Below are 111783 nucleotides of genomic sequence, written 5' to 3' on the forward strand. Positions count from 1 at the left end.
GACATAGGCCTCGAACGCCCTTGTGTTGAACACCGCAGCCGGCGTCGCCCACATCTCCTGGAGCGCCGGCGGCAGCGAGCACAGCGCGCCGGCCGCCGAGAACAGGCTGACCCGCGCCAGCAGCGAGGCGCGCGGCGCGACGCGCGACTGCAGCAGCGTGTAGCCGGACCAGCCGAGCATCGCGCACACCACCAGGAGATCACCCCAGGCCGCGCTCGACTGCGTCAGCGTTTCCAGACGACCGCCCGAGACGATCAAGAGCGCACCGCCGAGCGCCAGCGCCGTGCCGAGCCATTGCAGCGGACCGATATGCTCGATGCCAAGCGCCGCCGAGATCAGCAGCACCATGATCGGCGACAGCGCGAAGATCAGCGCGATGTGGATCGCGGTGGTCGTGATGCCGGCGATGTAGACCGGGCCGCCGCACAGGAACATGCCGAGGAAGCCGGCGGCAAGGATCGGCCAGAGGTTCTGCGCCAGCGGGATCTTGCCGTCGCGGATCGCTGCGATCGCAAACGGCGCGAGGCCGATGGCGATGATGCTCCAGCGGAAGAAGGCCAGCGAAAACGGCGGCACCGAGCCGGCAAGCCCGCGCGCCAGAACCTGGTTGGAGGCCTGCCCGACCGCGACCAGGATGAAGCCGGTCAGCGCGACCGCGTCCTCCCAGCCTTTGGCGGGGCGGCTGACCTGCGCTTTCGGCGGCTCCGCATCCATGACACCGCCCCCTCAGCCGGCGCGCGATAAGCTCACACGTCCGCTACTGCTCGGCCGCCTCGCGCTCCATGTCGCGGCCGGCGAGATCCTCGCCCTGCATGTTGGCGTATTCGCGCGCCATCTCGCGCATCAGGAATTTGGCGGGGACATCGTGATAGCTGCCGTGGTCGTTGACATACTGCATGTAGGCGCGCCCTTCGCCGTCGAAGGGATGCAGCAGCGCGTCGGCGTGGCCGTCGAAATCGAGCGGCTTGACGCCGAGCTTGGCGCACAGCGTGTCGTTGAAGGTCGGGGTCGCCTTGCGCCAGGCGCCGTCGACGAACACTTCGGTGAAGCCGTGCCAGGTGAACAGGTCCGAGCCCATGCTCTGGCGCAGCTTCTCGGTGGTGAGATGGTTGCGCACATCGGCGAAGCCGACACGCGCCGGGATGCCGTGGACCCGGCAGGCCGCGGCATAGAGCGCCGCCTTGCCGACGCAGTAGCCATTGCCGGCGGCGAGCACGCTGGAGGCCCGGTAGCTCTCGGGCGAGCGCATGCTGACATAGGGGTTGTAGCGGATGCCGTCGCGCACCGCGGTGTAGAGCCGGCGCGCCTTGTCGCGCGCGCTGGCGTCAGACGGAACGGCGGCGCGGGCGAACGCCTCGACGGCGGGATGGTCGCTGTCGACATATTCGCCAGGGTCGGTGTAGAGGCGGCTGATCGTATCGGGGAGCTGCTCGGTCATGGCACAAGCTTAGCAAGCCATCTGCGCAGTTCAATGCAGCACGTGCGGCCCCTCCCGCAGCCCTGCCCGGCCGGAGCCCCGCTCCGATTGAATCGAAACGGGGGCCTGGATTTTAGTTTTGACGCGTTTTCTTCACGCGAACCGGTGCCCACCTCGCTCGAAAACGCTCTAGTTCTTGAAGTGTTCGTCCAACTGCGGCGGCGGGTAGCTGCGCCGCCTCGCCCTGAAATATTCACGTGCGAAATGGATGCCGATTCCGATCAGGAATGGCGGCGCCAGCGCGGCGGCGATCACCAGCGCGGTGATCGACTTCGGCGTCAGGATGTCCAGCACCATCGACGCCAGCAGCCACAGAGTGGCAGCAATCACCGCGACGTCGACGTGCTTCATCCCCCGGTCTTTCCCTTGGTTCCTGGCTGCCATCCGGGTTCCATCCTACCGGCTGGTCCCTGACGCGCCAAGGATTCCAGGCGGCAAAGGGTACCTCCAGCCCTTCACTTTTTTGGAACGGCGCTTGCGCGGGCCACGTTGGTGCAGAAGTCCTGGATCCAGGATCAAATCTTGATCGGGATCAGCCGAGCACGGAGGCCACGATGGGCAACTCCAGTGACATCCACAGCGGCGTCGACCGTCCCGCCAGCCGGGACGGCGTCAACGACCCCGTCGGCGGCGTCGATGTGAAGCGAACTTTCGACGACAACCAGACGCCGCACGAACGTGCGCAATGGGCCGCCGATGTGCGTGCCGACGCCTCGCCTCGGCCGGGCGAACCGTTCCTGCCCGAAGCGCTGCGACGGCCGCCGACCGCACCGCTCAATCCACGCACCGGCCGCCGCGCGACCGACTAAAGCGCGATGAGATTAGGTTGAATCGTCATCGCGCCTTAGCTCTTTGTTTGAGCATGATCTTTTCGGAAAACCGCTTCGCACTTTTCCGGATCATGCTTTAGGCTGTGAACGCCCGCACCAGCAGCAAGCCGCCGAACAGCGCGAGAATCGAGAGCGCGACGGAGGCCGCGATGTAGGTGCCGGCCGACCATAGCTCGCCGCGCTGCATCAGCACGATCGCATCGAGCGAAAAGGTCGAGAAGGTGGTGAAGCCGCCGCAAATGCCGACGGTGAGAAACACCCGCATCGCCTGGCTGGCATTCCAGCTCAGCGCGAACGCTTCCGCGAAGACGCCGATCAGGAATGAACCCACGATATTGATCGCCAGCGTGCCCCAGGGAAATTCCGTGCCGACCAGGCGCCCCGCGCCGATCGCCACCAGATAGCGCGCGACCGATCCCAGCGAACCGCCGATCGCGATCGCCGCCAACAACTGAACGTTCAATGCTCCACCTTTCCGGCTCGCCATTCGATGAAGCCCGCCACCAACCCAAGCACGAAGGTCGCAGCGACCAGCTCGCCCGGCGCGCCGACCAGCAGGGCGACAACACCGACGAGCCAGATCGACCCGACCAGCGACAATGCGATTGAGAGTGAACCAGGAAGACCCGTCATGCGCTGTCCCTTCTCATTCGCGGGACACGGCGGGTCGGCGGTGGCGCATGCTCCTACCGACGCTGTCGCGCCCGGTAGGAGTCATCAGCCTCGCGGCGGTTATCGGGGGACTCCATCCCCATCAACGTGGGAATGGTAGGCGAGCGGAGCGGCGGGAACAAGTGAGCCGTTCCGCCGTTTCGCTTCTCGGCTCAGCCGGTCGTCGACAGCATCGCGTTCAGCTCAACGGCTGTTCGCAGTTGCTCGATGCGCGCGACAATCTGCTCGCGTTCGGCACCGCGCGGCAATCGGGCGAGCAGGCTTTCAAGTCGCACGCGATGTTCATCGAGGCGCTGCTCGAATGTGTGGGGTTCAGATCGCTTCCGCTTTTGAATCGTCCTCTGCATTATCGACCTTTGGCGGTTGAAGACCGGGGCTGTTGGCCCAGCGGTCCAGTTGCTCGATGACTTTCGCGTGGCTCGGGCGCCGCGGTTTCGGGGCTTCCGGCTCCTCGGACAGCTTGCGGGGAAGCTTGACGTGGTTGGCCATGGCATCTCTCCAGCGACATAACGAGGCGGGCGGCCGGATCGTTCCTTTATTTTTTATCTAAGTTATTGATTTCATTTGATAATTATACTAAATTGACGTTTTTGTCTCAACCGATGGAACCCCATGCGAGTTTGGTGGTTTAGCAAATTACTCAACAAGCTAAGTCTTGGTGTTTTGCGATGAATGAGCTTCGCGCTGAGCGTCTTCAGGTCATGCTGTCGCCGGAGGAGTTGGCAGCCCTCGACGATTTCCGCTTCAAGCACCGCATGCCGACCCGCGCCGCGGCGGTCCGCGAGCTGCTCAAGCTCGGTCTGGCCGGCATTGGCGTCGATGGGGGAGCAGGAGTGAAATCGAGCGATTATGGTGTGTTCGATCGCGGGCCCGAGGGGCACACCCAGAGCGACGCGCCGCAAGAGGATTGACGGCGCGTTGGCGCTGACGTGGCGGTTCAGCCCGCGGCGAACAGGTCGACAATCGCCTTCAGGCTGCACACCACGAGGGCCGACGTGAACATCGCCGTGCCGAGATCTGCGAGATAAAGCAGCTGCGCCCTCTGCTCCGCATCAAGCCGCGCGATCGCCTTGCGCATGGCCAAGCTCCCTTTTCGGGAGAACGCGATGCGCCGATGTCCGTTCCCTCCTTTGCGTCAGGCCCGCTGCAGCGCCAGCGTCACGCCGCCGAGCGTCAGCGCCATGGCGCCGATCTCGCGCAGGCCCAGCGGCTCACCGAGAATGATCGCGGCCGACACCACGCCGATGACCGGCACCAGCAGCATGCCCGTTGACGCCGATGTCGGCGGCAGGCGGCGCAGCGTCTCGAACCAGGTGAGATAGCAGATCCCCATCGGCATCAGCGTCATGTAGGCAAAGCAGCCGAGGCCGAGCGGCGTGATCGCGGCATAGTTCGGATGCTCGAAGAGGATGCCGAGCAGGAGCATCACGAGGCAGCCGATGCCGACCTGCCAGGCCACCACCGCGAGCGGCGGCATCGGCAGCGGCTTGCGATTCAGCACGTTGCCGAGCGCGAACAGGATGGCGCAGGCGAGCGCCAGCGCGATACCGGTGAGCTTGTCGGCGCTGAACGCAAAGCCATTGCCGCCGAGCAGGAGTGCAACGCCGGCAACGCCGAGCACCAGCGCCGCAAGATCCCGCAGCGTCGGGCGGCTGTGCAGCACCGGCCAGGCGAACAGCATCGCCCAGATCGGCATCGTGTAGGCCAGCAGCGCGCCCTCGCCGACCGTGACGAATTTCATCGCGATGGTGCCAAAGCCCATCCAGGCAAAGACATTGGTGAAGGAGGCAAACAGCAGCCGCGGAATCGCCTCGCGCGGCACGGCGAGCGACTGTCCGCGGGCCAGCGCCAGCGTGCCCAGGATCGCCGCCGCGCAGGTGCCGGCAAGCCCACGGGCGAACAGCGGCGGCCATTGCTGCAGCAACAGCTTCATCAGCGGCCAGTTCAGGGCCCAGCCGAACGCCGTCACCACCAAGCAGAGAAAGCCCACCGTTCTATCGCGCTGCGTCGTATCCATGGGCGGCGCTTAGCAGGCGAACGCAGGCGATTCCATATCGCATCGCGCATGCGCACCACCCTGTCAGGCAAAGGTGCCGATCGTGACCCGCGGCCAGCCCTCGCTTTTCCGCGCGGCGGCAAGCCTGATCGTCCAGGCATCGATCAGGCTGGCGATGAGCAGGCGGCCGGTGCCGCGCATGTCGGGCAGTTTCATGGTCGGCGTGCCGAGTGTGAGCGCGACCACGCCGTGGGTTGCCGCCAGCAGTGCGGTTGCGAGCCGCTGCGGCAGGCCCGGCGCCGGCTCGGCGCCATGTGCCGCCAGAAATTCCCGCACCGAGATCACGAACAATTCGTAGCTGCGGCGCGCAATCTCGGTCTCGCCGAAATAGACGCCGTCGGGAAAACGGCGGTCCTCGACCGTACCGGACATCGAGAACAGTGAGCGGAAGTGATCGGGATTGTCGGCCCAGTAATCGAGATAGGTTTCCATCACGCGCCGCAGCCGCAGATCGCTGTCGGCCGTCTCCGCGCGGACCCGCTCGAGGCGTTCGGCGACCGCCTCGAGATTCTGCTGCTTCACCGCGAGCAGCAGCAACAGCTTGGTCGGGTAATATTTGAGGACGGTGCCCTTCGAGTAGCCGATCGCGTCGGCGATCTTCTGGATCGAAACGGTCTCCAGCGTGCCGGCGGCGAACTCCTTGCGCGCGGTCTCGAGGATCAGCGCCTTCAGCGCCTCCTTGTCGGCCTCCTGGCGCGCCCTGCGCTGAAATCGCCGTGCGCCTTTGGCTCGCTCCACGATCGACATCCCCATCTGCCTCGCGCCTCCATGCCGCGCACCCGCCGCGATGGCAACCCCGCCCTTGCAATATGCGAATTAATTGACTACGGTCAATTAACCAATGACAAGACGGGAGGATCCGATGAGCACCCATGCGAGCCCCCTTGCGAGCTCCCTCGCCGGCGAAATGGTCCGCAGCGATTTCGATCCGTTCAGCGCGGCGACGCGGGCCGATCCTTACGGCACCTATGCGGAGCTGCGTGCCGCAGCGCCGGTCATCCGCCTGACCAGATATGACATCTGGGCGGTGCCGCGCTTTGCCGAGGTCAAGACGATCTTCGGAGACCATGTCAATTTCAGCAACGCCGGCGGCGCCGGACTTGCGAACCACTTCAAGGAAAAGCCGTGGCGGCCGCCGAGCATCGTGCTGGAAGCCGATCCGCCGCTGCACACGCGAACCCGCGCGGTGCTGGCGCGGATCCTCTCGCCCGGCGCGATGCGGCGGCTCGCTGATGATTTCAAGTCAACGGCGACGCGGCTGATCGACGGGCTGGTCGAGCGCGGATCGTTTGACGCCATCAAGGACATCGCGGAGGTGTTTCCGGTCAGCGTGTTTCCCGACGCGCTCGGCATCGACCAGGAGGGCCGCGAGAACTTCCTGACCTATGGCGCGATGGTGTTCGCCGGCTTCGGGCCCGAGAACGACTATTTTCGCGATTTGATGCAGCAGGCGCCCCGCGTGCTGCCCTGGGTCGCGGCGCGCTGCCAGCGCGAGGCGCTGCGCCCGGGCAGTTTTGGCGCGCAGGTCTATGAGGCGGCCGACGCCGGAGAGATCAGCGCGGAGGAAGCGCCGCTGCTGGTGCGTTCGCTGCTCTCGGCCGGGCTTGACACCACGATCAGCGCGATCGGCATGGCGCTGTACACGCTTGCGCGCCATCCCGAGCAATGGTCGCTGCTTGCAGCCGATCCGTCGTTGTCGCGCGCGGCATTCGACGAGACCCTGCGCTTCGATTCACCGGCGCCATTCGTGTTCCGCACCACGCCGCATGACACCGAGATTGCAGGCGTCAAGATCGGCAAGCACGAGAAGGTGCTGCTGCTACTTGCCTCCGCCAACCGCGACGAGACGCGCTGGGAGCATGCCGACCGGTTCGACGTCAGACGGCGGCTCTCCGGTCACATGGGCTTCGGCGTCGGCATCCACGGCTGTGTCGGGCAGATGGTGGCACGGCTGGAAGCCGAGGCCGTGATCACAGCGCTCGCCAGCCGCGTGAAGCAGCTCGAGATTGCAGGCCCCACAGCCTTCCGCGACAGTTCGGGCCTGCGAGCGCTCAGCACGATGCCGGTCTGCGTGACGCCGAAATAGCGTCGCCATCGAAGGCTTGCTCAAAAAAAGCCGGCGTACCTTTCGGTACGCCGGTCTGGATTTTGCCGCTTGCGTAAATTCAGCTCATGCCGAGGCGGCGCGCGGCGAGCGGTTGCGCGAGTTGCGCTGGAAGAACAGCGCCTGGCTCGCCACCGCCGACACCATCGCCGGCTGGAACGGCTTCGAGATCAGGAATGCCGGCTCCGGCCGCTCGCCGGTCAGGAAGCGCTCGGGATAGGCGGTGATGAACACCACCGGCACCTCGAAGGTCCGCAGCAACTCGTTCACGGCATCGAGGCCCGACGAGCCGTCGGCGAGCTGGATATCGGCGAGGATCAGGCCGGGCTTCTTGTTCTTGGCGAGCGCCACCGCGTCGGAATGCGTGCGGGCAACGCCGATGACGTTGTGACCGAGATTCTTCACTAGGCTCTCGAGGTCCATGGCGATGAAGGTCTCGTCCTCAATGATCAGGACGTCGGTGGCGATCTCGGCGGCCATCTCGCGGCCGGCGGCATCGGTGAGCTTGCGCGTCTCGGCGATATCGGTGCCGAGAATGTAGCCGACCTCCTCCTCCGAGAAGCCCTCGAGCGACAGCAGCAGGAAGGCCTGGCGCGGCAGCGGCGTGATGTTCGACAGCCGACGCTCCGGCGGCAGCGACAGCGTCGCCACGTCGGCATTGTCGTTGTTGTTCACCGACACCGAATTCCATATCTGGGTGAACAGCCGAAACAGGCCGGCGCGCGGCCCGTGGGTCTGATCCAGCAACGATCCATCCTGCAACAGGGCCTCGAGCATGGCCCCGACATAGGCGTCCCCCGACGCCTGATTTCCGGTCAGTGCGCGAGCGTAACGGCGCAACAGCGGAAGGTGTTCGGCAACGATCTGCGATCGGGACATTCCCACTCCATCCTTGTTCGTGAGGCCTGGCGGCCTGAAACCCGTTGTCTGGGGGCGACAGAATCCAGTTCTGGGACGACCCCGGTTCCCCTGCATCGCCGACTACGCGCGAAAGCCGAAAAAGTTCCACGAAATAGTTCCAGCATTCCGGAACTTTCTGCGCAACTTTGCATTAGCTCCTGACCGACGAGGCAACGCGGCCAGCCTCTTTTTTCGAGGAAACGACTTGGAAATCAGAGACTTAACTCCCGGGGAAGCGTGGATCACATCATGAAGGAAGTAAAGAAGCAGGGCGGTCTCAACGCCGAGATTCAATCGAGAATCGGCCACCAGCTTCGCGCCATGTACGATGACGTGGTGCGACAGGGCGTACCCGACCGCTTTGCGGAGCTGATCCGCAAACTCGACGGGCCGGAGGCTGCGGCGGCGGCCGTCGCCGGGGGCGATACCGACAAGAACAATGGAGGGGACTAATGCCTCTCACGAATGAACTTCGCGACGATATCCTTGCGTCGGTCCCGAGCCTGCGCGCGTTCGCGATCTCGCTGTCCGGTAATGGTGACCGCGCCGACGATCTGGTGCAGGAGACCCTGCTGCGCGCGATCGCCAACATCGACTCGTTCCAGCCCGGCTCGAACCTCCCCGCGTGGCTGTTCACCATCCTGCGCAACCTGTTTCGCTCCGACTACCGGAAGCGGCGGCGCGAGGTCGAGGATGCCGAGGGCAATTATGCCAAGACGCTGAAGAGCCAGCCTTCGCAGGCGGCGCATCTGGAGTTCGAGGAATTCCGCGCCGCGCTCGAAAAGCTGCCGCAGGACCAGCGCGAGGCGCTGATTTTGGTCGGCGCGTCCGGCTTCTCCTACGAGGATGCCGCGGCAATCTGCGGCTGCGCGGTCGGCACCATCAAGAGCCGCGTCAACCGCGCGCGATCGAAGCTCTCCGCGCTGCTTTATGTCGACAGCGCCGAGGATTTCGGCCCCGACAACACCGTGCGCGCCGTGATCGGCGGCAATGGCGGCTAAGCGCGACCACGGCGATAAATAGGAAAAGGCGGCCCGCGGGCCGCCTTTTTCATGTTGGCCTGCAAGGTCCGGCGACGCTCAGCGCGCCGTCAGCTGGCCATCGCCTTGACGGACGCCGGCTTGAAGCCGTTTCTCAGTTCGAGGATCTTGGCTGCGATTTCGGTCACCGGGACCGGATGACTGAACAGGAAGCCCTGCGCCTCGTTGCAGCCTTCGGCCCGCATATGATCCAGCTGCTCGACGGTCTCGATGCCCTCCGCGATCGTGGTCATGCCGAGGCTTCTGCCGAGGCTGATGACGGCGCGGACGATCGATTTCGATCCATGCGTCGCGGTCGCGTCGCGCACGAAGGATTTGTCGATCTTGAGCTTGTCGAAGGGGAAGCTGCGCAGATAGCTCAGCGAGGAATAGCCGGTGCCGAAATCATCCAGCGCGATGCGCACTCCCTGCGCCTTCAGCTTGTGCAGCGTTGCAAGCGTCTCGTTGCTGTTCGCGAGGAACACGGACTCGGTGATTTCGAGCTCCAGCCGGCGCGGCGACAATTTTGACGTCGCGAGCGCGCCGATGACGACGTCGATGAAGTCGGCATCGCGAAACTGGACCGCGGAGACGTTGACCGCGAGCTTCATCTCGCTGGGCCAGGTCGTCGCCTGTTCGCAGGCGCGATTGAGCACCCATTCTCCCAGCGGGCCGATCAGACCGATCTCTTCCGCGATCGGGATGAACTGGTCCGGCGGCACCAGCCCGCGCTTGGGGTGATGCCAGCGCAGCAACGCCTCGAAGCCGCAGATGCGGTCGAGATGGAGATCGTAGAGCGGCTGGTAGAACAACGAGAACTCGTCCTTGACCATCGCCTCGCGAAGGTCGAGCTCGATGGCCCGACGCCGCTGCAGGCTGGCGTCCATCGCAGGCTCGAAGAAGCGCCAGGTGCCGCGGCCTTCCATCTTGGCGCGGTACAAGGCGACGTCGGCGTTCTTCAGCAGCTTCTCGCCGGTGGTGCCGTCGCCCGGCGACATCGAGATGCCGACGCTGCATCCGACGATGACGCGATGCCCGTTCAGCTCGTACGGCGCGCCCACGCATTCCACGATGCGGCGCGCGAGGCGTTCGGCCTCGTCTCCGCCCTGGACGCCACACTGGATGACCGCGAACTCGTCGCCGCCCAAACGCGCGACGGTGTCGACCTCACGGACGCAGGCGTTGAGCCGGTCCGCGACTGCGCACAGCAGTTCGTCGCCGACCGGATGCCCGAGCGTGTCATTGACCTGCTTGAAATTATCGAGATCGAGACAGAACACCGCGAAGCCGAGTCCGCGGCCGACCTGCGCAACCGCCAGCTCGATCCGCTCGGCCAGCAACGTCCGGTTCGGCAGCTTGGTCAGGGCATCGTGCCGGGCCATGAACGCGATCTGCGATTCCGCCCGTTGCTGTTCGGTGACGTCCTCGCAGGTGACGAGCCAGCCGTCATCGGATGTCGGCCGTTGCGCGATCGCAATGATCCGTCCATCGCTGAGATGCTGCAGATAGTTGCCGTCGTGCTGAGCCATCGACCGCTCGCGCTCCGCCAGCAGGTCGGTGACGGTCCGCTCCCCGTGATTGCCCGCGGCGATGCTCAGGTCGAGCACCTCCTCCATGGTCATTCCGGGAACGACAAGCTCCGGCGATATATCGAAGATCTCACAGAACCGGCGGTTGGCGACCTGCAGCCGCGCCTCGCTGTTGTAGAGGCACAGCCCTTGCGACATGTGCGTGAGCGCCGCGTCGAGCCGCAGATTGGTTTCATGCAGCTCGGCCTTCTGCTGCTTCAGCGCGGAGATGTCGCTGTAGACGAGGACGACGCCGCCCTCCTGCGTCTCGCTGCGGCTGACGCGCAGCCAGCGTCCATCCGCAAGCTGCGCCTCGCTCGCAAAGCCATCGATGTCACCATCGGCGGGGGCCAAGCTCGCGGCATCGAGCCGGTCCGACTGCAGAAGCTGCGGCGAGAGACGGATGAATTCACTCGCGCGCGAGTTGGCCAGCGCGACCTGGCCATCCGCGTCGAGCAGCACGACGCCCTCACGCGACGTTTCGAGCGCATCGGAAAGCCGTGCCTGCGCGGAGCGGCGTTGCGATACTTCTTGATTGACCATTCGCCGAATGTTGTCGCGCATCGTTTCCATGGCGGTCAGAAGCGTGCCGAGCTCGTCGGTCCCGCCCTTGGGGATGGTCGCGTCGAGGTCGCCGCCGGCGATGCTTCGCGCGGCCCGCGATGCGATCGCGACCGGTCCGATAATGCGGCGCGCCAGCAGCCACGAAAACAGCGCCGACAGAAACAGCGCGACGGTCAGCCCGGCCACGTTGAGCTGCAGGTCCCGCTTGATGGTCGAGAGCGCCTTTTGCCGGAACAGGAAGCCATCGCCGGCCGTATAATTGACCAGCAGCTCGACCTGCTGGCTGACGATCTTGGAGTAGCGATCGACATCGCCGACCGTCGCACCCGGTGCGCGCGGATCGGCCGCCGTGCTGCCCTCCGTGGACGATCCGATCGCGCGCCGGTGCAGCGCCATCCAGGCGTCGGCGGCTTCCTGAACCTTGGCGGCGGCTTGCGCGGCGCGCGAGGATTGCGACCGATCGGCAGCAATCGCCAGGTCTTCCGAGAGCGTCTTTGCGAGCTTTTCAATCTGGCCATCGAGATTGGCCCGGATCTCCGGATCCGTGGTCAGCAGGCGTTGCGACGAGGCGACCCGCATCGTGGCGAAATCCGCACCGGCCGCGCGCGCATAGTTGATCGACATCAGGGATTCGTCGAAGGTCTTGGCCACCAGATCGCCGGCATGGCGGATGCCGAGGATGGAGTACCCGCCGAGGGCGACCGCAACGGCGCTCATCGCAAGGCAAAAAATCAGAATCTGGCTGCGGATCGACCCCTTGGTCAGGGCAAGACGCGAAAGGCGGCCGGTTGCGAACCGAAAGGCCGCACCGCTCTTTACCTTGAGGTTGCCAAATAGGCTGTCCATGCCCGCGTTTCGCCGTAGTGCTCGATACTCAAGCTACGCAGAAAGGCGCAGCACTGCGGAAAATAACTGTCTGCTCAAAATTGCTTTAGTAGTGACTGGAACTCATGCTGAAATCGTTAAGATCAGCTGGCGATAATCACCCTTACAGGTGGTCCGGGAGCCACATTTGCAGCCCGGGATAGCCGATATTTGGTGTTCGAGGTTCAGCGGGGGTCTCATGCAGTCAGGCTTGTTGCGCGCCTTGCGCCTGGGCCAGTTCGGCCGCGTGCCGTTTGCGGCGGCGATCGTCACTGGAGCGCTTATTGGAGCAGCTTTGGGCGCAGCCCCTTATGTCATTTCGCAGAAGGATCGTGAATTCAAACCCGCGCAGATCTCGATCAAGCGGGGTGAGGTTTTACGGTTCGTTAACGATGACGGCGAACTGCTGCATCACGCTTATTTGAGCACCGATACGTTCAGCTTCGACTCGGGCGACCAGCAGCCGGGCAGCAAGTTCGACGTCACCTTCTCGGTGCCCGGCGACTACACCGTGCTGTGCGGCATTCATCCGAAGATGAAGCTCGCCGTCCACGTCGCCAAATAGCCCCACAGGGGCGGCGATCTACAGGACCGACGTCTTGAAGATCGCGGCGTGGCCGAAATAATAGACGAACAAGGTCACCGACAGCGCGGCACAGAGTGCGACCGGGGCGAGCCACGGCGCACGACGGTCGCGCGACAACACCTTGTTGTCGGCGACAATCGCAAGCAGGACAGCGATGATCGCCGAGTGTCCGATGGTGTCGATCTTGCCGAATTCGAAGCACGCGCTGATGAACATCCCCGTCAGCACGGTGGCGGCGCAGCGCCGGATCAGCGGCGTCCAGATCAAGGCAAAGGCAAGCGTGAATTCCACCATGCCCGCGGCGCGCATGTAGAACTCGTTGTCGAAGCCCAGCGTCATCGAGGAATGCTCGATCAGCAGCGGGAAGCTCCACTCCGGATAGGCCCATTTTTCGACCGAGGCCCACATCAACGTCACCGCGGCGGCGTAGCGCATCACGTCGATCGGCCGGACTCCGAACAAATCCTTGTTCAGCCCAACCAGTGCAAAATAGGCGGCAACACCGAGAAAGATCGGGTAATCGGCGAGGTGAAAGAGACCGTAGTCGCGCACACCGATCCCGAACAGGACCACCATCCCCGCCGCCGACAGCGGCAGCGTGCGTCGTGACAGCATCCCGGCAGCGATCGCAAGCTGCAGCGCGCCGACATACGGCGACGTCGTCTTCAACTCGGGCGTCAGCAGGATGCCGCCCACGGCCCAGATCGAGATGAAGAAGAAGGCGCACACGGCGCGCATCATCAATTCGGTGCGCAGCCGCAGTCCCTCGGTGACGCGGTCCATTACCCGGATCGTGGCGTCACCCAGCGAGGTGGGCTCGATCAGGCAACCCGCAAACAGCCAGAAGATGGCGACGCCGAGCAGCAGCTCGAAATCCAGGCAAAGGACATTCTCGAGTCCGCGGGGCTGACCGGCGACATCGTAGGCACAAAACCACTTGACATGTGCCTCGGCACTGCGCGCGGCTACGACACAAAAAAGAACCGCTGCAAGGCACGTGGCGAAAAAGGAGCGCACCGCCGAGACGGTATCTCGCGCCCATCCACTAAACATTGAACCAACCGCCCACACACTTAGGACTTGTTTAACTTATATCAAATTTTAAGCTTTGCGCCTGCCGGGACACCTCGTGGTTGCATTGTGGTTAATCGTGGCGGGCGAGCCCCCGGCCTGTCCCTTAGTGCAATCTTTACAGCCGGTTCCCTCAAATTTTAGCTAATTCCGGCACGGGAGCTCAATTCAACTGTCGTAGTGAAATCCGGACAAATCGGATCGGGAGGCCGGTACAGTGTTCGGAGCGTTGAGCGTCGTAAGTATCGGGGTGGGGTCGGCCCTCGCCTATGTGACAAGATCGTCCGCTGCGCGCGCAGCGACCCTCGAGACCTGCGCGGGCGCATTCGTGATCGTGGGGCTCGGCCTCCTGGGCGCGGCGCTGCCGCACCTGTCCTGAACGAACCTCGTTCTGAACCGCGTTGAGCCGAGGTCAGCGCGGCAGTTTGGGGACGCCTGCCACCGGCGGGGCCGTTGCGGTCAGGGTTTGCAGGAAGGCGATGAGGTCGTTCTTCTCGTCTGCCGTCAGGGACAGCGGCTTGATGTCGGGCGATCGGCTCGGCCGATCGATCCCACCCTTGTTGTAAAGCTCGATGACATCTTCCAGCGTTGCCACCGATCCGTCGTGCATATAGGGCGCGCGGCGCGCGACGTCGCGCAATGTCGGCGTCTTGAACGCATATTTCAGCTTCGCCGAGGTCGGGAAGAAACGGCCGCGCCCGATGTCATGGCCCTTGGCGGTGCCGATATCCTGGAAGGATCCGTCGGAAAACGACGGGCCGCTATGGCAAGCCGAGCAACGCGCCTTGCCGTTGAAAAGCTCAAAGCCGTGCTGGGCTGATTTGCTGATGGCGGTGTCGTCGCCCTTGATCCAACGGTCGAACGGAGCCTCGCCCGCAACGATGGAGCGCTCGAAGGTCGCCAACGACGCCTCGATCCTCGGCCGCGTGATCGCGCCGTCTCCGAATGCGTGGGCGAAGGCATCGACATATCCGGGGATCGCCGAAAGTCGCGCGATCAATTCCGGCTCGGTCATGTTCAGGTTGGCCGGACTGAGGATCGGCCCGAACGCAACGGATTCCAGATCCTTGAACTTGCCGTCCCATCCCAGCGGCTCGAAGAAGGCCACATCGATCAACGTCGGCGAGCGGATCGGCAGGCCCTTGGGATCCTCACCGATGGCGCGCGGAAGGCCGTCGGCCCATGAAAGGGATGGCCTGTGGCAGCTCGCGCAGGAGTGCGTCTTTGACCTCGACAACAGCGGGTCGAAGAACAGCAGCTGTCCAAGCGCGGATTTCGCCTCCGAATAGGGATTGCTGCTCGGGAACGGAACGACGTCCGGCCGCCGATAGCTGGCACGGATTGTCGCAGGGTCGCCGGGTGCCGCCGCCGGAGTCAGGGCAAGCGACAGTCCTACCGGCAAAACTGCCGCGAGCAAGGTCAGGCTGACCCAAAGCCTCATCGGGGTCCTCAGACGGTATCCTGCTCGGTATATGCCCAAGCATGTTCAACGAAGTTTTAACAATCGGTTGCGGTCTATTACTGATACCGGGCATTGGTCACGATGACGACGGCGCATGCTTTCGCGCGTGATTTCGATCAATCCGCGCGGCGGTCCGATCACACAACCTGAGGCAGCCGCTACTTCTTCACCGGGCGCAGCGGCGCGGAGAACTGCTCGGTGCGGTCGCGCTCGGTCATGTCGACGACGGTGTCCATCGGCGCGGTCAGCTCATAGACATAGGAGACGTCGGTGAAGTAGCGCTTCGCGGTGCCGCCGAGCGCCTCGGGCGCGACGCGGTCGAGCAGGATCAGGCCGAAATCACTGTCGGCTCGCCGCGTCGCCTGGCTGGTGTTGAACTCTTCCCAGCGGAAATGAAAGACCGAGTCCGCATCCTCGCCGACGACCTCCCAATTGGCGACGATGTGCGGGTGCTTGCCGACCAGCGACAGCCCTTCGTCGGAATGCGAGGCGAGTTCGAAGAACAGCAGCGACAGCGATTGGGCGGCGCGGGCGCTGACCGTGATGTCGGGACCGTTCACCGCGATCCGGTCGGCATGCGGGATCGCGCGCGATTCGAACAGGCCCTTCAGCTTGACGCCCTGCCACTGGCTCTCGCTGAGCAGCGTGACGACGTTCGACATCGCGTGGATGCGCCCGATCAAGAGCTCGCGCGCGACATCGATATCGGCGCCGTGCCGCAGCGTGCGGGTCACGATCGACTGGATCACCGCGAGGATGTTCTTGACGCGATGGTTGAGCTCGTCGATCACGGCGGTCAACCGGCGCTCGAAGCCGATGCGGACCTCGATCTCGCGGCTGAGCCGCAGATTGTTGTAGGCGACATAGCCGAACAGGCCGCAGACGATGCCGGTCAACGCGAGGCCGATCGCCGCGACGATGGTCGCGGTCTGCTGCGCACGCACCGTGGCGTTGCTCTTGGCGTAATAGTCGAGCGACCAGTCACGGCCGCCGAACGTCACCGTGCGCACCATCGACGGCAGCGGGCCATCCTGGCGCACCGCGCGCGAGGTGACGATGCCCTGCTCGTTGGCGGTGAACTCGTCGTTGGAGTCGCGCGGATCCTTCAGCGCCACCGCGAACAGCGAGCTGTCGTCGTTGGTCAGCATCAGCGACGACAGCTCGTAGGAGAAGGTGATGAAGCCCGCCGGCTCGGACGCGCCCTCCTGGAACACCGGCGCGGCGAGCACGACCCCGACCGGGCCGTTCTGCCGCAACAGCGGCACCGGATCGGAGGCCACCGGCTTGGCGTTGGCCATCGCCCGCGCCAGCATCGGGCCCACCACCGAATGGCGGTCGAAGGCGCGGCCCGGAATGCTCAAGGTCTCCGGATTGCGCGGCTCGACGTCCATCAGCACGTTGATCGGCTTGTCGAGCGCCTTGAGGTCGAGCGCCTGGTCGTCGAAATCCCGGATGGTCGGATTGGTGAAGCCGTTGGCCTTCAGCTCGGCCTCCGCCGCGGCCAGCTCGTCCGGCTTGAGCCGCGCGATCCAGGCGGCGACGACGAAATCCGTCTTGAAGGCGTAGATCGCCGAGCGCAGCGGCTGCAGCATGTTGGCCTTCACCATCGACGGCGCCCGGAACAGCCCCGAGGCGACCCGCGCCAGCAGCTCGCGCTCGGTCAGGCGGTCCTGCACCAGGCTGGCATGGACGTCGATCGCCCGCGCCAGCGCGATGCCGTCGATCGCGAGCTCCTGATCGTGCACCCGATAGGCGGCAAGACCGGAGAGCAGAACTCCGATCAGCGCAATCAAGGCAACGATGAAGCCCAGTCGAACCACACGCTTACTCGGCAATCAGGGGGTGGCGAAAGGGGACGGAAGTCATCTGGCTTCTGCAAGGGCGGCGACAAATCAGGATGCGATGAAGGCCCGCCGCAAAGGAATATGGAATAGCGATCATCGGTCCGCAACAGGAGCCGGTCGGCAACATTAACGACGACGCCACCCGGCGGTCTTTGGCGGCGCCAAAGGTTGCTAATCGGCAAAGTTGGAAATTGTTCCGGCGATTGCGCAGCTTTTTTGCGGCGAGGTGCGCGCCCCCTCTCATCGACCGTCACCCTGAGGAGCGCGGTACGCGCGTCTCGAAGGATGAACGGCCCGGCCGGTGGCCGTTCATCGTTCGAGGCTCGCTCTGCTCGCGCCTCGGGAAGACAGGATCGGCGCTAGTGGCCTGCCACAATGATTAACGCCTAACCGACCTAACCTGCCTTGACCTTGCCCTGCGACCGAAGGCCGCCCTTGGTCTCGATGAAGCTGATGATGCGATCGAGGCCGTCGCTCTTCTTCAGGTTGGTCATCACGAAGGGCCGCTCGCCGCGCATCCGCCTGGCGTCGGTGTCCATCTTCTCGAGTGACGCACCGACATGGGGTGCAAGATCGATCTTGTTGATCACCAGGAGGTCGGATCGCGTGATGCCGGGGCCGCCCTTGGAGGGGATCTTGTCGCCGGCGGCAACGTCGATGACGTAGATCGTCAGATCGGCCAATTCCGGCGAGAAGGTCGCCGCCAGATTGTCGCCGCCGGATTCGATCAGCACCAGATCGAGGTCGGGGAATTTTGCCCGCATGTCGGCGACCGCGGCGAGATTCATCGAAGCGTCCTCGCGGATCGCAGTATGCGGACAGCCGCCGGTCTCGACACCGGCGATGCGGTCCGGCGTCAGCGAGCCGGAGCGCACCAGAAACTCGGCATCCCATTTGGTGTAGATGTCGTTGGTGATCGCGGCGATGTCGTAGCGCTCGCGCATCGACTTGCAGAGCAGGTCCATCAGCGCGGTCTTGCCGGAGCCGACCGGACCGCCGACGCCGACACGAAGTGGGCCGTGGGAAGTGGGCATGTGACACGCTCTCCGTTATCGTCGTCCCGGCGAAAGCCGGGACCCATTACCACCGAATTGAATTGTTGCGCGAAGCTGGGGCCGCAGGCTTGCATAGCCACAGAGACCGGTGGTTATGGGTCCCGGCTTTCGCCGGGACGACGGTGAGACCATCATGACCGGAACAGCCTCGTGTATTGCGTCTCGTGACGCAGGCTTGCGAGATCGGCGCGAAAGGTCGCGCCGCCGAGATCGTCGAGCGAGGCCGCATTGGCCCCCGCCGCGGTCGCTGCCACGACCGGCTCGAGATCGGCCAGCACGCGCTGACTGGCGGTCTGCCCGAGCGGGATCAGCCGGCTGCCCGCGGAAATCCAGTTGGAGGTCACGGCATGCAGGAAGGCGTGCAGCGCCGGCGCAAGCCGGCTTTCGCCGGGACGACGGTGAGACCATCATGACCGGAACAGCCTCGTGTATTGCGTCTCGTGACGCAGGCTTGCGAGATCGGCGCGAAAGGTCGCGCCGCCGAGATCGTCGAGCGAGGCCGCATTGGCCCCCGCCGCGGTCGCTGCCACGACCGGCTCGAGATCGGCCAGCACGCGCTGACTGGCGGTCTGCCCGAGCGGGATCAGCCGGCTGCCCGCGGAAATCCAGTTGGAGGTCACGGCATGCAGGAAGGCGTGCAGCGCCGGCGCAAGCCGAATGCCGTGTGCAGCGCTGACGATGCCGACCGCCAAGGGGTAGACGACAGGGCCCTCGCAAGCCGCGATCATCGCGTCGAGGTCGGGCGAATTCCACGCGGCACCGGCGATCTCGATGAAGGCGCGCCCCTGCGTCGTGGTCTCGAGCTGCCGCTCGCGCGACGGCACGAAGGCCGCGGCAAGTTCGGCGATCTCCTTCAGCCCGGCATGATTGGGCTGCAACGCCGCACGAAAACTCTGCGCGAGAAACACGGCGTCGCAAAATCCGCTGCCGTCGGAAAGCATCGCGGCGAGCCAATCGCGCAGCGACGCGGCATCCGTGATGTCGCCGGCCTCGACCGCCCATTCGATGCCACTGGAATAGGCGAACGCCCCCACCGGAAAGGACGGCGACAGCCACGTCATCAGCCGATACAGCGCGGCCGCCTCGTCCTCCGCCATCCCGCCGCGCATCGCGGCGGGATCAGGCTCATTTGTGGTCATGAGCATGGGAGTGGTCGTGGTGATGATGAGCATGCTCGCAATGCTCATCATGATGATGGTGGTGGTCATGGTCAGGCCCATGATCATGGCCATGGTGGTGACCGTGATCATGCGCATGGCTGTGGGCATGATCGTGCCCGGTGTGACCATGCGCGTGCTCGTCGGCATGCGCATGCTCGGCATAGGCGCCGCCCTCGGGATCGAACGGTGCCTCGATCTCGATGACACGGGCCCCTAACCCCTTCACCATCGCCTCGATCACGTGATCCCTGCGGATGCGCAATCCCTTCGGCATGATCTGGGTCGGCAGATGACGGTTGCCGAGATGCCAGGCGACCCGGATCAGATGATGCGGATCGCTGCCGCGGATTTCCGCCAGCGGCTCGGGAGCTGCGACCACCTCGACGAGACGACGGTCCTCCAGCACCAAGGCATCGCCGCCGCGCAGCGCGACGGCGTTTTCGAGATCAAGCAGGAATTCGAGCCCGCGCGTCCCTGACATCACCATCCGCCGCCGGTGCCGGTCGTCGAAATCGAGCACGACGGTGTCGGCTGGCGCTTCCGTCCAGCGATGCTGTCCCAGGACCTTGGTGGCGCGGATCATCGATGCCTCAGAGCTTCTCGACCTTGGCGTCGCTGATGATCTCGATCACCGTCGGCCCGGTCTTCATGTTAGCGGAATATTCGCGCCATACCTTCATGTGCGGCGCCCTGGCATGGGCGTTGAGGTCCTCGCGGCTCTCCCAGCGCTCGACCACCACATAGAGGTTGGGATCGTTGACGCTGACATTGCCGTCGTAGGAGATGCAACCCTTCTCCTTGCGGGTCTCGACCGTGCAGGCCTTGTGCCCCTTGATGAAGTCGTCCTTGTTCTCCGGCTTCATCGGCGTGGTGGCGATGACATAGATCATGGATTATCTCCCTTCTTTTTCTCGTTAGCGAACGTCGACCTTCTCGGGCGTGATCACCTCGATCTTCGGCGGCGCGGCCATGCATTTCACCGCGACCCGGCCGAACGTCTTCATGTGCTCGGCGGTGCGATGCGGTACCAGCGCTTCCGCGTTCTCCCACTGCTCGACGAACACCATCTTGCTGTGGTCGGTGACGCTCTCATGCAAATCGTAGGCGATGTTGCCGGGCTCCTTGCGGGTTTCCTTGATGCAGGCCGTCGCCGCAGCGATGAATTCGGCGCGGGTCTCGGGCTTGATGGTCAGCGTAGCAACGACGTAAATCACGGAAATTCCTCCCGGTTTTCTCTTTTTGGCTTGAGTCTTGTTTTGACGCGTTTTCTTTCCGCGAACCGGAAATCCACTTCGCTCGAAAACGCTCTGGTTACCGGGACGGGTTTTAGAACATAAAATAGCGCTGTGCCATGGGCAGCACCTCGGCCGGCGCGCAGGTCAGCAGTTCGCCGTCTGCGCGTACCTCATAGGTCTCGGGATCGACCTCGATCTCGGGCGTCGCGTCGTTGTGGATCATGCTCTTCTTCGAGATCTTGCCGCGGGTGTTCTGCACCGCGTAGAGCTTCTTGCTGATGCCGAGCTTGCGGGCGAGACCGCCGGTGACCGCGGCCTTCGAGGTGAACACCACCGAGGATGCAGTCAGCGATTTGCCGAAGGCCGCGAACATCGGCTGGTAATGCACCGGCTGCGGCGTCGGGATCGAGGCATTGGGATCGCCCATCGGCGCCGCCACGATCGAGCCGCTCTTGATGATGCAATCCGGCTTGACGCCGAAAAACGCCGGCGACCACAGCACGAGGTCGGCGAGCTTGCCTTTCTCCACCGAGCCGATCAGCTTCGACACGCCGTGCGCGATCGCGGGGTTGATGGTGTATTTGGCGATGTAGCGCTTGACGCGGAAATTGTCGTTGTCGTTGCCCTTGTCCTGTGGCAGCGACCCGCGTTGCTTCTTCATCTTGTCGGCGGTCTGCCAGGTGCGGATGATGACCTCACCCAACCGGCCCATCGCCTGCGAATCCGACGACATCATCGAGAGCGCGCCGAGGTCGTGCAGGATGTCCTCGGCGGCGATGGTCTCCTTGCGGATCCGGCTCTCGGCGAAGGCGAGGTCTTCGGCGATCGACGGATCGAGGTGATGGCACACCATCAGCATGTCGAGATGCTCGTCGATCGTGTTGCGGGTGAACGGCCGGGTCGGATTGGTGGAGGACGGCAGCACGTTCTTCAGGCCGGCAATTTTAATGATATCCGGTGCGTGGCCGCCGCCGGCGCCTTCGGTGTGGAAGGCGTGGATGGTGCGGCCCTTGAAAGCCTTCACCGTGTCCTCGACGAAGCCGGACTCGTTCAGCGTGTCCGAATGCAGCATCACCTGGACGTCGTAATCGTCGGCCACGGAAAGGCAAGTGTCGATCGCCGACGGCGTGGTGCCCCAGTCCTCGTGCAGCTTCAGCGCGCAGGCGCCCCCCTTGATCATCTCGACCAGCGCCGCCGGACGCGACGCGTTGCCCTTGCCGGAAATTCCGAGGTTGACCGGGAAGGCGTCGAACGCCTGGATCATCCGCCCCATATGCCACGGGCCGGGCGTGCAGGTGGTGGCGAAGGTGCCGTGCGAGGGGCCGGTGCCGCCGCCGAGCATCGAGGTGACGCCAGACATCAGCGCGTGCTCGATCTGCTGCGGGCAGATGAAATGGATGTGGCTATCGAAGCCGCCGGCGGTGAGGATCTTGCCCTCGCCGGCGATCACGTCGGTACCGGGACCGATGACGATGGTGACATTGGGCTGGATGTCCGGATTGCCGGCCTTGCCGATCGCGGCGATCATGCCCTCCTTGATCGCGACGTCGGCCTTGACGATGCCCCAGTGATCGACGATCAGTGCGTTGGTGATGACAGTATCGGCGGCGCCTTGCGCGTTGGTCACCTGCGACTGCCCCATGCCGTCGCGGATCACCTTGCCGCCGCCGAACTTCACCTCCTCGCCATAGGTGGTGAGATCCTTCTCGACCTCGATGATCAGATCGGTGTCGGCGAGCCGAACCCTGTCGCCAGTGGTCGGGCCGAACATGTCGGCATAGACGGAACGCTTGATCTTCACGGACATGTCAGCCCCCAGTTTCAGCCAGCGCGGCCTTGGCGCGCGCAATCGTGTCGTCGAAAATGCGGTCGAGCCGCGGATTGATGCCCCGGCAACCGGCAACGACCTTGTCGGCCCAGGTCGCATAGTCGGCGAGATCGTCGCGCTCGTCCTTGCTTGGGTGCGGCACGATCCGCGCGCCGATATTGCTGATCTTGTCGGCGATCTTGATCAGCTTTGCACCGGGAGATTTGTGCGGTGCATCCTCGATCTGCTTTTGCCGGCGGGCAGGCTTTGGCAGGCTCATGTCATCGGTGCACTCGACCACCAGCGAGGCAACGCGCGCGGTGAACTTCTGCGCGAGCTCCTCGCGCGTGGTCTCGGTGTCCTCGAGGGTGTCGTGAAGCCAGCCTGCTACCACCAGTTCGGCATCGGCGCCATCGGTCACCTGCGCGAGCAGGTTCGCGACCTCGGCGAGATGGTTGATGTAAGGCTCACTCCCCCGCCCCTTGCGCGCCATCCCATTATGACGGTGCGCGGCAAGCTCGGCAGCTTCGGAGACCATGCGGACAGCGGGAAGCATGGCGCTACAGCTTCCCCTTCACCTCGGCGCGAAAGCCGTAGATCACGCGCTTGCCGGCGAGTGCGACGAGCTGGGCGTCGCGGGTCTGGCCGGGTTCGAAGCGGACGGCGGTGCCGGCGGCGATGTCGAGGCGCATGCCGCGGGCCTTCTTGCGGTCGAATTTCAGCGCGGGGTTGGTTTCGAAGAAGTGGTAGTGCGAGCCGACCTGGATCGGACGGTCGCCGGTGTTCGCGACCGAGAGCGTCACGGTCTTGCGGCCGGCATTGAGCTCGATCTCGCCGTCCTTGATGAAGAGTTCGCCGGGGATCATTCGTCTCTCCTGTCATTCCGGGGCAATGCGCAGCATCGGACCCGGAATCTCGATCAACAATCTCTGGATTCCGGGCTCGGCCGTTCCGGCCGCCCCGGAATGACGCTCATGGCTAGCGGATCGGCTCGTGCACGGTGACGAGCTTGGTGCCGTCGGGGAATGTCGCCTCGACCTGGATGTCGTGGATCATCTCCGGGATGCCATCCATCACCTGCGCGCGGGTCAGGACCTTGGCGCCGGCCTGCATCAGCTCTGCGACGGTGCGGCCGTCGCGCGCGCCCTCGACGATGAAGTCGGTGATCAACGCGACGGCTTCAGGATGGTTCAGCTTGACGCCGCGCTCGAGCCGGCGCCGCGCCACCATGGCCGCCATCGATACCAGGAGCTTGTCCTTTTCGCGGGGAGACAAATTCATGCGAGCACTCTGATCGTTCTTGAAACGTTTAAGTTGGGCATGATCCGATCGGAAAACCGGTATCCACTTTTCCGGATCATGCCTAGTTGAGCCAAAGCCGCGGCAGCGGGACTGTGGAGGCGCGGCCGAGCACCGTCATCATGTCGGCGCGCAGCCGGGCCGCATCTTGGGCACAGAAGCGGGCCATTGCAAAGCCATTCCAGGCGGAGATGCCGACTTCGCCGCCGAAGCTTTCCGAAGCCTCGCGGATGCGCTCGACCAGGGCTTCGTCGCCCGGCACGATCAGCGCCGTGCCGATCGCGCAGCCGCCGCCCGCGATCGCGGGTCGCGCGAGCTTCTCGCCGATCTCGCCGTCGAGGCGGATGGTCTCGGCAAACACCAGCCGGCCGCCGCGTCGCATCCGCCAGCGATCGACGAACTCGCCGTGGCGCATGGTCTCGCCCATCGCGGCGCGGCCGAACACCACGATCTCACACAGCAACAGCGAAGCGGCCTCGGCCAGGTCGATGTCGAAGCTCCTGACAATACGGGCGCGGTCGAACAGAATGGTCTCCTGCGGCAACCAAGAGAGATGCGCGCTGTCCGCGACCTTGAGCGCGATGTCGAGGCGCGCCGCGGCGGGGCATGCTGCGATCCGATCGGATCGCACCAAGCCCTCATTTTTTTTGGACGCGTTTTCTTCACGCGAACCGGCAACCACTTCGCTCGAAAACGCTACGGGCGCGCGGTAGACTTTCTCAGCCGCCGCGGTGGTCAGCGTCAAACGCGCGCCCTCGCCGGCCGCGACCGCGATCTCGAAGCGGTCCCCGCCGGCAATGCCGCCGGCGGTGTTGACGAACATGGCCGAGAGGCCGTCGTCCTCCGGCGATGGGAAGCGGACGCGCAGCGAGCCGGACTCATGCAGGTCGCCGCGGCGGGTGGCGCCATCCTTGAGATGCACGCCGAACCGGACCGCACCCTGGGCGCGGTTTGCCGCAAACGTTGCCGCTGCCGCGCCTGCGATCCCGGTCCGCATTCCCCCGACGCTCCCTTCGCGCGCCACAACAAGCGGCGTCACATCCTGTTCACAGCGCCATCTGGCGGCTGATCTCGGCGGGATCGAGGCTTGCGCGGTCGCAGGCATATTTCACCGCCCCCCGGTCCATCACGGCAAAACTGTCGCCGAGTTCGCAGGCAAAGTCGAGATATTGTTCGACCAGCACGATGGCGATGTTGCCGAGGTTGCGCAGATAGGAGATGGCGCGGCCGATATCCTTGATGATCGAGGGCTGGATGCCCTCGGTCGGCTCGTCGAGCAGCAGGAGCTTCGGCCGCATCACCAACGCGCGGCCGATCGCGAGCTGCTGCTGCTGGCCACCGGAAAGGTCGCCGCCGCGGCGGCCCAGCATGGTCTCGAGCACCGGAAACAGCGAGAACACGTCGTCGGGAATGTTGCGGTCTTCGCGCTTGAGCGGACCGAAGCCGGTCTTGAGGTTCTCTTCCACCGTCAGCAGCGGAAAGATCTCGCGGCCCTGCGGCACGAAGCCGATGCCGCGACGCGCCCGCTCATAGGGCTTCAGCGCGGTGATGTCCTTGCCGTCGAAATTGATAGTGCCGGAGGCGATCGGATACTGGCCGACCATGGCGCGGAGCAGCGAGGTCTTGCCGACGCCGTTGCGGCCGAGCACGCAGGTGACCTTGCCCGGCTCGGCGGTCAGCGACACGCCGCGCAGCGCCTGCGCCGCACCGTAGTAGAGATTGATGTTGTCGATCTTCAGCATCGCGCTAGCGCCCCAGATACACTTCGACCACCCGCTCGTTCGACGACACCTGGTCGATCGAACCTTCGGCGAGCACCGAGCCCTCATGCAGGCACGTCACCTTGACGCCGAGCTCGCGCACGAAGGTCATGTCGTGCTCGACCACCATGATGGTGTGGTTCCTGTTGATCTCCTTCAGGAGCTCCGCGGTCAGATGGGTCTCGACATCGGTCATGCCGGCGACCGGCTCGTCGACCAGCAGCACTTTCGGGTCCTGCGCCAGCAACATGCCGATCTCGAGCCACTGCTTCTGGCCGTGCGACAGGCTGCCGGCGAGGCGGTTGCGCGCATCGGTCAGGCGGATGGTCTCGAGCACCTTGTCGATGCGCTCGGACTCGGCCTTGCTGCCGCGCCAGAACAGCGTGCCGCGCACGGAATGATCGACATTGAGCGCGAGCAGGAGGTTGTCCTGCACGGTCTGGCTCTCGAACACCGTCGGCTTCTGGAATTTGCGGCCGATGCCGAGCTCGGCGATACGGGTCTCGTCGAGCCGGGTCAGGTCGACGGTGCCGTCGAACAGCACGGTGCCCTCGTCCGGCTTGGTCTTGCCGGTGATGATGTCCATCATCGTGGTCTTCCCGGCGCCGTTCGGGCCGATGATGGCACGCATCTCGCCGGGCTCGAGCGCCAGCGACAGATTGTTGATGGCATGGAAGCCGTCGAACGAGACGTGCACGCCGTCGAGGTAGAGCATGGCCGAGGTGGCGCGGGTATCCATGACGTTCATCTGCCTACTCCGCCGCGTTCGGTGCGCCGATGCCGTCTTCGCGCGCGGCGCTGTCGGCGTCGGGAGAGCTGTGCCGTGCCTTCTCCCACCAGCTGTTGAAGGTGCCGACGATGCCCTTGGGCAGCAGCAACGTGACCAGGATGAACAGCGCGCCCAGCATGAACAGCCAGTACGGTGCGAGCGGCCCCGAGGTAAAGAACGTCTTGGCATAGTTGACGACGACGGCGCCGAGCGCCGCGCCGACCAGCGTGCCGCGGCCGCCGACCGCGACCCAGATCACCGCCTCGATCGAGTTGGCGGGCGCGAACTCGCTGGGATTGATGATGCCGACCTGCGGCACGTACAGCGCACCGGCGACGCCGGCCATGCAGGCCGACAGCGTGAACACGAACAGCTTGTAGGATTCGACGCGATAGCCAAGGAAACGGGTCCGGCTTTCGGCGTCACGCACGGCGATCAGGACCTTGCCGAGCTTCGAGGTCACGATCGCGCGGCAGATCAGGAACGCGATGATCAGCGCCAGGCAGCTCAGCAGGAACAGCGCCGCGCGGGTGCCTTCGGCCTGCACGTTGAAGCCGAGGATGTCCTTGAAATCGGTCAGCCCGTTGTTGCCGCCGAAGCCGAAATCGTTGCGGAAGAACGCCAGCAGTAGCGCATAGGTCATCGCCTGCGTGATGATCGACAGATAGACGCCGGTGACGCGCGAGCGGAAGGCAAGCCAGCCGAAGCAGAAGGCGAGCAGACCCGGCACCAGCAGCACCATCAGTGCCGCGAACCAGAACTTGTCGAAGCCGTACCAGTACCAGGGCAGCTTGCTCCAGTTCAGGAACACCATGAAGTCGGGCAGGATCGGGTTGCCGTAGACGCCGCGGCTGCCGATCTGGCGCATCAGGTACATGCCCATCGCGTAGCCGCCGAGCGCGAAGAACGCCCCGTGGCCGAGCGAGAGGATGCCGCAATAGCCCCAGATCAGATCGATCGAGAGCGCGAGGATGGCGTAGCAGACATATTTGCCCCACAGCGCCACCAGATAGGTCGGCACCTGGAACATCGAGCCCTGCGGCAGCAGCAGGTTCGACAGCGGGATCAGCACGCCGATCGCGGCGACGATCAGGACGAACGCGGTCGCCGCGCGGTCGAGCGAACGGGTGAGGATGTGCGGCGTCATGCTTCCACCGCCCGACCCTTGAGCGCGAACAGGCCGCGCGGCCGCTTCTGGATGAACAGGATGATGAGCACCAGGATCGCGATCTTGCCGAGCACCGCGCCCGCGACAGGCTCGAGGAACTTGTTGGCGATGCCGAGCGTGAAGGCGCCGACCAGCGTGCCCCAGAGATTGCCGACGCCGCCGAACACCACGACCATGAAGCTGTCGATGATGTAGCTCTGGCCGAGATTCGGGCTGACATTGTCGATCTGCGACAGCGCCACGCCGGCAATGCCGGCGATGCCCGAGCCGAGGCCGAAGGTCAGCGCGTCGACGCGCGAGGTTGCGATCCCCATCGAGGCCGCCATGCGGCGGTTCTGCGTCACCGCGCGCATCTCGAGGCCGAGTGCGGTGTAGCGCAGCATCGCCAGCAGGATGGCAAACACCGCGAGCGTGAAGCAGAGGATCCACAGCCGGTTATAGGTGATGGTGATCTGGCCGAGCTCGAAGGCACCGCTCATCCAGGAGGGGTTGCCGACCTCGCGGTTGGTCGGACCGAACGCGGTGCGCACCGCCTGCTGCAACACCAGGGACAGGCCCCAGGTCGCGAGCAGCGTCTCCAGCGGACGGCCGTAGAGGAAGCGGATGATGGTGCGCTCGATCAGCACACCGATCAGGCCGGCGACCAGGAAGGCGAGCGGCACCGCGATCAGCAGCGAGTAGTCGAACAGCGCAGGATAGCGGCTGCGGATCACCTCCTGCACCACGAAGGTGGTGTAGGCCCCGAGCATCACCATCTCGCCATGCGCCATGTTGATGACTCCCATCACGCCGAAGGTGATGGCAAGCCCGATCGCGGCGAGCAGCAGCACCGAGCCGAGTGACACGCCGTACCACGCATTCTGCACCATCGACCACATCGCCAGATTGCTCTGGATCGAGGACACCGCGCTTGCGGCCGCGTTGGCGACCAGCGGCGGCTGGTCGGCGCCGAGGGCGGTAAGCAGCGCCAGCGCCTCCTGATCGCCGCGCGCCTTGACCACAGCGACGGCGTCGAGCTTGTCGCTGTCGGATGCGTCCGACTTGAACAGGATGATGGCGGCGCGCGCCTCGGCGAAGGCCTGCTTGACCGACTTGACGCTCTCCTTGGCGAGCGCGCTCTCCACCGTCGGCAGCACATTCTCCTCGTGGCTCTTGAACACCGACTGCGCGGCGGCGAGGCGCTTGGCCGGGTCCGGCGAGAGCAGCGTCAGGCCGCCGAGCGCGGCCTCCACGGTGCGGCGCAGGCGGTTGTTGAGGCGGACGGCGGCGGCGTTGTCGGGCAGCTTGTCGACGGCAGCCCCCGTGGCGGCGTCGACAATCTTGCCGTCGGTCCGCGTGATGAAGACCTTCTTGCTGTCGGGATCGGCCGAGAGCCGGCCGTCCTGCAGCGCACTGATGATGGGCGAGGCCAGCGCATTGCCCGATGCGGCGACCTCGCCGATCGCAGCCTCGGTGTCGGAGAACTCGTCATTGGCGAATTTGGCGACCGAATCCTCGAACGGACCGGCCAGCGCCGGCACTGTCAGGCAGCTCAGCAGCAGGATCGAGAGAAACAGCGCACGAAAACGATCAATACAATTGGCGAACACGTCAGTACCCCGGCAGGAGTGTGAGGAGAAGGCGGCGAGCTGTGCCGCCTTCTCCAGGTTCTTGGATGGTTGTGTTGTGTCGTTGTTCAGGTCAGGAGCTCAGGAGCTTGTTGTCAGGAGCCCTGGCCGCCGCACTTGTTGGTCTTGGTGTTGAAGTTGCCGCACTTCTTGCCGACCCAATCGCCGATCAGGTCCTTGGAGCCCTCGAGCTCCTTCGACCAGGCGTCGCCGGCCACCAGGCCCGGGGTCTTCCAGACCACGTCGAACTGGCCGTTGCCCTTGATCTCGCCGATGAACACCGGCTTGGTGATGTGGTGGTTCGGCAGCATCTGCGACACGCCGCCGGTCAGGTTCGGCGCCTCGATGCCGGGAAGCGCATCGATCACCTTGTCCGGATCGGTCGACTTCACCTTCTCGACCGCCTTCACCCACATGTTGAAGCCTATGTAGTGGGCTTCCATCGGATCGTTGGTCACGCGCTTCGGATTCTTGGTGTAGGCCTGCCACTCCTTGATGAACTTCTCGTTCGCCGGGGTCTTGATCGACTCGAAGTAGTTCCAGGCGGCGAGATGGCCGAGCAGCGGCTTGGTGTCGATGCCGGCGAGCTCTTCCTCGCCGACCGAGAACGCGACCACCGGGATATCGGTCGCCTTGATGCCCTGGTTGCCGAGCTCCTTGTAGAACGGAACGTTGGCGTCGCCGTTGATGGTGGAGACCACCGCGGTCTTCTTGCCGGCCGAGCCGAACTTCTTGATGTCGGCCACGATCGTCTGCCAGTCGGAGTGACCGAACGGCGTGTAGTTGATCATGATGTCGTCCTGGGCGACGCCCTTCGACTTCAGATAGGCTTCCAGGATCTTGTTGGTGGTGCGCGGATAGACGTAGTCGGTGCCGGCCAGCACCCAGCGCTTCACCTTCTCTTCCTTCATCAGATAGTCGACCGCCGGGATCGCCTGCTGGTTCGGCGCCGCGCCGGTGTAGAACACGTTGCGCTCGGACTCCTCGCCCTCATACTGCACCGGATAGAACAGGATGTTGTTCAGCTCCTTGAACACCGGGAGCACGGATTTGCGCGACACCGAGGTCCAGCAGCCGAACACGACCGCGACCTTGTCCTTGGTGATCAGCTCGCGGGCCTTTTCGGCGAACAGCGGCCAGTTCGAGGCGGGGTCGACCACGACGGGCTCGAGCTTCTTGCCGAGCACGCCGCCCTTCTTGTTCTGCTCGTCGATCAGGAAAAGGATCGTGTCCTTCAGCGTGGTTTCGCTGATGGCCATGGTGCCCGACAGCGAGTGAAGGATGCCAACCTTGATGGTGTCGTCGGCCGCTTGCGCGGGCGCGAGGGACGAGGACGCAGCCAGACCCAAAACCAGGCCGGCCGTCGCCGCGAGCGCGCGGCGACGGGTCATCGTCGCTATTCCGTGAGTAAGCTGAGTAAGCATGAAATGTCGTCTCCCTGACGCAGGCGTGAACGCTTGCGAAACGGCCGCTTGGCCGCCTGCGGTTAAGGGAATCGCAAGAACTGTGCCACGGTACGTAGCCCCGGTAAGCCGATGAACCGGCTGGATAATTTCATCGGTTCCGGGCAAATACGGAAGCCGACTGCCCAATCATTGAGCCGGCAACTTGACTGCCGAAAGAGCAATCAGTCTATCTTTTAGGCAAAATTGCCGTCTTGGCTAAATTTCCGGCATCGATTTGTGACAGTTTGCGCGATGGTTCAGCGAACTCCGGGCACCAAAGACGGCGATCTCATCTTGAAACCGCCCAGTTCCTGGTCCATATCCTCGCCATGCCCGCGAGAGTCGCGGTGCCTTCGCGAGCTGCGTGTTCAAGCTGCCCCAAGCGGCTTCTGGCTCGCCTTCCAGCTAACCCAGCTTGACGCCCCAGACACGCGGGTGTCCCCGAATGCCTTCACACGCTTCCGGCCGATATGGGCCGGAACGACGATGGCTTTTATGGAAAGAACCACCTTTTGACCTCCTTTCAGGATTTCGGCCTCGCCGATCCCATCGCCCGCGCGCTCCGAGAAGAGAATTATCTCACGCCGACCCCCATCCAGGCCCAGACCATCCCGCTAGCCCTTGCCGGCCGCGACGTCGTCGGCATCGCCCAGACCGGTACCGGCAAGACCGCCTCCTTCGCGCTGCCGATCCTGCACCGGCTGCTCGAGAACCGCGTGCGCCCGCAGCCCAAGAGCTGCCGCGTGCTGGTACTCTCGCCGACCCGCGAGCTGTCCGGACAGATCCTCGACAGCTTCAACACCTATGGCCGCCACATCCGGCTGTCCTCGGCGCTCGCCATCGGCGGCGTGCCGATGGGCCGCCAGGTCCGTGCCGTGATGCAGGGCGTCGAGGTGATGGTCGCCACCCCCGGCCGCCTGCTCGATCTCGTGCAGAGCAACGGTCTGAAGCTCAACCAGGTCGAGTTCCTGGTGCTCGATGAAGCCGACCGCATGCTCGACATGGGCTTCATCAACGACATCCGGAAAATCGTCGCCAAGCTGCCGATCCGGCGCCAGACGCTGTTCTTCTCGGCCACCATGCCCAAGGACATCGCCGAGCTCGCCGAGGCGATGCTGCGCGACCCGGCCCGCGTGGCCGTGACGCCGGTGGCCTCGACGGTGGATCGCATCGCCCAGCGCGCGATCCAGGTCGATTTCGCGGCCAAGCCGATGGTCCTCGCCCAGCTGCTGAAGCAGGAACCGGTCAACCGCGCCCTGGTCTTCACCCGGACCAAGCACGGTGCCGACAAGGTGGTGAAAAGCCTTGCCAAGGCCGGCATCGAGGCCAATGCGATCCACGGCAACAAGTCGCAGAACCACCGCGAGCGCACGCTGGCGGCGTTCCGTTCCGGCGAGATCCGCACGCTGGTGGCGACCGATATCGCCGCCCGCGGCATCGACGTCGACGGCGTCAGCCACGTCGTGAATTTCGACCTGCCCAACATCCCGGAGACCTACGTCCACCGCATCGGCCGCACGGCGCGCGCCGGCGCCGACGGCGTCGCGATCTCGCTGATCGCCGGTGCCGAGGAGATGGGCTATCTGCGCGATATCGAGCGGCTGATCCGGATTACCGTGCCGCGGGAAGACCGCCGCACACAGGGCGGCCGCGAGGCCGCCGCGCCGGCGCAGGCCACCCACCCGCACCGGGGCGGCCGCTCCGCGCCCCGTGCACATAATGTCCGTGGGAATGAGGCCGCTCCGGGCGCAAAAGGCCCTCGCCGCCGCCGCCGTCGAGGTGGTAATAATGGCGCGCCGCAGACGAGCCGGGGCGAGTCGCCGCGTCCGTCGCAGGCCGGCAACAGCGAAGGCATTCAGGGCGTCGCCTTCTTGCATCGCGAGAGCCGGCCGAATCCGCAATCCAACCGCAACAACCGACCGAAGCACTAGCCGTCGCTCGATCTGGAGAAACATATGGCTAAGGAAGAGCTGATCCAGTTCGAAGGACTGGTGACCGAAATCCTCCCCGACGCTCGTTACCGGGTGCAACTCGATGCCGGGCACGAGATCGTCGCCTACACCGCCGGCAAGATGAAGAAAAACCGCATCAAGACGCTGGCCGGCGACCGTGTTACGATCGAAATGTCGCCCTACGATCTGGAAAAGGGGCGCCTGATCTTCCGGCATAAGGACGAACGTCCGAGCGGCGCGCCCGGTGGCCCGCCGCGGGGCGGAGCCCAGCGCGGCGGCCAGTTCCGCCGCCGATAAGCGGGGTATTGCAACCGCTGCGGGCATGACGTCCTGATGTCCTGCGCACAATTGGCCGGCGGCTGCGCCGGCCAAAAAATCGCGCACGTCAGGATTGTTTTCAGGATTGTTTTGAAGCCTTCTATCGAATAATATCCTACCCATCGATTTTCGGCCGGACGACATTAGCCAATACCGGTACAGCCGGTTCAGACGCTGACGACCCTTCCAAAAATTCGATCTCACCACCCCGCCGATCAGCGGGTCTTGAACTTGTATATCTGAGAAGGGACTACCCACGTGAGCATGGGAACCGTGAAGTGGTTTAACGCGACCAAGGGCTACGGCTTCATCCAGCCGGATGAAGGCGGGAACGACGTGTTCGTGCACATCAGTGCAGTCGAGCGCGCCGGCCTTGGCACTCTGCGTGAAGGCCAGAAGATCTCCTACGAGATCGTGGCTGACCGCCGTTCCGGCAAATCCTCGGCCGACAATCTGCGCGCCGCCGGATAAGCCGATTTCCCGGGAGCGCGAAGCTCCAGGAAATTGTCGCTAAAGCATCAAGGGCCGCACCTTCGGGTGCGGCCCTTTTTGTCTGGATTGCCAATCGGCGTTCCGCGTCGTTCGGAAGCTCTAATAGGTCGAGCAGGTCGTCGGCATCGTGGCGGACGTCGGGGCGTAGAACACGCAAACCGACTGCCGCGGCCTTGTGAAGGCGACATCGGTGAGATTGATGCCGCTCTTGGCCATCACATAGCCGACCGTCGGAACGTATTTATAGCTGACTTCGCTGAAGATCAGATAGGTGCCCGCAACCAGCAGCGCCGCCGGAACGACGCTGGTCACGACATCACCCTGACTGCGGCTCGAGGCCGTCAATGTGGCCTGCGTGGCGCCCGTGGCCATCACCCCCGCCTTGCTCCACTGGATCCGCGCGACCTTCGAGGCATCGACGTAGATTTCCGACAAGGTGACCTTGGTCGGCGTCGGATCGTACGGCGTCATGACGCCGACGCTGGCACTGAAGAAGTTCTGCAGGTCGGCATCCACCACCTGCGTCGACTGCGAGGTCAGGTCCGACGCGGCGCGCGCCATCAAGGTGACCTTGCGGTCGACCGCGACACCGGATGAAAACTCGACGGTGCCGAAGAACAGCACCAGCATCAGCGGCAGGACGAAAGCGAACTCGACGGCGGCAAGGCCTCGGCGATCAATGCAAAGAGCCACGACGGAGCGCAGCAAGGCCGTTGCCCGGGTTTTCATGACGTTGCTCATGAGCATGTCGCCCCGGCGGTCCCGGATGGCTCGTTCTTGAATGTCGCGGTCGCGGTCAGCAGCCGCTTGCCGTTGGCGAGGTTGGCGACGTTGAAGCCAAGCTTGGTGACAAACAGCGGCCACTGATAGAACAGCCGGACTACCACGACGTCGCCGTCCTTGCCGGGGCACCATTTCATGGTCGGAATGAATGCGTTGTTGGAATCGATTGGAGGCGCGATGTTGACGCTGCTGAAGCCCGTCGCAGCGGGATAGCTACGCACGTCGACCGATATGCCATTGACGCAATCGAACAGCGCGCTGACCTGGCCACAGACATAGTTCTTGAACTGCTGCTGGGTGTAGCTTGCGCCCTGCGCCTGACCGGTCATGATCATGCGCGCGGAATCCTGCGTCACCGTCTCCAGCACCTGGCTCGCGAAGAAGATCATCGCCACTTCGATGATCGCAAACAGCAGTCCGAAAAACAGCGGCGCGATCATCGCGAATTCGACCGCGGTCGCGCCACGGCGGTTTCGGCGAAAGCGATGGAGGAGGCGCGCGAAAGAATGAGCGGGCAGCGGCATCAACGACCCCGGATCAACATGGCGGCAACAACTACCCCAGGACTCATTGTCGAAGTATTTCGCCGGATCGAGACAGAGCGACCCGATCCGTTAGGCTTTTCTTAACCATGTCGGATGGACCGCCTGCGGCAGGCGGCTGCCCCGGCGCGTGAAGCGCTGGCGCGGACACGGGCTAGTTCTGCGGCTTCGCGGCCGCGCCCGAGCCGGAGGCCTGGCTGTTGAGCGAGCCGGCCTGGTCCATGGTCGACTTGAAGTAGGTCTCGCCGTCGCCGAGGGTGATGCGGCGCTGGCAGACCGGCATGCAGCTGTAGGTCTCGCGATCGACGCCGCGATAGACCGTGACCAACTGGTCGGTCGGACCTTCGACCTGGATCTGACGATCCACCAGCACCTGGCCGGTGCGGTCGAGTGCGATGAAGTTGGTCGCGCCGTAGCCCTTGCCGGTCACGACGACAACGCCGCCATTCTGCAGGGTGACGTCGGCGATCAGCGGGTTGCCGACCACGATGGTGGAGATGCCGCCGGGCAGTTTGACGAGCTTGGCCTGATCGACATTGACCGCGATCCGGTCCGGATCCGGCGCCGCCGTTGCGAATGCGGGCCACAGAACGGCTGCGGCCAGCGAGATGAATCCAATGCGCGCGACGGCGCGAATACGCTGGGACTGAAACGACATACCTTACCCCGGGACGTTAACAAGCCGGCAAAAGCGATACGCAGCGGACCGGCGCCCGACGCAGGCAAATCTGACGGCAATTCATTTAAGAAGAGCAAAAATCGACCGCTGAATTGCGCCGATGTCACAACTTCCGGAACGGATCGGCCAACGGCCCGGTGATCCCGCGGAAAACGCCCCCGCGGGGGACCGCCGCCTAGCCGGCGGCACGCACATGCACCACCACGCGATCGTCGGCGTAGAGGCGCTGCCATCCATCGATGTGATCGAGAAACTTGGAGGCGGGCGTTGCCGGATCGAGCATCACCGCATCGATTCTGTAGGTCTTGAGCAGATCGAGGAAGCCGTCGACGTCCTTGAGCTGGAGCGCACGGTAATAGGCGATCTCGAATTTCTCGCCGTAAAGCTCGGCACGGCCGTCGACGAACACCGGCACCTGCCGCCAGATCAGATAGCCGCCGAACTGCAGATCATTGAGCACGCGCTGCACGTTGTGCGCCTTCAGCGCGTCGACGGCGGCAGCGGGCGAATGGATCGTCGGCGGCGACATGTCCCGACGCACCGCAATGAACCAGGTCGAGGCGCAGAGCGCGGCGATGAGCATCGCGGCCGGCATGGCCCTCAGCCGGACCACGCTTGCGGCATGCAGGCCGAACTGGGTTGCCACCGGCGTCAGCGCGGCCAGCGGCAACAGTAGGGCGAAGAGCTCGAGATTCCTGACGTGGGATAGCGCCATGTGCAGCAGGCCCAGCGCCAGGGCGATCCGCGGCAGCGGCAGCTTCACCCCGCAATAGAGCACGGCGCCGATCAGGCCGAGAATGGTCAGCTCGAACGCATCGAGGTGGCTGAAACTCGCCGGCATCCACTCCGCGATGAGATGCAGCAGTTCACCGAGGCTGAGAATCCTCAGCGAGGCGAGGATCGTTCCCCAGCCATAGGTGGTGTTGACACTTATCGCATCCATAGGACGATTGCAGCGAGCGTGACGATGGCTCGGTAATTTCGGGCGGTCTTTTCGAAGCGGGTTGCGACGCGACGGAACTGCTTGAGCTTGCTGAAGCAGCATTCCACGAGGTGGCGCTGGACATAGAGATGCTTGTCGAGCGGATGTTTGAGGGCTCGCGAGGGGTTGTTGGGGATGACGGCGATCGCGCCTTTGGCTGCGATGGCCTGGCGCAAATGATCGGCGTCATAGGCTGCATCGGCCATGACGACCTCGGCGGGCAATCCCTCGATCAACGTGGCGGCTTGCGGGGCATCGCCCTTCTGGCCTGCGGTGAGGGTGAACCGCACGGGACATCCCAAACCTCGAACGGCCATATGTATCTTGGTGCTCAAGCCGCCGCGCGAGCGCCCGATCGCTTGATCTTCAGACCCCCTTTTTTTGCCCCGGCGGCGTGCTGATGCGCCCGGACGATGGTGGAATCGACGATCAAATATTCGAAGTCCGGATCATCGGACATCGCCTCGAAGATCCGCAACCAGACACCCTTGGTGCTCCATCGACTGAAGCGCCGGAACACGCTGTTCCAATCCCCAAACGCCTCCGGAAGATCACGCCAGGGAGAGCCCGTGCGAACGATCCAGAGCACCCCTTCCACGAACATCCGGTTGTCGCGTCCGGTCGAACCTTTCTGGTCGGGCCGGCCAATGATGAGCGGCGCCATGCGCTCCCAAGCCGCGTCGCTCAACACCAAACGATCCATCACACCCAAGGCCGCCTCCCAAAAGAAGCCTTGAATCTGATTTGGCCTCAAAAGGGAATCCCTAGAGTCCACACCGCCTAGGGCGTCACGCAGCACGCGGCCAGCGCGCCGAGGCCGAACGCGGCCCAGCGCAGCGCCAGCGGCAATCTTTGCGCCGGCGCGGCGTTCCACAGCGCATCGAGCGCGAAGGCGCCGGCCAGCACCAGGCCGAACAGAAAGCCGCCATGCAGATTGGCCCAGAGCGCGATCAGCGGCAACAGCCAGAACGAGGGGGCCGCGCGACGTTCGCTGGCGACCATCAGGCCGTTCGCCCAGACCATCATGATCGGCAGCGCAAGCACATGCGGACGGGCCAGCAGATGCCCGCATGTCAGCACCAGTGCCGCCAACGCGATCAGGCTCGCATGGATCGCCGGCAGCGCGCGGCCGAGGATGCCGGTGAGCAGTGCGAAGGTGGCGGCGCCGCAAGCCGCGGCCAGCGCCGCGGGCCCGGTCCACCCGGCAAGGTCGTAGGCCTTCGCGAACAGAACCTGCGCCAGCCAGGACGACGACACCCAAGGCTCACCCGCCTTGGTGAAGGAATAGATATCGACCGACGGCAATGCGCGGTGGTCGAGGATCCACCGACCGACGGCAATCTGCCAGTAGGTGTCGGAATCGGCGAGCAGCCTGTCGCCGACGACCAGCAGCAGCGCATAGACGCCGCACGCCATCCAGAACCAGGCCGGGACTTCGGCGAACACCGAGGCCCGCGCCTGTGGGATGATTGCGGTCTCAGCACTCATGCGCGCACAGTCCGGTCAATGACGGAACGGATAGGCCAGCTGTCCGCCGATCTCGGCCGGCACGCCCTGCTCGGCGTCGACGCCGTAATCATCCGGAAGCTTGCCTTCGGGCATGCGGAATGTCCCGAACAGAATGTCCCAGAGCGGAAACGTGCCCGCGAAATTGGTGTCGCCACCCTCCTCGAGCGCGGTGTGATGCCAGCGATGAAACACCGGCGTGGCGATCACATATTTGAACGGGCCGAGCGCCCAGTTCAGGTTGGCGTGCACGAAGGCGGAGTGGAATGTGGTGAAGGGACCGACCCACAGCATGATGTTCGGCGAGATGCCGGCCATCAACAGGATCACGTCGACCGAGATCGTGCCGATCAGCAGATTGATGGGATGGAAACGCGCCGCCGAGATCCATTCGAGATCTTCGGAGGAATGATGAATGGCGTGGTACTTCCAGAAGCCGCCGCCGTGAAACATCCGGTGCAGCCAGTACAGCATGAAGTCTGACGCGACCAGGAAGATGATCGATTGCAGCCAGAGCGGCAGCTGCGCCAGCGGGCCGTGTCCGTTCTCATAGAACGAGATCAGATCGTCGGCACCGTGCACGTCGAATACCGCGGCCGCGCCCACCACCAGCAGCCCGATGCGCAGCACGCGGGCGAATACCGGCACGAAGAACCAGTAGCAGATGTCCGTGACCAGCTCGCGCTTCTGCCACCACGGCTTGCCGGGATTGCAGGCCCAGAAGCGGGTCAGCACCGTGAAGAACAGCGCGAGGCCGATCGTGATCGGCACCACCCTCATCATCGTCTGGCCGAGCATCTCGATGACTTCGATCGGAAGGGTGGACATGGCAGCCTCATACTACGGAAGCCCCATGAGTATAGATGCGCGCTTAAGGAGCCGTGAATCGGCGCCGGGCGCCGGATCGCAGCAACAATCTGCAATTTGAGCGGACCGCTTAATGCCAAATTTACTGTGCGCAACAACAGCGGGTTCCCGCAGAGTTTATGCGATCAAATTAACTGCACCGAAATCGTCCAACACTAGGGTGCCGCAATGGTCACGGTGCTGAGAACGCCGGCGAGACCAAATCTAGTTCGACCAGCCACGTGTACACAGGAGTGATTTTATGAAGAACCTCGTTTCGCGCTTCGTGAAGGACGAATCGGGCGCGACCGCCATCGAGTACGGCCTGATCGCCACCGGTATCGCCATCGCGATCATCGCTGCAGTCAACGGCGTCGGCACGAAGCTCTCGGGTACCTTCAACTCGATCTCGGGCTCGCTGAAGTAAGCCGGCTTCGACGAATTCGCATCAAAGGTCCCGGCAATCCCGGGACCTTTGCTATTTGTCGGGGGCCGATCGGCTGCCTGCGTAGAAGGTGCCGGCAATCCTTTTCCGATTGTTCACCATTGGCCGCTAGCGTCGGGTCTCGACCGCAGCTCCAGCTTGACGGCATGAATTCATGATCCTCGACATCGCACGCTTGATGCTGTTTCCGGCCCTGATGGCCTTTGCGGCGGCGAGCGATCTCCTGACCATGACGATCCCGAACCGGATTTCGCTGGCGCTGGTGGCTGGCTTCTTTGTCCTGGCGCCGCTGACCGGGATGGGCGTCCACGACATCCTCACCCATGCCGGCGCAGGCGCGCTGGTTCTCGTGGTGGCGTTCGGCATGTTCGCGATGGGCTGGGTCGGCGGCGGAGACGCCAAGGTCGCGGCCGCGGCCAGCCTGTGGTTCGGGTTCGAGCACCTGCTGCCCTATCTGGTCTTTGCCTCGCTGTTCGGCGGTGCGCTGACCGTGCTCTTGCTGCAGCTGCGGCAATGGCCACTGCCCTACCCGCTCGCGTCCCAGGCCTGGCTCAGCCGCCTGCACGACAAGCAGACCGGCATTCCCTACGGCATCGCACTCGCCCTCGGCGCCCTCCTGATCTATCCCGAGACGGACTGGATCAAGACGATCGATCTCGCGCACTTCGCCATGCGCTGAGAAAGCAGCGGTAACCGCCCGTTAAGGCGATTTAGATACGCCTCATTAACCATGCTTTGACGAATAGCTGGTCAACTCCCATCACGGCGGCGGCAGCGTCGCGGCGTCATGTGGAAAGTGAAGCGTAATGGATAAGGCCCGCATTCTGGTCCTGGCAATTGCAGGCTGCGCCGGCCTTGCGGCGCTTTATTTGGCGAGCGGAAGCGACGACAAGCCGGCGGCTCCTCCGCCAGTTGCGCAGCTGCCGACGGTCGACATCCTGGTCGCGCGCTCCGACATCGGCCTCGGCCAGGCGGTGAAGGCCGAAGATCTGCAGTGGCAGACCTGGCCGGCGGCGACCGCCAGCGCCAGCTTCATGCGCAAGGACAGCCACGCCGACGCCATCAAGGACGTCACCGGCTCGATCGCGCGCGCCCCGTTCATCCAGGGCGAGCCGATCCGCGAGCAGAAGCTCGTCAAGGCCGACGGAAGCGGCTTCATGGCCGCGATCCTGCCGACCGGCATGCGGGCGGTATCGACTGAAATCTCTCCCGAGACCGGGGCTGGCGGCTTCATCCTGCCGAACGACCGGGTCGACGTCCTGTTGTCGAAGCGGGACAAGAATCCCGACCGCAACGGCGCCGACATCGTCAATTCCGAGGTCATCCTGACCAATATCCGCGTCCTTGCGATCGACCAGGCGCCGAAGGAGAAGGACGGCACCAACGCACTGATCGGCAAGACGGTGACGCTGGAGCTGAAGCCTGACCAGACCGAGACGCTGGCGCGCGCGCGCCAGAGCGGCGTCCTGTCGCTGGCGCTGCGCAGCATCGCCGACAACAACGGGACCGACGTCAGGACCGAAGACAACCACCAAAGACGCGGTGAGACGATCAACGTCATCCGCTTTGGCGTTGCCAACCAGGCAACGATGCAGAAGTGACCATGAGGACACAGGTGATGAAGGGCGGGGCAACTCAACGGACGATGCGGGCCTTCATGGTCCGCGCATTGTCGTTCTCGGCCGTCGCGGCGCTCACGCTCAACCCGGCACTGACGCCGGTGGTAGCAGGCGACTATCGCGCCGCTCCCGCCGCGGCCGATGGCCAGATGAACGCCCGCTTCCTCTCACTCGGCGTCGGCAAATCGGTGGTGATCGATCTGCCGAGGGACATCAAGGATGTGCTGGTCGCCGATCCCAAGATCGCCAATGCCGTGGTCCGCTCGGCGCAGCGCGCCTACATCATCGGCGCGACCGTCGGCCAGACCAACATCGTGTTCTTCGACGCCGCCGGCCAGCAGATCGCGGCCTATGACATCGCGGTCAAGCGCGACCTCAACGGCGTGCGCGCGGCCCTGCGCGCTGCACTGCCGAATGCCGATATCCAGATCGAGGGCGTCGGCGAGGGCGTCATGCTGACCGGAAGCGCGGCGAGCCCGATCGAAGCGCAGCAGGCCGGCGAGATCGCCACGCGGCTGGTCGGCAGCGCCGACAAGGTCGTGAACTCGATCACGGTTCGTGGCCGCGACCAGGTGATGCTGAAGGTGACGGTCGCCGAAGTCTCACGCAGCCTGATCAAGCAGCTCGGCATCGACCTCACCGCGAACCTCAACTACGGCACCACCGTGGTGAAATTCACCAACAACAACCCGTTCACGGCGAACAACGCAGCGCTGGTGCCCGGTAACAACCTCACCACATCATTCGGTGCGGCTCCATCGGTGTCGGCGACGCTGCGCGCCATGGAAAGCGCAGGCGTGGTGCGGACGCTCGCCGAGCCGAACCTGACTGCGATCTCCGGCGAATCGGCGACCTTCATCTCGGGCGGCGAATTTCCAATTCCGACCGGCGTGACCTGTCAGACGACGACGGGAGGCGCGATCGGGAATTGCGTTCAGACCGTCAGCTTCAAGAAATTCGGCATTTCGCTCAACTTCACGCCCGTGGTGCTGACCGAGGGACGGATCAGCCTGCGCGTGATGACGGAAGTGTCGGAAGTCTCGACCGAGAACTCGCTGACCGGCGGCGCGGGCGGAACGACGATCCCCTCGATCAAGACCCGGCGCGCCGAGACCACGCTGGAAATTCCCTCGGGCGGCTCGATGGCGATGGCCGGCCTGATCCAGGACCAGACCAAGCAGGCGATCAATGGCCTTCCCGGGCTGGCGTCGCTGCCGGTGCTCGGAACGCTGTTCCGCAGCCGTGACTTCGTCAACAACCAGACCGAGATGATGGTGCTGGTGACGCCCTATGTCGTTCGCGCGGTGGCGCAGAAGGACCTGTCGCGTCCGGATGACGGCTTCGCCAACGCGTCCGATCCGCAGGCCGACCTGCTCGGCAGCATCAATCGCGTCTACGGCGTGCCCGGCCGCACCGAGCCGGCGCGGAATTACCGCGGCACTTACGGCTTCATTACGGACTGAGGCGGACGATGACACAGACCACATCCAGGACATCCGCCGGTTACCAGCGCGGTATCGCTCTCGCCGGAGCGCTCGTCAGCCTCGCGATGACGCTGGGCGCCTGCCAGCACGCCGCCGACAACAGTTTCGCGATGGTGAACGCGCCGGCCGACTATCGCCAGCGTCACCCGATCGCGGTCACCGAGGCTGATCGCTCGATCGTGGTCTTCGTCGGCCGCAGCCGCGGCGGCCTGACTGCCGAGCAGCGCGCCGAGGTGATGGGGATGGCGCAGGACTGGATGCGCGAGGGGACCGGCGCCGTCACCATCGACGTTCCCGTCGACACGCCGAACGCACGGACCGCCCAGGAATCGCTGCGCGAGATCCAGGCCACGTTCACCGCCGCCGGCGTGCCGCCGCGCGGGATCCTGGTTCGCAAATACCATCCCGAGGATCCGCGCCAGATGCCCGCGATCCGCGTGAACTATCCAAAGATGAAAGCGGTCGCCGGGCCGTGCGGCCTCTGGCCGGAAGATCTCGGCCCGTCGATCCACAACGGGTCCTACATCGAGAATAAGCAGTACTACAATTTCGGCTGCGCCAATCAGCGCAACCTTGCAGCCATGGTCGAAGACCCGACCGACCTCGTGCAGCCGCGCGCGGAGACCCCTGCCTATACGTCGCGTCGCAACATCGCCTTCGACAAGTATCGCAAGGGCACCACCACCGCCACGACCTATCCCGAGTCCGACAGGGCCAAGCTAAGCGACACAGGAAAATGATCACCTACGCGCAGCAAAACTCCGAAGAGCAGACGGACGCCCCGCCGCAGGCCGTGGACGACCATATTGCTCCGGCGCCACGGGTCTCGGTCCAGGCGTTCTGCGAAACGGTCGAGACCGCTGCCGCCGTGCAGTCGGCGGGCGAGGATCGCCGGCTGGCCAAGGCTCACCTCAAGATCCAGATGGGCGGCATGGCGGCCGCCATCGAGGCCTATCGCTCGGCGCCGACGCCCAACGTCATCATTCTCGAGACCGAGGGCCGCGGCGACATCCTGGCCGGCCTCGATCAGCTCGCAACGGTGTGCGATGCCGGCACCCGCGTGGTCGTGATCGGCCGCGTCAACGACGTCACCCTGTATCGCGAGCTGGTGCGCCGCGGTGTCAGCGATTACGTGATTGCGCCGGCCCATGCGATCGACGTGGTGCGCGCGGTCTGCAACCTGTTCTCGGCGCCGGAAGCCAAGGCGGTCGGCCGCATCGTCGCCGTCGTCGGTGCCAAGGGCGGTGTCGGTGCCTCGACCATCGCCCACAATGTCGCCTGGGCGATTGCCCGCGATCTGGCGCTTGATTCCGTGGTCGCCGACCTCGACCTCGCCTTCGGCACCGCCGGCCTCAACTACAACCAGGATCCCGCGCAGGGGATTGCCGATGCCGTGTTCTCGCCGGACCGCGTCGATACCGCCTTCGTCGACCGCCTGCTGTCGAAATGCACCGACCATCTGAGCCTGCTGGCGGCGCCGGCGACGCTGGACAAGGTCTACGATTTCGGCGCCGAGGCGTTCGACGCGATCTTCGATACGCTGCGGACCACGATGCCCTGCATCGTGCTCGACGTGCCGCATCAATGGTCCGGCTGGACCAAGCGCGCGTTGATCGCGGCGGACGACATCCTGATCGTGGCGGCGCCCGACCTCGCCAATCTGCGCAATGCCAAGAACATGTTCGACCTGCTGAAGGCCTCGCGGCCCAACGACCGCGCACCGCTGTATTGCCTGAACCAGGTCGGCGTGCCGAAGCGTCCCGAGATCGCGGCCGGCGAGTTCGCCAAGGCGATCGAAAGCCAGCCGATCGCCGCCATCCCGTTCGATCCGCAGATCTTCGGTTCGGCCGCCAACAACGGCCAGATGATCGCCGAGATTTCCGCCAATCACCGCGCGGTCGAGATGTTTCTTCAGATGGCGCAGCGGCTGACAGGCCGCGGCGAGACCAAGAAGCCGAGGGGGTCCTTCCTGTCGCCCCTGCTCGAAAAGCTGCGGTCCAAATAGTGGTCCGCGTGGAGTCAAGACGTCGTGTTTGGTAAGCGTAGCGGAAACGATGGGGACGTGCGGGCACCCAAGCCCGCGTTTCAGACGCCGGAGCCAGCCGGCGCGCCGGCGATGTCGCGCGAGCCCGTCGCACCGGCGATCTCGTCGCCGCCGCTGGCACCCAGCAAGCCACCGCCTGCCCCGGCCGTCGAAGCCCGCCGCTCGGACAACTACTACCAGGTCAAAGCGACGATCTTCGGCGCCCTGATCGAGGCGATCGACCTTGCCCAGCTCGCCAAGCTGGACAGCGAATCGGCGCGCGAGGAAATCCGCGACATCGTCAACGAGATCATCGCGATCAAGAACATCGTGATGTCGATCGCCGAGCAGGAGGAGCTGCTCGACGACATCTGCAACGACGTGCTCGGCTACGGCCCGCTGGAGCCGCTGCTGTCGCGCGACGACATCGCCGACATCATGGTCAACGGCGCAGGCACCGTGTTCATCGAAGTCGCCGGCAAGATCCAGCGCACCGGCATCCGCTTTCGCGACAACCAGCAGCTGCTCAATATCTGCCAACGCATCGTCAGCCAGGTCGGCCGGCGCGTCGACGAATCCTCGCCGATCTGCGACGCCCGCCTCGCCGACGGTTCGCGCGTCAACGCCATCGTGCCGCCGCTGGCGATCGACGGGCCCGCACTCACCATCCGCAAATTCAAGAAGGACAAGCTGACGCTGGAGCAGCTCGTCAAGTTCGGCGCGATCACCCCCGAAGGGGCGACCATTCTGCAGATCATCGGCCGCGTCCGCTGCAACGTGATCATCTCCGGCGGCACCGGCTCGGGCAAGACCACGCTGCTGAACTGCCTGACCAACTATATCGAGCACGACGAACGCATCATCACCTGCGAAGACGCCGCCGAGCTTCAGCTGCAGCAGCCGCATGTGGTGCGGCTTGAGACCCGGCCGCCGAACATCGAGGGCGAGGGCCAGGTGACGATGCGCGAACTGGTCCGCAACTGCCTGCGTATGCGCCCGGAGCGCATCATCGTCGGCGAAGTCCGCGGACCCGAAGCGTTCGACCTGTTGCAGGCCATGAACACCGGCCACGACGGCTCGATGGGCACGCTGCACGCCAACAATCCGCGCGAAGCACTGTCGCGCTGCGAATCCATGATCACCATGGGCGGCTTCGCGCTTCCGTCTCGCACCATTCGCGAGATGATCTGCGCCTCGGTCGACATCATCGTGCAGGCCGCGCGCCTGCGCGACGGTTCGCGCCGCATCACGCACATCACCGAGGTGATGGGCATGGAAGGCGATACCATCATCACCCAGGATGTCTTCCTCTACGACGTGGTCGGAGAAGACGCCAACGGCAAGATCATCGGCAAGCACCGCTCGACCGGCATCGGCCGGCCGCGCTTCTGGGAACGTGCGCGCTACTACAACGAAGAGAAGCGGCTTGCGGCGGCGCTGGATGCCTCCGACGCGCCGGCGCCGGTCTAGGGGAACGCAGGATGCAGATGCAAACTCTGGCTCTCGCCTTCCTCGCCGCCACGACGGTGGGCGGCATCGCCTGGGTCTTCCTGTATCCCTACCTCTCGGGGGAGAAGAAGGCCGAGTCGCGGCGGGCGTCGGTGGCGCGCAGCGAACCCACGACGACACGAAACGCCGACCGCACGCAGCGCTCCCGCCGCGAGCAGGTCGAAGGATCGTTGAAGGAGCTCGAGGCGCGGCGCCAGAAGGACAAGAAAGTCCCGCTCGGCCTGCGCATCTCGCAGGCCGGACTGGAGTGGTCGGAGCAGAAGTTCTGGATGATCTCCGGCGCTCTCGGCCTATTCGGGTTCGGCGCGGCATTCCTGGCCGGTGGCGGCATGCTCGGCGCGGCCGGCATCGGCTTTGCCATGGGCCTCGGCGCACCGCGCTGGCTGCTCGGCTTCCTGAAGAAGCGGCGGGAAAAGGCGTTCCTGAAGGCGCTGCCTGACGCCGTCGACGTCATCGTGCGCGGCATCAAGGCCGGCCTGCCGCTGTTCGAATCGCTCAAGGCGGTCGTCAACGACGCGCCGGAGCCGCTGCGCAGCGAGTTTCTCGCCATCATCGAGACCCAGGCGATCGGCATGCCGCTCGGCGAAGCCTGTTCCCGGCTCTACGAGCGGATGCCGCTGCCGGAGGCCAACTTCTTCGGCATCGTGATCGCGATCCAGCAAAAATCCGGCGGCAATTTGTCGGAAGCGCTCGGCAATTTGTCGAGGGTGCTACGCGACCGCAAGAAGATGGCCGAGAAGATCCAGGCGATGTCGATGGAAGCGAAGGCCTCCGCCGCCATCATCGGCTCGCTGCCGCCGATCGTGATGATCCTCGTGTTCCTGACGACGCCGGACTACATCGCCCTGCTGTGGACGAATTCGATGGGCCAGCTCATGCTGGTCGCCTGCGCGATCTGGATGTCGATGGGCGTGCTGGTGATGAAGAAGATGATCAACTTCGATTTCTGACGGTGCAGCATGATTGATATTCTGGTCGCCAAGCTCCACGACGTCAGGTTCATGACCATGCTGCTTGCCTTCTTCGCGGCAAGCGCGACGGTCTACACGCTGGTGATGCCGCTGCTGGCCGGCGGCGATCTCAACAAGCGCATGAAGGCGGTCGCCAGCGAGCGCGAGCGCCTGCGGCAGCGCGAGCGCGAACGCCTCTCCAGGTCGGAGAAGGTGACGCTGCGGCAGACGCCGAAGCAGGCGGTCTCCAAGATGGTGGATGACCTGAACCTCACCAAATGGCTGGCTCAGGAAGCGGCAATCGAGAAGCTGGTGATGGCGGGCTATCGCGGCCACGCCCCCTATGTCTACTTCCTGGCTGCGCGGGCGGTCACGCCGATCCTGATGCTGATCGGCGCAATCATCTATACATTCTTCATTGCCGGCGCGAACTGGTCGCTCACGCTCAAGATCGGCATTTGCGTCGGCGCGGCCTATGCCGGCCTGCAGGCGCCGATGCTGTTCCTGAAGAACGCGATCGCCAAGCGCCAGCTCCAGATCAAGCGCGCCTTCCCGGATTCGCTCGACTTGCTGCTGATCTGCATCGAGTCGGGCATGTCGGTCGAGGTCGCGTTCCGGAAAGTGGCCAACGAGATCGCCGGGCAGTCGGTCGCGCTGTCGGAGGAGTTCGCGCTGACCACCGCGGAACTGTCCTATTTGCAGGATCGCAAGACCGCCTACGAGAACCTGGCGCGCCGCACCGGCCTCGAAGGCGTGAAGTCGGTGTGCATGGCCTTGCAGCAATCCGAACGCTACGGCACGCCGCTCGGCCAGAGCCTGCGCGTGATGGCGCAGGAAAACCGCGACATGCGGATGAACGAGGCCGAGAAGAAGGCCGCAGCACTGCCGCCGAAGCTGACGGTGCCGATGATCCTGTTCTTCCTGCCTTGCCTGTTCATCGTGATCCTCGGGCCGTCCTACATCAAGATCGCCACGATGCATTGAGTTGCGTCGCCTGCGCGGCTGCCTTCTCCTTCCCCCCAGAAAGGGGAAGGCCGGGATGGGGGTCAGCCGCAGACACTGCCGCTCGTGGAGAGATGATCCCCACCCGCTTTGCGCTCGCGAGCAAAGCGACCTCCCCTTTTCGAGGGGAGGCGGAGCTGCCGGGTTTGGTTCAGTCGTCCTTGGCGACGACCGGCGTCGCACGCGACGCGGTCCGCGGCCCGTCCTTGCGGTTGAGCATGTCGCGGAGATAGGCGACGTTGGCCGCGGCCTCATCCGACGGCAGGTCGGCCTTGACGATTGTTTCCGCCTCCGCGAAGCGGCCCTGCAGGCCGACGACCAGTGCAAGGTTCTGCCGGATCCGGGTGTCGGCGCGGGCGCTGGCATAGGCCTGGCGCAGCGTCTCTTCCGCCTTCGGCAAATCCTTGGTCAGCATGTAGGAGAGGCCGAGATTGGACAGCACCGACGGCTCGTCCGGAGCCAGCCTGAGCGCACTGGCGTAATAGCGCCGCGCCTCCTCGTGCCGGTTCATCTTGTCGAGCGTGGTGCCCTGCACCGACAGGATGCGCCAGTCCGGATTGTCCGGGCTGTGCGCGCGGCTCAGCACGTCGAATGCAGCCTGCGAGTTGCCGTTGTCGGCCAGCGCGCGGCCATAGGCGGCGAGCAGCGCCTTGTTGCCTGGGTTGGCGATCGTGGCCTGCTCGAGCACGGCGCAGGCCTGCGAGCGCTGGCCGGTCATGCGCAGGGCCTGGCCGTAGGCGACCGCGGCGGCGACATCCTTGGGATTCTTGCGATAGCGCTCGCCATAGGCCTCGACGGCCCGGCGCGGATCATCAGGCGTGGGATCGGACCGCGATGTGATCGATCCCGCCACGTCGGACATGGTCTGGCAACCGCCAAGCCCTGCGGCCAGGACCGCCAGAAGGGCTGCGGAAGCGAGATGCCGGGTCAGATTGGACTGTCGACACATGGCACTGTGACTCACGAAATCGGGCGAACGGTTCCAGCCGAGCGTGCCAGCAATAGACTGTTAACCCTAACGTCTGGTTAACTGGCGTCGCCGGCAGCCGACGCTCCGGTTCCGGCCCTGCACGTCGCGTGAACCGTTGGCGCGCTACCATCTGTGGCGAAAGGCGTGTAGTAGCCCACCAACGACGCCAGAACAGCCGAGAGCCGCATGCCATCCGTGTTCGAGACCGCCCCCGCGACCGCCGCCACGCCGATCACCTTCGTCACCAAGGCGACATGGGATGCGATTCAGGGCGAGTTGCCGGCGCCCGCGCGCCAGTTCGCGGCGGCCAATGACTTTGCCGCCAAGGCGGGCAAATTGCTCGTCCTGCCGGCGGCAGACGGCGGCATCGCGCAGGTGCTGTTCGGTCTCGAGGACGCCGACCACAAGGCGCGCGATCCGTTCCGGCCCGGCGCCCTGCCCGGCCTGCTGCCGCCGGGCATCTACCGCTTCGCCAATGCGCCGCACGACACCAGACTTGCCGCGCTCGCCTTCGCGCTCGGCTGCTATCGCTTCGGCCGCTATCGCACCAACAAGGCTCCCGAAGTCCGCCTGGTGCCGCCCGATGGCGTCGACACGGCGGAGATCATCCGGATGGCAGATGCCGCGGCGCTGGCGCGCGACCTCATCAACACGCCGTCCAACGACATGGGACCGGCCGAGCTCGCCGAGGTGGCGCGCGACCTCGCGACGCGGTTCGGCGCTGCCTTCAATTGCATCGACGGCGACGAGCTCGCGCAGAACTTCCCGCTGATCCACGCCGTCGGCATGGCGTCGACGCGGCCGCCGCGGCTGATCGAGCTGAGCTGGGGCGACCCCGCCCATCCGAAGGTGACGCTGGTCGGCAAGGGCGTCTGCTTCGACACCGGCGGGCTCGATCTCAAGCCGTCGAGCGGCATGCTCATCATGAAGAAGGACATGGGCGGCGCCGCCAACGTGCTGGCGCTGGCCCAGATGGTGATGGACGCGCAGCTCAAGGTGCGGCTGCGCGTGCTGATCCCGGCGGTCGAAAACGCGGTTGCCGGCAACGCATTCCGCCCGCTCGACATCTTCAGGTCGCGCAAGGGCATCACCGTCGAGATCGGTAACACCGACGCCGAAGGGCGGCTGGTGCTCGCCGACGCGCTGGCGCTCGCCGACGAGGAGACGCCCGATCTTTTGGTCGACCTGGGCACGCTGACCGGTGCCGCGCGCGTGGCGCTGGGCCCGGATCTGCCGCCGTTCTACACCAATGACGAGGCGCTTGCCGGCGACGTCGCATCTTGTGCGACGAGCGAGAACGACCCGTTGTGGCGGATGCCGCTATGGCCGGCCTACGACGCCTGGCTCGACTCGAAGACCGCCGATATTACCAACGCACCGTCAGGCGGTTTCGCGGGCTCGATCACCTGCGCGCTGTTCCTGCAGCGCTTCGTCGAGCACGCGAGGAGCTGGCTGCACGTCGACATCTACGGCTGGACGCCGTCGGCAAGGCCCGGCCGCCCTGAAGGCGGCGAATGCCAGGCGGCGCGCGCGATCTACAAATTGCTGAGCCAGCGCTATGCATGACCCCCGTCTGACGCCGGCCCGCGCCGACCTCGCGGCGAAATATCTCGAGGGCAAGGTCAAGGCCTTGCGCTTCGTCGAAGGCGAAGTGCTCGAGGTCGGCGACGCCATCGCGCCGCTGCGCCAGGCGCCGGCGAGCGATGCCGAACAGATGACGCAGGCGCTCCGGGGCGAGCGCGTCACGGTGTACGATCGCAACGGCGAAGGCTGGGCCTGGGGCCAGCTCGCCGATGACGGCTATGTCGGCTGGATTCCCGAAGCCGCGCTGGCCAAGCCAGGCGCCGTCCCGACGCACAAGGTCACGGCGCTGCGCACGCTGGCGTTTCCGGGCGCCTCGATCAAGCTGCCGCCGGTCGAGGCGCTGGCGATGGGGACGAAGCTCGCGATCGTCCGCGAGGACGGTGCGTTCGCGGTGACCCGCGAAGGCTGGCACCTGCCACGCCGGCATCTCGCGCCGCTCGACACGATGGCAGATGATTTCGTTGCGATCGCCGAGCAATTCGTCGGCACACCCTATCTGTGGGGCGGCAAATCGAGTCTCGGGATCGATTGCTCCGGCCTGGTGCAGATCGCGCTGACCGCCGCCGGCACCGGCTGCCCGCGCGACAGCGACATGCAGCAGGAAGGCCTCGGCCGCGAATTGACGGCCGCCGAATCGAAGCATCTACAGCGCGGCGACCTGATCTTCTGGAAGGGCCATGTCGCCATCGTGCGCGACGCGACAACGATCGTCCACGCCAACGCCCATCACATGGCAACGGTGGTGGAGAACACGCAGGCTGCCATCGCCAGGATCAAGGCCGCCGACAGCGAGGTCTTGGCGATGAAGCGGCTATAATTGCTTCCGTCATTCCGGGGCGATGCGAAGCATCGAACCCGGAATCTCGAGGTTCCCCGGTGCGCAATTGCGCACCTGAGGTTCAACGCTGCGCGTTGCCCCGGAACGACAGTCAGGTCGCCACAGCCCCGTCGCCGGCCGCTTCGATGCGGAAGGCGGCGGCGAACAGCGCGCGGGTGTAGTCGCTCTTCGGGTTCCTGAACACCTCGGAGGCGGGCCCCTCCTCCTCCACCTTGCCCGATTTCATCACGATCAAATGGCTCGCCAGCGAGGCGACCACGCGCAGGTCGTGCGAGATGAACATGTAGGTGAGGTCGCGCTTGCGCTGCAGGTCGCGCAGCAGGTCGACCATCTGGGCCTGCAGCAGCATGTCGAGCGCGCTGGTCGGCTCGTCCAGCACGACGAAATTCGGCTCCAGCACGACCGCGCGCGCGATCGAGATGCGCTGGCGTTGGCCGCCGGAGAATTCGTGCGGATAGCGGAAGCGCCAGTCGGGATCGAGCCCGACATCCTTCATTGCCTTGATCACCCGCGCCTCGCGCTCCTCGCGCGACAGCTGCTTCTGGTGCACCTCAAGGCCCTCGGCAATGATGTCCGCCACCGACATGCGCGGGCTGAGCGAGCCGAACGGGTCCTGGAACACGATCTGCATGTCGCGGCGGAACGGCCGCATCTGCTTGAAGCGCAGGCCCTGAATATCGTTGCCGAGGAATACGATCGGACCATCGGACGAAATCAGCCGGAGCAGCGCGAGCCCGAGCGTGGTCTTGCCGGAGCCGGATTCGCCGACCACGCCGAGCGTCTCGCCCTTGCGCACCGCGAGGCTGACGCCATCGACCGCCTTGATGTGGCCGACGGTCGAGCGCAACAATCCGCGCTTGATCGGAAACCAGACCTTGAGATTGTCCGCCGACATCACGACCTCTGCGCCCGGCTGCGGCGGCGCCGGATCGGGCTTCGGCTCGGCCGCGAGCAGCGCCTTTGTATAGGCGTGCTTCGGCGCGGTGAAGACCTGCTCGACCGGCCCCTGCTCGACGATCTTGCCGTTGTTCATCACGCAGACCGTGTCGGCGATGCGGCGGACGATGCCGAGATCGTGGGTGATGAACAACAAGCTCATGCCGAGCCGCGCGCGGATCTCGGCCAGCAGCGCCAGGATCTGCGCCTGCACGGTGACGTCGAGCGCGGTGGTCGGCTCGTCCGCGATCAACAGATCGGGCTCGTTGGCGAGCGCCATCGCGATCATCACGCGCTGGCGCTGGCCGCCGGACAATTGGTGCGGATAGCTCTTGAGCCGGGTCTCCGGCTCGGGGATGCCGACCTGGCCCAATAGCTCCAGCGTCCGCGCCCGCGCCGCCGCGCCACTGACGCCCCTGTGCAGCGACAGGATCTCGCCGATTTGGGTCTCGATGGTCTGGAGCGGATTGAGCGAGGTCATCGGCTCCTGGAAGATGATCGAGATGTCGTTGCCGCGGACCTCGCGCATCTCCTGGTCGGACGCGGTCAGGAGGTCGCGGCCGCGGAAGCGAATCGCGCCGGTGGGATGCGATGCCGTCGGATAGGGCAGCAGCTTCAGCACCGACAGCGCGCTGACGGATTTTCCCGAACCGGATTCGCCGACCAGCGCGACGCATTCGCCGCGCTTGATCGAGAACGAGATGCCGTCGACCGCAAGCGAGCGGCCGAAGGCGACCGAGAGGTCGCGGACATCGAGCAAGGGCTGGTTGATGGCGTCCATACCTCAGCCCTTCGAGAACGTCTTGCGTGGATCGAAGGCGTCGCGCGCGGCTTCGCCGATGAAGATCAGCAGCGACAGCATGATCGCGACCGAGAAGAAGCCGGTGAGGCCGAGCCACGGCGCCTGCACGTTGGCCTTGCCCTGCGACAGCAATTCACCGAGCGAGGGCGAACCGGGCGGCAGGCCGAAGCCGAGGAAATCCAGCGCCGTCAGCGTCATCACCGAGGACGAGACGATGAAGGGCAGGAACGTCATGGTCGCGACCATCGCGTTCGGCAGCAGGTGGCGGAACATGATCACGCCGTTGGAGACGCCGAGCGCACGCGCCGCCTGGATGTATTCGAAGTTGCGACCCCGCAGGAACTCGGCGCGCACCAGCCCGACCAGCGAGACCCACGAGAATAGCAGGAGGATGCCGAGCAGGATGAAGAAGCCCGGCGGCAGCACCGCCGAGATGATCAGCAGCAGATAGAGCGAGGGGATCGCGGTCCATATCTCGATCAGCCGCTGGAAGATGAGATCGGTCCAGCCGCCGAAATATCCCTGCACGCCGCCCGCGGCGATGCCGATGATCGAGGACAGGATGGTCAGCGTCAGGCCGAACAGCACCGAGATGCGGAAGCCGTAGATCAGCCGCGCGACCACATCGCGGCCCTGATCGTCGGTGCCGAGCCAGTTGTATTCGAGATCGCGGCAGCCGGTCAGTCCCTTGCGCTTCACCACGTCCTTGCACTGCTCTTCGGTCAACAGCCAGGTCGGCTTCGAGGGCACCGCCGTCGGCGGATCGAGGTTGCGGCTGTCGTAGGAGTAGCGGATCGGCGGCCAGATCATGCTGCCGCCCTTGGCGGCGATCTGCTTCTGCAGGTATGGATCGCGATAGTCCGCCGCGGTCTCGAAGTCGCCGCCGAAGGTGGTCTCGGCATAGGTGAAGATCACCGGCCAGTAGAGACGGCCGTCATATTTGACGACCAGCGGCTTGTCGTTGGCGATGAAATTGGCGAACAGCGACGCCACGAACAGCACGAGGAAGATCCAGAACGACCAGTAGCCGCGGCGATTGGCCTTGAAGTTCTGCCAGCGTCGCTTGTTCAGCGGCGACGGCGAAAAGCCGTGGTGCGTGGCGGGCACGGCCTCGCCGAGCGGCGATTGCGTCGAGGTCTCGACCGGTTGGGGCGCGAGCATCGTCATCAGACCTCCCGCGCTTCAAAGTCGATCCGGGGATCGATCCACATATAGGCGAGATCGGAGAGCAGATTGACCACCAGTCCGACCAGCGAGAAGATGAACAGCGTCCCGAACACCACCGGATAGTCGCGGTTCAACACGCTCTCGAAGCCAAGCAGGCCGAGCCCGTCGAGCGAGAAGATGGTTTCGATCAGCAGCGAGCCGGAGAAGAACGCGTGAATGAACGCGCCCGGGAAGCCGGCGATCACGATCAGCATGGCGTTGCGGAAGATGTGGCCGTACAGCACCTGGCGCTCGCTGCAACCCTTGGCGCGCGCGGTCATCACATATTGCTTGCGGATCTCGTCGAGGAACGAGTTCTTGGTCAGCAGGGTCATGGTGGCGAAGGCACCGAGCGCCATCGATATCAGCGGCAGCGTCAGATGCCAGAAATAATCGATGATCTTCCAGTACCAGGGGAATTGCGCCCAGCCGTCCGAGGTCAGGCCGCGCAGCGGAAAGATATTGAGGAATGAGCCGCCGGCAAGCAGCACGATCAGGAGGATCGCGAACAGGAAGCCCGGTATCGCAAAGCCGATGATGATCGCCGCCGAGGTCCAGGTATCGAACCGCGAGCCGTCCTGCACCGCCTTGCGGATGCCGAGCGGGATCGAGATCAGATAGGTCAGCAGCGTCATCCAGATGCCGAGCGACATCGAGACCGGCAGCTTCTCCTTGATCAGCTGCAGCACGCTGACACTGCGGAAATAGCTGTTGCCGAAATCGAACCGCGCGAAATTCCACACCATCAGCGCGAACCGCTCCGGCGCCGGCTTGTCGAAGCCGAACTGCACCTCGAGCTTCTTGATGAAATCGGGATCGAGGCCCTGCGCGCCGCGGTATTTCGAGTTGATGGCCGCGCCTGCGCCCGCGCCCTGGCCGCGCTGCGCGCCGAAATCGCCGCCGCCTCCCGACACCCGCGACGTGCCGCCGGTGTCGGCGCCGTTGATCTGCGCGATGACACGCTCGACCGGACCGCCGGGAGCAAACTGCACGACCACGAAGGAGACGAACAGGATGCCAAGCAGCGTCGGCAGCATCAGGAAGATACGTCGGGCGATATAGGCGCTCATCGGCTACTTCGCCTGCTCGAGCTTCGCGGCCTTGGCCGCATCATACCACCAGTTCTCCGGGGCGCCGACGCCCTGGGCATATTTCGCCAGCTTCTCGGTATGGCCGAACTGGTCCCAATAGGCGATCGGATGCGTGTTGCGGTACCATTGCGGCACCCAGTAGCGGCCGGCGCGGAACACGCGGTCGAAGGCGCGGCAGGCGATCGTCAGCTCATGGCGGCTGTTGGCGCCGATGATCTTCTCGATCAGCACGTCGATCGCGGGATTGGCGATGCCCGCGAGATTGTAGGAGCCCTTGGTCTTCGCGGCCTGCGAGGAGAAGAACGGCCGCATGCTGTCGCCGGGCGTCGCCGAGAAGCTGAAGCGCTGCATGGTCATGTCGAAATCGAAGTCTTCCACCCGGGCGCGGTACTGCACCGCGTCGACGAGGCGGAACGTTGCTTCGATGCCAAGCGTGCCGAGGTTCTTGATGTAAGGCCCATGGTGCGGCTGCAGCGAGGGCTCGTCGTTGAGGAATTCGATGGTGATGGGCTCGCCGTTCGGCAGCACGCGCTTGCCGTCCTTGACGACACAGCCGGCCTCGTTGAGCAGCTGCACCGCCTTGCGCAGCAGCGCGCGATCCTGGCCGGAACCATCGGACATCGGCGGCACGAACGGCAGGCCGAACACCTCATCGGGCACCTGGCCGCGGAACGGCTCGAGCAGCGCCAGCTCCTCAGGCGAGGGAGGCCCGTCCGCGACCATGTCCGAGTTCTGGAACGGCGACACGGTGCGCGCATAGGCATCGTACATGATGGTCTTGTTGGTCCACTCGAAGTCGAAGGCGCAGATCAGCGCCTCGCGCACGCGTGAATCCTTGAACTTGTCACGGCGCGTGTTGATGAACCAGCCTTGCGCGCCGGACGGCGTATCGTCGGGCAGCGTCTCGCGCTTGACGCGGCCATCCTTCACGGCGGGGAAATCGTAGCGCGTCGCCCAGACGCGCGCGGTGAACTCCTCGCGGAACAGATAGCTCTTCGAGGTGAAGCCCTCGAACGCCACATCGCGATCGCGATAGAATTCGTAGCGCACGGTGTCGAAATTGTAGCTGCCGCGATTGACCGGCAGCTCGGCGCCCCACCAGTCCTTGACGCGGTCGAATTCGACATAGCGGTTGACCTCGAACCGGCCGACCTTGTACGGCCCCGAGCCGAGCGGTGCATCGAGCGTCGAGTCCTCGAACGGCCGCTTCGCGTAATAGGCCTTGGAGAAGATCGGCAGACCCGCAACATAGAGCGGCACGTCGCGGGCGCGCCCCGCCGCGAAGGTCACCACCGCGGTCGCGTCATCGGGCGCCTCGGCCTTGACGAAGTCGCGCAGCTGCACCTGGATCAGAGGGTGGCCTTTTTCCTTCAGCGTATTGAGCGAGAAGGCGACATCCTGCGCGGTCAGCTTCGAGCCGTCATGGAAGCGCGCCTCGGGGCGCATGGTGAAGCGGTAGACCAGCTTGTCCGGCGAGATCTGCACCGACTTCGCGGCATAGCCGTACATCGCGTCGGGCTCGTCATTGGCGCGCGACATCAGCGTCGCGAACGTCATGTCCATGCCCTGCGCGCCTTCGCCCTTGAGGACGTAGGCGTTCAGCGAATTGAAGGTGTAGTAGGACTGGTTGTAACCGCGCACCCACGGGATCACCGAGAACGCCCCGCCCTTCGGCGCCTTCGGATTGACGTAGTCGAATATCTTGAAATCCGCCGGATATTTCAGGTCGCCGAACACCGACATGCCGTGCATCTCGGTTCCGTTGTCGGCCACCGCCGGCGCAGCACGCAAGCCTGCAGCACTCAACGCACCGATGCCGAGACCGAGTGCGTGCCGACGGGAGAGTAGCGCCATGCGCGGATCCTTGAGTTTTATGAACGCTTGAGCTTGGCCGCCTTGTCGGCGTCGTACCACCAGATCGCAGGGAATCCCGATTGGCCATATTTCGGCAACTCTGCCGGACGGCCGAAGCGATCCCAGCGCGCTGTACGCACCTTAGGATAATTCCACTGCGGGACGACGTAATGGTTCCACAATAGCACGCGGTCGAGCGCTTTTGTCGCCGCGACGAGATCCTCGCGATCCGTCGCAAAAATCACCCGTTCGATCAGCTTGTCGATAACCGGGCTCTTGATGCCGGCAATATTGCGCGATCCGGCGTTGTCTGCAGCTTTCGATCCCCAGTATTCACGCTGTTCGTTTCCGGGTGACAGGGATTCACCCCAGGATGCGGTGACGACGTCGAAATCCCAACTGCGAAGCCGGTTCTCATATTGGATCGGATCAATCGTACGCACCGTGATCGAAAATCCGAGCCGCTCGAGCGCCGGCTTGTAAGCCAGCATGATCCTCTCGAAATTCGGATCCTCACTCAACAATTCGATGGAGAACGGCTCTCCGCTCTTTGCATCCACGAGCTTCCTGTCTCGCACCTCATACCCAGCCTCCTTGAGCAGACGAGATGCTTCACGGAGATTTTCGCGCACTGCTTCTGGATTGCCGCCGACCGGATTCGCATAGACCGTCGTGAATACTTCGGCAGGCACCTGATCACGCATGGATTCAAGAATGGCGAGTTCCTTGCCTTGCGGCAGCCCAGTCGCCATCAACTCCTCGGCGCCATCAAAGTAGCTAATGATGCGCTTGTATTGGCCGAAGAAGAGCAGCTTGTTGACCTCCTCGAAGTCGAACGCGTAATTCAGGGCGCGGCGAACACGCGGATCCTTGAATTTGGCGCGCCGCTGGTTCGGGACAAAGGCCTGCATGATGCCCGAACTGCGGTTCGGAAACTCTTCCAGCACCACGCGCTTGTCGGTGACAGCAGGAAAATTATAGGCGGTTGCCCATGCCTTCGCGCTGTTCTCCGAGCGCCAATCGATCTGATCGCCCTTGAATGCCTCAATCGCAACCGTCGGATCCCTGAAATACTCGTAGCGAAGTTCGTCGAAGTTGTTGCGCCCCACGTTGATCGCGAGGTCGCGCGCCCAATGGTCCTTGACGCGCTCAAGAGTCACCGTCCGTCCTGCGACGAACTCCTTGATCCGATACGGTCCCGATCCAAGCGGCTGCTCCAGCGTCGTCGCGGAGATATCGCGCTTGTGGCCTTGGCCATTGGTGCCTTCCCACCAGTGCTTCGGCAAAATCGTCAGTTGACCCACGATCTGCGGCAATTCGCGGTTGCCAGGCATATCGAAGACAAACTTCACTTCGCGATCGCTAATCTTTTCCGCCCTTACCACATGGCTGTAATAGGCAGAAAACATAGGGTGATGAGTCTTGAAGGCGTCGAGCGAGAAGATCACATCTTCCGGAGTAACCGGTGCTCCGTCATGCCACTTTGCCTGAGGGCGCAGACGATAAACGACATAAGAGAAGTCGTCGGGGTGACTTGCTGCCTCCGCCAGCGATCCGTACTCCGTTGAGACTTCGTCGAGCGAAGGTGTCGTCAGCGATTCATAAATGAGGGCGACAGCGCCTGCGATGGAGCCCTTCACACCCGAGACGACGATGTTGAAATTATCAAAAGTGCCGATTGAGATTTGCCGGACAAACCCGCCCTTCGGCGCATCCGGATTGACATAGTCAAAGCGCTTGAAGTCGACCGGATATTTGACATTCCCGAAAAGCGACAAGGCATGCCGCCATTTCAGCCCGTTGGGGGCATCGTCGGCGAAGGCCGGCGTGATCGCCGACAGGCCGGGGGTGAGTCCGAGCGCCGGAGCCATTGCCGCCAGTGCGCTGCCTTGAAGGAGGTGTCGTCGGGTGATCGCCAAATTCGGTCTTCCTGCTTGCGGCCCCGCTTACATGGGACCCAATATAAGGCAACGGTTCGACAAATTACGTTGCTTTTTCCTCATGATATTGGCCCGGGAACAATATCGGTGCGGCGAAACGTCCCGATAACAACCCCGCGACAGCGGATTCCCCATGCAAAAACGGCCAGGCATTGCCTGGCCGTTTCATCCGCATGCTTGCGCGAAGCAAATCGCTACTTGGAGGCGGTCGGGAGCGGAGCCGGGTGCTCCGAGTTCGAATTCAGATAGGCGATGATGTCGGCGCGCTCGCTGTCCTTCGGGACGCCGGCAAAGCCCATCGCGGTGCCGGGAATGAAGCCCTTCGGGTTGGTCAGGAACTTGTTGAGGTCGTCGAAGGACCATTCGCCGCCCTTGCCCTTCATCGCGGCCGAGAAATTGAAGCCACGGCCCTCGCCCTTCTTCTCGCCGACGACGCCGAACAGGTTCGGACCGACGCGGTTGGGACCGCCCTTCTCGAAGGTGTGGCAGGCCTGGCACTTCTTGGCAGCCGCCGCGCCCTTCTCGACGGACGCGGTCTGCAGCAGCTTCTCGATCGGCTCGGAGGCGGCCGCAGCGGCCTCACCGCCACCGCCATGGGACTCTTCCTTCACAGCGATCTCAAAACCCGGCTTCTCCGGCAGCTTCGGCGCGAATTTCGCGCTGGCGGCAAAGCTCATCACCAGGACGACGATGCAGGTGCCGAGAACCGCACCGAGGATTTTGTTGAGTTCGAAGGAGTCCATTTTGGGTCAGGCTCCGGGCCTTGAATGTCGACTTCAGGCCGGGAATACGGCCGCGGGGAAAGACCTGGGAATCGGCCTTATCGCACCGCCCCAAGCAGGGTTGAGATATCGGTTTGCCCGCGCTCTGGCAACCCGTATAAACGCGCCGAATTCAACCTCCTCCCCGGCAATTTCCGCAGGCCGGACGGGCCCCGACACGAATGACCGATCCCCGTACCTTGGTGCTGATTCCGGCCCGCATGGCCGCCACTCGCCTGCCGGGAAAGCCGCTGCTCGAGATCGCCGGCGTGCCGATGATCGTCCATGTGCTGCGGCGGGCCGAGGCAGCGGGCATCGGCCGGGTTGCGGTCGCCACCGACACGGCCGAGATCGCCGATGCGGTGAAGGCTGCCGGCGGCGAGGTCGTGATGACCCGTCCCGACCATCCGTCCGGCTCGGACCGGATTTATGAAGCGATGACGACCCTCGACCCGGCCGGCCATGCCGAGATCGTGGTCAATCTGCAGGGCGATTTCCCGACCATCAGCCCCGAGACCATCCGCAGCGTGATGCCGGCGCTCGACGATCCCGCGGTCGACATTTCGACCCTGGCCTCGCGCATCCATACCGAGGAGGAGGATCAGGCCCCCAGCGTGGTCAAGGCAGTCGGCTCGCCGATCGGGCCGAACCGGTTGCGCGCGCTGTATTTCACCCGCGCCACCGCGCCTTATGGCGACGGGCCGCGCTACCATCATATCGGCCTCTACGCCTACCGCCGCGCCGCGCTGGAGCGGTTCGTGGCGCTGCCGCCCTCGCCGCTGGAGCAGCAGGAAAAGCTCGAGCAGCTCCGCGCGCTGGAGGCCGGGATGCGGATCGACGTCACCATCGTCGATACCGTCCCGCGCGGCGTCGACACCCCGGCCGATCTCGAAACCGCCCGCAGAATACTTTCCAAAGCCTGACCGGCTGGTAAAAGGCCACCCATGACCAAGAAGCTGAAAATCGCGTTCCAGGGCGAGCCTGGCGCCAATTCCCATATCGCGATCGTCGAGGCCTATCCCGACGCCGAGCCGATGCCCTGCCCGACCTTCGAGGACGCGCTGGCCGCGATTTCCTCGGGCGAGGCCGATCTCGGCATGATCCCGATCGAGAATTCGGTCGCCGGCCGCGTCGCCGACATCCATCATTTGCTGCCCGCCTCGGGCCTGTTCATCGTCGGCGAATGGTTCTTGCCGATCCGCCACCAGCTGATGGCGATCAAGGGCACCAAGCTCGCCGACATCAAGAGCGTGGAGAGCCACGTCCACGCGCTCGGCCAGTGCCGCCGCGTCATCCGCAAGCTCGGCATCAAGCCGATCGTCGCCGCCGACACCGCCGGCAGCGCCCGCGACATCTCCGAGCGCGGCGACAAGAGCGTGGCGGCGATCGCCTCCCGCCTCGCCGCCGATATCTACGGCCTCGACATTCTCGCCGAGGACATCGAGGACGAGGCCCACAACACCACCCGCTTCGTGGTGCTGGCGCGCGAGGCCAAATGGGCCGCGCAGGGCTCGGGGCCGCTGGTCACGACTTTTGTGTTCCGGGTGCGCAACTTGCCCGCCGCGCTGTACAAGGCGCTGGGCGGCTTTGCCACCAACGGCGTCAACATGACCAAGCTCGAAAGCTACATGGTCGACGGCAATTTCTTCGCCACGCAATTCTATGCCGATGTCGACGGTCACCCCGATGACCGCGGCCTCGCCTTCGCGATCGAGGAATTAAAATTCTTCTCGCGCGAATTCCGCATCGTCGGCGTCTATCCCGGCCATCCGTTCCGCGCCACCTTCAGCGAGACGCAGGACTGAGCCGCACGCGCCGTCCTCCCGGCGAAGGGAGGACCCATAACCACCGATGTTCGTAGGCAGCAAGGCGACAACCAGTTTGCGCAACAACTGGGACCGCGGCATATGGGTCCCGGCTTTCGCCGGGACGACGATCACGAAGCCGCCGCCCTCTTCGCGAGCCCGAACGCCTCGGCGAGCAGGCTGTACGACTTCTTCCGCGCCGCGTGGTCGTAGACCGCGGTGATCACCATCAGCTCGTCGGCCTGGGTCGCCGCGATCAGCGGCTCCAGCTTCGTCATCACGGTTGCGGGGCTGCCGACGAAAAGGCGGGCGCGGTTGCGCGCGATCGAGGCGCGCTCGGCGTCGGTGTAGGGATAGGCCTCTGCCTCCTCGACGCTCGGCAGCGGCAGATACTGGCCGCGGTCGCGGCGCAGCCGGTTGAGATCCATCGACAGCGCAAGCCGCTCGGCTTCCGCGTCGGTCTCCGCCGTAACAACCGCAACCGCGAGGATCGCCTGCGGCGTCGCGCGCCAGCCCGACGGCTTGAAATGCGCGCGGTAGTTGGCCATCGCCGCAATTGCATCGTGAGTGGCAAAATGATGCGCGAATGCAAAGCCCATCCCGACCTGGGCCGCGAGCTCGGCGGAATAGTCGCTCGAGCCGAGCAGCCAGATCGGCGGCAGCGGCGAATCGTCCGGCATCGCCACCACATTGTTGTAGGGATGGCCGGGTGGGAAATCGCGCGTCTCCCACAAGGTCAGCTCGTGCAGCCGCTCGAGGAAATCATCGCCTTCGCGGCGATCGAGCCGGCTGCGCAGCGCATAGGCGGTGGCGCCGTCGGTGCCGGGCGCGCGGCCGAGGCCGAGATCGATGCGGCCGGGAAACAGTGCCTCCAGCATCTTGAAGCGCTCGGCGACGACGAGCGGCGCGTGGTTGGGCAGCATCACGCCGCCGGAGCCGACACGGATATGCGACGTCACCGCCGCGATCTGCCCGATCATCAGATCGGGCGCCGGACTCGCGACGGAAGCGAGGTTGTGGTGCTCGGCGAGCCAGTAGCGGATATAGCCAAGGCCATCGACATGGCGTGCCAGGTCGATGCTGTTGCGGAGCGCAACAGCCGGCCTGGTGCCGGTGGTGACGACGGACAGGTCGAGGACGGAGAGCGGAATCATGGCCGTCAACCTAGTGTGGCGCCACGAGGCGACAAAGGCCCCGGCCGCGCAGACCAGTCCCGCGGCGGAACGCCGGCGCCGGCAACCGTCGGCTTTGGGACGACATGTAACGATTCATCCTTGTGCCAAGCTACCCACAAATCGATTTCGCTCTCCTATCAATTGCAAGTAATCTCCTTTATTAATGTTTTTCAATCTATTAATGCCGTTTTCAGCAGAGTCGACGAACTGCCCACCGAACGTCCCAGATGGTCAATTTTTTTCCGAATCTACGCCACGAATGGGCAATTTCCCATCTCCGATGGGCTGTTTGATCCAACGCGTTTGGCTTATCTTAGGGCCTTCATATCCAGGCCGGACGTCTGCCCTCCAGTTGCGGAGCCCTTGCGTATCATGACCGAGACCATTTCCTCCGTGCCGAACGCGCCGCGTGCGCCCAAGGCGCCGAAAATCTCCTTCGAGTTCTTCCCGCCGAAGACCGAGGAGATGGAGCGCAATCTCTGGGAGACCATCAATCGCCTGGCGCCGCTGACGCCGAACTTCGTCTCGGTCACCTACGGCGCCGGCGGCTCGACCCGCGAGCGCACCCACTCCACGATCACCCGCATCCTGCGCGAGACCGATCTGCTGCCGGCCGCGCATCTGACCTGCGTCAGCGCCTCGCGCGGCGAGATCGACGACATCGTCGACCGCTACCATGAGGTCGGCGTCCGTCACATCGTCGCGCTGCGCGGCGATCCCCCCGGCGGCATCGGCACGCCCTACTTCACCCATCCGGATGGCTACCAGAGCTCGGCCGAACTCGTCGCCGGGATCAAGAGGCGCCACGCCGACATCGAGATCTCGGTGTCCGCCTATCCCGAGAAGCATCCGGAAGCGAAGGATTTCGACGCCGACATCGACACGCTGAAGGCCAAGGTCGACGCCGGCGCGACGCGCGCGATCACCCAGGTGTTCTTCGACAACGACCTCTACCACCGCTATGTCGACCGGGTGCGCGCGCGCGGCATCGAGATTCCGATCGTGCCGGGCATCATGCCGATGCACAATTTCAAGCAGGCGCGCAATTTCGTGACGCGCGCCGGCACCAGCGTGCCGGACTGGCTCGCCGAGAAGTTCGAGGGCCTCGACAACGACGCCGAGACCCGCAAGCTGGTTGCCGCCACCGTCGCCGCCGGCCAGGTGCAGAAGCTGTTCAAGCACGGCGTCGACACCTTCCACTTCTACACCATGAACCGCGCGGACCTCGTGTTCGCGATCAGCCACCTGCTCGGCATCCGGCCGAACGGTGCCCAGAAAGCTGCCTGACACATGTCCGTTCCCGTTTCCCCCAAGCGTAACGCTTTGCTCGCGGCTGCCCGCGAGCGCATCCTGGTGCTCGACGGCGCCATGGGCACGATGATCCAGGGCCTGCAGTTCGACGAAGCCGCTTTCCGCGGCGCGCGGTTCGCGGACTTCCACCGCGACATCAAGGGCAACAACGATCTGCTGATCCTGACCCAGCCCGATGCGATCACGGACATCCACGCCGCATATCTGCGCGCCGGCGCCGACATCGTCGCGACCAACACCTTCTCCTCGACCTCGATCGCGCAGGCCGACTACGACATGTCGGACCTCGCCTATGAGCTGAACCTGCAGGGCGCTCGGCTGGCGCGCACCGCCGCCGAGCGGGTGAGCGCCGAGGACGGCAAGCCGCGCTTTGTCGCCGGCGCGCTCGGCCCGACCAACCGCACCGCCTCGATCTCGCCCGACGTTTCCAATCCCGGCTATCGCGCGGTCACCTTCGACGATCTGCGCAAGGCCTATGGCGAACAGGCCAAGGGCCTGCTCGACGGCGGCGCCGACCTGCTGCTGGTCGAGACCATCTTCGACACGCTGAACGCCAAGGCGGCGCTGTATGCGATCGCCGAGATCATCGAGGAGCGCGGCATCGACGTGCCCGTGATGATTTCCGGTACCATCACCGACAAATCCGGCCGTCTGCTTTCCGGGCAATTGCCGGAGGCTTTCTGGCATTCGGTGCGGCACGCCAGGCCGATCACGATCGGCTTCAACTGCGCACTCGGCGCCGAGGATCTGCGCGCGCATATCGCCGATATCGGCCGCGTCGCCGACACGCTGGTCTGCGCATATCCTAACGCCGGCCTGCCCAACGAATTCGGCCAGTATGACGAGACGCCGGACTACATGGCGCGGCTGATCGGCGAGTTCGCCGCCGCCGGCCTCGTCAACATCGTCGGCGGCTGCTGCGGCACCACGCCCGACCATATCGCGGCGATCGCCAAGGCCGTCGCCCCGCACAAGCCGCGCGTGGTGCCCGAGATCGCGCCGCGGCTCAGGCTGTCCGGCCTCGAGCCGTTCACGCTGACCGACGCCATTCCGTTCGTGAATGTCGGCGAGCGCACCAACGTCACCGGCTCGGCGCGCTTCCGCAAGCTGATCACCGCCGGCGACTACACCGCCGCGCTGCAGGTCGCGCGCGACCAGGTCGAGAACGGCGCCCAGGTCATCGACGTCAACATGGACGAGGGCCTGCTCGATTCCGAAGCGGCGATGGTGACGTTCCTCAACCTCGTCGCCGCCGAGCCCGACATCGCGCGCGTGCCCGTGATGGTCGATTCCTCGAAGTTCCACGTCATCGAGGCCGGCCTGAAATGCATCCAGGGCAAGCCGATCGTGAACTCGATCTCGCTCAAGGAAGGCGAGGAGAAGTTCATCCACGAGGCGACCGTCGCCAAGCGCCACGGCGCCGCCGTGGTGGTGATGGCGTTTGACGAGACCGGCCAGGCCGACACGTTCAAGCGCAAGACCGAGATCAGCAAGCGCGCCTACGACATCCTGGTCGGCCGGCTCGACTTCCCGCCCGAGGACATCATCTTCGATCCGAATATTTTCGCGATCGCGACCGGCCTCGAAGAGCACAACAATTACGGCGTCGACTTCATCGAAGCGACGCGCTGGATCCGGGCGAACCTGCCCGGCGCCCACATCTCCGGCGGCGTCTCCAATTTGTCGTTCTCGTTCCGCGGCAACGAACCGGTGCGCGAGGCGATGCACTCGGTGTTCCTGTATCACGCCATCCATGCCGGCATGGACATGGGCATCGTCAATGCCGGGCAGATGATCGTCTATGACGACATCGACCCCGAGCTGCGCCAGACCTGCGAGGACGTGATCCTCAACCGCGACCCCGGCGCCTCCGAGCGGCTCTTGGCGCTGGCCGAGAAATTCCGCGGCAAGGAGAAGCAGACCAAGGAAGCCGATCTCGCCTGGCGCGAATGGCCGGTCGAGAAGCGACTGTCCCACGCGTTGGTGCACGGCATCACCGAGTTCATCGAGCAGGACACCGAGGCCGCCCGCCAGAACGCGTCCCGTCCGCTCGACGTCATCGAGGGCCCGCTGATGGCCGGCATGAACGTGGTCGGCGACCTGTTCGGCGACGGCAAGATGTTCCTGCCGCAGGTCGTGAAGTCGGCCCGTGTGATGAAGCAGGCCGTCGCCTATCTGATGCCGTTCATGGAGGAGGAGAAGGCCCGCAACCTCGCCAACGGCATCACCGGCGGCCGCAACGCCGCAGGCAAGATCGTGCTCGCGACGGTGAAGGGCGACGTCCACGACATCGGCAAGAACATCGTCGGCATCGTGCTCCAGTGCAACAATTTCGAGGTCATCGACCTCGGCGTCATGGTGCCCGCCAACAAGATCATCGAGACCGCGAAGGCCGAGGGCGCCGACATCATCGGCCTGTCCGGCCTGATCACGCCCTCGCTAGACGAGATGAGCTTCCTCGCCGGCGAGCTGCAACGGCAGGGCATGAACCTGCCGCTTTTGATCGGCGGCGCCACCACGAGCCGCGTGCACACCGCCGTGAAGATCGACCCGAACTATCCGGGCGGCCCTGTCGTGCATGTCAATGACGCGAGCCGTGCCGTCGGCGTCGCGTCCTCGCTGCTGTCCGCCGAGAAGAAGCAGGCCTACGCCGCCGAGGTGCGCGCCGAATACGCAAAAATCTCGACGGCGCATTTCCGCGCCCAGGCCGACAAGAAGCGGCTGAAGCTTGGTGAGGCCCGCGCCAACAAAGTCGCGATCGACTTCGCGGCGGCGCCGCCGAAGAAGCCGGCCTTCTTCGGGTTGAAGAGCTTCGACGCCTACGATCTTGCCGAGCTCGCCGACTACATCGACTGGACGCCGTTCTTCCAGACCTGGGAGCTGACCGGCCGCTTCCCGGCGATCCTCGACGACCCCAAGGTCGGCGAGGTCGCCCGCTCGCTCTATGCCGACGCGCGCCAGATGCTGGACACCATCATCAAGGAGAAGTGGTTCACCGCCCGCGCCACCATCGGCCTCTGGCCGGCCAACGCAGTCGGCGACGACATCGAGGTCTATGCCGACGAGAGCCGCGCCAGGAAGATCGCGACCTTCCACACCCTGCGCCAGCAACTCGAGAAGCGCGAGGGCCGCTTCAACGCCGCGCTGTCCGATTTCATCGCGCCTGTCGAGACCGGCGTGCCAGACTATATCGGCGGCTTCGTCGTCACTGCGGGGATCGGCGAGGATGCGGTCGCCGACCGCTTCAAGAACGCCAATGACGACTACTCCTCGATCCTGTGCAAGGCGCTGGCCGATCGTCTGGCCGAAGCCTTCGCCGAGCGCATGCACCAGCGCGTGCGCAAGGAGTTCTGGGCCTATGCGCCCGACGAGACCTGGTCGGCGGACGAACTGATCCTCGAGAAATATGACGGCATCCGCCCGGCACCCGGCTATCCGGCGCAGCCCGACCACACCGAGAAGCGGACGCTGTTCGCGCTGCTCGACGCCGAGAACACCGCCGGCGTGAAGCTGACCGAGAGCTTTGCGATGTGGCCGGGCTCGTCGGTCTCGGGCCTGTACTTCTCGCATCCCGAAGGCTTCTACTTCGGCGTCGGCAAGATCGAGCGCGACCAGGTCGAGGACTACGCCGCGCGCAAGGCCATGACGGTCGCCGAGATCGAGCGCTGGCTGGCGCCGGTGCTGAACTACATCCCCTCGCAGGACGGCGCCAAGGGATCGGCGATCGCGCCCGCCGCGACGCCCGCCAACGACGCGGAGCTGGCCTCGCATCCGCAGGGCTGCACCTGCGCCGTGCATCTCGCCTGGCGCAAGAAGAAGGTGGGGGCTGGGTAGGCCTCACCAAGACTTGTCATCGCCGGGCTTGACCCGGCGATCCCGGATTTCGCTTGCGCTTCATCCGGGCTACGGGGCTGGGTAGACCTTTCTTCCCGTCTCGCCTTGTGGGAGAAGGTGTCGCGGACAAAAGCCGCGGCGGATGAGGGCTCCCTATCCGCGGAGACAGACCCCTCACCCGTCCGCGATGCCTTGCATCGCCGTCCACCCTCTCCCACAAGGGGAGAGGGGAAGAAATGCGGGGTGCACTCCATGCAATTCTTCTCCTTCTGGCGTTCGCTGGCGAGCTTTCGGGTGCGGATCGCGCTCAACCTCAAGGGCGTGGCCGCCGACGTCGTCTTCGTCGATCTCGATGCGGACGTGCATCGCACCGATGCCTATCGCAAGATCAACCCGCAGATGGCGCTGCCGGCGCTGGTGACCGACGACGGCACGGTGCTGTTCCAGTCGCTCGCGATCATCGACTGGCTCGACGAGACCTACCCGAGCCCGCCGCTGCTGCCGGCGGATGCGCTCGGCCGCGCCCGGGTGCGCGGGCTGGCGCTGATCGTCGCCTGCGAGGGCCATCCGCTGCTGACGCCGCGGGTACGGCGCTATCTCGACCGCGAGCTCGATCTGCGCGACAGCCAGCAGAACGCCTGGCGGCGGCACTGGACGGTCGAGACGCTGGCGGCGCTCGAGGGCCACCTCGCCGGCCACAAGGCGACCGGCCGGCTCTGTCACGGCGATGCGCCCACCCTTGCCGACATCTGCCTGGTCGGCCACGTCACGGCGGCGATCAACCAGCAGATCAGCCTGTCGCCCTGGCCGACCGTGAAGCGCATCCACGAGACCGCCATGGCGCTGTCGGCATTCGCCAAGGCGCATCCGTCCGCGCAGCCGGATACGCCGGAAGCGATGCGGGCGAAGTAGCTTGCGGACGCACTGCAGGGACAGGCAGAGGCGCAAACGTGTGCGCGGTTCTCTCGATCGTCGTCCCTGCGAAAGCAGGGACCCATACGCCGCGGCGGATGTTGTGGATGGGACTCGTCGTTCCAGCATCGTTCAACAATCAGTATTTGTGGTTATGGGTTCCGGCCCCCGTGCGCAATTGCGCACCAGGCCGGGACGACGGTGAGGATGAGCCGCAATTCCGCGGCGGTTGTTGTAGAGGCGACTCGTCGTTGCAGCACTGCTCAACAATGACCATCGGTGGTTATGGGTCCCTGCTTTCGCAGGGACGACACCGAATGTGTGGCGTGGTCTGTGACAGTCTGTGACACACTTCCGCGTTCTCGCGACATGATTTGTCCGAGTCTTGTCTTTCTTTCCGCCCTCTCGTTCATCAGAGGGCGCAGGGAAAGCCGGGTGCCGATCGCACTAATGGGCCCCGAGCAATGGGTAGAAACAGGGAGCCTGCAGGGCGTGCTCACCTCACGCTCGCCATGTTCCGACCGATGCGATCCCTGACCGTTTGCGCGATCGCCGCCGGCGCTTCGTCGGGAATCGCGAAGCACGAGCTCGCGTTGATCTCGCAGAGCACATAGGTGTCGGCACCATCAGCATCGCGTGGACCGTAGAGGAAATCGGCATCCCAGATCACCGGCAGCGACGCTTCATCGATCGTCAGCGCCGCCATCAACTGCGGGATCCATTCGTCCTCCATCAAGCTTCGCAGCCTCTGGAATTGCGGCGCGTCAGGGCCGTGCATGATGCGCGGTCCGGGCTGCGCTTCCGGTGAATCCGGACCTTGCGGGGGCGGCGGGATCAGGGCCTTGATCAATTGGTGCCCGAAGCCTGCGACCTTCGCTCCGCTGACATAGCAACGGATCATGCCCTCGGGCAGGCGCGGCTGGAACGCCTGATCGATGATGCAGCCGCCCCAGCCGAAATACGGCTCGCAGCGCGCCATGAAGTCGCCCAGCGGCATCTCCTCCGGCTGGCTGCCGCGCAGCGCATGCAACACACGAATCGTCGCGTCGGTGTTCGGCACGGTTTCCACCTTCCAGACGCCCTGCCCGCCATTGCCGCGGTTCTGCTTGAGCACGCGCGGACCAGCCGCGCGCAAGCGCGGGGGAAATTCGGCGCGGAACGCATCGACCGTGGCGTATCGATGGGTGTCGGCGCCCCAGCCCATGTGACGCGTCCGGTACAGCACGTCCTTGACGCCCATCTTGAGGATGACGTCGGGATGCGCGCTGACCCACGGTCCCTCTGCCGCGACCTCGCGCAGCAGCGGATCGAGGGCGGCGCGCGTCTTGCCCTGATGGATCGGATCGACCCAGACGAGAACGCCGTCCATCGTCAGCAATTGGTCGCGGACGGCATCGGCGAACGTCTCGTCATAGACGACGGGAACGGCCTCGATGCCCGAAGCGGCGAGCGCTTCGAAGACGCGGACGAAACGGCTGTTTTGTGGGGTCGCCTCCCGGCGCGACGCGGCGTCGCCACGCGACAGGATGGCGATTTTGCAACGACGATTTTCGGAACGAAGACGTGTGTGTGGTTCGGTATCCATGTGAAAGCTCCACGACGGTGAATGTCGCGCAGAGCTTGGACCGAGGTCTCACGGGGAGTCTGCCTTGTCCCCTTGAGGCAAATCTAGACCACCGCGCGCAGGTTTCAAGATGGAAGTGAGGCGAAGCGGATCAGGCCGCGATCCCGGATCACGCCGTGATCCCGTGCAACCCGAGCCAGCCGGTGTAGAGGCCGACGAGCACGATCAGCGCGGCCGACACGTAGGGGGCGCGATGGGCAAAGCGGCTGAAGCCGGCCCAATGACGTTCGACATGACGCAGGCTCAGCGCGGCCGCAACACCGGCGGAGACCATGGTGAGCGCAAGCCCGATGCCGAAGCAAAGCACCAGCACAAAGCCGAGGCTGAACTGCTTGAGCTGGAGACAGAGCAGTAGCACGGTGATCGCCGCCGGACACGGAATCAGCCCGCCGGTCAGGCCGAACAGGATGATCTGCCATGTCGTCACGGTGCGTCCGGCAAAGCGCTTGCGGATGTCGGCGGCGTGTGCGCGCGCATGCGCGTCGTCCTCGTCGCCGAGATCCATATGCGCATGGTCATGCTCCTCGAACAGGACTTCCGCCACGTCCGCGCGCACCGAGAGGCGCGCCTTGAAGGCATGCGGCTCCGGAATTTCGTCGATGCTTTCCAGATAGCCACCCCTGTCGGCGAAGCGAAAGCATTGCTCGCTGCCGTCGGGACGGATCGTCACGACGTCAACGTCGCCGGCCGCCGGCAGCGCTCCAGCCTCGCTTCGCAACCGCCAGCGCGGCGGCACGCCGTCCTCGAAGACCTCGAGCGACAGCGATTGTCCGGCCAGGACCAGCTGGTGCGTTTCGTCGTGATGATGGTGATGATCGTGTTCGGCGGCCTGCTCGCGCCAGGTGCGCCAGGCCATCCAGGCCGCGATCGCGATGATGATCACCGCCGACGCCAGTTGCAGCCAGGCTTCGCTGCGTTCTCCGGACCATTGCTGGCCGAAATGAAGCCCGGCGAGTGCGACCAGCCAGACGATGGCCGTGTGCGAGACCGTCGCCGCCAGGCCGAGCAGCACCGCCTGCACCACCGTGCCGCGGATCGCGATGATGAAGGCCGCCATCATCGTCTTGGAGTGGCCGGGTTCGAGCCCGTGCAGTGCGCCGAGCAGGATCGCGCTGGGTACGAACAGCCACGCATGCGCGCTGCTCTGCTGGAGCAGCTGAGACAGGTCGGTCATGGACTCACTTCAAATAGGTACGAACGACGTCGATCAGGTCCGCGGCGCCTTGCGCCTTCTCGGTATCCTTCTCGTGAGCGGGATCCACGACGTGATGACGGATATGGTCCTCGAGCAATTCCGCGGTCAGCCCGTTGATGGCGCCGCGGACCGAGGCCACCAGCATCAGCACGTCGGCACAACCAATCTCGGACTCCAGCGCGCGCTCGACGGCCTCCAGCTGGCCCTTGATGCGGCGAACCCGGCCGACGAGCTTGGACTTGTGCTTGATGGTATGCGACATGATTGTAATATAGGGGGGTACCCTATATTGGTCAACCATGCTGTCGGCCGGCCGGGCGCGCATCGAGACATGGCGGCGGGATGTCAGCGGCGGGCGTCAGCCCATGCTGCCGGGCATGAAGCAACGCGCCTTCGGGTGACCGTCTATGTAGTAGGGCCACACGATGGGTCGGCCGGACAGGTTCGGTCCGGGCACGACGGCTTCGTTCGGAACGTCAACCCACTCGCCATCGATGCGCACCCGATAATGGCCATTCCTGGTTTCCCAGTCGACGTCGTCGATGTGCTGCGCATCCGTGCCATCGCAGCAGGGACCCTTGCTGCTATGCAAGCCCTCGTACCAACCGTTCAATTCGGGGTGCTGGTGATCGTGGGCGAGAGCGCCGCCGGTTGTTGTGATGAGCAGCATAACGACAAGAGCAACAGGCGTCGCATGCCAATAATGACTGTCCATCAATCGGCATTGCTCCAATGAATGCAGGCGGGAGCGCGACACGTTCGCGGTGTCGGCATCTACCTGAGTTGGTCCCTGCCACCGCGCAACTCGGCAGCGAATTGTATGTTCCTATTCGCAACTCGCCGGAGGTGGAGAGGTGACCCGATCGGCCTGAGTCCACGGATGCTTGTTCCAAGCTACGCGATGAAGTTTTCGTGACCGTCGATCGGCGATAGCTGCGGGATTTGGCAAAGTCAGGTTGACAGCCTGGAGATCAGGGTTTTTGATGTGTGTACGGGGATGTGCGATCTCCCCGCGAGGCGACATGCCCAAGAATCGCGTCCTGTCACCAAGGGCGCACCATGTCGTCATACACATCGATCTCATCCGAAAAATTATCCCGTCTCATCGGCACGGCGAAGGCGCCGACGCTTGTCGACGTTCGTCTCGATGAAGATTTCGCCGCCGATCCGCGCCTGATTCCGGGCGCGGTCCGCTACTCCCATCTCGGCGTCCAGGACTGGGCTTCCCGCCTCGCCGGCCAGTCGGTGGTCGTGGTCTGCCAGAAGGGACAGAAGCTTTCCGAAGGCACCGCCGCCTGGCTCCGCTGCAGCAACATCGCGGCCGAGATTCTCGAGGGCGGCCACCTCGGCTGGCGGGAAGCGGAGCTACCGACCGTTCCCGCCGACAAGATTCCAAAACGCGACGGGCGGGGTCGTACCGTCTGGGTGACGCGATCGCGGCCGAAGATCGACCGCATCGCCTGTCCATGGCTGATCCGCCGCTTCGTCGATCCCGCGGCCGTGTTCCTGTTCGTCACATCGGCGGAGGTCGAGGCGGTGGCCGAACGGTTCGACGCCACGCCGTTCGACATCGAGAACGTGTTCTGGAGCCACCGCGGCGAGCTCTGCACCTTCGACGTGATGGTCAAGGAATTCGGACTCGCGACGCCGGCGCTGGAGCGGCTCGCGACGATGGTGCGGGCGGCCGATACCGCGCGGCTCGAGCTTTCGCCGGAGGCGCCCGGGCTACTCGCCGCCTCGCTCGGCCTGTCGCGCATGTTCGACGACGACCTCGAACAGTTGAGCGCCGGGCTGCTGCTCTACGACGCCTTCTACCGATGGTGCCGCGATGCGACCAAGGAGACGCACAACTGGCCGACCAGCAAGGTGAAGCCATGACCGACGTCGCAACGACAGCGAAGGCGCGCGGGCATGAGCCCGCGCACGGCATCTCCTTCAACGAGGCGCTGCTGGTCTGGATACGCGTCGCCATCCTGAGCTTTGGCGGGCCGGCTGGCCAGATCGCGGTGATGCATCGCATCCTGGTCGAGGAGAAGAACTGGATATCGGAGGGGCGTTTCCTGCACGCCCTCAATTACTGCATGCTGCTGCCGGGGCCGGAGGCGCAGCAGCTGGCGACCTATATCGGCTGGCTGCTGCACCGGACGCTCGGCGGCATCGTGGCGGGCGGATTATTCATCCTGCCCGGCATCTTCGCCATCATGGGCCTCAGCTATATCTACGCGGCATATGGCAATGTCGGGTTTGTCGAGGCGCTGTTCTTCGGCCTGAAGGCGGCGGTGCTGGCCATCGTGATCCAGGCCGTGGTGCGGGTCGGCAAGCGCGCGCTGCGCAACCGGGTGATGATCGCGCTCGCGGCGATCGCCTTTGTCGCGATCTTCTTCTTCGCCGTGCCGTTTCCGCTGATCATCGGCGCCGCCGCGGTCACAGGGCTGGTCGGCGCACGCCTCGGCCGGAGCGAATTTGCGGCGATCGAGCATGGCGGCAAGAATTCCGCCGTGATCGACAGCATGCTCGGTGAAGCGGTGCCGGACCATGTCCGTCCCAACGCATCGCGCACTCTGCGGGTCGGCGCCATCTGGCTCGCGCTCTGGCTGGTGCCGGTGTTCGCCCTGCTGATTGCCTTGGGACCCGGCGACGTGTTCACCCAGATCGCGATCTTCTTCAGCAAGATGGCGATGGTGACGTTCGGCGGCGCCTACGCCGTGCTTGCCTATGTCGCGCAACAGGCCGCCGACTATTATCACTGGGTCAGCCCGCGCGAGATGCTGGACGGGCTCGGCATGGCCGAGACCACGCCCGGACCGCTGATCATGGTGGTGCAGTTCGTGGGCTTCATGGCCGCGTTCCGCGAGGCAAGCGGGCTGTCGCCGATGTTGGCCGCCACACTCGGCGGGTTGCTGGCGACATGGGTGACGTTCACGCCGTGCTTCCTGTGGATCTTCGTCGGGGCGCCCTACATCGAGGCGCTGCGCGGCAACAAGGCGCTGGCGGGCGCGCTTTCGGCGATCACCGCCGCCGTGGTCGGCGTGATCCTCAATCTGTCGATCTGGTTCGCGCTGCACACGCTGTTTCGGCAAACATTCCCGGTGCACGGGCTAGGCCTGTCGTTCGACGCGCCGGTGCCCGCTAGCCTCGACTGGCCGGCGCTGGCGCTGTCGATCGCCGCCGCGATCGCGATCTTCCGCTTCAATGCGGGGATGCTCAGCGTCCTCGCCGCCTCCTGCATCACGGGCATACTGCTGCGCCTCGCCGGCATCATCTGAGCGGAACGGCGCGCAGCTTGAGAACCTGGGGCAGCACAACACAACCAGGAGAACAACCATGCAGAAACGAAAACTATCCCGCCTGATCCTTGCGCTCGCGATCGCGGGCGGCGCCCTGCCCGCCTACGCCCTGACGCAGGACGAGTTGGTCGCGAAACTTCAAGCTGCCGGCTACGCCCAGGTCACCGACGTCAAGTCGACGGCCGAGGGCACGACGGCGAAGGCGATGAAGAACGGCAAGCCGGTGCGGCTCGTGATCGACAGCAGCGGCCAGGTCAAGGAGCGGGACTGAGCTCCCGCGCGCGCGAAAGTCGTCAACCGATCGATGGAGTGACAATCATGATGAGAGCAATTGTGGTCCTGTGCATGGCGGTGCTGGGGCCGGGCGCAACCCTGGCAGCGCCGGCTGCCCTCGATGAGCGGCAGGACGCGGCCGTGACAATGCAGGCGGCGATGGTCTACCCGCAAGGGAGCGAGACGCTGCGCGGCGTCGTCGATCGCGTCGATGAACGCAACGACACGCTGCTGATCCGGTTATCTCCGGACCGGATCGAACGGTTCAAGGTCCAGGACGGCCTGATCTTCAATGCCGTCCGCTTCGGCGATCCCGTCGAAATCGCGGTGCAGAACATCGCCGGGTTCCGCACCATTGTCGGGCTCTCGAAGCAATAGAGCCACGATCCGAAGCATCGAAAGAGATTCAAGGGAGCAATCCAATGCGACACACGATTTCGGCGCTGATCGGCGTCAGTGCCTGTCTCTTCGCCACAGGCGGGAGCGCGCAAAAGATCGACTGGCAGGTGTTCACCGAGCCGTTCGTCTCGTCGGCACATGCGCAGGCGATCGACTGGCAGAAGGTCGACGACACGCTGGGCAGAAAGCCCGCCGTGACCGGTGACGTGCATCGCTACGGTTTTCCGCGGAGCGATCTGACGGTGACGCTCGACGGCATCACCATCAAGCCGGCGCTGGCGCTCGGCGGCTGGGTTGCCTTCAAGCCCATGCACGACGACGTCATGGCGATGGGCGACCTGGTGCTGCTCGAATCCGAAATCAACCCTGTGATGCTGAAGATGATCGGAAACGGCCTGCAGATCACGGCCGTGCACAACCATTTGCTCGGCGCGAGCCCGGCCACCTTCTACATGCACGTCGCCGGCCACGGCGACCCGGTCAAGATCGCCGCCGCGATCCGAGATGGCCTTGCGGAAAGCAAGACGCCGCTCAAGGCCGCAGCGCCGGCCGCGCCGCCGCCGACCATCGATCTCGATACCGCGCAGCTCGATCAGATCATCGGCGTCAAGGGCCAGGCCAATGGCGGCGTCTATCAGTTCAACGTGCCCCGCCGCGATCCGATCACCGAACAGGGCATGGCGTTGAGCCCGGTTGGCCCGATGGGCGTCGCGATCGGCATCAACTTCCAGCCGACCGGCGGCGGCAAGGCGGCGATCACCGGCGATTTCGTGCTGACAAATGACGAGGTCAACCCCGTCATCATGGCGCTGCGGACCCACGGCATCGACGTCACCGCGCTGCACAGCCACATGCTGGACGAACAGCCGCGCCTGTTCTTCATGCATTTCTGGGCCAATGACGACGCCGTGAAACTCGCCAAAGGCTTGCGTGCCGCGCTGGACAAGACGGCCACGACAAAAGGCTGAGCCTGGTCTCGGAGGGATCAACTATGCGAAGCCTCACGGTCATGTCCATGGTTGTCGTCGGAGTTCTTGTGGGCATGGACGCTGCGATCGGCCAGACCAGCTGTCAGGTCTGCGCCGATCAGCAAAAGGCGTGCATGAAGAACTATGCCGGGCCGACCTGCAAGTCCGAGTATCAGATGTGCAAGAAAGCCTGCAAGAAGTGACAGGGGCGCCCTTGGGCTGAAGTGAGATGCTGACGATGCGCACGCTGCTCAGGAGTGCCCGCGTGATGCTGCGCATTGCCGCCACATTGCTTGCGATCGCGCTGACATCGGCTCGGCCGGCGCCGGCGGACGATGGCAAGATCGTCGTCTTTGTCTGCCAGCACGGCGTGGTGAACAGCCAGATGGCGGCGGCCTATTTCAACAAGGCGGCCCAGGAGCGCGGATTGCGGTTCAGGGCGGTCTCGCGCGGCATCGACCTTTATCGGTCGGTGCCGGTCAGGGTCCAGGATGGCCTTGCACTCGATGGTCTGGAGGCAGCCAACACGCCGCAACAGCTGACCGTGGACGACATCGCCGCGGCGGACCAGGTGGTGGCTTTCGATCAGATACCCGCCGAGCAGCGCGGACGGGCCGACGTGACCTACTGGTCCGGCATTCCCTTGGGTATCGATGACTATGAGTCGGCCCGGGATCAGATCGTCCGGCGTATCGACGCACTCATTCCGACGCTGGCAGCGGCAACCGAACCGGCAGGAGACAAGACGCCTCTCCAGCTCGAAACGAAGATCCTGCTCGGCGATGTCCGCGGTCGGATCGATCACCTGGCGGTCGACCTGAAGCGGCAGCGACTGTTCGTGGCCGAGCTCGGCAATGACAGCGTCGGGGTCGTCGATCTGGCGGCGCGCAGTTTGCTTCGAACCATTACCGGATTGAGCGAACCCCAAGGCGTCGGCTATGAGCCGTCGACCGACACCCTCTACGTCGCCAACGCCCGCGATGGATCGGTGCGGCTGTACGATGCCAACGCGTACAAGGCGACCGGACGAATCGAACTCGGCAGCGACGCCGACAACATCCGGATCGACGCGGCCGCCAAGCGCGTCATCGTCGGTTATGGCGATGGTGGCCTGGCAGTCGTCGACCCATCCACCCGGACCAAGGTTCGGAGCTTACCTCTTAAGGCACATCCGGAAAGCTTCCAGCTTCAGCCCGATGGTGGGCGCATCTTTGTCAACCTGCCTGACGCGAGAGCCGTCGCGATGGTGGACATTGCTTCCGGGAAACAACTCACCAGCTGGCCGTTGGACAAGGGCGGTAATTTCGCGATGGCCATCGATCACGAACGAAGCCGCGTTCTCCTGGTGTATCGCAGTCCGGCCGAGCTTGCCGCCTTTTCGACCGACGGCAAGGCGATTGCAGCCGCCGGCACTTGCGGCGATGCCGACGACCTCTTTGTAGATGCAAAGCGCGGACGCATTTACGTGAGCTGCGGCGGTGGATACGTCGATGTATTTGAGATTGATGGAGCGGCCTATCGAATGATCGCGCGCCTGCCGACGGCGACGGGCGCACGAACATCGCTCTTTGTGCCGGAGCTGGACCGTCTGTTTGTTGCGGTCCGCGCGGGGCCTGCGGGACCGGCGGCAATCTGGGTGTTCAAGCCAATGCCTTGAGATCGACTTTGTGGGGAGACGGCGCATGTGGAAACGCAGCCGGGGCTTTCGCAGCTGCTCGATAGGCCTTGCGCCGAGCTTCATGGCCGCTTGGGGACTGATCGCATGGTCCGGCCCCGCCTCGGCCTATCGCCCCTTCGATGGCACCGATGCCGCCGTTGCCAGGAAGGGGGAGATGGAGGTCGAGTTGCAGCCGGCAGGACGTTTGCGTGATGAGAGCGGAACAAGCCTGATCGCGCCGGCCTGGGTTCTCAACTACGGTCTGAGCGAGGATTGGGAAGCCGTCTTCGAAGGCCAGGGACAAACGTCGCTCTCTCCGCCCGGCCCAACCAGCCTGACCGCAGCCGGAGCGTTTCTCAAACACGTGGTCGTACCCGGCAGCCTGCAGGACAAGACCGGTCCGAGCATTGCGACCGAATTTGGCGTCCTTCTTCCTGACAGCACCGGCAATTCGGGGGTTGGCGTCAGTCTGGCCGGCATCGTCTCGCAGCGCTGGGATTGGGGCACCATTCACTTGAACGCCGAGACCGCCATCACCCGCGACCATCATGGCGACGTGTTCGTGGGTGCGATTGTCGAAGGGCCAACGACCTGGACGGTGCGCCCCGTCGCCGAGATATTCTACGAGAACGAGTTTGGAAAGGAGGAGACGTTCTCGGGGTTGGTCGGGCTGATCTATCGTGTGCGCGACGACCTCAGCTTCGACATCGCGGTCCGGCACGCGCTCACCGGAGGCCATCCGGTAAACGAAATACGTGCGGGCTTGACCTTCGGCTTTCCGCTTTCCTTCTTCGAACGTCACGCCACGCGCCAGGCGCAGCCAATTCCGCCTCGCTAGCTACTGGCGGTCCCGGCTCTCAGGATGGGCGCGCCAATCGCGGCCGACCGTTTGATGCTCGTCGGGGGTGGGTGCCTTGCCGGCGTGGTCCTTCTCGCCGCCTTCGGCCTTCCAGTCACGCCCGATCTTGACGTCCTCGGCACGACTGCGATCCTGCTCGCGGGTTTGCTCCGACTGATGCGGCGGTTGGGCCTGCTGGACAGGCGTAGATTGTGCCTTCACATCGCTACCGACGAATGCAAAGGTCAGCACTACTGCGGAGATGAATGCAACCGGTGTGGAGTTTTTCATGGCGTTGTCCTTTCCTCTTGCTCCGCACTAACGCTCCGTCATCGCCTTTGTTCGGAAACAAACGGCCTTCTGGCTGCACATGGTGGTCGGAACCGAGCGCTCTGCACGCGAACAGTGACGGTCAATATTTCGGCCGGTGCGAAGTGGCCCATTCGCGCGCGTGTTCGATCGGCACCCGCTGCACGGCGGCGCGAACCTTTTGCGTTGCGGGCAGATTGTCCATGCGCTCCCGCCAGCGGCAGAATGCCGGGAATTTCGGATACATCGACTGCCCTTCGGCGGTGAGGCTGAAGGCGAACGTGCTGGGCAGCAGATAGAAATCCGCAATCGAGAGCTCGTCCCCAAGCAAAAAATCCTTGCCGTGCGCAAGCTGGCGCTCGGCCACCGCAAGCCCCGTCTCGACCTTGGGCAGCGCATGTGCCACGACTTTCTCGTCGGGGGCGATGCCGAGCTCCGGGAAAACCAGACGCTCATGCGTCACGTGGTAGATCATGTAGGGGTAGTAATAGCTGTTTACGGCGCTGATCCACTGGTTCATGCGCGCCCGCGCCTTGATGTCTTTCGGCGTCAGCGACACGCCGCCAAAGGCTTCGTCGACATAGGCGACGATTGCGCTGGTTTCATAGACGGTGAGATCACCGTGCTTAAGGATCGGGACGCGGTCGAACGGGTGGAGCGCCAGGTGATCGGGTTTTCCCATCACCGGCTCAAGGTCTTGAAATTGGTAGGCCACGTCCTTGTGCGTCAGGATCAGGCGGACGATGTTGACAAAGGTACTGCGTGGAAAGCCGTAGACGATTGGATCGGACATCTGTTTTCTCTCTTTTGATTTTTGTCTGTCAGCGCCAGAACGGTTTGGCAGCTTCGCGCAGCGCCTCCTCGCGCGTCAGGCCAAGATCGCGAAGCAGGTGCGGATCATCGGCAATCTCGCGTAGCGCCATGCGCTGAAACGGCCGGTCAAGCCAGTTCCACCATCCTGGGCGCCGGAAGCCTGGTGACGTTCCTGAGCAGGATTGGTGAACTGGAGTGGCCGGATCGGCGGCGGGCACCGGAGGGATCGACCATATATCGGTTAAAAGGACGGACACGACAGGCTCCAAATTGCTTGAAATGCTTCACTGGAGCTGTTCAATAATGGTGCGGGGCGGTTTCCCGCAAAGCATCGTTTCTCGTGCCTGCCCTAATTTTTCTCATGAAGTCGTGCGATGCGCCCACGCCTTCCGCCGCTCAATGCCCTGAAGGCCTTCGAGGCCGCCGCACGCCACGAGAGTTTTACGCGCGCGGCCGAAGAGCTTTGTGTCACGCAGGGCGCGGTCAGCCATCAGGTGAAAGCGCTGGAAGCGGAGCTCGCGATCAAGCTGTTCAACCGCGAGCGCCAGCGCCTGATCATCACCGAGGCCGGGCGCGACTATCTCGCTGTCGTGCGCGACGCGCTCGATCGCATCGCGATCGGCACCGAGCGGCTATTGCTGCGGCAGAATACCGGTGTGCTCACGGTTTCGACCTCGCCGGATTTTGCTGCGAAATGGCTGGTGCACCGGCTCGGCCACTTTGTTGAGGCGCATAGCGGCATCGATCTGCGCGTCTCCGCCACGCTGCACCACGTCGACTTCGCGCGCGAGGAAGTGGATCTCGCGGTGCGCCATGGCGACGGCAACTGGCCGGGGCTTGACGCGGTGCGGCTGAGCCCGGAGCGGCTATTTGCCGTGTGCAGCCCAAAGCTATTGTCCGGCAAGCGACGCCTGAGCAACCCCGCTGACATCCTGAAACTTCCGCTGATCCATATGGACAGTCGCGCCGACTGGAAGAACTGGCTTCAGGAAGCGGGACTTGACGATGCTGCCGCCACGCATGGCCCGGTCCTCAATCGCGCCAGCATGGTGATTGATGCCGCCATCAATGGGCAAGGCATTGCGCTGGCGCGCACCACGCTGGCGGCATGGGACCTCATCAACGGCCATCTGGTACGTCCATTTCCGCAGGCGCTGGCGTTGTCGAAGACCTACTGGATCGTCTGCCCGAGGGCGACCGCAAACCTGCCGAAGATCGTGACGTTTCGCGACTGGTTGCTCTCGGAGGCCGCAAGCGACCTGCGCCGGCTCAAAGACCTCGGCGGAACCTCTCATCGGCTGAAGTGAGTGCCGGCAGGCTTCCAAATGCATGGAACAGCGTTGCCGCACTCGCGATTGTCGTGGGACGCACGACCCACCATGCATGGAGTCCGATCATTGCTGAAGCTGTACAGGTCGGCGACCTCCGATTGGCGGAGTATCGGCGCGGAATTGCCGTCCGAGATCATCTGGATCGATCTGCTCGAACCCACCGAGGACGAAAAGCAGTTCGTCGAGCGCGCGCTCGACATCCGCGTCCCGTCCGAGCGATCGTTGAGCGAGATCGAGGCGTCGAGCCGACTGATCACCGATCATGACCGGCTCTATCTGAGCTCGCCGGCGGTGCGGCTCGACGACAACAACGAAGCCGAGATCACCAATATCGGCTTCGTGATCGGCCCAAAGGTGCTGGTCACGGTAAGGTTTGCGCAGCTGACCACGTTCGACGACGTCATGAAGCGGATCGGCACCGACAAGAGCCTGCAGAACGGCATGTGCGTGTTCACTGCGCTGCTCGAGGCCATGATCGATCGCGGCGCCGACGTGCTGGAGCATCTCGGCGCCAAGACCGACAGGCTGTCGCGGGGCGTCTTTAGGGGCGGCCTGGTGCGGAGCAAGCGTCCGGTGCGCTCCAGCCGCAAGCTGCGCGAGGCGCTGGAGAACATCGGCGAGCTCGCCGATCGCCTGGCGAAGGCGCGCGACGTGCTGCTCGGCGTCGGCCGAGTCGCGAGCTTCGCCGATGACGTCGGCAATGAATGGATCACGTCGGCATCGAAGCGCCGGCTCGAGGCCGTCTCCAAGGATGTGGCTTCGCTGGGTGATTACGAGACCCGGCTGTCGGACAAGATCCAGCTGCTGCTGGACGCCGTGCTCGGCTTCATCAACATCCAGCAGAACGACCTGTTCAAAATCCTGACCATCGTGTCGGTGGTCGGCGTTCCCCCGACCATCCTGGTCGGGGTCTGGGGCATGAATTTCAAGGAGATGCCGGAGCTGAGCTGGACCTTCGGCTATCCCTTGGCCTGGGCCGCGATCATCGCCAGCGGCATCCTGCCGGTGCTCTGGTTCAAGCGGCACGGCTGGTTCGACTAAACAAGCGAAGTTGAAACGCCGCCGCGTTATCCGCGTTGAGAACCTGCCTGCGCGTCTATAAATCTGAAGCTGCCCCACTCGCCCATTTGGCGTGGTCATCCCCCACCGAAGAGTTCAGCCTATGCGCCCCTACATCATCTGCCACATGGGCACGTCGATCGACGGCCGGCTTCATCCCAGCCGCTTCACCAAGGCCGCCGCCGGCATCCCGGCCGAGGTGCTGCGCGGCCACTACGAAAGGATCCATGACGGCTTCAATGCCGATGGATGGATCATCGGCCGCGTCACCATGAACGAGATGGCCAAGGGAGCGGAGCGCCATATCGCCAACCCACTGAGGCTGCCGCGCGAGGCGTATCTCGGCAACCGTAACGGCCGCAAGCTTGCTGTCGGCATCGATCCGTCGGGCCGCGTGCATTTCGGCAAGGACAATGTCGGCGGCGATCACGCCGTCGCAGTGCTGGGCGAGCAGGTGTCCGATGCACATCTCGCCGAGCTGCGCGAGGACGGTGCGTCCTATCTGTTTGGCGGCACCAAGGGCGACGATCTGCCGGGCGCCATGGCGCAGCTCGCGTTGCTGTTCGGCGCCAGGACGCTGCTGCTCGAAGGCGGCGGCGGGATCAACGGCGCCTTCCTCAAGCATGGACTGATCGACGAATTCAGCACATTGATCTTTCCGGCGGTCGACGGCGTCGCCGGCTCACAAAGCATCGTCGACTATCATGGCCCCGAAGGCGACCGCCCAGGCGCCGGACAATCGCTCCGGCTCACCCATTGCGAGACGCTGGAAGGCGGCATGGTCTGGCTGCGTCACGCGGTAGAGCGCGCGCCGGATTAAGCGCGCCTATGGCTTGGGATTCTCCACCCAGCCGGTCCGGCACGCGGCGACGAAGAACGCGACGCCGCGCGCGACATGGGCATCGATCTCGGGATCGAGCGCCTTCAGATCCACCTCAAACAGCGCCCGGAGCAGCATCGGCACCGCGATGATGTCGAGGAACATCCGCGCCGTGGTCGGCAACTGCTCCGGCGCGAAGGCCGGCAGCTTGCCGAGCTCGTCGGATTGCGTCAGGTCGCGCAGCAGGTGAATGCCGAGCTCGGTGCTGAGCGCGCGCGCCCTGCGGTTGACGTTGGCGGCGAGATCCGGGAAGCGGTGCGCCTCCGCGATGGCGAGCCGCATCAGGCCAATCCGGTCGGCATCGAAGCCCCAATGCAGCAGGGTCGAGGCAACGCTGGTGAGGCGCTCCTCGATGTTCGCACCGACCGGCGGATCGGCCTTGAACTCGGCAATGCGTGCCAGGATGTCCCGCGTCACCACTTCCGTGAACAGCGCCCGCTTGTCGCGAAAGCGCGCATAGATCGTCCGCTTGCCGGAGCGCGCGACTTCCGCGATCTCGTCGATGCTCGCGCCCTCGAACCCGCGCTGCAGGAAGACCTTGCGCGCGGCATCGAGAATCCGCGCATCGACCTCGCCGGCGAGCTCCTTCGGCGGCCGGCCGGCGCGCACCTCGACCGGCCTGGTTTTCGGCGCCCGCGGCTTCTTCAGGGTGCTGGTGGTCATCGCATCGACCCGGGTTCGATGGGCCGGTCAGGCCGGCAATATCAGGCAATATAGCCTTATCACATCTTGTTGTAAATAGAACGATACAGTTCCGTTTCTATTGACGGCGCACGGTGGCGGGACTATTTGCCGCATAGAACGGAACGGTTCCGTTCCTTTTGTGAAGGCACTCGCCTGACAGCAGGAGCCGCCATCATGTTTGAAGACACTGTCTTGGAGCGCGACCAACCGGGCCACCAGGGCATCGAGGGTGCCCCCTCGGCGCCGGCCTCGCATGAGCCTGACCGGCCCGCGGTCACCGCACGGGCTCCGGCGCAGGAGCATCCCGCGGGCAAGCAATCCGCCCCGCCGGCAACAATCCCGCCGGAGGTCATCGGCAAGGCAACACGGCGCAGCTTTCTCCGCCGCCGTCCGGTCGTCTCCGCGATCGGCGCCGTGCTGCTCGCCGCAGCGATCGGCGGCGGCTATCTCTACATGGACTACAGCGCGCATTTCGAATCCACCGACGACGCCTTCATCGCGGCGCGGCAGTCGGCGCTCGCGCCGAAGATCTCCGGCTACATCACCGCCGTCCCGGTCACCGACAACCAGCATGTCGCGGCCGGCGACGTGATCGCCCGGCTCGACGACCGCGACTATCGCGTCGCGCTGGCGCAGGCCGAGGCGCAGGTCGCGGCCGCGCGCGCCAGCATCGAGAATGTCGATGCGCAGCTCGACGTGCAGCAGGCGCAGATTGCTGCCAATCAGGCGCAGGTCGACCAGGCGCAGGCGGCGCTGGTGTTCGCCCAGCAGCAGGCGACGCGCTACCAGCATCTGGAGCAATCCGGCTACGGCACGGTGCAGAATTCCGAGCAGTTCACCTCGCAGCTGCATCAGCAGCAGGCTGCGCTGCTGAGCGCGCAGGCGACGCTCAACCTCGCGCAGCGCCAGGTCGAGTCGCTGAAGGCGCAGCGCAAGAGCGCGGTCGCCAACCTCGCCCAGGCCGAGGCGCAGCGCGACCAGGCCAAGCTCAATCTGTCCTATACGACGGTCATCGCCGCGCAGCCGGGCCGCGTCGTCAACCTGTCGGCCGCGGTCGGCCAGTTCGCCCAGGCCGGCACCAACCTCACGATGTTCGTGCCCGACCAGACCTGGGTTACCGCGAACTACAAGGAGATCCAGCTCGACAAGATGCGGCCGGGCGAGAGCGTGACGATGAAGATCGACGCCTATCCCGGACGCACCATCCAGGGCCATGTCGAGAGCGTGCAGCCGGGCTCCGGCACCGCGTTCTCGCTGCTGCCGGCGCAGAACGCCACCGGCAACTACGTCAAGATCGTGCAGCGCGTGCCGGTGAAGATCGTGATGGACAACCCGCCAGCCGACGTCGCGCTCGGCCCGGGCATGTCCGTCGTCCCGACGGTGCGGATCGATGCCGCGCCGTCCCTCTTCGAGCGCCTCGAGAAGTCGAGCCTCGGGAGGCTGTGATGAATGCCGCCGCCATCGACGCGAAAGGTTTCTCGACTCCGAATGTCACCGTCAATCCCTGGCTGATCGCCATCGTGGTCGCGCTCGCGAGCTTCATGGAGGTGCTCGACACCACCATCGCCAACGTGGCGCTGCCCTATATCGCCGGCGGCATGGGCGTGAGCGAGGACGAGGCCTCCTGGGTGGTCACCACCTATCTGGTGTCCAACGCCATCATCCTGACCGCCTCCGGCTTTCTCGCCCGCACGCTCGGGCGCAAGACCTTCTTCCTGATCTGCCTCGGCATCTTCACGGTCAGCTCGATCCTGTGCGGTTTCGCGCCCAATCTGAACGCGCTGCTGCTGTTCCGTATCCTGCAGGGTCTTGGCGGCGGCGGCATGGTGCCGGTGGCGCAATCGATTCTCGCCGATGCGTTCCCGCCGGCCAAGCGCGGGCAGGCGTTCGCGGTGTTCGGCATTGCCGTCGTGGTGGCGCCGGTGGTCGGGCCGACGCTCGGCGGCTGGCTGTCCGACAACCTGTCGTGGCACTGGTGTTTCCTGATCAACGCGCCGGTCGGCGTGTTCGCGATCGCTCTGATCGCGGCCGTGCTGCAGGAGCCCGCGACCGCGAAAGCCAAGGGAGCGCAGCCCCAGGACAACAGGTTCGACTTCATCGGCTTCGCGCTGGTCGCGACCTTCCTCGGCGCGCTCGAGGTGGTGCTCGACCGCGGCCTCGAGGACGACTGGTTCGCCTCGCCTTTCATCATCACCTTTGCGGCGATCTGCGCCGCGGCGTTCGTGCTGATGATCCCGTGGGAGATGACCCGGCGCAATCCGATGATCGACCTGCGCATGGTCGCAACCCGGCAGTTCGGCGCCTGCTTCCTGGTGATGCTGGCGACAGGCGCCATCCTGCTCGCGACCACGCAATTCCTGCCGCAGCTGGTGCAGCAGGACTTCGGCTACACCGCGACCTGGGCCGGCCTCGTGCTCTCGCCCGGCGGCGTCGTCACCATGATGATGATGTTCGCGGTCGGCCGGCTCGCCGCCAGGGTGCAGCCGAAATACCTGATCGTTGCCGGTGCGCTGGTGATCGCCGCCTCGATGTACAGCATGACCAACGTGTATGGCGATCTCGGCTTCTGGTTCATGGCGCGCTCGCGCATGCTGATCGGCGTCGGCCTGCCGCTGATCTTCGTGCCGATCATGGCGGCGTCCTATGACGGCATTCCCGCCGGGAAGACCGACCAGGCCTCCGCGCTGATCAACGCGGCGCGCAACACCGGCGGCTCGATCGGCGTCTCGATCGTGTCCAACGTGCTGACGCATCGCCAGCAATTCCACCAGAGCCGGCTGGTCGAGCAGGTGACGCCGTCAAGCCCGCAATACCAGGACACGCTGCACCAGGTCACCGACTTCTTCGTCGCCCAGGGCAATTCGCTGGCGCAGGCGCATCAACAGGCGATCCAATGGATCGGGCAGCAGGTGCAGACCCAGGCCTCGTTCCTGTCCTACATGGATGCGTTCTGGGTCCTGATGCTGATCTCGCTCTCCGCCATCCCGCTGGCGCTGACCTTGCGCAAGGTCAAGCTCGGCGGCCCCGCTCCCATGGGTCATTGATCCCGGCGCGGGCATGGATGCGCTACGGCAGAATGCAGACGTGGCGCGGCCGCGCTATCGACCGGACAGGTCCGCGCGCCACGCGCGGGCCTTCGCGGTCGTCTCCTCGACGAAACGCGTTTTGCCGTTGCGATAGGCCGCGATGTCCTCTCTTGCGGCGGCAGCGAGGGCCTGCTTGGTATCCGCGTAGGCGCGGGCCGCCTCGGGGTGCGCGCGAAGATAGTCGCGAAACACCAGCAGCGTTTCCCAGCGCGGATTGGATGGCTCCATCAGATGCAGATGATGGGTCCACGGCCCCGGAGGGCCCTTGCGGAAGAACAACTCGCCGGGCAGCCACGCCGCGTATTCCGGTATGTAGTGGTAACCGAGCGCCTCGATCGGCCTGAAGCAGCGCTCCCGTGCCTCCGCGAGGCTGGGGACACCGACCATCAGGTCGATGATCGGCTTCGACGGCAAGCCCGGAACCGCGGTGCTTCCGACATGCTCGATGGCCAGGACCAGCGAGCCGAGCGCGTGCTCGATCCCCGCGCGCTCCGTCGCGAACATGGCCGGCCAGTTGGGGTCATAGTCGAGGACAACGATTGGCCCGGCGCCGTATTTCTCCATGGCACACCCTGATTGCTTGCCGCGAGGTCTCCTTCGCGGGTCAATCAAACCATGATGAGGCTAGGTTCGACCAGAGGCGCGCCGCCGGTGGCCGCGCCACCACAGGCCGAAGGCGATCGTGACCGCGGCAGCCAGCGAGAACCAGGTGATGGCATACTGCATGTGGTCGTCCTTGAGCCGCACCTTGAGCGGTCCGGGCTTCGGCGTGCCGCTGTCGGGCACCGGGGCCTCGAGGTCGATATAGAACGGTGCGACCTGGCCCCAGCCGAGCGCTTGCGCCATCGCGCGATGATCGCGCACGAACCACAGCCGCTTCGAGATATCTTCCTTCGGCGTCAGCCGGCCCGGTGGCTCGGGAAAGCGGATATAGCCCGTCAGCTCAACCGGCGCGCCGGTGACGAGGCGGCCGACGACGCGATCCTCGAAGGCGCGATCCTGCATCGTGTTCTGGACAAAGCCGGTGTTGATCACGACGGTCTCGCCGCTGGCGAGCTTCGCCGGCAGCAACGCCCAGGTGCCGGGGCCCGAAATGTCGTCGCGCACCGCGGAGCCGGAGCTGAACACCATCGCGTCGGGCTGCTTCGCATAGGTCGCGGTCAGGGTGACGCGGCGGAATTCATCCTTGGCGGAGGTCAGCGTCGGCCATGCCGACGGCGGCGGCAGCGCCTCGGTCGGCGCGGCCAGCCGCGCATCGAGCGCCGCGATCAGCGCGTGCTTTTCGACCCGGCGCTGCAATTGCCAGAAGCCAAGGGCGATAAACACCGCGATCAGGATCAACGTGAAAATGCCGAAGCCGGCCGCGCTCGGCCGGCGCGTCGTCGTATCATTCATTTCGGGTCGCGCTCGATCAATTGGCCTTCGGCGGCCTTGTGGTGGAATTGCAGCGCGATCAGAAGTGCCTTCATCGATCGTAGCGGCAGGATCGTTGTGACCAGGATCAACGGCAGCCACAGCGCGGCATGCACCCAGAACGGCGGCTGGTACTTCACCTCGACGATCAGCGCCGCCGCGACCACGATGGCGCCGGCCAGCATGATGACGAAGATCGCCGGCCCGTCGCCGGAATCGATGAAGGCGAAGTCGAGGCCGCAGGCCTGGCAGCGCGGCGCCAGCGTCAGGAAGCCGGAATAGAGCTTGCCCTTGCCGCAGCGCGGGCAGCGGCAGGCGATGCCGCGCAGTGCGCTCTCAGTGACGGTCGGCGGGGTATCGGTCATCGGTTCTCTTCAAAAACAAAGGGGCGGCCATTCGGCCGCCCCCTCTTAGCACGTCGGCCGGCAATTAGTGTGCGCCGTGGGCCATCGTCTCGGCGCCGTGGCCCCAGACGTAGATGCAGATGAACAGGAACAGCCAGACCACGTCGACGAAGTGCCAGTACCAGGCGGCAAACTCGAAGCCGAGGTGCTGCTTCGGCGTGAAGTGGCCGGCATAGGCGCGGATCAGGCAAACCAGCAGGAAGATGGTGCCGACCAGCACGTGGAAGCCGTGGAACCCGGTCGCCATGAAGAAGGTCGCGCCATAGACGTTGCCGCCGAACGAGAACGTCGCATGGGCGTACTCATAGGCCTGCACGCAGGTGAAGAGAGCGCCGAGGATCACGGTGAGGATCAGGCCCTGCTTGAGGCCCTGGCGGTCGTTCTCGAGCAGCGCATGGTGCGCCCAGGTGACCGTGGTACCCGAGGTCAGGAGCAGCAGCGTGTTGAGCAGTGGCAGATGCCAGGGATCGAAGGTCTCGATGCCGTGCGGCGGCCAGGTGCCCGGCACCGAGCAGGCGCCCATCGCCGTGCCGGCGCCGCAGCCGAACACCGCATCGCGCGTGGCGTGCACCGCGTCGGCCGGGAACAGCGCCGCATTGAAGAAGGCCCAGAACCAGGCGACGAAGAACATCACCTCGGAGGCGATGAACAGAATCATGCCGTAGCGGTGGCTGATCTGCACCACGCGGGTGTGGTCGCCCTTGTACTGAGCTTCCCTGATCACGTCGCCCCACCAGCTCGCCATCGTGTAGAGCACGCCGATGGTGCCGACGCCGAACACGATCGGGGCGGCGGAGAACATGTGATGCATCCAGCCGATCGCGCCAAACGCCATGATGAAGGCCGAGATCGAGCCGACCACCGGCCACGGGCTCGGGTCGACGAGATGATAGTCGTGATGCTTGACTTGCGCCTCAGCCATTGCCGTCTCTCCATTCGCGTGCCGCAAGGCACGTCTTAAATCTTAAATTCCAAAACTAGCCGCCCTTGCGCTGCTCCGCCTCGCCCGCCGCCACGGGCTTCGGCGCGGCGTCGCGCACGGGGAAGAAGGTGTAGGACAGGGTGATCGTCTTCAGCGTGTCGTTCTCGCTGTCCTTGGCCAGCGCCGGATCGACATAGAACACCACGGCCATCTCGCGCTTTTCGCCCGGCGCCATGGTCTGTTCGGTGAAGCAGAAGCAGTTGATCTTCTGGAAATAGGCGCCGACCGTCAGCGGCGCGACATTGTAGGACGCCTGGCCGGTCGTGGTGCGCGCCGACTGGTTGGTCACGGTGTAGTAGACCGTGACCACCTGGCCGATCTTGACGTCGATCGTGTTCTGCTCCGGCTCGAACTTCCAAGGCAGGCCCGGCGCGACGTTGGAATCGAAGCTGACCGCAATGGTGCGCGCGAGCGGCGCATCCGAAGGCACCGAGGTCGCGACCTGGGTGGTGCCGTTGAAGCCGGTGGTGCGGCAGAACCAGTTATAGAACGGCACGGCCGCGTAGGACGCGCCGACCATCAGCACCACGACGAAGCCGCAGATCGAGGCAACCACGGCGTCGCGCGTCAGCGTGCGGCGCGTGACCTTGGCGCCCTCACCCTGCTGCGGTCCCTGGTTCGCCATCTCACTCACAGCGGCCGCACCAGCACGGCTGGCCCCTTGACGAGGGTGACGGCGAAGAACAGCACGACCAGGATGCCGAGCGCGAGCGCGATGGCGATCGAGCGCTGGCGGCGGCTCTTGAGCTGCGCCTCGGTGAGGACGATTCCTTCTGGTTCGCGTTTCTCGTCCATTGATATCCCATGCGCCCCCATCTTGCCCCCCGGCTCCCTATCCGATGAAGACAGGCGCAATCGCGCGGACCACGACCTCGGCGAGAAGGACGGCAAACAGCGCGAACAGATAGAGGATCGAGAAGGCGAACAGCCGGCGCGTGGCGCGGTTGGCCGCCGTACCCTCGCGGCGGCGATAGACCTCGATGGCAAGCCACAGCATGCCGGCGCCGAGCACCAGCGAGGTGACGCCGTAGATCGCGTCGAAATAGCCGAGCGGCCACGGCGCCAGCGCGATCGCGACCAGCACGATGGTGTAGAGCAGGATCTGCAGCCGGGTAGCGTCGGGACCGGCGACGACCGGCAGCATCGGAATGCCGGCGCGGGCATAGTCGTCGCTGCGGAACAGCGCCAGCGCCCAGAAATGCGGCGGGGTCCAGAAGAAGATGATCAGGAACAGGAGGATCGGCTCGACCGAGAGCGATCCGGTCGCGGCGGCCCACGCCACCACCGGCGGCAAGGCACCGGCGGCGCCGCCGATCACGATGTTCTGCGCGGTCCAGCGCTTCAGCCACATCGTGTAGACCACGGCATAGAAGAAGATGGTGAAGGCAAGCAGCGCGCCCGCCACCCAGTTGACCAGGATGCCGAGCGTCATCACCGAGAAGAAGGCGAGCGTGATGCCGAACGCGGCCGCCTCGGTCTGCGTGATGCGGCCGCGCGGGATCGGCCGGTTGGCGGTGCGCGTCATCAGCGCGTCGACGTCGCCCTCATAGGCCATGTTGAGCGCGCCGGAAGCGCCTGCACCGACCGCGATGCACAGGATCGAGGTGAACGCCAGCACCGGATGCACATGCACCGGCGCGATCATCAGCCCGACCAGCGCGGTGAAGATCACCAGCGACATCACGCGCGGCTTCAACAGCGCGATGTAGTCGCCCACTTCGGCCTCGGAGATCCGGGGCAACTCGATGGCGTTGTGATCGACAACCGACAAGATCAGGTCTCGCTTCTCTCAAAAGGCGCGGCGCACCCTTAAGTGCGCCGCGTTGTCGTGGACTTACTGCACGCGGGGCAGCACTTCGAACTGGTGGAACGGCGGCGGCGAGGTCAGCGTCCACTCCAGCGTGGTCGCACCGGCGCCCCACGGATTGTTCGCGGCCTGCTCCTTGCGGACGAAGGCATCGATCACGCCGTAGATGAAGATCAGGACGCCGATGCCGGAGATGTACGAGCCCCAGGAGGAGATCAGGTTCCAGCCGGCGAACGCATCCGGATAGTCGACATAACGGCGCGGCATGCCCGACAGGCCGAGGAAGTGCTGCGGGAAGAACACCAGGTTGACGCCGACGAAGGTGAACCAGAAGTGCGCCTTGGCGATCTTCTCCGAGTACATGTAGCCGAACATCTTCGGGAACCAGTAGTACCAGCCGGCGAAGATGCCGAACACGGCGCCGAGCGACAGCACGTAGTGGAAGTGCGCCACCACGTAGTAGGTGTCCTGCAGCACGCGGTCGACGCCGGCATTGGCCAGCACGACGCCGGTGACGCCGCCGACGGTGAACAGGAAGATGAAGCCGATCGCCCAGATCATCGGCGCCTTGAACTCGATCGAGCCGCCCCACATCGTGGCGATCCACGAGAAGATCTTCACGCCGGTCGGCACCGCGATCACCATCGTGGCGGCGACGAAATAGGCCTGCGTCGCCGAGGACATGCCGACGGTGTACATATGGTGCGCCCACACCACGAAGCCGATGCCGCCGATCGCGACCATGGCGTAGGCCATGCCGAGATAGCCGAACACGGGCTTGCGCGAGAAGGTGGAGACGATCTGGCTGATCATGCCGAAGGCGGGCAGGATCAGGATGTACACTTCGGGGTGGCCGAAGAACCAGAACAGATGCTGGAACAGCACCGGGTCGCCGCCGCCGTCAGCCGCAAAGAAGGTGGTGCCGAAATTGCGGTCGGTCAGCAGCATGGTGATCGCACCGGCGAGCACCGGCAGCGACAGCAGCAGCAGGAACACGGTGACCAGGATCGACCACACGAACAGCGGCATCTTGTGCAGGGTCATGCCCGGCGCCCGCATGTTGAAGATCGTGGTGATGAAGTTGATGGCGCCGAGGATCGACGAGGCACCCGCGAGATGGAGCGAGAGAATCGCGAAATCGACCGCCGGTCCCGGATGGCCCGAGGTCGACAGCGGCGCGTACATGGTCCAGCCCGCGCCAACGCCGTTGGCGCCGGGCTCACCCTCGACGAAGGTGGACATCAGCAGCAGCGCGAACGAGGCCGGCAGCAGCCAGAACGAGATGTTGTTCATGCGCGGGAACGCCATGTCCGGCGCGCCGATCATCAGCGGCACCATCCAGTTGCCGAACCCGCCGATCATCGCCGGCATGACCATGAAGAAGATCATGATCAGGCCGTGCGAGGTCACGAACACGTTATAGGTGTGCGTCTCGTGGAATATCTGGACGCCCGGATACATCAACTCGGCACGGATCGCGATCGACATCGCCGCGCCGATGATGCCCGCGATCACCGCAAAGATCAGGTACATCGTACCGATGTCCTTGTGGTTCGTGGAGTAGAGATAACGCCGCCATCCGGTCGGATGGTGGGCGTGATCGTCATGGGCGTGATCGTCGTGTGTCGCTGCGCCTGTCGCCATGTTCAAAATCCTGCCTTGCAGTCCCTCTCGGACCTTGCGGTCCCGTCGCCCTTATTCCATCCGCGCCGTAAGCCGTGAGGCTTACTGCGCCGCCTGACCAGCCGATGCGTAGGAATTCGCCGGGTTGGTCGCAAACTTCTTCTTCGCGCCTTCAACCCAGGTCGCGAACTCCTGGTCGCTGACGACCCTGACCGCGATCGGCATGAAGGCATGGTCCTTGCCGCACAGTTCCGAGCACTGGCCGTAGAACACGCCGGTCTTGGTGGCCTTGAACCAGCTCTCGTTGAGGCGGCCGGGGATCGAGTCGATCTTCACGCCGAAGGCCGGCACCGCGAAGGAATGGATCACGTCGGCGCCGGTGGTCTGGATCCGCACCACCTTGTTGACCGGGACCACCATCTCGTTGTCGACGCCGAGCAGACGCGGCTGCTTGTCCTTGTCGAGCAGCGAATCGAACTCGAACTTGCCGTTATCCGGGTAGGCGTAGGACCAGTACCACTGCTTGCCGGTGACCTTCACCGTGAGGTCCGGCTTCGGCACGTCGAGTTCCAGGAACAGCAGGCGGAACGACGGCACCGCGATGCCGACCAGGATCAACACCGGGATCAGCGTCCAGGCCACCTCGATCAGCGTGTTGTGGGTGGTCCGGGAGGGGACCGGATTGGCCTTGGCGTTGAACTTCACCACCACGATGATGAGCAACGCGAGCACGAACAGCGTGATCAGGGTGATCAGCACCAGCAGGAAATTGTGAAACCAGATGATGTTTTCCATCACCGGGGTCACGCCTTCCTGCAGCGTGTGCTCCCACGGCGCCGGCTGCCCCATTTCGGCGAAGGCCGATCCCGCGGCGACAGACGCCACACCCGCCACCGCCAACCCCAGCAATTGCCTGCCCAACCGGCCAATCGACATCTTCATGCCGCTCGCGCTCCCTTGCATTATTCCCCAAAGCACCCCCGGCATGTGGCCGAAAATGCAGCACGATCCGCCCTGACAAACGGCCTTCCGGACATACCCGTCTCTGAGTCAAGGTGGGTACGGGAGCCAGATCGCTAGAACGCGTCGAAATCCAGCCTCTCAAACCATAATTCTCCGGCGCTCGCAATGCAGTAGTGGGGCCGAAAGCCATGCGCCTGCGATGAAGCTGCCGCTTGCGATTTTTCCCGCAAAATCAAGCGAAAGTCGCCGAAACGAAGCCGCATACAGTTGACAGGGGGATTACCGGATGTACCCACAGACAGGGCAGCGCACAGGAACCTGATTCGCTGCGGGCTGCCCCAATCCGGCGCGAGAATGGCTCCAAGATCGCCTTCAAGGCGCCGTCATTGCGGTATCAGTCGACGCCTGAGCATGATCCGGAAAACTGGAGACCGGTCTTCCGAAAGATCATGCTCAAACAAGAAGATGAGATCATGATTCGCTTCCGGGAAGCGCATCATGGCGCGCGTGCTACCGGCGGCCGGACGGCCGGACCGACCGAACATCTATAAGGATCGACCCGGATGGGCGCTTCGAACATTCGTTTGACGATGGCCAGCTGGCTCGGCGGCCACGCGATTCTGGCCCTCTGCCTCGGCCTTTCTCTTGGCCTTTCTCTCGTCCTGACCCAGCCGGCGAACGCGCAAGGCGCGGTGCGCTCGGTCCATGGCGACTGGCAGATCCGCTGCGACACTCCGCCGGGCGCCCAGGCCGAGCAATGCGCGCTGATCCAGAGCGTGGTAGCGGAGGACCGCTCCAATGCCGGCCTGACCGTGATCGTGCTGAAGACCGCCGACCAGAAGAGCCGCCTGATGCGCGTGGTCGCCCCGCTCGGCGTGCTGCTGCCCTCCGGCCTCGGCTTGAAACTCGACAATCAGGACGTCGGCCGCGCCGGTTTCGTCCGCTGCCTGCCCAATGGCTGCGTCGCCGAGGTCGTGATGGACGACAAGCTGCTCGGCCAGCTCAAGAACGCCAAGACCGCGACCTTCATCATCTTCGAGACGCCCGAGGAAGGGATCGGCTTTCCGCTCAGCCTGAATGGCCTGGCGGAGGGGTATGACAAATTGCCCTAGGGGCGCCGAGCGGCACAGGAAAGCGTAGCCCGGATGGAGCGCAGCGCAATTCGGGGCCGCTCTCATCGCGGATGAACCAGTCCCGGATTTCGCTGCGTTTCATCCGGGCTACGCCATCTCAGCGGACGCCCGCATAATAATCGAACAGCCCGCTCGCCTCCGCGGACAGCCAGTCCGCCTCCCCCGTCATGTAGCCTTCGACTTGTCCGGTGATGCCGATCAAAAACGAGATCGGCATGCCGTAGAGCGCGAACGGCGTGTCGACCTCGGCGGCGTCGACGCGCGAGACGAGGCCGCCCGGATCGAAGCCGATCGCGAGATGGCGCAGCTTGAGCTGCTTGACGTAGGGCGCGACCGACGCGCGGTTGCGATCGGTGCTGACAGCGACGACCACGAGATCGCTGCGGCCGCTGGCGGCGAGGCGGTCCAGCATCGGCAGCTCGGTCCGGCACGCCGCGCACCAGGTGGCCCAGAAGTTCACCAACACCATCCTGCCTTTGAACGCCGTGAGATCGAGCGCGCCGCCGGCGAGCGCCGGGATCGCGACCGGCGGCACCGGGCGGGCGCCTTCGACCTGCGTGAACTGATGCCGGATGGTGCCGAATTGTGGCGGTCCCGACGCTGCGCGCACAGCTCCGGTGGGCATTGCGAGCGAGGCGCCGGCGCCAATCATGGCGGCAACGACGGCGCGGCGTGAGGGTGCGTGAGCTGACGTCATGACAAGTTCTCCGCTCGGCTTGATCGTCACCTCGCTCAGGACCGGATGTAGGACCAGCCGGCTTCCTGCAATTCGATGATGCGCCCGGGTCCGTTCGGCACCAGGTCGACATGATCGAGCAGGACCAGCGGATGACCCTCGGCGCGCTCCATGCCGAGCTTGGTGGCTTCGCAGACCACGAAGCGGATGTCCGGCGTGAGCCCCCGCACCACCCGCAGCAGGTCCTTCACCGGCGAGGTGTCGGCGCGCAGCATGTGGACGCCGGTATTGTAGGCGACGACCTCGATCTCGAACGGCTCGTTGCGCTCCCGATAATATTTCGGGAGGTTGAGCGCGGTCGAGATCAGCGCCCGCATCGTGGCCGGATCGTCGCTGTTGATCGGCAACACAAGGTGGTGCACGCGCGGCTCCGGCTTCTTCGGCTCGGGTTTGGAGACCGCCGCTACCGAACTGGTGAGCAGCATTGTCGCGGCGAACGGCACCGCGAAGGCCAGCACCAGCCCGGTCACGACCGTCAGCTTGTGGCGAGAGACGCGCATCGCGCTCACCTCACGGCGCGCTCGCGAGCAGGGCGAACTGGCTGCGCTTGGCGTAGGCGACGATCGCGCTCAATGTCAGCAGCACGAGGGCGGGCACCGGCGAGCCGCCGATCACGAACAGATGGCTGATGGTGGCGCCGACCATGATGCAGCTGAGCAGCACGCCGCCGAACGCTGCGACCGGGGGCAGCAGGATCAGGACCGCGCCGAGCAGCTCCAGCGATCCGGTGAAGTAGCGGAACCATTGACCGAGCCCGATATGTTCGAATTCCTCGACCAGCATCGGCACGCCGTAAAGCTTGGCGGCGCCCGCGGCGGCAAAGGCCAAGGCGAGCAGTCCCCTGACGACCCAGAGGCTGACGGATTTCCAGCGCGACGGCGCCGCGGCAATTGCAACTGACATTGATGACTCCCGAGTTGTTCGTAAGGCCGGTCCGCGCGGCCACCCGACCGATCGGCGGCCGGCCCGCGGCTTTCGGTGCACTAAATTCGGGAGTAAGATGAAAAGAACAAGTAGGATGCTTTTTGTGAGGTAGTATGAAAAAGATGACTATTGAGCCTGTCGAGCCTCCGGCGGCGTCCGAGCCGTGCAACGGCGACCTGTCGGCGCAATTTCATCGCGCGCTGTCGGTGCTGGCCGGGAAATGGAAGGGCGACATCCTCTGGCAACTGGTCGAGCGCAAGCGCCGGTTCGGCGAGCTGCGCCAGTCGATCCCCGGCGTGACCCAGCACATGCTGACCACACAGCTGCGCGATCTCGAGGCCAACGGCCTCGTCAAGCGCACGGTCTATCCCGAGGTGCCGCCACGGGTTGAGTACGAGATGACGCCGTCGGCCAAGGCGCTCAAGCCGGTGTTCGACGAGCTGTACCGCTGGGCGCAGGAGCATGGCTTTCCGACCTCGGCGCAGGACACCGCGCAGCCGAAGCCGCAATCGGGCGATGCAGCCGAGCGCGAAAGCCAGCCGCTGAAGGCGGATCGGCGCTCAAGGTGATGACGACAAGGTGAGGAGCCCGACGGGGCACTGTGATCGACCGCATAGCCGCAAGCACTCCCGGTTTGCCACCCCAACCACTATCTTTGATGATCGCCGTCCGGGCCTGAACCGGGACCGGTACAGGTTTCCGGGTTGTAAGATGAGTTTTCCGCTCGTCTCTGCTTCAATCCCCCGAAATCCCTGGCTTCCGGGTTCCCCACTGGCAATCAGTTGCGCTTCAGGCAAGGATGACGAGGAATCGCCAAGCAATCGCATTGCGTCGGAGTGACCATGACCAATCCCGCCACGACCTCCCTGCTCGACCGCGCCAATCTGGACCGCGATGCCGTCCGCCGCGAGGTGTCCCGCGGCCTTGAAGGCGCCGACGACGGCGAGCTGTTCCTGGAGTTCGGGCAGACCGAGGCGCTGGTGTTCGACAACGGAAGGCTGAAGCAGGCGACCTATGACACCTCGCAGGGCTTCGGCCTGCGCGCGGTCAAGGACGACGCGGTCGGCTATGCGCATTCCTCCGACGTCTCGATCCCGGCGCTGATCCGCGCCGCCGATGCGGTCGCGGCCGTGCGCGGCGGCTATGCCGGCACTTTCGCCGCGGCGCCGGCCCACACCAACATCAAGCTCTATGGCGACGAGAACCCGCTGGATGGCCCGGCGTTCGAGGCAAAAGTAAAACTGCTCGGCGAAATCGACGCCTATGTCAGGGACAAGGACCCGCGGGTGCGGCAGGTCTCGGCCAGCCTCACCGCGACCTGGCAGGTGGTCGAGATCCTGCGGCCCGACGGCGAGAGCTATCGCGACATCCGCCCGCTGGTGCGCGTCAACATCTCCGTGGTCGCCGGCCAGGGCGACCGCCAAGAGAGCGGCAGCAAGGGCTATGGCGGCCGCGAAGGCTATGCGCGTTTCATCGAGACCAAGGCCTGGCGCGACGCAGCCGACGGCGCGCTGCGCGAGGCGCTGGTCAATCTCGAATCGGTGCCAGCGCCTGCCGGCGAGATGGACGTCGTGCTCGGCGCCGGCTGGCCCGGCGTGATGTTGCATGAGGCCGTCGGCCATGGGCTCGAGGGCGATTTCAACCGCAAGCAGACCTCGGCCTTCGCCGGCCTGATGGGCCAGCAGGTCGCGGCCAAGGGCGTCACCGTGGTCGACGACGGCACCATGGCCTCGCGCCGTGGCTCGCTCTCGATCGACGACGAGGGCACGCCGACCAACCGCACCGTGCTGATCGAGGACGGCATTCTGGTCGGCTACATGCAGGACCGCCAGAACGCCCGGCTGATGGGCATGAAGCCGACCGGCAACGGTCGGCGGCAGAGCTATGCCCATGTGCCGATGCCGCGCATGACCAACACCTACATGCTGTCGGGCGACCGCGACCCGGCCGAGATCATCGCCTCGGTGAAGAACGGCATGTACGCCGCCAATTTCGGCGGCGGCCAGGTCGACATCACCTCGGGCAAGTACGTGTTCCAGTGCACCGAGGCCTACAAGATCGAGAACGGCAAGCTCGGCGCGCCGCTGAAGGGCGCCATGCTGATCGGCAACGGACCGACCGATCTCCACAGGATCACCATGATCGGCAACGATCTTGCGCTGGATACGGGAATCGGCACTTGCGGCAAGAACGGCCAGGGCGTGCCGGTCGGCGTCGGCCAACCGACGCTCAGGATGGAACGGATTACGGTCGGAGGAACGGGCTAGTGAGCAGCGGAAACGAAGTCGTGACGGCCAAGCCGACCAGCTGGCGCGGGCAGGCCGTGCAACTGGCCGCGATCGTGGCCGTCGTGTTCCTCGCCAAGGGCGCGATCGCCGAGCCGTTCTACGTGCCGTCGGGATCGATGGAGCCGACGCTGCTGATCGGCGACGCACTGGTCGCCTCGAAATATCCCTATGGCTACGGCGCGGCCTCGCTGCCGATCCAGATCACGCTGCCGGAAACCGGCCGCGTGTTCGGCGAGACGCCGAAGCGCGGCGACGTCGTCGTGTTCCGCTGGCCGGGCGACCGCTCGCAGGCCTGGGTCAAGCGCGTGGTCGGGCTGCCGGGCGATCGCATCCAGATGCGGCAGGGTCAGCTCTTCATCAACGATCATCCGGCGACGCTGAAGCCCGACGGCACCGGCTTCGCCGAAGACGATCGCGGCGGCGGCGAGGAGGCGTATCGCTATATCGAGACGCTGCCGAACGGCGTCAACCACGCGATCTTCAAGATCCGCGACAACGGCCGGCTCGACAATACCCAAGAGGTGACGGTGCCGCCGGGCAAACTGTTCGTGCTCGGCGACAACCGGGACAATTCCGCCGACAGCCGCGTACCGGTGCGCGACGGCGGTGTCGGCCTGTTGCCGATCGACAATCTGATCGGCCGCGCCGACGCCGTGGTCGGCTCCTGGGACCTCGGCATCCGCAGCCAGCCGGTCTGGACCTGGCTCTCAGGCTTCCGACTCGCCCGCTTCTTCACCTCGGTGCAGTAGACGCGTAGCCCGGATGGAGCGCAGCGCAATCCGGGATCTCCCACTCGGCAAGATGTCCCGGATTTCGCTTCGCTCCATCCGGGCTACATTCCTTGTGGGATGATCGCCGTGACCTTCGACGACATCAGGCACATCGCGCTGGCGTGGCCGGACGTCGAGGACGGCTCTTCCTACGGCACGCCGGCGCTGAAGGTACGCAACAAGATGCTGGTGCGGCTCAAGGAGGACGGCGACAGCCTGGTGATGCCGGGCGTCCCGCCGGATGAGCGCGACATGCTGGTCGAGCATCAGCCCAAGGTGTTCTACTTCACCGATCATTACCGCGACTACCCGATGGTCCTGATCCGCCTGTCGAAGGCCAACCGCGCCACCGTCGAGCCGTTGCTGCGCCGGCACTGGCGCACGCTGGCGTCGAAGAAGGCGGTCCGGGGCTACGACGCGACCGCCTCGTCGTGACCCAGGACGAATTCCTCACCGCGGCGCTGCGCAACCCGGCCAATCAAGCCATCACCGACGAGTTGTACCGCCTCGGTCTGCCCGATGCGTGGTTGGTCGCCGGCTGCCTGGTGCAGACCGTGTGGAACGCGCTGACCGGCCGGCCGCCCGATCATGGCATCAGCGACCACGACATCTTCTATTTCGATCCGGATATCTCGTGGGAGGCCGAGGACGCGGTGATTCGCGAACTCAAGGCACGGCTTGGCCATCTCGGTGTCGCGATCGAGGTGCGCAACCAGGCCCGCGTCCATCTCTGGTATCCCGACAAGCACGGCCTGCCCTACCCGGCGCTGTCGCGTTCGACCGACGGCATCGATCGCTTCCTCACCGAAAACACGCAGATCGGCATCCGCCGCGCCACGCGCAGCTACGACGTCTATGCGCCGAACGGTTTCGACGATGTCGCCGGCATGATCGTGCGGCCGAACCGAACCCCCAATTTTTCGCCGGCGAACTATGCGACGAAGGCGGCGCGCTGGAAGGCGCTGTGGCCGGAGATCACGGTGCTGGCGGCGGAGTAGCCTGTCGTCGCGTAGCCCGGATGCAGCGCAGCGAAATCCGGGGCAGGCCCATCCGCGGTGAGCGCGGTCCCGGATTACGCTGCGCTCCATCCGGGCTACGGATTCACCGCACCACGCCCGACGTGAATCCCGCCTTGCGGCGTGGCGGCTTGATCTCTTTCTTCAGGAAGCAATGCGCGTCGCGGCCGGCATAGCCGGGCCGGGCGTAAGTCCAGGCGCGGCACTTGTTGTCGGCGGTGCAGGCGGCCTGGCAGGCCTCGTCGCCGTCGCTGCTCTTCAGTTCGAAATTCTTGTAGTCGCCGCCGAGCCGGTCGATCGAGGTTTCGATGGCGCCGTTGCGCGGTTCGACCACACCCGCGCCGCGCACCCCCGAGACGCAGCAGACGTTCTGCACCCGTGCCGGCACGGTGCTCTTCAGCCAGCACACCGCGCTGTTGTTGGTATCGGTCGGATAGTTGAAGCTCCAGGCGCGGCAACGTCGGTCACGCTCGCAGGTCAGCGCGCAATCGGCCGGATCGCCCGTCGCCACCGGCGCATTGAGATAGTCGCCGCCGGGACGGTCGAAATTGGTCTGCGCCAATGCCGGGCGCGTGACGACAGCGGCCGCGAGGACCGCAAACATCACCACACACGCCCTAAAGAGGCGGCCTATCTCCATGAGATTGCTTTCAAATTCGCGCAGCCCCGCGCATTTCGCGGGGCGTCATTTGAACGCCATGAACCTGTACGGCGGATGAACGGCGGGTGCGACACCACCGCCGTTCGCGCGCGCCTCACGCCCGGATTGGGGCTAGGCGGGGACTAGAAGGCGTATTCCTGATAGGCCGGTTCCACCGAGCCCTTCCAGGGGCCGTTGAACTTCTCCAGCATCTCCTCCGCCGGCGAGCGGCCGGCTTCGATGATGCGCTCGAGCGGTTCGAGGAAGCGGCTCTCGTCGCGTCCGAAATGATCGATCCGGCCGCGCCGCCGCAATCCGGCATGCGACAGGATCAGGCACTCCTTGGCGATCTCGAACAGATAGCGGTCCTTGATCCGCGACTTGAAGCCGAAACGCGGCACGTCATCGCGCAGCGCCTGCCGTTCCGGCGCGGTCCAGTGGCGGACGATGTCCCAAGCGGCATCGAGGCTGTCATTGTCGTAGAGCAGCCCGACCCAGAACGCCGGCAGCGCCGGCAGCCGGCCCCACGGCACGCCGTCGGCGCCGCGCATTTCGAGGTAACGCTTCAACCGCACCTCGGGGAAGATCGTCGAGAGGTGATTGGCCCAGTCCGACAAGGTCGGGCGCTCGCCCGGGAAGGCGGCATTCTTGCCGGCGAAGAAATCCCGGAACGAGGAGCCGGAGACGTCGATATATTCCTCGCCGCGCTTGACGAAATACATCGGAACGTCGAGCGCGTAATCGACATAGCGCTCGAAGCCCATGCCGTCCTCGAACGCGAACGGCACCATGCCGCTGCGCGCATTGTCGGTGTCGCGCCAGATCTCGGAACGGAACGACAGGAAGCCGTTGGGCTTGCCTTCGGTGAACGGCGAGTTGGCGAACAATGCGGTCGCGATCGGCTGCAGCGCCAGCGACACCCGCAGCTTCTTCACCATGTCGACTTCGGAGGAGAAGTCGAGATTGGTCTGCACCGTGCAAGTCCGGAACATCATGTCGAGGCCGTATTTGCCGACCTTCGGCATGTAGTTTCGCATGATCTTGTAACGCCCCTTGGGCATCACGGGGATCTGCGCGCGCGACCAGGACGGCGTCATGCCGAGGCCGAGGAAGCCGATCCCGAGCGGGGTTGCGATCTCCCGCACCTGCGCCAGATGCGCCATCAATTCCGACTGGGTCTGATGCACGGTTTCGACCGGCGCGCCCGACAGTTCGAACTGACCGCCCGGCTCGAGCGAAATCGCGCCGCCGCCGGTGACGTCATAAAGGCCGATGATGTTGCCGCGCTCCATGATCGGCTCCCAGCCGAGCAAGAGCTTCATGCCCTCGAGCAGCGCGCCGATGCCCTTGGCGCCTTCATAGGGCACGGGCTGATGGCCCTCGAGCGTGAACGGAGTCTTCTCGTGCTCGGTGCCGATCCGGAATTCGGACTCAGGCTTCACGCCGGCTTCAAGCCACGCCACGAGTTCGTCGCGCGACTGCAGCGGCGTCATGTCGATCTGGTCACGCGCCATAGATAATCCAACTCAAGGGCGCTTCGATCGAAGGCGCGCGGTGGCAGGGACATCCGCGAGCCACAACGGCTGCGGATGATGGAATCAGCAATATCATCGGGCAGGCACGCCGTCTCGCGCGGGCGCAGTCTTGCTATCAGCCTTGGTCTCGTTCTTGCCGTCGCCTTTGGCGTCGCCGCAGGCGCAGCCGAGCCGGTCGAGCAGACCGCACAGCCTGGTTGCGTCGGCGTCGGATAATTTGGAGCCGACATGCTTGTCGATCGCGGCGGAATAGGCGTTCCACATCCGCTTCTGCAGCTCGCGTCCAGCCTCGGTGATCTCGACGAACTGGCCGCGCTTGTCGATCTTGCATTCGCGGCGGGCGGCGAGCCCCTCGTCGACCAGCTTGTCGATCAGCCGCGAGGTCGAATATTGCGGGATCAGCATCTGGCGCTCGAGCTCGACCGGGCGCAGCTCGCCCGACGGCGCGCGGGACAGCTCGAGCAAGGCGTCATACCAGGCGAGCGGCGGAAAACCGGCCTTCTTCAGATCCTGCTCGACGCAGTCCAGCACCCGGCTCGGCACCCGCATCAGGCGGATCCAGGCGGCCGTCGCCTCGCTCGATAGCTTGCGTTTCATGGTCTAGCTCATAGGGTCCCGGCACCGACTGTACCGCACTGAATGCATCTGCATCAATCTTGACTATTTCATGCAGGCGCATGTAGGCAATCCCTCTCCGGACGCCAAGAACAAGGGAAGGAATACCCCTATGAAGCTTTATTACACCCCCGGTGCCTGCTCCCTCTCCCCCCATATCGCCCTGCTCGAGGCCGGGCTGCCCTACGACCTGGTCAAGGTCGATCTCCGCGCCAAGAAGCTCGAAAACGGCGACGATTTCCTCCAGGTGAACCCCAAGGGCCAGGTGCCCGCGCTGGCGCTGGATACCGGCGAGATGGTCACCGAGGGGCCGATCATCATCCAGATGATCGCCGACAAGGCCGCCGACAAGAAGCTGGCGCCGGCGAGGGACTCCAACGAGCGCTACAAGCTGCTCGAATGGCTGAACTACACCACGACCGAGCTGCACAAGAATCTCGGTCCGATGTTCTCGCCCGTGCTCGCCGACGACGCCAAGGCCTTCTTCAAGGACCGCGCCATGGGCAAGTTCAAATATGTCGAGAGCCAGCTCACCGGACGCGACTATTTGATGGGCAACCAGTTCACGGTCGCCGACGGCTACCTCTTCACCATGATCATGTGGGCGCAGGACCGGCTCGGCTTCGATCTCTCCGGCCTGCCGAACGTGACGGCCTACAAGGCCCGCGTCGCGGCGCGCCCGAAGGTGCAGGAGGCGCTGAAGAAGGAAGGCCTGCTCAAGGCGGCCTGAGCTCGCACCGAACAAGGCCGGCCTCGTGGCACCACGCGGCCGGCCCCTTGCCGACAATTTTCGACAGGAAGAAGCTGGCCACGACCCATCTGCTGCCGGGCATGCCGGTCGAGGTGTTTGTCCCGACCACCGAGCGGGCGGTGCTCTCCTGTCTGATGAAGCCGCCGGCCGACCAGGTCCACCGCGCCTTCATGGAGAAATGAACGGTGCAAACCTTCAGGACGTGCTGGAACAAAATCAATTTAATCGGCATTCTACCGATTAAGACTACTTTCGGCTGAGGGCGTGGCCGTCCTTGTTCGAGCGATCCAACTAACCGACTATGACCTGCGGCGCGCCCTCCGCTCCAACTGGTCTAAAAATGTGACGATCGCCTTTACCCTTTTATTGACCAGCACCCTGGTTGGGCTGGCAACCAGTTTGTACTTTCGGGTTTGGACATTGATGCTGGAGTCGCCGCTGGTCGCGGTGCTCGCGGCGATCGTGCTCCAATCCGACGGCTTTTCCTTTGCCACCGGCGCTCCGATCGTCGTCGCCTGTCTCGCCTTCAACCAGTTCGCTTATCTCGCCGGCGCCTTGCTCTCGCCGGAGACTGACGGCTCAATGGCGGAAGAAATTGACGGCCTGCCAGACCGTCGCGGCGAGCACAATATCCGCGGTCAGAACGAGTAGCGCGAGGCCGGCCCATGAAGGGCCCTTGCCCCGAAGACGCAGCGGCTTCCGCCACCGCGACGACCGCAGGGAAGACAAGGAATCCTTCGCCGCGATCTCCGCGGCACCTTCCTTGAACGCAGAACTCATCGCACGACACCCTCACGCTGATCGTCGCCCCGGCGATCGACGAGCAAGAGTGATGCCAGCAGCGTGGTGCCAGTGGGGAACGAGCGTGGCGGGACTTTGACGCGCATGACCGTCGCACAACAGGATCAAGTCGGATCGATGACCGGCTTGATCCTGCGCGAGTTCGCCTCAGAAGTTTACGCCGCCTGCTTCTTCGGCGGGAAGCGGCCGTAGAAGGTTTCGCCCTTGGCGGCCATCTCCTCGAGCAGCTTCGGTGGCGTGAAGCGCGAGCCGTACTTCTTCTCGAAGCTGTGGCAGAGCGCGACGAAGTTCTTGGTGCCCATGAAGTCGATGTAGGACAGCGCGCCGCCGGTGAACGGCGCGAAGCCGAAGCCGAGGATCGAGCCGACATCGGCCTCGCGCACGTCGGTGATGACGCGATCCTCGACGGTGCGCGCGGCCTCCACCGCCTGCACCACCAGGAAGCGCTGCTTCAACTCCTCGACGCTGAGCGTGTCGGGATCGAGCTGCTTCGGCTGCAGATTGGCGAGCCCCGGCCACAGGCTCTTCTGGCCCTTGCCCTTCTCGGGATAGTCGTAGAAGCCCTTGCCGTTCTTGCGCCCGAATCGGCCCTGCTTCTCGACCATCTCGACCATCAGCTTCTTCTGCGCCTGGTCGATCGCGTTGGGGCCGAGATCGGCCTCGGTCGCCTTGGTGATCTTCAGGCCGAGATCGAGCGCGACCTCGTCCTGCAGCGACAGCGGCCCGACCGGCATGCCGGCCATCTTGGCGGTGTTCTCGATCATCGCCGGCGGCACGCCCTCGAGCAGCATCTCGTTGCCCTCGGAGATGTAGCGCATCACGCAGCGGTTGGCGAAGAAGCCACGGGAGTCGTTCACCACGATGGGCGTCTTGCCGATCGCGCGCACATAGTCGAGTGCGGTCGCCAACGCGACGTCGCCGGTGTTCTTGCCCAGGATGATCTCGACCAGCATCATCTTCTCGACCGGCGAGAAGAAGTGGATGCCGATGAACTTGCCCTGGTCCTTGAACTCCTCGGCCAGTGAGTTGATCGGCAGCGTCGAGGTGTTGGAGGCGAAGATCGCGCCCGGCTTCAGCAGCGGCTGCGCCTTGGCATAGGTATCCGCCTTGACCTTGCGATCCTCGAACACCGCCTCGATGACGAGGTCGCAGTCCGAGATCACGTTGTAGTCTGATGTGGCCGAGATCCGCGCCAGGATGGCATCGGCCGCGTCCTGCTTCATCCGTCCCTTGGCGATCAGGCCGTCGACCACGGTCTTGGCGTGGCCCTTGCCCTTGTCGGCGCTCTCCAGGTCGCGATCGACCAGCACGACGTCGATACCGGCTTGCGCCGACACATAGCCGACGCTGGCGCCCATGAAGCCGGCGCCGATCACGGCGAGCTTCTTCACCTTGGTCGGCGGCACGCCCGCCGGGCGGCGGGCGCCCTTGTTCAGTTCCTGCATCGACAGGAACAGCGAGCGGATCATCGCCGCCGCTTCCTTCGACCGCAGCACCTTGGTGAAGTAGCGCGACTCGACCCGCAGCGCGGCGTCGATCGGCAGCTGCAGGCCCTCATAGACGCAGCTCATGATGGCGCGCGCGGCCGGATAATTGTCGTAGGTCTCGCGGCGATAGATCGCGTTGCCGGCCGGGAACATCTGCATGCCCATCTTGGAGAAGACGGGGCCGCCGGGCAGCTTGAAGCCCTTCTCGTCCCACGGCGCGACCGCCTTGCCGCCGCCCTTGATCCAGTCCTTCGCGGCCTTGATCAAATCGGCTGCCGGCACCACCGCGTGAATCAGGTTGAGTGCCTTGGCGCGGGTCAGATTGACCGCCTCGCCCTTGAGCAGCAATTGCATCGCGTCCGCCGGCTGCACAAGACGCGGCACGCGCTGGGTGCCGCCGGCGCCGGGGAACAGGCCGACCTTGATCTCGGGCAGGCCGAGCCGGGTCTTCGGGTTCTCGGCCGCGACGCGGTAGTGGCAGGCCAGCGTGATCTCGAAGCCACCGCCGAGCGCAAGCCCGTTGATCGCGGCGACCCACGGCTTGTCCGAGGTCTCGATCGCGCGGAACGATTGCGACATCTGGCGGCTCTGCTCGAATAGCATCTGGTTCGCGGCTTCCTCGCCCTTCTCCTTGAAGAGCTGCGCGTAAGAGCGGTTCATGCCCTCGAGCATCGAGAGGTCGGCGCCGGCGCAGAACGCCTCCTTCGCCGAGGTGATCACGACGCCCTTGATCGCGGGATCGCTGGTCGTCTGCTTGATGATCTCGCCGATCTCCTGGGTCGAAATCTCGTCGAACACGTTCATCGAACGATCTGGGATGTCCCAGGTGACGAGCGCAATGCCGTCGGCGTCGACGTCGAACTTGAAATTCTTGTAAGCCATGTTGCTCGCTCCTCTCGCCTCAGACGCGCTCGATGATGGTGGCGGTGCCCATGCCGCCGCCGATGCATAGCGTCACCAGCGCCGTCTCCTTGTTGGTGCGCTCGAGCTCGTCGAGCACGGTGCCGAGGATCATCGCGCCGGTCGCCCCTAACGGATGGCCGAGCGCGATCGCGCCGCCATTGACGTTGATCTTGGCGTTGTCGATGTCGAACGCCTGGATGTAGCGCAGCACCACCGAGGCGAAGGCCTCGTTGAGCTCGAACAGGTCGATGTCCGACTTCTTCATGCCGGAGCGCTCGAACAGCTTTTCGGTGACGTCGACCGGGCCGGTCAGCATCATCGCCGGCTCCGAGCCGATATTGGCGAAGGCGCGGATTTTCGCCCGCGGCTTCAGGCCATACTTGGCGCCCGCCTCCTTGCTGCCGAGCAGCACGGCGCCGGCGCCGTCGACGATGCCGGAGGAATTGCCGGCGTGATGCACGTAATTGACCTTCTCGACCTCGGGATGCGACTGGATCGCCACCGCGTCGAAGCCGGCCATCGCCGCCATCGCCGCGAAGGACGGCTGCAGCTGCGCCAGCGACTGCATCGTCGTCGTGGGGCGCATGTGCTCGTCCTTGGCAAGGATGGTCAGGCCGTTGACGTCCTTGACCGGCACCACCGATTTATTGAAGCGGCCCTCGTCCCAGGCCTTGGCCGCGCGCTGCTGGCTCTGCACCGCGTAGGCGTCGACGTCATCGCGCGAGAAACCGTATTTGGTCGCGATCAGATCGGCCGAAATCCCCTGCGGCATGAAGTAGGCCGGCACCGCCATCGAGGGATCCATCGGCCAGGCGCCGCCGGAGGCGCCGATGCCGACGCGGCTCATCGATTCCGCGCCGCCGCCGATCACGAGCTCATGCTGGCCGCTCATGATCTGGGCCGCGGCGAAGTTCACGGCATCGAGGCCGGAGGCGCAGAAGCGGCTGATCTGCACGCCCGGCACCTTCTCGCCGAGGCCGGCGTTCAGCGCCGCGAAACGGGCGATGTCGGAGCCGGCCTCGCCGACCGGATCGACCACGCCGAGCACGACGTCGTCGACGGAATCCCCGGGAAGATTGTTGCGCTCCTTGAGCGACTTCAGCGGCACCGTGGCGAGCGCCAGCGCGGTGACCTCGTGCAGCGCGCCGTCGGCCTTGCCGCGGCCGCGCGGGGTACGAACGTGATCGTAGATGTATGCCTCAGGCATGACGCCCTCCTTGATATGAGGATCATAATATATACAGAAGGACACGCCGCCGCAGCGGTGCGGCGGCAATTTTTCAGAACGCTTCCGCGGCCAATTCCATCGTGGTGGCGCTGCCGCTCTGGATCCGGGCCAGATGCACGGCAGTCTCCGGCAGCAGCTTCTCCATGAAGAAGCGGCCGGTCACGAGCTTGGTGTTGAGGTACTGCGTGGTACCGGCGGCGGCCTTGTCCTGCGCCACCTTGGCCATCTTCGCCCACATGTAGCCGAGCGCGACGAGGCCGAACAATTTCATGTAGTCGGTCGCGGCGGCGCCGGCATTGTCGGGCTTGGCCAGCGCGTTCTGCATCAGCCAGCCGGTGGCCTGCTGCAGATGGCCGAGCGCGGTGGAGAGCGGGGTGATGAACGGCTTCATCGCCTCGTCGGCGCCATGCTCCTTGGCGAAAGCACCGACCTCGCCGAAGAACGCCATCGCGGCACGGCCGCCGTCGCGCGGCAGCTTGCGGCCGACCAGGTCGAGCGCCTGGATGCCATTGGCGCCCTCATAGATCATCGCGATGCGCGCATCGCGCACGAACTGCTCCATGCCGTGCTCGGCGATATAGCCGTGGCCGCCGAACATCTGCTGCGCCGAGACCGTGTTGGCGAACCCGGTGTCGGTCAGGACGCCCTTCAGCACCGGCGTCATCAGGCCCATGTGATCGTCGGCGGCCTGGCGATCCCCAGCGTCGTTGGATCGGTGCGCGACGTCGCTCTTCAGCGCGGTCCATACCACCATGGCGCGCGCCGCCTCGTTGAAGGCGCGGATGGTGAGCAGCGTGCGGCGCACGTCGGGATGCACGATGATCGGATCGGCCGGCTTCTCGGGTTCCTTCACGCCGGTCAGCGAGCGGCCCTGCAGGCGCTCGCGGGCATAGGCGACCGCGTTCTGATAGGCGACCTCGGACTGCGCGAGGCCCTGCACGGCGACGCCGAGGCGAGCCTCGTTCATCATCACGAACATGCCCTGCATGCCCTTGTTCTCTTCGCCGATCAGCCAGCCGGTGGCGTTGTCGTAGTTCATCACACAGGTGGAATTGCCGTGGATGCCCATCTTGTGCTCGATCGAGCCGCAGCTGACGCCGTTGCGCTGCCCGAGCGAGCCGTCGGCATTGACCAGCACCTTCGGCACCACGAACAGCGAGACGCCCTTGATGCCGGCCGGCGCACCTTCGATGCGCGCCAGCACGAGATGGATGATGTTCTCGGTGAGGTCGTGCTCGCCGGCGGAGATGAAGATCTTGGTGCCCGTGATCTTGAAGCTGCCGTCGGCCTGGCGCACCGCCTTGGTGCGGAGCAGGCCGAGATCGGTGCCGCAATGCGGCTCGGTCAGGTTCATGGTGCCGGTCCACTGGCCAGCGACCATCTTCGGCACATAGGTCTGCTTCTGCTCGGGGGTGCCGTGCACCAGCAGCGCCGCGGTCGCGCCCATGGTCAGCCCGCCATACATCGAGAAGGCCATGTTGGCGGAGATCTGGAATTCGTTAACCGCCTGCGAGAGCGTTACCGGCAGGCCCTGGCCGCCGAATTCCGTCGGCGCCGAGAGGCCGAGCCAGCCGCCTTCTGCAACCTGCTTGAAGGCATCCTTGAAGCCCTTCGGCGTGGTGACGCTGCCGTCGTCATTGCGCTTGCAGCCTTCAAGATCGCCTGTGCGATTGAGCGGCTGCAGCACCTCTTCGCTGAGCTTGGCGGCCTCGCCGAGGATCGCCTCGCGCACATCGGCCGACGCGTCGGTGAAGCCGGGAAGATTGCCGTAGCGGTCGATCTGGAAAACGTCGTTGAGCAGGAAGCTGACGTCTTCGACGGGGGCTTTGTAGGTTGGCATGCTGGTCTCCCGGCTGGCACGTGGCCGCATATGCGACGGACGCTGCGCAGCGTGTCCTTGGGTTTGTTGGAGCGGACCTTATCCGGTTCCGGAGGTCCGCGGCAGATGCTATCGCGATCAAAGCGCGATGAGACTGGGTTGAAACGTGATCGCGCTTTAGCTCTTTGTTTGAGCATGATCTTTTCGGAAAACCGCTTCGCACTTTTCCGGATCATGCTTTACGATTGCGACATTGCGCCGCTTTGCTTCATCAACTCCTCGCCCATCATCCGATGCAGCAGGTTGATCGCCTTGAGCGGACGCACCATCACCTTGAAATGCGTGATCCGGCCGTCACCATCGAATGTGATGATGTCGACGCCGTTGAGCTTGATGCCGTCGATCTCGTTCTCGAATTCGAGCACCGCGCCGCTGTCATTGCGCCACTCGCCGAGATACTTGAAGGTCGGGCTGCCGAGCACCTTGGCGGCGCTGGTGAGATATTTGAAGGTGATGTCGCGGCCGCGCTGCGGCGTGTGCACGACCGGACTTTCGAATACCGCGTCGGGATGCAGCAGGTCCCACAGAGCGGCGGTGTCGTGGGACTTCATGTAGGCGTACCACTTGTCGAGGCCCGGCTTGCTCATTCGGACGTCTCCTGCGGCGGGGTTAAGAAGCCTGAACATCGGCCGCGCGCGACAGGGCGGCACGCCGATCACCATATGCATATTGACGCATATGCACACTAACGCATAAAGTCAAGCGAGCTTGAGAATGTTCGTCTTGGGAACTGAGATGGAGGTGGGCGTTGGCACTCGGTGACGCAATCCTCGCATGCCTCACGGAACGTCCGATGACGGGCTATGAGCTCGCCAAGACGTTCGATGCCTCGATCGGCTTCTTCTGGAAGGCCGACCATCAGCAGATCTACCGGGAGCTCTCGCGGCTGCGCGACAAAGGCCATGTCCAGGGCCGCGAGGTGGTGCAGTCCGGCAAGCCCAACAAGCTGGTCTATACCCTGACCGCCGAAGGCCGCGCGGCGCTGAAGCACTGGGCGGCGCGGCCGAGC

120 protein-coding genes, 2 pseudogenes and 1 riboswitch (2 of these 123 only partly in view) are annotated in these 111783 nt (G+C 64.7%); of the genes and pseudogenes, 49 read left to right on the forward strand and 73 right to left on the reverse strand.

Translation table 11 applies throughout. The annotated features are described in order from the left end of the window. The 3 genes from QA639_RS38350 to QA639_RS38360 form a co-directional block, all read right to left on the reverse strand. Positions 1 to 714: the 5' portion of a DMT family transporter gene (locus tag QA639_RS38350; RefSeq protein WP_050387216.1), read on the reverse strand. Its footprint begins 213 nt before the window's first position; the window shows 714 of its 927 coding nt (coding positions 1–714); it begins with the start codon at positions 712 to 714; its stop codon lies off the left edge, out of view. Positions 715 to 757: 43 nt separating this feature from the next. Continuing rightward, positions 758 to 1438 (reverse strand): transglutaminase-like domain-containing protein, encoded by a 681-nt coding sequence (locus QA639_RS38355; RefSeq protein WP_157347171.1) that lies wholly within the window; start codon positions 1436 to 1438, stop codon positions 758 to 760. A 168-nt stretch (positions 1439 to 1606) separates the two neighbouring features. Beyond that, entirely contained in the window at positions 1607 to 1828 is a 222-nt protein-coding gene (locus tag QA639_RS38360; RefSeq protein WP_157347284.1) for a hypothetical protein, read from the reverse strand. Between the two features lie 203 nt (positions 1829 to 2031). On the opposite strand from QA639_RS38360, the gene QA639_RS38365 reads away from it, so the two are divergent. Beyond that, on the forward strand, positions 2032 to 2286 hold the full coding sequence (locus tag QA639_RS38365; RefSeq protein WP_157347173.1) for a hypothetical protein: 255 nt from the start codon (positions 2032 to 2034) through the stop codon (positions 2284 to 2286). 97 nt (positions 2287 to 2383) lie between these two features. Here QA639_RS38365 and crcB read toward each other — a convergent pair whose 3' ends face one another. The 4 genes from crcB to QA639_RS38385 form a co-directional block, all read right to left on the reverse strand. Further along, positions 2384 to 2770, reverse strand: coding sequence for a fluoride efflux transporter CrcB (gene crcB, locus QA639_RS38370; RefSeq protein WP_028334706.1), 387 nt, complete (start codon positions 2768 to 2770; stop codon positions 2384 to 2386). Beyond that, positions 2767 to 2940 (reverse strand): hypothetical protein, encoded by a 174-nt coding sequence (locus QA639_RS38375; RefSeq protein ID WP_157347175.1) that lies wholly within the window; start codon positions 2938 to 2940, stop codon positions 2767 to 2769. The genes crcB and QA639_RS38375 overlap by 4 nt, the downstream gene beginning before the upstream one ends. A gap of 68 nt (positions 2941 to 3008) precedes the next feature. Then, positions 3009 to 3069, reverse strand: a riboswitch (Fluoride riboswitch). A 62-nt stretch (positions 3070 to 3131) separates the two neighbouring features. Next, positions 3132 to 3326 (reverse strand): hypothetical protein, encoded by a 195-nt coding sequence (locus QA639_RS38380; protein WP_198400262.1) that lies wholly within the window; start codon positions 3324 to 3326, stop codon positions 3132 to 3134. Continuing rightward, positions 3292 to 3468 (reverse strand): hypothetical protein, encoded by a 177-nt coding sequence (locus tag QA639_RS38385; RefSeq protein WP_167350454.1) that lies wholly within the window; start codon positions 3466 to 3468, stop codon positions 3292 to 3294. The genes QA639_RS38380 and QA639_RS38385 overlap by 35 nt, the downstream gene beginning before the upstream one ends. 179 nt (positions 3469 to 3647) lie before the next feature. Between QA639_RS38385 and QA639_RS38390 the strand changes: the two genes are divergently transcribed. Continuing rightward, a complete protein-coding gene (locus tag QA639_RS38390) occupies positions 3648 to 3890 on the forward strand; it encodes a hypothetical protein (protein WP_028334705.1) in 243 nt (80 codons plus the stop codon). A gap of 26 nt (positions 3891 to 3916) precedes the next feature. Here the strand turns inward: QA639_RS38390 and QA639_RS38395 are convergent, their stop codons facing one another. The 3 genes from QA639_RS38395 to QA639_RS38405 all read right to left on the reverse strand — a co-directional run bounded on the left by QA639_RS38395 (position 3917) and on the right by QA639_RS38405 (position 5782). After that, positions 3917 to 4057 (reverse strand): hypothetical protein, encoded by a 141-nt coding sequence (locus QA639_RS38395; protein WP_157347178.1) that lies wholly within the window; start codon positions 4055 to 4057, stop codon positions 3917 to 3919. A gap of 57 nt (positions 4058 to 4114) precedes the next feature. After that, the gene (locus QA639_RS38400; protein ID WP_028334704.1) at positions 4115 to 4996 is read right to left on the reverse strand and encodes a DMT family transporter; all 882 of its coding nucleotides are present in this window, start codon (positions 4994 to 4996) and stop codon (positions 4115 to 4117) included. 63 nt (positions 4997 to 5059) lie between these two features. Then, a complete protein-coding gene (locus tag QA639_RS38405) occupies positions 5060 to 5782 on the reverse strand; it encodes a TetR/AcrR family transcriptional regulator (RefSeq protein WP_244978705.1) in 723 nt (240 codons plus the stop codon). 115 nt (positions 5783 to 5897) lie between these two features. On the opposite strand from QA639_RS38405, the gene QA639_RS38410 reads away from it, so the two are divergent. After that, complete coding sequence (locus QA639_RS38410; protein WP_283088701.1) at positions 5898 to 7121, forward strand: cytochrome P450; 1224 nt, start codon at positions 5898 to 5900, stop codon at positions 7119 to 7121. A gap of 84 nt (positions 7122 to 7205) precedes the next feature. On the opposite strand, the gene QA639_RS38415 is transcribed toward QA639_RS38410, so the two are convergent. Then, positions 7206 to 8018: a response regulator gene (locus QA639_RS38415; protein ID WP_028334701.1), complete on the reverse strand. Its 813-nt coding sequence runs from the start codon at positions 8016 to 8018 to the stop codon at positions 7206 to 7208. 270 nt (positions 8019 to 8288) lie between these two features. Between QA639_RS38415 and QA639_RS38420 the strand changes: the two genes are divergently transcribed. Next, positions 8289 to 8492: a NepR family anti-sigma factor gene (locus tag QA639_RS38420; RefSeq protein ID WP_018269610.1), complete on the forward strand. Its 204-nt coding sequence runs from the start codon at positions 8289 to 8291 to the stop codon at positions 8490 to 8492. Next, a complete protein-coding gene (locus QA639_RS38425) occupies positions 8492 to 9040 on the forward strand; it encodes a sigma-70 family RNA polymerase sigma factor (protein WP_016847265.1) in 549 nt (182 codons plus the stop codon). The genes QA639_RS38420 and QA639_RS38425 overlap by 1 nt, the downstream gene beginning before the upstream one ends. 89 nt (positions 9041 to 9129) lie before the next feature. Here QA639_RS38425 and QA639_RS38430 read toward each other — a convergent pair whose 3' ends face one another. Continuing rightward, on the reverse strand, positions 9130 to 12036 hold the full coding sequence (locus QA639_RS38430; RefSeq protein WP_028334699.1) for an EAL domain-containing protein: 2907 nt from the start codon (positions 12034 to 12036) through the stop codon (positions 9130 to 9132). A gap of 217 nt (positions 12037 to 12253) precedes the next feature. On the opposite strand from QA639_RS38430, the gene QA639_RS38435 reads away from it, so the two are divergent. Next, positions 12254 to 12619, forward strand: coding sequence for a methylamine utilization protein (locus QA639_RS38435; protein ID WP_028334698.1), 366 nt, complete (start codon positions 12254 to 12256; stop codon positions 12617 to 12619). Positions 12620 to 12637: 18 nt separating this feature from the next. On the opposite strand, the gene QA639_RS38440 is transcribed toward QA639_RS38435, so the two are convergent. The 19 genes and pseudogenes from QA639_RS38440 to urtA all read right to left on the reverse strand — a co-directional run bounded on the left by QA639_RS38440 (position 12638) and on the right by urtA (position 30301). Further along, a complete protein-coding gene (locus QA639_RS38440) occupies positions 12638 to 13693 on the reverse strand; it encodes a hypothetical protein (RefSeq protein WP_157347184.1) in 1056 nt (351 codons plus the stop codon). A gap of 430 nt (positions 13694 to 14123) precedes the next feature. Continuing rightward, positions 14124 to 15152, reverse strand: a complete 1029-nt coding sequence (locus QA639_RS38445; protein ID WP_050387211.1) for a cytochrome-c peroxidase — start codon at positions 15150 to 15152, stop codon at positions 14124 to 14126. A gap of 179 nt (positions 15153 to 15331) precedes the next feature. Next, positions 15332 to 16993, reverse strand: a complete 1662-nt coding sequence (locus QA639_RS38450) for a CHASE domain-containing protein (RefSeq protein ID WP_050387210.1) — start codon at positions 16991 to 16993, stop codon at positions 15332 to 15334. 419 nt (positions 16994 to 17412) lie between these two features. Beyond that, positions 17413 to 18051: an urease accessory protein UreG gene (gene ureG, locus QA639_RS38455; protein ID WP_028334695.1), complete on the reverse strand. Its 639-nt coding sequence runs from the start codon at positions 18049 to 18051 to the stop codon at positions 17413 to 17415. Positions 18052 to 18203: 152 nt separating this feature from the next. Then, positions 18204 to 18449, reverse strand: a pseudogene (locus tag QA639_RS38460) (urease accessory protein UreF); the annotation flags it as partial. 30 nt (positions 18450 to 18479) lie between these two features. Then, positions 18480 to 19217 carry an urease accessory protein UreF gene (locus QA639_RS38465; RefSeq protein WP_050387209.1) on the reverse strand — a complete coding sequence of 246 codons (738 nt, stop codon included), beginning with the start codon at positions 19215 to 19217 and terminating at the stop codon, positions 18480 to 18482. Continuing rightward, the gene (locus QA639_RS38470) at positions 19198 to 19815 is read right to left on the reverse strand and encodes an urease accessory protein UreE (protein WP_283088702.1); all 618 of its coding nucleotides are present in this window, start codon (positions 19813 to 19815) and stop codon (positions 19198 to 19200) included. Before QA639_RS38470 ends, QA639_RS38465 begins: the two co-directional genes overlap by 20 nt. Before the next feature lie 7 nt (positions 19816 to 19822). Further along, entirely contained in the window at positions 19823 to 20122 is a 300-nt protein-coding gene (locus tag QA639_RS38475; protein ID WP_016847276.1) for a putative quinol monooxygenase, read from the reverse strand. A 24-nt stretch (positions 20123 to 20146) separates the two neighbouring features. Continuing rightward, positions 20147 to 20446 carry a putative quinol monooxygenase gene (locus QA639_RS38480; RefSeq protein WP_024581875.1) on the reverse strand — a complete coding sequence of 100 codons (300 nt, stop codon included), beginning with the start codon at positions 20444 to 20446 and terminating at the stop codon, positions 20147 to 20149. A gap of 112 nt (positions 20447 to 20558) precedes the next feature. Next, on the reverse strand, positions 20559 to 22274 hold the full coding sequence (gene ureC / locus QA639_RS38485) for an urease subunit alpha (RefSeq protein WP_283088703.1): 1716 nt from the start codon (positions 22272 to 22274) through the stop codon (positions 20559 to 20561). A gap of 1 nt (position 22275) precedes the next feature. Next, a complete protein-coding gene (locus tag QA639_RS38490) occupies positions 22276 to 22830 on the reverse strand; it encodes an HD domain-containing protein (protein WP_028334689.1) in 555 nt (184 codons plus the stop codon). Between the two features lie 4 nt (positions 22831 to 22834). Beyond that, a complete protein-coding gene (locus QA639_RS38495; protein ID WP_157347192.1) occupies positions 22835 to 23140 on the reverse strand; it encodes an urease subunit beta in 306 nt (101 codons plus the stop codon). Positions 23141 to 23252: 112 nt separating this feature from the next. Continuing rightward, positions 23253 to 23555, reverse strand: a complete 303-nt coding sequence (locus QA639_RS38500; protein WP_028334687.1) for an urease subunit gamma — start codon at positions 23553 to 23555, stop codon at positions 23253 to 23255. Positions 23556 to 23637: 82 nt separating this feature from the next. After that, complete coding sequence (locus tag QA639_RS38505) at positions 23638 to 24570, reverse strand: urease accessory protein UreD (RefSeq protein WP_283088704.1); 933 nt, start codon at positions 24568 to 24570, stop codon at positions 23638 to 23640. Between the two features lie 49 nt (positions 24571 to 24619). Beyond that, a complete protein-coding gene (gene urtE / locus QA639_RS38510) occupies positions 24620 to 25315 on the reverse strand; it encodes an urea ABC transporter ATP-binding subunit UrtE (RefSeq protein WP_018269603.1) in 696 nt (231 codons plus the stop codon). 4 nt (positions 25316 to 25319) lie between these two features. Then, positions 25320 to 26081 carry an urea ABC transporter ATP-binding protein UrtD gene (urtD, locus tag QA639_RS38515; protein ID WP_016842654.1) on the reverse strand — a complete coding sequence of 254 codons (762 nt, stop codon included), beginning with the start codon at positions 26079 to 26081 and terminating at the stop codon, positions 25320 to 25322. Positions 26082 to 26085: 4 nt separating this feature from the next. Beyond that, complete coding sequence (gene urtC / locus QA639_RS38520) at positions 26086 to 27249, reverse strand: urea ABC transporter permease subunit UrtC (protein WP_028334685.1); 1164 nt, start codon at positions 27247 to 27249, stop codon at positions 26086 to 26088. Beyond that, positions 27246 to 28844, reverse strand: coding sequence for an urea ABC transporter permease subunit UrtB (gene urtB / locus QA639_RS38525; RefSeq protein WP_428841201.1), 1599 nt, complete (start codon positions 28842 to 28844; stop codon positions 27246 to 27248). Before urtB ends, urtC begins: the two co-directional genes overlap by 4 nt. Before the next feature lie 128 nt (positions 28845 to 28972). Beyond that, on the reverse strand, positions 28973 to 30301 hold the full coding sequence (gene urtA / locus QA639_RS38530; RefSeq protein ID WP_028334683.1) for an urea ABC transporter substrate-binding protein: 1329 nt from the start codon (positions 30299 to 30301) through the stop codon (positions 28973 to 28975). A 533-nt stretch (positions 30302 to 30834) separates the two neighbouring features. Between urtA and QA639_RS38535 the strand changes: the two genes are divergently transcribed. From QA639_RS38535 to QA639_RS38545, 3 genes are all read left to right on the forward strand, one after another. Then, complete coding sequence (locus QA639_RS38535) at positions 30835 to 32253, forward strand: DEAD/DEAH box helicase (protein ID WP_283088705.1); 1419 nt, start codon at positions 30835 to 30837, stop codon at positions 32251 to 32253. A 24-nt stretch (positions 32254 to 32277) separates the two neighbouring features. After that, on the forward strand, positions 32278 to 32571 hold the full coding sequence (gene infA, locus QA639_RS38540; RefSeq protein WP_016842649.1) for a translation initiation factor IF-1: 294 nt from the start codon (positions 32278 to 32280) through the stop codon (positions 32569 to 32571). A gap of 279 nt (positions 32572 to 32850) precedes the next feature. Next, entirely contained in the window at positions 32851 to 33063 is a 213-nt protein-coding gene (locus tag QA639_RS38545; protein WP_016842648.1) for a cold-shock protein, read from the forward strand. Positions 33064 to 33183: 120 nt separating this feature from the next. On the opposite strand, the gene QA639_RS38550 is transcribed toward QA639_RS38545, so the two are convergent. The 7 genes and pseudogenes from QA639_RS38550 to QA639_RS38585 all read right to left on the reverse strand — a co-directional run bounded on the left by QA639_RS38550 (position 33184) and on the right by QA639_RS38585 (position 38404). Continuing rightward, complete coding sequence (locus QA639_RS38550; protein ID WP_283088706.1) at positions 33184 to 33813, reverse strand: TadE/TadG family type IV pilus assembly protein; 630 nt, start codon at positions 33811 to 33813, stop codon at positions 33184 to 33186. Between the two features lie 8 nt (positions 33814 to 33821). Then, positions 33822 to 34391 carry a TadE/TadG family type IV pilus assembly protein gene (locus QA639_RS38555; protein ID WP_050387200.1) on the reverse strand — a complete coding sequence of 190 codons (570 nt, stop codon included), beginning with the start codon at positions 34389 to 34391 and terminating at the stop codon, positions 33822 to 33824. Positions 34392 to 34563: 172 nt separating this feature from the next. Next, entirely contained in the window at positions 34564 to 35067 is a 504-nt protein-coding gene (locus tag QA639_RS38560) for a pilus assembly protein N-terminal domain-containing protein (protein WP_028334679.1), read from the reverse strand. 196 nt (positions 35068 to 35263) lie between these two features. Continuing rightward, a complete protein-coding gene (locus QA639_RS38565) occupies positions 35264 to 36031 on the reverse strand; it encodes a hypothetical protein (RefSeq protein ID WP_283088707.1) in 768 nt (255 codons plus the stop codon). After that, positions 36019 to 36782 (reverse strand): annotated as a pseudogene (locus QA639_RS42115) (IS5 family transposase). Before QA639_RS42115 ends, QA639_RS38565 begins: the two are co-directional and overlap by 13 nt. Before the next feature lie 68 nt (positions 36783 to 36850). Beyond that, the gene (locus QA639_RS38580; RefSeq protein ID WP_283088708.1) at positions 36851 to 37558 is read right to left on the reverse strand and encodes a hypothetical protein; all 708 of its coding nucleotides are present in this window, start codon (positions 37556 to 37558) and stop codon (positions 36851 to 36853) included. 15 nt (positions 37559 to 37573) lie between these two features. Continuing rightward, positions 37574 to 38404, reverse strand: coding sequence for a sterol desaturase family protein (locus QA639_RS38585; protein WP_283088709.1), 831 nt, complete (start codon positions 38402 to 38404; stop codon positions 37574 to 37576). Positions 38405 to 38684: 280 nt separating this feature from the next. Here QA639_RS38585 and QA639_RS38590 point away from each other — a divergent pair, with 280 nt between their 5' ends. The 9 genes from QA639_RS38590 to QA639_RS38630 all read left to right on the forward strand — a co-directional run bounded on the left by QA639_RS38590 (position 38685) and on the right by QA639_RS38630 (position 47436). Further along, complete coding sequence (locus tag QA639_RS38590) at positions 38685 to 38849, forward strand: Flp family type IVb pilin (protein ID WP_016842642.1); 165 nt, start codon at positions 38685 to 38687, stop codon at positions 38847 to 38849. Between the two features lie 172 nt (positions 38850 to 39021). Continuing rightward, the gene (locus tag QA639_RS38595; protein ID WP_283088710.1) at positions 39022 to 39546 is read left to right on the forward strand and encodes an A24 family peptidase; all 525 of its coding nucleotides are present in this window, start codon (positions 39022 to 39024) and stop codon (positions 39544 to 39546) included. 127 nt (positions 39547 to 39673) lie between these two features. Then, positions 39674 to 40468, forward strand: coding sequence for a Flp pilus assembly protein CpaB (gene cpaB, locus QA639_RS38600; protein WP_225161339.1), 795 nt, complete (start codon positions 39674 to 39676; stop codon positions 40466 to 40468). A gap of 2 nt (positions 40469 to 40470) precedes the next feature. Next, positions 40471 to 41949: a type II and III secretion system protein family protein gene (locus tag QA639_RS38605; RefSeq protein ID WP_152977888.1), complete on the forward strand. Its 1479-nt coding sequence runs from the start codon at positions 40471 to 40473 to the stop codon at positions 41947 to 41949. An 8-nt stretch (positions 41950 to 41957) separates the two neighbouring features. Next, a complete protein-coding gene (locus tag QA639_RS38610) occupies positions 41958 to 42710 on the forward strand; it encodes a CpaD family pilus assembly protein (protein WP_028334673.1) in 753 nt (250 codons plus the stop codon). After that, positions 42707 to 43975 (forward strand): CpaE/TadZ family protein, encoded by a 1269-nt coding sequence (locus QA639_RS38615; protein ID WP_018269598.1) that lies wholly within the window; start codon positions 42707 to 42709, stop codon positions 43973 to 43975. Before QA639_RS38610 ends, QA639_RS38615 begins: the two co-directional genes overlap by 4 nt. A gap of 24 nt (positions 43976 to 43999) precedes the next feature. Further along, positions 44000 to 45463, forward strand: coding sequence for a TadA family conjugal transfer-associated ATPase (locus tag QA639_RS38620; RefSeq protein WP_028334672.1), 1464 nt, complete (start codon positions 44000 to 44002; stop codon positions 45461 to 45463). Between the two features lie 11 nt (positions 45464 to 45474). Next, on the forward strand, positions 45475 to 46452 hold the full coding sequence (locus tag QA639_RS38625; RefSeq protein ID WP_050387196.1) for a type II secretion system F family protein: 978 nt from the start codon (positions 45475 to 45477) through the stop codon (positions 46450 to 46452). 9 nt (positions 46453 to 46461) lie between these two features. Continuing rightward, complete coding sequence (locus QA639_RS38630) at positions 46462 to 47436, forward strand: type II secretion system F family protein (protein WP_028334670.1); 975 nt, start codon at positions 46462 to 46464, stop codon at positions 47434 to 47436. Between the two features lie 169 nt (positions 47437 to 47605). Here the strand turns inward: QA639_RS38630 and QA639_RS38635 are convergent, their stop codons facing one another. Continuing rightward, positions 47606 to 48403, reverse strand: coding sequence for a tetratricopeptide repeat protein (locus QA639_RS38635; protein WP_157347202.1), 798 nt, complete (start codon positions 48401 to 48403; stop codon positions 47606 to 47608). Positions 48404 to 48610: 207 nt separating this feature from the next. Between QA639_RS38635 and QA639_RS38640 the strand changes: the two genes are divergently transcribed. Together QA639_RS38640 and QA639_RS38645 are read left to right on the forward strand one after the other, a co-directional pair. Beyond that, a complete protein-coding gene (locus tag QA639_RS38640; protein ID WP_157347204.1) occupies positions 48611 to 49990 on the forward strand; it encodes a leucyl aminopeptidase family protein in 1380 nt (459 codons plus the stop codon). Beyond that, positions 49983 to 50825, forward strand: a complete 843-nt coding sequence (locus tag QA639_RS38645) for a C40 family peptidase (protein ID WP_283088711.1) — start codon at positions 49983 to 49985, stop codon at positions 50823 to 50825. Before QA639_RS38640 ends, QA639_RS38645 begins: the two co-directional genes overlap by 8 nt. 112 nt (positions 50826 to 50937) lie before the next feature. On the opposite strand, the gene QA639_RS38650 is transcribed toward QA639_RS38645, so the two are convergent. From QA639_RS38650 to QA639_RS38675, 6 genes are all read right to left on the reverse strand, one after another. Then, the gene (locus QA639_RS38650) at positions 50938 to 52563 is read right to left on the reverse strand and encodes an ABC transporter ATP-binding protein (protein WP_157347208.1); all 1626 of its coding nucleotides are present in this window, start codon (positions 52561 to 52563) and stop codon (positions 50938 to 50940) included. Positions 52564 to 52566: 3 nt separating this feature from the next. Then, positions 52567 to 53751 carry an ABC transporter permease gene (locus tag QA639_RS38655; RefSeq protein ID WP_157347210.1) on the reverse strand — a complete coding sequence of 395 codons (1185 nt, stop codon included), beginning with the start codon at positions 53749 to 53751 and terminating at the stop codon, positions 52567 to 52569. After that, complete coding sequence (locus QA639_RS38660) at positions 53751 to 54860, reverse strand: microcin C ABC transporter permease YejB (RefSeq protein WP_028334664.1); 1110 nt, start codon at positions 54858 to 54860, stop codon at positions 53751 to 53753. The genes QA639_RS38655 and QA639_RS38660 overlap by 1 nt, the downstream gene beginning before the upstream one ends. A gap of 3 nt (positions 54861 to 54863) precedes the next feature. Next, on the reverse strand, positions 54864 to 56735 hold the full coding sequence (locus QA639_RS38665; RefSeq protein ID WP_283088712.1) for an extracellular solute-binding protein: 1872 nt from the start codon (positions 56733 to 56735) through the stop codon (positions 54864 to 54866). 17 nt (positions 56736 to 56752) lie between these two features. Further along, positions 56753 to 58654, reverse strand: a complete 1902-nt coding sequence (locus QA639_RS38670) for an extracellular solute-binding protein (protein WP_283088713.1) — start codon at positions 58652 to 58654, stop codon at positions 56753 to 56755. A 215-nt stretch (positions 58655 to 58869) separates the two neighbouring features. Continuing rightward, positions 58870 to 59418 (reverse strand): c-type cytochrome, encoded by a 549-nt coding sequence (locus tag QA639_RS38675; protein WP_028342300.1) that lies wholly within the window; start codon positions 59416 to 59418, stop codon positions 58870 to 58872. Positions 59419 to 59618: 200 nt separating this feature from the next. Here QA639_RS38675 and QA639_RS38680 point away from each other — a divergent pair, with 200 nt between their 5' ends. Both QA639_RS38680 and QA639_RS38685 read left to right on the forward strand, forming a co-directional pair. Then, a complete protein-coding gene (locus QA639_RS38680; RefSeq protein ID WP_028334660.1) occupies positions 59619 to 60359 on the forward strand; it encodes a 3-deoxy-manno-octulosonate cytidylyltransferase in 741 nt (246 codons plus the stop codon). A gap of 21 nt (positions 60360 to 60380) precedes the next feature. Then, positions 60381 to 61241 carry a prephenate dehydratase gene (locus QA639_RS38685; RefSeq protein ID WP_028334659.1) on the forward strand — a complete coding sequence of 287 codons (861 nt, stop codon included), beginning with the start codon at positions 60381 to 60383 and terminating at the stop codon, positions 61239 to 61241. Positions 61242 to 61372: 131 nt separating this feature from the next. Here the strand turns inward: QA639_RS38685 and QA639_RS38690 are convergent, their stop codons facing one another. After that, positions 61373 to 62395: an LLM class flavin-dependent oxidoreductase gene (locus tag QA639_RS38690; protein ID WP_028334658.1), complete on the reverse strand. Its 1023-nt coding sequence runs from the start codon at positions 62393 to 62395 to the stop codon at positions 61373 to 61375. Positions 62396 to 62788: 393 nt separating this feature from the next. Here QA639_RS38690 and metF point away from each other — a divergent pair, with 393 nt between their 5' ends. The 3 genes from metF to maiA all read left to right on the forward strand — a co-directional run bounded on the left by metF (position 62789) and on the right by maiA (position 68473). Further along, on the forward strand, positions 62789 to 63703 hold the full coding sequence (gene metF, locus QA639_RS38695; protein WP_016840922.1) for a methylenetetrahydrofolate reductase [NAD(P)H]: 915 nt from the start codon (positions 62789 to 62791) through the stop codon (positions 63701 to 63703). Positions 63704 to 63706: 3 nt separating this feature from the next. After that, complete coding sequence (gene metH / locus QA639_RS38700) at positions 63707 to 67561, forward strand: methionine synthase (protein ID WP_157347216.1); 3855 nt, start codon at positions 63707 to 63709, stop codon at positions 67559 to 67561. A gap of 252 nt (positions 67562 to 67813) precedes the next feature. Further along, positions 67814 to 68473 carry a maleylacetoacetate isomerase gene (gene maiA, locus QA639_RS38705; RefSeq protein ID WP_283088714.1) on the forward strand — a complete coding sequence of 220 codons (660 nt, stop codon included), beginning with the start codon at positions 67814 to 67816 and terminating at the stop codon, positions 68471 to 68473. A 496-nt stretch (positions 68474 to 68969) separates the two neighbouring features. Here the strand turns inward: maiA and QA639_RS38710 are convergent, their stop codons facing one another. From QA639_RS38710 to QA639_RS38725, 4 genes are all read right to left on the reverse strand, one after another. Beyond that, positions 68970 to 70058 (reverse strand): Cj0069 family protein, encoded by a 1089-nt coding sequence (locus tag QA639_RS38710; RefSeq protein ID WP_157347220.1) that lies wholly within the window; start codon positions 70056 to 70058, stop codon positions 68970 to 68972. A gap of 148 nt (positions 70059 to 70206) precedes the next feature. Continuing rightward, positions 70207 to 71271 carry a nickel/cobalt efflux transporter gene (locus QA639_RS38715; RefSeq protein WP_157347222.1) on the reverse strand — a complete coding sequence of 355 codons (1065 nt, stop codon included), beginning with the start codon at positions 71269 to 71271 and terminating at the stop codon, positions 70207 to 70209. Positions 71272 to 71275: 4 nt separating this feature from the next. Further along, positions 71276 to 71554, reverse strand: coding sequence for a metal/formaldehyde-sensitive transcriptional repressor (locus QA639_RS38720; protein ID WP_157347224.1), 279 nt, complete (start codon positions 71552 to 71554; stop codon positions 71276 to 71278). 96 nt (positions 71555 to 71650) lie between these two features. Further along, positions 71651 to 72007, reverse strand: a complete 357-nt coding sequence (locus QA639_RS38725; protein WP_244482372.1) for a hypothetical protein — start codon at positions 72005 to 72007, stop codon at positions 71651 to 71653. 344 nt (positions 72008 to 72351) lie between these two features. Here QA639_RS38725 and QA639_RS38730 point away from each other — a divergent pair, with 344 nt between their 5' ends. The 8 genes from QA639_RS38730 to QA639_RS38765 all read left to right on the forward strand — a co-directional run bounded on the left by QA639_RS38730 (position 72352) and on the right by QA639_RS38765 (position 78714). Beyond that, positions 72352 to 73170: a chromate resistance protein ChrB domain-containing protein gene (locus QA639_RS38730; RefSeq protein ID WP_157347226.1), complete on the forward strand. Its 819-nt coding sequence runs from the start codon at positions 72352 to 72354 to the stop codon at positions 73168 to 73170. Then, complete coding sequence (chrA, locus tag QA639_RS38735) at positions 73167 to 74558, forward strand: chromate efflux transporter (protein ID WP_028334650.1); 1392 nt, start codon at positions 73167 to 73169, stop codon at positions 74556 to 74558. Before QA639_RS38730 ends, chrA begins: the two co-directional genes overlap by 4 nt. A gap of 58 nt (positions 74559 to 74616) precedes the next feature. Then, entirely contained in the window at positions 74617 to 74850 is a 234-nt protein-coding gene (locus tag QA639_RS38740) for a hypothetical protein (RefSeq protein ID WP_028334649.1), read from the forward strand. A gap of 74 nt (positions 74851 to 74924) precedes the next feature. After that, the gene (locus QA639_RS38745; RefSeq protein WP_157347228.1) at positions 74925 to 75230 is read left to right on the forward strand and encodes a hypothetical protein; all 306 of its coding nucleotides are present in this window, start codon (positions 74925 to 74927) and stop codon (positions 75228 to 75230) included. 44 nt (positions 75231 to 75274) lie between these two features. Next, entirely contained in the window at positions 75275 to 76219 is a 945-nt protein-coding gene (locus tag QA639_RS38750; RefSeq protein ID WP_157347230.1) for a DUF1259 domain-containing protein, read from the forward strand. Positions 76220 to 76293: 74 nt separating this feature from the next. After that, the gene (locus tag QA639_RS38755) at positions 76294 to 76422 is read left to right on the forward strand and encodes a hypothetical protein (RefSeq protein WP_276519530.1); all 129 of its coding nucleotides are present in this window, start codon (positions 76294 to 76296) and stop codon (positions 76420 to 76422) included. A gap of 35 nt (positions 76423 to 76457) precedes the next feature. After that, a complete protein-coding gene (locus QA639_RS38760) occupies positions 76458 to 77876 on the forward strand; it encodes an arsenate reductase/protein-tyrosine-phosphatase family protein (protein WP_244978706.1) in 1419 nt (472 codons plus the stop codon). Between the two features lie 25 nt (positions 77877 to 77901). Continuing rightward, positions 77902 to 78714 (forward strand): hypothetical protein, encoded by an 813-nt coding sequence (locus QA639_RS38765; protein WP_244978707.1) that lies wholly within the window; start codon positions 77902 to 77904, stop codon positions 78712 to 78714. Here the strand turns inward: QA639_RS38765 and QA639_RS38770 are convergent, their stop codons facing one another. From QA639_RS38770 to QA639_RS38780, 3 genes are all read right to left on the reverse strand, one after another. Beyond that, a complete protein-coding gene (locus tag QA639_RS38770; protein WP_157347234.1) occupies positions 78715 to 79005 on the reverse strand; it encodes a hypothetical protein in 291 nt (96 codons plus the stop codon). Positions 79006 to 79126: 121 nt separating this feature from the next. After that, positions 79127 to 79816, reverse strand: a complete 690-nt coding sequence (locus tag QA639_RS38775) for a glutathione S-transferase family protein (RefSeq protein ID WP_028334643.1) — start codon at positions 79814 to 79816, stop codon at positions 79127 to 79129. Between the two features lie 28 nt (positions 79817 to 79844). After that, positions 79845 to 80093: a DUF1127 domain-containing protein gene (locus QA639_RS38780; protein WP_157347236.1), complete on the reverse strand. Its 249-nt coding sequence runs from the start codon at positions 80091 to 80093 to the stop codon at positions 79845 to 79847. 117 nt (positions 80094 to 80210) lie between these two features. Between QA639_RS38780 and QA639_RS38785 the strand changes: the two genes are divergently transcribed. The 3 genes from QA639_RS38785 (at position 80211) to QA639_RS38795 (ending at position 83046) form a co-directional block, all read left to right on the forward strand. After that, positions 80211 to 81143: a transcriptional regulator GcvA gene (locus tag QA639_RS38785; protein WP_157347239.1), complete on the forward strand. Its 933-nt coding sequence runs from the start codon at positions 80211 to 80213 to the stop codon at positions 81141 to 81143. A gap of 90 nt (positions 81144 to 81233) precedes the next feature. Next, positions 81234 to 82208 (forward strand): magnesium transporter CorA family protein, encoded by a 975-nt coding sequence (locus tag QA639_RS38790; RefSeq protein WP_028334641.1) that lies wholly within the window; start codon positions 81234 to 81236, stop codon positions 82206 to 82208. A 121-nt stretch (positions 82209 to 82329) separates the two neighbouring features. Beyond that, positions 82330 to 83046, forward strand: coding sequence for a dihydrofolate reductase family protein (locus QA639_RS38795; protein WP_157347241.1), 717 nt, complete (start codon positions 82330 to 82332; stop codon positions 83044 to 83046). 6 nt (positions 83047 to 83052) lie between these two features. Here the strand turns inward: QA639_RS38795 and QA639_RS38800 are convergent, their stop codons facing one another. Next, the gene (locus QA639_RS38800) at positions 83053 to 83769 is read right to left on the reverse strand and encodes a TetR/AcrR family transcriptional regulator (RefSeq protein ID WP_157347243.1); all 717 of its coding nucleotides are present in this window, start codon (positions 83767 to 83769) and stop codon (positions 83053 to 83055) included. 213 nt (positions 83770 to 83982) lie between these two features. Here QA639_RS38800 and QA639_RS38805 point away from each other — a divergent pair, with 213 nt between their 5' ends. Continuing rightward, positions 83983 to 85236, forward strand: a complete 1254-nt coding sequence (locus tag QA639_RS38805) for an HlyD family secretion protein (protein WP_157347297.1) — start codon at positions 83983 to 83985, stop codon at positions 85234 to 85236. Continuing rightward, positions 85236 to 86834 carry a DHA2 family efflux MFS transporter permease subunit gene (locus tag QA639_RS38810; protein WP_157347245.1) on the forward strand — a complete coding sequence of 533 codons (1599 nt, stop codon included), beginning with the start codon at positions 85236 to 85238 and terminating at the stop codon, positions 86832 to 86834. Before QA639_RS38805 ends, QA639_RS38810 begins: the two co-directional genes overlap by 1 nt. A 54-nt stretch (positions 86835 to 86888) precedes the next feature. Here the strand turns inward: QA639_RS38810 and QA639_RS38815 are convergent, their stop codons facing one another. From QA639_RS38815 to coxB, 9 genes are all read right to left on the reverse strand, one after another. Next, positions 86889 to 87440 carry a GrpB family protein gene (locus tag QA639_RS38815; RefSeq protein ID WP_157347247.1) on the reverse strand — a complete coding sequence of 184 codons (552 nt, stop codon included), beginning with the start codon at positions 87438 to 87440 and terminating at the stop codon, positions 86889 to 86891. Between the two features lie 60 nt (positions 87441 to 87500). Then, entirely contained in the window at positions 87501 to 88271 is a 771-nt protein-coding gene (locus QA639_RS38820) for an SURF1 family protein (RefSeq protein WP_157347249.1), read from the reverse strand. Further along, a complete protein-coding gene (locus tag QA639_RS38825; RefSeq protein ID WP_026191934.1) occupies positions 88268 to 88654 on the reverse strand; it encodes a DUF983 domain-containing protein in 387 nt (128 codons plus the stop codon). The genes QA639_RS38820 and QA639_RS38825 overlap by 4 nt, the downstream gene beginning before the upstream one ends. Before the next feature lie 64 nt (positions 88655 to 88718). Beyond that, positions 88719 to 89615, reverse strand: a complete 897-nt coding sequence (locus QA639_RS38830; protein ID WP_028334634.1) for a cytochrome c oxidase subunit 3 — start codon at positions 89613 to 89615, stop codon at positions 88719 to 88721. A gap of 55 nt (positions 89616 to 89670) precedes the next feature. Continuing rightward, positions 89671 to 90300 carry a cytochrome c oxidase assembly protein gene (locus QA639_RS38835; RefSeq protein ID WP_028334633.1) on the reverse strand — a complete coding sequence of 210 codons (630 nt, stop codon included), beginning with the start codon at positions 90298 to 90300 and terminating at the stop codon, positions 89671 to 89673. Between the two features lie 5 nt (positions 90301 to 90305). Then, positions 90306 to 90470 (reverse strand): hypothetical protein, encoded by a 165-nt coding sequence (locus tag QA639_RS38840; protein WP_028334632.1) that lies wholly within the window; start codon positions 90468 to 90470, stop codon positions 90306 to 90308. Positions 90471 to 90507: 37 nt separating this feature from the next. Further along, positions 90508 to 91446, reverse strand: coding sequence for a heme o synthase (locus QA639_RS38845; protein WP_028334631.1), 939 nt, complete (start codon positions 91444 to 91446; stop codon positions 90508 to 90510). Positions 91447 to 91509: 63 nt separating this feature from the next. Continuing rightward, complete coding sequence (gene ctaD / locus QA639_RS38850; protein ID WP_028334630.1) at positions 91510 to 93126, reverse strand: cytochrome c oxidase subunit I; 1617 nt, start codon at positions 93124 to 93126, stop codon at positions 91510 to 91512. Positions 93127 to 93207: 81 nt separating this feature from the next. Beyond that, entirely contained in the window at positions 93208 to 94047 is an 840-nt protein-coding gene (gene coxB, locus QA639_RS38855; RefSeq protein ID WP_050385950.1) for a cytochrome c oxidase subunit II, read from the reverse strand. A 233-nt stretch (positions 94048 to 94280) separates the two neighbouring features. Between coxB and QA639_RS38860 the strand changes: the two genes are divergently transcribed. Together QA639_RS38860 and QA639_RS38865 are read left to right on the forward strand one after the other, a co-directional pair. Then, entirely contained in the window at positions 94281 to 94619 is a 339-nt protein-coding gene (locus QA639_RS38860; protein ID WP_157347250.1) for a hypothetical protein, read from the forward strand. 12 nt (positions 94620 to 94631) lie between these two features. Next, positions 94632 to 95180 (forward strand): invasion associated locus B family protein, encoded by a 549-nt coding sequence (locus QA639_RS38865; RefSeq protein WP_157347252.1) that lies wholly within the window; start codon positions 94632 to 94634, stop codon positions 95178 to 95180. Positions 95181 to 95298: 118 nt separating this feature from the next. Here QA639_RS38865 and QA639_RS38870 read toward each other — a convergent pair whose 3' ends face one another. Genes QA639_RS38870 through QA639_RS38880 form a run of 3 tightly spaced genes read right to left on the reverse strand, consistent with a single transcriptional unit; the run spans position 95299 to position 96840 of the window. Next, a complete protein-coding gene (locus QA639_RS38870) occupies positions 95299 to 95898 on the reverse strand; it encodes a TlpA family protein disulfide reductase (protein WP_157347253.1) in 600 nt (199 codons plus the stop codon). 35 nt (positions 95899 to 95933) lie between these two features. After that, on the reverse strand, positions 95934 to 96437 hold the full coding sequence (locus tag QA639_RS38875; RefSeq protein WP_157347255.1) for a DsrE family protein: 504 nt from the start codon (positions 96435 to 96437) through the stop codon (positions 95934 to 95936). Between the two features lie 10 nt (positions 96438 to 96447). Beyond that, positions 96448 to 96840: a DoxX family protein gene (locus QA639_RS38880; RefSeq protein WP_157347257.1), complete on the reverse strand. Its 393-nt coding sequence runs from the start codon at positions 96838 to 96840 to the stop codon at positions 96448 to 96450. A 143-nt stretch (positions 96841 to 96983) separates the two neighbouring features. Between QA639_RS38880 and QA639_RS38885 the strand changes: the two genes are divergently transcribed. From QA639_RS38885 to QA639_RS38905, 5 genes are all read left to right on the forward strand, one after another. Further along, on the forward strand, positions 96984 to 97430 hold the full coding sequence (locus QA639_RS38885) for a winged helix-turn-helix transcriptional regulator (protein WP_283088716.1): 447 nt from the start codon (positions 96984 to 96986) through the stop codon (positions 97428 to 97430). A 273-nt stretch (positions 97431 to 97703) separates the two neighbouring features. After that, on the forward strand, positions 97704 to 99128 hold the full coding sequence (gene tldD / locus QA639_RS38890; protein ID WP_028334625.1) for a metalloprotease TldD: 1425 nt from the start codon (positions 97704 to 97706) through the stop codon (positions 99126 to 99128). Next, positions 99128 to 99898 carry a signal peptidase I gene (gene lepB / locus QA639_RS38895; protein WP_028334624.1) on the forward strand — a complete coding sequence of 257 codons (771 nt, stop codon included), beginning with the start codon at positions 99128 to 99130 and terminating at the stop codon, positions 99896 to 99898. Before tldD ends, lepB begins: the two co-directional genes overlap by 1 nt. Positions 99899 to 100006: 108 nt before the next feature. Beyond that, a complete protein-coding gene (locus tag QA639_RS38900; RefSeq protein ID WP_050385948.1) occupies positions 100007 to 100354 on the forward strand; it encodes an MmcQ/YjbR family DNA-binding protein in 348 nt (115 codons plus the stop codon). Further along, on the forward strand, positions 100351 to 100917 hold the full coding sequence (locus QA639_RS38905; RefSeq protein WP_028334622.1) for a nucleotidyltransferase family protein: 567 nt from the start codon (positions 100351 to 100353) through the stop codon (positions 100915 to 100917). The genes QA639_RS38900 and QA639_RS38905 overlap by 4 nt, the downstream gene beginning before the upstream one ends. Before the next feature lie 103 nt (positions 100918 to 101020). Here the strand turns inward: QA639_RS38905 and QA639_RS38910 are convergent, their stop codons facing one another. The 3 genes from QA639_RS38910 to QA639_RS38920 form a co-directional block, all read right to left on the reverse strand. Then, a complete protein-coding gene (locus tag QA639_RS38910) occupies positions 101021 to 101539 on the reverse strand; it encodes a PAN domain-containing protein (protein WP_244978709.1) in 519 nt (172 codons plus the stop codon). A 179-nt stretch (positions 101540 to 101718) separates the two neighbouring features. Then, entirely contained in the window at positions 101719 to 103089 is a 1371-nt protein-coding gene (locus QA639_RS38915) for a glutamate--cysteine ligase (protein ID WP_028334620.1), read from the reverse strand. Positions 103090 to 103182: 93 nt separating this feature from the next. Next, positions 103183 to 103707, reverse strand: coding sequence for a MarR family winged helix-turn-helix transcriptional regulator (locus QA639_RS38920; RefSeq protein WP_157347263.1), 525 nt, complete (start codon positions 103705 to 103707; stop codon positions 103183 to 103185). 130 nt (positions 103708 to 103837) lie between these two features. On the opposite strand from QA639_RS38920, the gene gstA reads away from it, so the two are divergent. The 3 genes from gstA to QA639_RS38935 all read left to right on the forward strand — a co-directional run bounded on the left by gstA (position 103838) and on the right by QA639_RS38935 (position 105127). Further along, a complete protein-coding gene (gstA, locus tag QA639_RS38925) occupies positions 103838 to 104455 on the forward strand; it encodes a glutathione transferase GstA (RefSeq protein ID WP_028334618.1) in 618 nt (205 codons plus the stop codon). 47 nt (positions 104456 to 104502) lie between these two features. Next, complete coding sequence (locus QA639_RS38930) at positions 104503 to 104658, forward strand: hypothetical protein (protein WP_157347265.1); 156 nt, start codon at positions 104503 to 104505, stop codon at positions 104656 to 104658. Positions 104659 to 104740: 82 nt separating this feature from the next. Further along, positions 104741 to 105127, forward strand: a complete 387-nt coding sequence (locus QA639_RS38935) for a hypothetical protein (RefSeq protein ID WP_229191373.1) — start codon at positions 104741 to 104743, stop codon at positions 105125 to 105127. Positions 105128 to 105432: 305 nt separating this feature from the next. On the opposite strand, the gene QA639_RS38940 is transcribed toward QA639_RS38935, so the two are convergent. From QA639_RS38940 to QA639_RS38955, 4 genes are all read right to left on the reverse strand, one after another. Beyond that, the gene (locus QA639_RS38940) at positions 105433 to 107646 is read right to left on the reverse strand and encodes a 3-hydroxyacyl-CoA dehydrogenase NAD-binding domain-containing protein (RefSeq protein ID WP_283088717.1); all 2214 of its coding nucleotides are present in this window, start codon (positions 107644 to 107646) and stop codon (positions 105433 to 105435) included. A 19-nt stretch (positions 107647 to 107665) separates the two neighbouring features. Further along, a complete protein-coding gene (locus QA639_RS38945; protein ID WP_028334614.1) occupies positions 107666 to 108874 on the reverse strand; it encodes an acetyl-CoA C-acetyltransferase in 1209 nt (402 codons plus the stop codon). A gap of 73 nt (positions 108875 to 108947) precedes the next feature. Then, on the reverse strand, positions 108948 to 110735 hold the full coding sequence (locus QA639_RS38950; protein ID WP_283088718.1) for an acyl-CoA dehydrogenase C-terminal domain-containing protein: 1788 nt from the start codon (positions 110733 to 110735) through the stop codon (positions 108948 to 108950). Positions 110736 to 110953: 218 nt separating this feature from the next. Next, a complete protein-coding gene (locus QA639_RS38955) occupies positions 110954 to 111361 on the reverse strand; it encodes a nuclear transport factor 2 family protein (protein WP_157347271.1) in 408 nt (135 codons plus the stop codon). Between the two features lie 161 nt (positions 111362 to 111522). Here QA639_RS38955 and QA639_RS38960 point away from each other — a divergent pair, with 161 nt between their 5' ends. After that, positions 111523 to 111783, forward strand: the 5' end (the start) of a protein-coding gene (locus QA639_RS38960; RefSeq protein ID WP_050385920.1) for a PadR family transcriptional regulator. 327 nt of this gene lie beyond the right edge of the window; 261 of the gene's 588 nt are visible here — the first part of the coding sequence; it begins with the start codon at positions 111523 to 111525; its stop codon lies beyond the right edge, outside the window.

Origin of the sequence: Bradyrhizobium pachyrhizi, from assembly GCF_029714545.1 — a bacterium.
GTDB classification, from domain to species: Bacteria; Pseudomonadota; Alphaproteobacteria; order Rhizobiales; family Xanthobacteraceae; genus Bradyrhizobium; species Bradyrhizobium pachyrhizi.

Coding starts and splice junctions, on each gene's coding strand:
- QA639_RS38405 (WP_244978705.1), bottom strand. CDS start 5,782: ATGTCGATCGTGGAGCGAGCCAAAGGCGCACGGCGATTTCAGCGCAGG.
- QA639_RS38580 (WP_283088708.1), bottom strand. CDS start 37,558: ATGAGTGCTGAGACCGCAATCATCCCACAGGCGCGGGCCTCGGTGTTC.
- QA639_RS38755 (WP_276519530.1), top strand. CDS start 76,294: ATGGACGCTGCGATCGGCCAGACCAGCTGTCAGGTCTGCGCCGATCAG.
- QA639_RS38910 (WP_244978709.1), bottom strand. CDS start 101,539: ATGTTTGCGGTCCTCGCGGCCGCTGTCGTCACGCGCCCGGCATTGGCG.
- QA639_RS38765 (WP_244978707.1), top strand. CDS start 77,902: ATGTGGAAACGCAGCCGGGGCTTTCGCAGCTGCTCGATAGGCCTTGCG.
- chrA (WP_028334650.1), top strand. CDS start 73,167: ATGACCGACGTCGCAACGACAGCGAAGGCGCGCGGGCATGAGCCCGCG.
- cpaB (WP_225161339.1), top strand. CDS start 39,674: ATGGATAAGGCCCGCATTCTGGTCCTGGCAATTGCAGGCTGCGCCGGC.
- QA639_RS38475 (WP_016847276.1), bottom strand. CDS start 20,122: ATGATCTATGTCATCGCCACCACGCCGATGAAGCCGGAGAACAAGGAC.
- QA639_RS38445 (WP_050387211.1), bottom strand. CDS start 15,152: ATGAGGCTTTGGGTCAGCCTGACCTTGCTCGCGGCAGTTTTGCCGGTA.
- QA639_RS38495 (WP_157347192.1), bottom strand. CDS start 23,140: ATGATCCCCGGCGAACTCTTCATCAAGGACGGCGAGATCGAGCTCAAT.
- tldD (WP_028334625.1), top strand. CDS start 97,704: ATGACCAATCCCGCCACGACCTCCCTGCTCGACCGCGCCAATCTGGAC.
- coxB (WP_050385950.1), bottom strand. CDS start 94,047: ATGAAGATGTCGATTGGCCGGTTGGGCAGGCAATTGCTGGGGTTGGCG.
- QA639_RS38660 (WP_028334664.1), bottom strand. CDS start 54,860: ATGAGCGCCTATATCGCCCGACGTATCTTCCTGATGCTGCCGACGCTG.
- QA639_RS38950 (WP_283088718.1), bottom strand. CDS start 110,735: ATGCCAACCTACAAAGCCCCCGTCGAAGACGTCAGCTTCCTGCTCAAC.
- urtE (WP_018269603.1), bottom strand. CDS start 25,315: ATGCTGAAGATCGACAACATCAATCTCTACTACGGTGCGGCGCAGGCG.
- QA639_RS38505 (WP_283088704.1), bottom strand. CDS start 24,570: ATGCGGACCGGGATCGCAGGCGCGGCAGCGGCAACGTTTGCGGCAAAC.
- QA639_RS38885 (WP_283088716.1), top strand. CDS start 96,984: ATGACTATTGAGCCTGTCGAGCCTCCGGCGGCGTCCGAGCCGTGCAAC.
- QA639_RS38940 (WP_283088717.1), bottom strand. CDS start 107,646: ATGGCTTACAAGAATTTCAAGTTCGACGTCGACGCCGACGGCATTGCG.
- QA639_RS38630 (WP_028334670.1), top strand. CDS start 46,462: ATGATTGATATTCTGGTCGCCAAGCTCCACGACGTCAGGTTCATGACC.
- QA639_RS38810 (WP_157347245.1), top strand. CDS start 85,236: ATGAATGCCGCCGCCATCGACGCGAAAGGTTTCTCGACTCCGAATGTC.
- QA639_RS38565 (WP_283088707.1), bottom strand. CDS start 36,031: ATGGATGCGATAAGTGTCAACACCACCTATGGCTGGGGAACGATCCTC.
- QA639_RS38945 (WP_028334614.1), bottom strand. CDS start 108,874: ATGCCTGAGGCATACATCTACGATCACGTTCGTACCCCGCGCGGCCGC.
- QA639_RS38380 (WP_198400262.1), bottom strand. CDS start 3,326: ATGCAGAGGACGATTCAAAAGCGGAAGCGATCTGAACCCCACACATTC.
- QA639_RS38625 (WP_050387196.1), top strand. CDS start 45,475: ATGCAGATGCAAACTCTGGCTCTCGCCTTCCTCGCCGCCACGACGGTG.
- QA639_RS38410 (WP_283088701.1), top strand. CDS start 5,898: ATGAGCACCCATGCGAGCCCCCTTGCGAGCTCCCTCGCCGGCGAAATG.
- ureC (WP_283088703.1), bottom strand. CDS start 22,274: ATGTCCGTGAAGATCAAGCGTTCCGTCTATGCCGACATGTTCGGCCCG.
- QA639_RS38640 (WP_157347204.1), top strand. CDS start 48,611: ATGCCATCCGTGTTCGAGACCGCCCCCGCGACCGCCGCCACGCCGATC.
- QA639_RS38400 (WP_028334704.1), bottom strand. CDS start 4,996: ATGGATACGACGCAGCGCGATAGAACGGTGGGCTTTCTCTGCTTGGTG.
- QA639_RS38820 (WP_157347249.1), bottom strand. CDS start 88,271: ATGAATGATACGACGACGCGCCGGCCGAGCGCGGCCGGCTTCGGCATT.
- QA639_RS38725 (WP_244482372.1), bottom strand. CDS start 72,007: ATGGACAGTCATTATTGGCATGCGACGCCTGTTGCTCTTGTCGTTATG.
- QA639_RS38595 (WP_283088710.1), top strand. CDS start 39,022: ATGATCCTCGACATCGCACGCTTGATGCTGTTTCCGGCCCTGATGGCC.
- QA639_RS38740 (WP_028334649.1), top strand. CDS start 74,617: ATGCAGAAACGAAAACTATCCCGCCTGATCCTTGCGCTCGCGATCGCG.
- QA639_RS38415 (WP_028334701.1), bottom strand. CDS start 8,018: ATGTCCCGATCGCAGATCGTTGCCGAACACCTTCCGCTGTTGCGCCGT.
- QA639_RS38635 (WP_157347202.1), bottom strand. CDS start 48,403: ATGTGTCGACAGTCCAATCTGACCCGGCATCTCGCTTCCGCAGCCCTT.
- QA639_RS38825 (WP_026191934.1), bottom strand. CDS start 88,654: ATGACCGATACCCCGCCGACCGTCACTGAGAGCGCACTGCGCGGCATC.
- QA639_RS38830 (WP_028334634.1), bottom strand. CDS start 89,615: ATGGCTGAGGCGCAAGTCAAGCATCACGACTATCATCTCGTCGACCCG.
- gstA (WP_028334618.1), top strand. CDS start 103,838: ATGAAGCTTTATTACACCCCCGGTGCCTGCTCCCTCTCCCCCCATATC.
- QA639_RS38645 (WP_283088711.1), top strand. CDS start 49,983: ATGCATGACCCCCGTCTGACGCCGGCCCGCGCCGACCTCGCGGCGAAA.
- QA639_RS38715 (WP_157347222.1), bottom strand. CDS start 71,271: ATGACCGACCTGTCTCAGCTGCTCCAGCAGAGCAGCGCGCATGCGTGG.
- QA639_RS38395 (WP_157347178.1), bottom strand. CDS start 4,057: ATGCGCAAGGCGATCGCGCGGCTTGATGCGGAGCAGAGGGCGCAGCTG.
- QA639_RS38610 (WP_028334673.1), top strand. CDS start 41,958: ATGACACAGACCACATCCAGGACATCCGCCGGTTACCAGCGCGGTATC.
- QA639_RS38665 (WP_283088712.1), bottom strand. CDS start 56,735: ATGGCGCTACTCTCCCGTCGGCACGCACTCGGTCTCGGCATCGGTGCG.
- QA639_RS38785 (WP_157347239.1), top strand. CDS start 80,211: ATGCGCCCACGCCTTCCGCCGCTCAATGCCCTGAAGGCCTTCGAGGCC.
- metF (WP_016840922.1), top strand. CDS start 62,789: ATGACCGAGACCATTTCCTCCGTGCCGAACGCGCCGCGTGCGCCCAAG.
- QA639_RS38615 (WP_018269598.1), top strand. CDS start 42,707: ATGATCACCTACGCGCAGCAAAACTCCGAAGAGCAGACGGACGCCCCG.
- QA639_RS38385 (WP_167350454.1), bottom strand. CDS start 3,468: ATGGCCAACCACGTCAAGCTTCCCCGCAAGCTGTCCGAGGAGCCGGAA.
- metH (WP_157347216.1), top strand. CDS start 63,707: ATGTCCGTTCCCGTTTCCCCCAAGCGTAACGCTTTGCTCGCGGCTGCC.
- QA639_RS38560 (WP_028334679.1), bottom strand. CDS start 35,067: ATGTCGTTTCAGTCCCAGCGTATTCGCGCCGTCGCGCGCATTGGATTC.
- QA639_RS38815 (WP_157347247.1), bottom strand. CDS start 87,440: ATGGAGAAATACGGCGCCGGGCCAATCGTTGTCCTCGACTATGACCCC.
- QA639_RS38555 (WP_050387200.1), bottom strand. CDS start 34,391: ATGCCGCTGCCCGCTCATTCTTTCGCGCGCCTCCTCCATCGCTTTCGC.
- QA639_RS38920 (WP_157347263.1), bottom strand. CDS start 103,707: ATGAAACGCAAGCTATCGAGCGAGGCGACGGCCGCCTGGATCCGCCTG.
- maiA (WP_283088714.1), top strand. CDS start 67,814: ATGCAATTCTTCTCCTTCTGGCGTTCGCTGGCGAGCTTTCGGGTGCGG.
- QA639_RS38775 (WP_028334643.1), bottom strand. CDS start 79,816: ATGTCCGATCCAATCGTCTACGGCTTTCCACGCAGTACCTTTGTCAAC.
- QA639_RS38650 (WP_157347208.1), bottom strand. CDS start 52,563: ATGGACGCCATCAACCAGCCCTTGCTCGATGTCCGCGACCTCTCGGTC.
- QA639_RS38470 (WP_283088702.1), bottom strand. CDS start 19,815: ATGATCCGCGCCACCAAGGTCCTGGGACAGCATCGCTGGACGGAAGCG.
- QA639_RS38840 (WP_028334632.1), bottom strand. CDS start 90,470: ATGGACGAGAAACGCGAACCAGAAGGAATCGTCCTCACCGAGGCGCAG.
- urtD (WP_016842654.1), bottom strand. CDS start 26,081: ATGAACGTCATGGATACCCGCGCCACCTCGGCCATGCTCTACCTCGAC.
- QA639_RS38655 (WP_157347210.1), bottom strand. CDS start 53,751: ATGACGATGCTCGCGCCCCAACCGGTCGAGACCTCGACGCAATCGCCG.
- QA639_RS38685 (WP_028334659.1), top strand. CDS start 60,381: ATGACCAAGAAGCTGAAAATCGCGTTCCAGGGCGAGCCTGGCGCCAAT.
- urtA (WP_028334683.1), bottom strand. CDS start 30,301: ATGCTTACTCAGCTTACTCACGGAATAGCGACGATGACCCGTCGCCGC.
- QA639_RS38795 (WP_157347241.1), top strand. CDS start 82,330: ATGCGCCCCTACATCATCTGCCACATGGGCACGTCGATCGACGGCCGG.
- QA639_RS38365 (WP_157347173.1), top strand. CDS start 2,032: ATGGGCAACTCCAGTGACATCCACAGCGGCGTCGACCGTCCCGCCAGC.
- QA639_RS38875 (WP_157347255.1), bottom strand. CDS start 96,437: ATGCGCGTCTCTCGCCACAAGCTGACGGTCGTGACCGGGCTGGTGCTG.
- QA639_RS38500 (WP_028334687.1), bottom strand. CDS start 23,555: ATGAATTTGTCTCCCCGCGAAAAGGACAAGCTCCTGGTATCGATGGCG.
- QA639_RS38870 (WP_157347253.1), bottom strand. CDS start 95,898: ATGACGTCAGCTCACGCACCCTCACGCCGCGCCGTCGTTGCCGCCATG.
- ctaD (WP_028334630.1), bottom strand. CDS start 93,126: ATGGCGACAGGCGCAGCGACACACGACGATCACGCCCATGACGATCAC.
- QA639_RS38375 (WP_157347175.1), bottom strand. CDS start 2,940: ATGACGGGTCTTCCTGGTTCACTCTCAATCGCATTGTCGCTGGTCGGG.
- QA639_RS38760 (WP_244978706.1), top strand. CDS start 76,458: ATGCGCACGCTGCTCAGGAGTGCCCGCGTGATGCTGCGCATTGCCGCC.
- QA639_RS38955 (WP_157347271.1), bottom strand. CDS start 111,361: ATGAGCAAGCCGGGCCTCGACAAGTGGTACGCCTACATGAAGTCCCAC.
- ureG (WP_028334695.1), bottom strand. CDS start 18,051: ATGCCCACTTCCCACGGCCCACTTCGTGTCGGCGTCGGCGGTCCGGTC.
- QA639_RS38355 (WP_157347171.1), bottom strand. CDS start 1,438: ATGACCGAGCAGCTCCCCGATACGATCAGCCGCCTCTACACCGACCCT.
- QA639_RS38730 (WP_157347226.1), top strand. CDS start 72,352: ATGTCGTCATACACATCGATCTCATCCGAAAAATTATCCCGTCTCATC.
- QA639_RS38420 (WP_018269610.1), top strand. CDS start 8,289: ATGAAGGAAGTAAAGAAGCAGGGCGGTCTCAACGCCGAGATTCAATCG.
- QA639_RS38605 (WP_152977888.1), top strand. CDS start 40,471: ATGAGGACACAGGTGATGAAGGGCGGGGCAACTCAACGGACGATGCGG.
- QA639_RS38865 (WP_157347252.1), top strand. CDS start 94,632: ATGGGCGCTTCGAACATTCGTTTGACGATGGCCAGCTGGCTCGGCGGC.
- QA639_RS38745 (WP_157347228.1), top strand. CDS start 74,925: ATGGCGGTGCTGGGGCCGGGCGCAACCCTGGCAGCGCCGGCTGCCCTC.
- QA639_RS38490 (WP_028334689.1), bottom strand. CDS start 22,830: ATGCTTCCCGCTGTCCGCATGGTCTCCGAAGCTGCCGAGCTTGCCGCG.
- QA639_RS38835 (WP_028334633.1), bottom strand. CDS start 90,300: ATGGCGAACCAGGGACCGCAGCAGGGTGAGGGCGCCAAGGTCACGCGC.
- QA639_RS38430 (WP_028334699.1), bottom strand. CDS start 12,036: ATGGACAGCCTATTTGGCAACCTCAAGGTAAAGAGCGGTGCGGCCTTT.
- QA639_RS38690 (WP_028334658.1), bottom strand. CDS start 62,395: ATGATTCCGCTCTCCGTCCTCGACCTGTCCGTCGTCACCACCGGCACC.
- QA639_RS38440 (WP_157347184.1), bottom strand. CDS start 13,693: ATGTTTAGTGGATGGGCGCGAGATACCGTCTCGGCGGTGCGCTCCTTT.
- QA639_RS38770 (WP_157347234.1), bottom strand. CDS start 79,005: ATGAAAAACTCCACACCGGTTGCATTCATCTCCGCAGTAGTGCTGACC.
- QA639_RS38880 (WP_157347257.1), bottom strand. CDS start 96,840: ATGTCAGTTGCAATTGCCGCGGCGCCGTCGCGCTGGAAATCCGTCAGC.
- QA639_RS38465 (WP_050387209.1), bottom strand. CDS start 19,217: ATGCTCATGACCACAAATGAGCCTGATCCCGCCGCGATGCGCGGCGGG.
- QA639_RS38720 (WP_157347224.1), bottom strand. CDS start 71,554: ATGTCGCATACCATCAAGCACAAGTCCAAGCTCGTCGGCCGGGTTCGC.
- QA639_RS38435 (WP_028334698.1), top strand. CDS start 12,254: ATGCAGTCAGGCTTGTTGCGCGCCTTGCGCCTGGGCCAGTTCGGCCGC.
- QA639_RS38590 (WP_016842642.1), top strand. CDS start 38,685: ATGAAGAACCTCGTTTCGCGCTTCGTGAAGGACGAATCGGGCGCGACC.
- infA (WP_016842649.1), top strand. CDS start 32,278: ATGGCTAAGGAAGAGCTGATCCAGTTCGAAGGACTGGTGACCGAAATC.
- QA639_RS38750 (WP_157347230.1), top strand. CDS start 75,275: ATGCGACACACGATTTCGGCGCTGATCGGCGTCAGTGCCTGTCTCTTC.
- QA639_RS38680 (WP_028334660.1), top strand. CDS start 59,619: ATGACCGATCCCCGTACCTTGGTGCTGATTCCGGCCCGCATGGCCGCC.
- QA639_RS38800 (WP_157347243.1), bottom strand. CDS start 83,769: ATGACCACCAGCACCCTGAAGAAGCCGCGGGCGCCGAAAACCAGGCCG.
- QA639_RS38425 (WP_016847265.1), top strand. CDS start 8,492: ATGCCTCTCACGAATGAACTTCGCGACGATATCCTTGCGTCGGTCCCG.
- urtC (WP_028334685.1), bottom strand. CDS start 27,249: ATGACGCCGCACATCCTCACCCGTTCGCTCGACCGCGCGGCGACCGCG.
- QA639_RS38675 (WP_028342300.1), bottom strand. CDS start 59,418: ATGGACTCCTTCGAACTCAACAAAATCCTCGGTGCGGTTCTCGGCACC.
- QA639_RS38585 (WP_283088709.1), bottom strand. CDS start 38,404: ATGTCCACCCTTCCGATCGAAGTCATCGAGATGCTCGGCCAGACGATG.
- QA639_RS38915 (WP_028334620.1), bottom strand. CDS start 103,089: ATGGCGCGTGACCAGATCGACATGACGCCGCTGCAGTCGCGCGACGAA.
- QA639_RS38550 (WP_283088706.1), bottom strand. CDS start 33,813: ATGAAAACCCGGGCAACGGCCTTGCTGCGCTCCGTCGTGGCTCTTTGC.
- QA639_RS38390 (WP_028334705.1), top strand. CDS start 3,648: ATGAATGAGCTTCGCGCTGAGCGTCTTCAGGTCATGCTGTCGCCGGAG.
- QA639_RS38360 (WP_157347284.1), bottom strand. CDS start 1,828: ATGAAGCACGTCGACGTCGCGGTGATTGCTGCCACTCTGTGGCTGCTG.
- QA639_RS38710 (WP_157347220.1), bottom strand. CDS start 70,058: ATGGATACCGAACCACACACACGTCTTCGTTCCGAAAATCGTCGTTGC.